We start from the raw sequence: 115,343 nt of genomic DNA, 5'->3' as shown, positions 1-115,343 counted from the left end.
GTCTGGCCTTGTGCTCGTGGTTGTATTTCTGCTTATTTTTCTGCCAGGTCGGGTCGGAATTATGGCGAGTTTATCGCTGCCGATTGCTGTATTAGCGACTTTTGGTTTCATGCCTGTCTTTGGAATGAATCTCAATGCGATCACGATCCTCGCCCTTGTCATCGCCTTGGGTATGCTCGTCGACAACAGCGTTGTCATCAGTGAGAACTACGCTCGTTTACGGAAGGACGGTATGGGCTCTCGGAAGGCAGCCTTAACCTCTATTAGTAAGCTCTGGCTCCCCATTTCGGCGACGGCGTTCACAACGATTGCAGCATTCCTACCGATGCTGGTCACCCGGGGTATTATGGGTCAGTTCATCAAATGGATCCCTGTGGTCGTCACAATTGCCTTGGTTGCTAGCTTGATTGAGAGCTTTTTCTTTCTACCCATGCGCTTGGTTGAAAATTCGGATCAGAATATTGTTGACGAAGACCAGAAGCAGGAAAAAAGCGATTGGTTCCAACGAGGTGTGATTGAACCTTTCGAAAGGATGATGGCTTGGGTGATACATCATCGTTATATCACCGCTACTATATTCAGTGGCCTGATGATCGGCTCATTTTACATGATGTTTGGCATGAATAAATTTGTACTCTTTCCGTCGGAACAGACTGAAGTATACATCGGCAGGTTCGAGCTACCCAAGGGAACACCGCTCCTGGAAACCGAGCGTAAGATGGCTACTCTTACCAAAAACATCAATGATGAAATGGGCGATCATATCACGTCGATTGTCGCTCAAGCTGGGGTCTCTCAAACAGCGCCAGGTGACCCCCAGGCAAAGAGCGGTGATAATGTCGGGTTCTTCAGAATCTCTGTGGATGAGTTTGCTAAGAACAACATCGATAGTAACAGCTTCCGTTTAGACTTGGAAAAAGTTTCGGTACCGACTGATGCTGCCATTAGCTACGAGGCACTGGCCAATGGCCCACCCGTTGGTAAGGCTGTTAACGGTACGATTCGATCATCAAACCCTGAAACATTGGAAACGGTCACCAATAGTATTATTGAAACTCTAAACTCTGAGCCTGGTATTAAGAACGTCGAAGTCAACGACATCTATGGCGATAACCGGGTCTATTTGGACATCAATGAAGAGGTGGCCAGCCGCCTAGGGCTCACCGTGCAAAGTATCGGGAATATCGTTCGAAGTTCGGTTTCCGGCAGCCGGGTGTCCAACGTCGACTTAAAAAACAGAGAGGTCGATATCCTTGTAGAACTCGCACCTGAATACCGGGCTGATATCAAAGACCTTAACAAGATTAAAATCATGGACCCTCGGGGCTATCTCATTCCTCTGAGTCAGGTGGCAAAATTTCGCGAGGAGGCTGGCAAACCGCAGATCAATCGCTTTGATTTTCAACGCGCTAAAACCATCACTGCGGATGTGGATGAGGCTGTCATCACTGCGCTGAAGGCCAATCAGATCTTCACTCAGGCATTCAATAAACTACAAGAAACCTATCCCGACACTTCCATTGTATTTGGCGGAGAAGAAGAGAGTACTAACGAGTCTCTTGCTAGCCTATTTGATGCCTTGATCCTGTCTTTGATTGGGATCTTTGCTCTGTTGGTATTCTTGTTCCGATCCTACTTGAGGCCTCTGATCATCATGACCACCATACCTTTGGGTTTGGTTGGCTTCTCGATCGCCTTCTACCTCCATGATCGCCCTATCAGCTTTCTGGCACTCATTGGCATCATTGGCTTAGGAGGAATTATCGTCAACTCAGGAATCGTGCTCATTTCGTTTATTGAAGACCTCAAACAAGAAGATAATGGTCTCACGATGGACGAGGTTCTGGTAAAGTCCTCTGGACTACGCCTGAGAGCCGTGGTTGTGAGTTCCTTGACCACCATATCTGGACTCTTACCAACTGCTTATGGCATCGGCGGAAGTGATGCGATACTGATTCCCATGACTTTGGCGATGGCCTGGGGTCTCACCAGCGGCACTGTTTTGACCCTCGTATGGGTGCCTTGCGCTTATGGGATACTAGAAGACGCCTCTGGAGCTGTGAAGAGGATGACTTCGCGCCTAAAACGGGCTAAGATGGGCAAATCTAGTATGAAAAACCAAAATGAATCCAATGACACTAACGGGCTTGGTATTCTAACGGCAGAAACCAGCAAGGCTCAAGACTAACGAGATGCCGTAGCTGCTTGAAGCCATCGAAAACTGGAAGAAAAGGAAGCTTATGACAAAACCCGCAGATACCAAAGAGAAGATCATTGATACAGCCTGTCAGCTATTTGCTACAAGCGGCTTTCACGGGGTGTCCATCCGTGAGATAGCCAAAGAGGCTGGTGTGAACCTTGCTGCGGTGAACTACCATTTTAAGAATAAAGAGGGGCTTTTTGCGGCCATTTTAATCCGTGCGAAGCTTCTCTTTAACAAAGAAGTCGAGGCTCTCAATGATGGCAAAATCAATGCCTTCGAATTCGCCATATCCATTCGCGATGTTTACGCCAAGCATTCAGATGAATTTCGCAATGGCTTCGCCCTGTTTTTACAGGGCGAGTACTCAGAGATCGTGGAAACGGTTTACGATAGCTTCGAAGAGATGGGACCTCCCGGACAGCAGGTACTAAAGGATGTCTTCCAACGGGAAATTCCTGATATTGGCCCATCGGCAGCTGAATGGGGAGCCCAAACCTTACTCAAACTCTTGGCTCATGATGCGATGTTTGTCCACACAACTCTTTATGGCAAGGCTTGTTCGATGATGCCCGAGTATTACAACGAGCAAACACAGCACATATTCACCGAAGAAATGGTGCGATCAGTGATCAACCATCTGACAAACCATCATCAGGATATCGAGGCTCGCTTCAAATCGGAGTGAATTGAGCGATCAGCAGGATAGTTATTCATGGAAGTATAATTTTAGTTTAATTGGCTCATCTCGTTATGCTAGCGCCAAGCTTTTCTTTTAGCTGCCATTGGTAGCTTCGCCCAAGCAATTCTAGCCAAGGCCCTTGCTCGATGTTCATGAGACCCGCTTCGCCAGTTCCTAAACTTTCATATTCACCAGTGTAGACTCCAATGGCTTCACTCCAGCCAGGATTATGGCCAATTAATAGAACTGTATTGATGTCATCCTCTATGGCAGCCATCTCTTCAAAAATACGATCGACACCAGCAAGATAAAAGCGGCTGGACACCACCTCCTGTCGGGGATTCAGCTCCATTACATCCTTGACATTTTTATAGGTTTCAACAGTTCGTTTGGCATCGCTGACAATCACGCCGTCAGGAATCAGCCCGCGGCTTTGGAGTGCTTGGCCAATAAACTGAGCTTGGCTGTGACCTCTTGCCGTTAGAGGACGTTCATGATCTTCAAATTTTCCGGGGGATTCGGCTTCTCCATGCCTTAGGAGAATGATGGTTTTCATCAGCTTGCTTGTTCCTTCTTCTGCTCTTCCTTCTCAGCCCTGTACTCATCGTACTTGTCCTTAGCTTGCTTGAAGTTAGGGTGCTTTGTCAAACAGCGGTCTAAGACCTTGATGGCCTCATCGAGATTACCCTTAACCTTCATTAAGATGGCCTTATTATAGAGAGCTGCCTTGTTTTCAGGATCGAGCTTGATGATTTGATTGTACGTCTTCAGGGCTGCCTCTGGCTCTTCTGACTCCTTGTAGGAAATACCAAGTTGATTCAGGTATACCACATTTTCAGGCTCAACACTTAGAGCTGAACGGATATGGCGGATTGCTTTCTTGTATTCTTTAAGGACGTAGTACCCTTGGCTCAAGTAGTGATGCAGTGCGGGAAATGATAGCTCATTTTGAATGGCGATATTAAGTATATCAATCGCTTCCTGGTGCTTATCTAGTTTAAATAAAAGCTGAGCAGCGCGCTCGTATCGGATTGGGTTGAGTGGCGATAGTTGGATTGCTCGCTTAAATTCTCCAATAGCTTCTTCCACACGATTCTGCTTGGAAAACAACTCACCCCGCTCCACATATAGATGGACGTAGTGATCGTTACGCTCCTCAGCAGATTTTAATAGGGCTTCGGCCCTGGTGAAATCGTCCTTGCGTACCGCTACTTGGGCTAAACCAACCAAGGGTCGGGCTGCTTTTGAGGTGACATCCATAAGGCTTTTGTAGACGTGCTCAGCCTTTTCCAAGTTGCCTTGCCTCAACTCGCCTTTGGCATTTTCATAAAGTAGTTCGGGATTGCCAGGATTATGGAACACCTTAAATGCCTGACGAAGTTTGGGTAGAATATCCTTCAGGGTAAACGGTTTCACAAGCACACCATCCACCCCATTTTCGGTGGCCAACATGATTTTCGCTCGACTGGGATTATCGATGGTAATAGCGAAAGGACCGCGGACCAAGTCGGGATCGGCTTTGAGTTCAGCTAGGAAGTCAAAACCGTTCATAATCGGCATTTCATGATCGCATATCGTAACTGAAATCTTAGCTGTATTGCTGTTTTTCAACCAATCCAGCGCTTCATGACCATTGGTGAACTGTTTGATGTTTTTAAAGCCGATTTTGTTCAGATGGTGGGCTACAATGAGGCGCATATCCGTCTGATCTTCGACCAGACAGACGATATCCTCCTGATCCACTTGGGTAGGAATACTTAGACCAAATTTTTTAGCTAAGTCCCTGACTTCAGCCATATGTCATCCTCCGAACTACATGGATTTTATTCGGAGGAAGATTCTGTATCCTTTAGGAATCAAGAAACTATATGCTCAGAGGCTCTCTAAGGTCCTTAGAATACAGCGATTAGTCGATCATTTTCTTCCTGGGTGCCGATGCTGACTCGCAAGCAGCCTGCTAAGCCAGGGCCCTTGCTCATATTTCTAACCAGAATACCCTTCTCTATTAGGTGCCGATAAGCCTTATCACAGGCGTCCGCTTGCAGCCATTGCAACAACAAAAAGTTCGCTTTGGAGTTAAAAACACGGAAGCCACCATCAGCAGCTTTCTTTGAAAGAGCTTGATAGATCCGATCTCTTTCGCTAACGGCGTTCTCAATATTCTTCTTCACAAAGGCCTGCATCTCATCGTCACTCAAGATGATTTTCGCCGCCTCCATTGAAAAATGATTGAGCAAATATGGTAGGCGAAGCTTCTTAACTTGCTCGATAATTGCCGCAGGTGCCATGAGGTAGCCTAAGCGCACGCCAGCAGCCCCCATAGTTTTGGACATTGTTCTTAGGATCATGAGATTGCTATATTTCGCCATCAGGTGGGTATAAGGCTGATCGTTGAACTCATAGTAAGCTTCATCAGCTAAGAACATGGTTTTCGGGTTCTGAGCAAGCATGGTTTCAAGCATTTCAGGGGAGATACTTGTTCCCGTTGGATTGTTTGGGCTCGCAAAGACAACAAACGAACCATCGGGAAGCTCAGGCAGACGATCGAGCTGATACTCAAAGTTCTCGTCAAGATCCCATGTTTCGTAGGGAATCCCGGCGTAGTTGCAGTGCATTTCAAACAAGGCAAATGAAGGTCTCGCTACCACCACTTTGCCAGACAGGCTTTTGGCCATCGCATCAAACACCAGGGGGATCATCATATTCGAACCAGGGCTGGTGAGCAGGCAGTTTGCTGGAACACCAACATAATCAGAAAGTCGTTGGTGCAGTTCCTCTCCTATGGGTTCTGGATAGCGATTCCAAGGTTTCTCCGCAACGCGATCTAATATTTTCTTCTTCAAGTGCTGTGGCCAATCCCAAGGGCTCTCATTTTGGTCGAGCTTCACATCAACCACTGGAGTATCGATCTTATAGGCTTTTGCTTCTAGTAGGGTTGGATAAAAGTAGCTTTCGAGCCACGTTTGATCTGGTGTCTTAGGGGTAATTTTTTCTTGACTCATAGGATTCTCCTAGTGAAGAAGACCACGCTTGCGCAATTGGTCGTATACAATTATCGAGACTGCGTTGGATAGATTCAAGCTTCTCACCTCCGGATGAAACATGGGAATCCGGTAAAGCTGGTGAGCATAAGTCTCATGAAAGGATTCTGGAAGACCCGATGTTTCTTGCCCGAAAACCAGTAGCTCCGTATCTTCCGGAACCTGAGTGTAATCTGCATCAGCAAACTTTGTAAAAAAGGCTACCTTACCATGACACTGCCTATAAACCGACTCAAACTGATCGTGAATTTCCAAGTCCAGACATGGCCAGTAGTCAAGCCCGGGTCGCCGCAAGTTTTTATCGCTCATGGAAAACCCAAAAGGTTTCACTAGATGTAAACGGCATGCGGTAGCAGCTGCCAACCGCCCTATATTGCCGGTATTCTGTGGAATTTCCGGCTGAAATAGGCAGATTTGCGGATGTCCTTGTCTCACTTAACACCTCGTGGAGCATCGGGGCTTAGGCCCTCTTTTTTCTCAGCCCGTTTTTTAGCTTTTTGAAAGGAGATTCGGAATCGCCAAAATGAGATCAGATTCACAAGAATATGGCCGATTAAAGAGGGTAGAATCAAGCCAGTTGCCTCGTAAGTCCAACCGAATACTAGGCCACTTAAAAAGGCAATCAGCGCCCAAACCCCAAACTGTTGGGCGGGACCTAGGTGTAAAACTGCAAATAATGCTGCTGTGAGAACTACTCCTGCTGAGGGCTGGATCGCGGTCCGAAATAAAATCTCCTCGGACACAGCGGATAGCAAAGCTAGATAAATCGCCCCAGGCCAAGTCATCCTGCCCATTAGGCCAACCATAACACGCTTCAAGGCACGGTAGCTTGGGAAAAAGTCTTCAAATAGATACGCCATTACAGCAAGAACGCCAGCTGTTAACAACCCAAGAGAGATTACTTCCCAATTGGCATAGTCAGGGCTCGACAGGGCCCAAGATCTTGCCATATTGTCGTGATGAAAATAAGAAACCATCAAACCGACAGCGCCAATACAGAGGTAGAACATACTTGAATTCTTCAGTAATTGAGCCTGGTTAAAGCTCTCTTCAGGTGATTCTTTGTGTTCCATAATCCCTCATACTCTCGATTTTACACAGACCCGATTGTCTTAATAGTTTTTTACTCAAAAATCACTTAGTTTTAAGGCCCAAGGAGGAAAGATATGCAACGAATCGTAGTCACCTGTTACGTCATTATCGCCAATATATGCCTAGGACAAGCTCCAAAAAACCTGATCCAAGAGGTGCGGCAGCAACTATCCCAGTCCTCGGTGAAAGACTTGTCGCCGTGGCAGGAGAACCTAAAGAAGCTTGAAGCCATTCAAGGAAAAGAAAAGTTTGATCAATCAAAGCTGGTCACGAGCATCAACCTTGCTCTAGCAGCGGGCGGTATTGCAGGCCCGAGTCTTGTCCCTCAAGGCAACCTGATTACGGAACAGCATAGCCAGATGCAAAGCCCGTATTATTCCGGCGTGATTACCGAGCGCAAAGGGCGTTACTTCTATGTCAAATACGTAGTTCCTAAGTCCCCGGCGGCCAAGCTTGGCTTGCGTCGTGGGGATCGACTGGATCAAGATATTCCTTTCGCCAGTGCAAAGCTACAATCCCTGACCCTCATGGTGAAAAAGTCACCGTTGGACCAAGCACTCAAAGTCTCCCTAAGCTTTGCCCCGAGCCCTGATCAATTGCTTACACAGTGGACCTTGGCTAGCGAAACTGTTATCCCCCTCAACAAGAAACATAGCGCAAGCTATCTTCATCTCATTGACTGCTCGTCATCCAGCAGTCCGATTCTAAAAAATCACCTTGACCGCAGCCGAAGTCGCTCCCAAAGCGTTATCATCGATCTTCGGGACAGTTCGTGTGACGACGAAGATCAAGCCCTGAGCAACTTGCTCGCTAGCCCACTGAAGGATACCCCTATTTACCTGTTGAGCAATCATCGGACACGACAGGGAGCCGAACGCTTGCTCGCACGAATTAAGGAAAAGCGTCCGCAGACGTTTACAATTGGTGAACTTACAGCAGGTCAGTGGGCGAATCGGAGCGCGCAGGTGCTATCTTCTGGATTGATTTTATTGATTCCGGAGCGCAAGGTCGTGCAAGCGGGTTTCCAGCCTGATCATATCCTGAAAGATGGCCTACTATTTAGCGAGGGCAACGACCAACTTCTGCAAGGAGCACTCTCTTGGATCAAAGATCAAAATTCATAAAAGACGTTTAAATAGAAACTTGAGTAGGTGGAGAAATCAGGATTTTCTTGACGAAAAGCATCATTAAGGCTGAAGTTGCGGGGCCGATAGACGGTGGTGTGAAAGCCAAGCTTGGCATTTAGGCTAAGCCACTCAAAAGGCTGTGCAATGGCGCCAAACGCGCTATTGGTTTGCTCCGCATCAGCCTCATAGTAATTTGGTGTTTCACTACCTTCTAAGGTGATGTCATCCACATAGCCAGTGATAGCCTGGAAGCCACCACTACCAAAAAGAGAAACCCCCTCAAAAACTGGATAGGATAAGACCGCTTCAACGCGATCAACCCCTGTTCCATAGGTATCGATGAAATCTGTTTGCCGCGGCCGGGTAACGATTCCATTCGGCTTGTTTCGATTCAATATCCGGGCTCGAATTTGGGTTTCTAAGTCACCAAAGTTTAAACCGAGGCGCATGCCAAATGATTGCAACTCCCCATAGCCATTCATCGCTTCCAAGCCAAGATCACTTAAGAGCCAGCGATATGGATTGCTCGACACATAAATATCACCCACCCGGTTTGTTATCATAGCGTCAGCTGCGATGTTAAATGGCTCTCCTTCCCAAGCCAAGCCAGCTCCGAAGCTGGTTTCCACAGTTTGCGTACCCAAGCCCTCGTCGGTGCGCTCACCTCCTAATAGGTTGAACGTAAATTCAAGGGCATTCTTATTTAGCTGGAATGATAGGTCAGCAAATCGATTCGACCAAACCACCCCATCATCGCTCTGAGGCCCGTGTTCTTCAATGTAGGCTGATATTTGAACATGCGTCATAGGGGTGAGACTCCAGCTTAAATAAGGCTCTAGCCAGCCACTTAGATAAGCCTCGGATAGGCTCGTTTTTTCCGTCCTGATAAACGAGCCTGTGGTCTGTTCCAAAGTAATAAAAGACGAAGCCGTCGAATCAAATGAAACCTCACCATATCCTAATTTAGCCCGCAAGCCGAAGGTGCTTTGCTGATCTCGACCAAAACTAGACATAAGTCCCAGCTCTAAAGATTCACGATGGGCGATCACATCCAAGGTTTCATTTACAAAACCATGGTTTTCCATGGTCCGACTCAATTGATTGAGACGCAGATCTGCCTTTACGGAAAGCGATCGCGACTCCGGTTCAGTCAATTCAGCTGCCTTATCTTGGAAGACAAATTTTTGAGGCGGAGGTGTGGGTTGAATCACCATGGCTTTCGGCCCACTACCAGGGCTTGCGACTCCGGTACCTGATGAACTGATGATGCTTCGCAGCTCTTCGTTTCGGCGCTTTTTAATGGCTACCAGCATCCGAGCCTTATTGCGCTTCATAATCGGCAGGAGTTTATCATCATCTGCCCTCAGGAGAAACTTCTTGGCAGGATACCAGCGTTTCATTCGAAAATAACTAACTCCAAGGAAGTAGGCTGCCAATGGTCGGTAAGGGCTTTTTCGTGGTACTTTCTTAAAGCCATAGACCGCCTTTTTCCACTGCTTCGCAGCATAATAGCTAGCGCCCCAAGCGTAGCCCGCATCGCGACTCAACTCACGATAGTTCATCCGATCAAAAACATCTCGCGCCTGGCTAAACTTACCACGCTGAAAGTAGACGAGGGCCAACAACTCTAAAGCTGAACTTCGGTTTGGAAACTCCCGGATCAGTGGCACCAGCACCTTGCCAGCCTTGCGATATTGCTGATTGTCATAATATGATTGAGCCTGACGAAATCGTTGATCAAACGTTTGGCCAAGGACGGGCATGCTTAGCAGGCTGATTAAGAATAAAAGCCTTGCCATCGACTCCTCCGAAGCTAATGTAGAAAGCGAAGACTCGGGCTCCGCTCCCTCATCTTGACTTCCGCTTGCTCAAGCTTTCCTTCGTTCTGGATGATCAGTTGGAAAAACTTAATCTCTTCTCGATAGTCAAACTTCGTAGTAAAGCCTCGCTGTGGCACATTCTGAATGCTACTTTTAAAGTCTTCTAACTTCTGCCCTTGGAGGGACGAGTTATTCGCAAGCATAAGCCGTGCTTCTCGCAGCCTTTGCCTTTCCCCTATTAGACGTTTCCAATCTCGGCCAAAGCTCATGCTTTCGCTGCACTGTGCTACCGCTTCAGAATCTGCGGAACTTTCGATGCAGCTCAGCACCCAAAGGCTGCCGGACATTTGATATTCTTCTTCTTCACCGAGCATGCTAAGTTCGTCGATATGGTTGAGATTCCATTTTAGCCTTGATAACACCACTTTCGTTTCAAGGTCGGATTCAGCATCAGTGGAGGTTTCTAAAGACTTAACAGCCATCTTTAAACAAGCCTCATAATAGTTGCGTGGCTCGATCCAATAGGGATGACGAACTCTCTGACCAATCCAGCGTGGGTCCCAAAGCAAGACTTTTGCCCAATCCTGCTGAGGCAGTGACTTCCCTTCTAAAAAATCTGTCCACTGATTTCTGCTTTTTTGCCAGCGGTCTTTCCAAGCATCTAAGGAGCAGTCGAGAGGCGAAAAGTGAGCATCCTTGCCCCTCAGCTTCTTTGCTGAAAGCCCTTCCCAGCTACCATTTTTTGCAAAAGATACGGCACGAACATAGGGTATCCACAATAGGTAGGAGCGCCTTTTCTTCAAGGCGCGATTGATATCAACCCGATGTCGATCCATAAATGCTTCAAACGTTGGATTGTAGCTTTCGCCATAATAAAAAAGAGCCTGTGCGAACGTAGGGTCTTGAAAGAGCATTTTCAATTGGTGAACTTTTTTCTCGCGCACCACATAGACCCCTAAGAAAATCAACGCTGCGACGACCAAAAATAAAATCGATTTGATCAAAAGCGACAGACTTCGACGATGAATCGAATCAAGACTTTCTGCACCTGGTATGGTGCGAGGCTCTGGCTCCGTACTTCCCCAGCCGGACAGCATTTCTTTCTTGATCAGGTTTGCTAGCTCTGGATAAATGCGATTGACTCGCTCTAGGTCGTCAAAAGCGACCCAAGGTTTGTTGCTAGAGGCGATTTCATCCTGTAGGCCAAACTCCATGCGTCGATAGGAATCGCGAACCTCTTTTAAGGTCACCGGGCCGATGAAGCGTTCCATATCCACGCGAATGAGATAGAGCTTGTCTGACATCAGTCTCTTAGCACTCCTGAAATAGCCACTGTAATATTGTCCTGCCCACCGTTTCTATTTGCTGTGTCCACAAGGAGCTTTGGTAAATGATGTAATTGATGGGAATTTGCCTGTACGATTTTTCGAATTTCGCTGTCACTCACCATCGACGTAAGGCCGTCAGAGCAAGTGATCAAGATCTCACCAGGTTTGAGATTGATCTCGTAAATATCAACATCACACTCTTCGGCCAAGCCCAGAGCACGAACCAAAGCTCCTGGCTTTGAATTATTCATCAGAGTTTCATCAGGAAGCCATCCCCGTTCTACATAGTTTTCAATGTTGTGGTCGAATGTCAGCTGCCACATGTTCGCCTTATAGTAAAGGTAGGTTCGACTATCACCGAGATGGCAAATGTAGGCTTTCTCACCAACAAACAAAAGACAGTTAAGGGTCGTTGCCAAACCTTCTACTTCGCTATGTTTTTTGCCGTGTTTGATGATGGACTGGTTGACTTTATCGATGCTCTTGATCAAGAAGGGTGAGACTTCCTCGTGACGCAAACTGTCACAGGAAAGGTAGGCCTGCTTCATGCCATCGACGGCCATCTTAGAAGCAACCTCTCCTCCCTTACGACCACCGATTCCATCAGCAACGACCACCAAGCCATGTTCAGAACTGACATAAAGGCTATCTTGGTTGTTTTTTCGGGTGCGACCAATATCTGTCTTACCGTAGATGACGATTCGCAAAGGGAGACTCCTTGGATTCTTCTAAAACTATCATCGGAACCAACGGCAAGAGCCTTAGCTGACTCTAAGAAATGAATCATTCCTACGCGCGGTAAGGCACCAAGAAGAGATTTTAATTTGGCTATTCTTGTGATTCCGACAAGTCCGGTAGGTAGACCCACCCTTGGTCTTCTTCGAACTCGTTGCTCGCCTGGGTCACACGGTTCTCAAAAAATAGACAAGAAATAACGCCACAAACAAAGGCATGAAAGTTCTCGGCACTGGCTATGACCTCTTCGGCATGATTCAGCTGAACCCACTTCCGCTGATGCAATGCTTCGAAAATAAGCGACCGATTTTTTCTGCCAATGCCGAACGATCCGTAGCCCATAGCCCACTCCTGTGGCAGAGCTAGCTGACTTGCTAATTGTCGCAGTGACAGCGGCACCGAGGTTTCCCGCAGCTTCATGTTGGGTCGCCACGAGTGGATACGTCGCTGGAGAGTTTTGGCCCGCACTACCAGTGGAGCCATATTTGCGCTATAACTAGGCTCCTGCAAATGCGCTGGATCTGCGGCCCAGCGCCTGACGTCCCAAACTCTTTGGGTCTGTGGATTAATTGGGCGTTTACGACGACGACCGCGGCCATTGTTACTGACGATTGACTGCATGAAGGCAACGCCAAGATCATCACAGGCATCAACACCGGGACATGCTGGCCTCGTGCAGCGAACGCATGGTGGCTCGGTTACAGGGCAGTCGACAAATACATATTCGGGCTTCGTTGCCTTCAATATGTCTAGCAATCGTTCGTCCGAGAACAGCCCGCCGATAGCGCCAATCTTGTCGAATACATGCGTAATCTTTAGGTTGCCATCCCTCAGACCCCCTGTCATTATCACAACTGAAGTTTTATGGGCATTTGGCCCAGACAGATGAATACCTGCGTATGTTTGGAGACTACTTTCGCTCAATGATACCGATCCCAGATATTAGGCAATGGAAGAGTCGTGCGCCGGTCGTATTGTGTTTCCTTGTCGTAATGTGCCTCTGCTCCGTGGCGATAAGTCCCAGCCTATTGTTTGGACAAAGTCTCATTGAACAGGGTAATAAAGAATTTATCAATAAAAACTACAGTCTCGCTTTAGACTATTATCGCAAACATCTGCGCTCAAATCCAAAGGATTTTGAGGTGTGGTCGCTGCTAGGAGCGTCCTACTATCATGTGGGTCAGGTCCGTCGCTCGCTCAAGGCTCTACGAAAAGCCAACCCCCATACTAAAAATCAAAGCCAAAACATGTACTATCAGGGGATTGGCTACGATGCTCTTGGGCAACCCAATCGCGCCCGGCGATATCTCGTTTTCGCTGCAAACTTCAAAGACCCTTTTGGTGCCCTCGCCATGATCGAACTGGCTGGTATGGAGTACGACGAGCGAAATTTCAAAAGAACCCGCTACTGGGCGAAACGTTACTTGAAGCAGTTTCCGGACGGTAGTTATCAAAGCGCTATGAAAGACTTACTAGCGAAAGTCAAGCAAGGGCAATACATCCCACTTTCCTATACCCAACGAAGGCAGTATCAAGTCTCTCAGTTCACAAATCACCGTCTTTCCCTGTACGATAAACCGCACTTTTGGATCTTTCAGGCTGGAGCAGACTATGCGACGGGCACGCGCTCAAACCCGGCAATTCAAGACCAGATGCCAGTGGTGGAAACCGGTGCTGGCTTTGAAGAAACCGCTATCAATCTACTCGCTGGATTTGGTTTAGGGCCTATTCAAAGAGAAGATACTGCCATCACTTTGGGCTATATCTACGTTCAAGATTGGTTCACGAATTCAGAGCGAATCGCAGTCTATTTCGAAGATTTAAGTGACTTCAACTACTTTCCATACCGACCAGACCTTCAGGAAAGGCATCATAAACTGTTTGGTGAAGTGGTCACTGCCATCGCTCCAAAGTGGGACCTAGGTCTCTACGGCCATATTCAAGTCACCCGCTCGGGCTCAAGTCTCTACCCCGCTCCAGAAAGGCCAGAGATCAGACAAGCGATCGATGTCTCTCAAGAATCAAGTGTGATTCCGTGGATGGCCTGGCGCATATCCAATAAGCACCAACTAAAATTCTATCTGACTCTCAATAAGACCATCGATCTAGAGCAAGACGCCAATTCCAAGCAAACTTACAGCTTTTTTTCTTCAAAAGATCCATTTGTAAGTTTTGGCCTGGGATATAATGGCCTTTATCTTTCAAAAACGTTAACTTTCTACAGCGAGCTATACCAGTATAGACTCCTGACGAACAACTACTGGGACGAGTACGAACGCTTTGGCTTATATGTGAGTGCAAAGTACCGCCTTACCCCTGAGTGGCATTTCTTATTGAAAGGCTCCTACTATCAAGACGACTATATCTACGATCAAATTAAAAGTGGCTCATGTGAATTCGGAGAAGGTGCAAGTATCTCAGTGGAAGGTGTCACATGTCCTCGCACCGACCAGGGCCTTTGGCTACAGGCAGGTATCACCCTCAGGCCTTCGCCTCACGACGCTTGGTCCGCCTACGCAGGGCTGAAAAACCATACCAATGAGCAATTAAAAGTTTATGACGAGCAGCGATATGAGGTATATTTCCAATATACCCTTGCATTTCCCTCTGTCGAGCGTGGCTCGCAGTACCTCAATTATTACGAAGGATCGTTGAATCGAAGAGAGGCCTTTTAGGATGATTACAAACCAGACGACTCTCGATACCCTAAAGGAAACAGCGCAAAGTAAGACCCCCATTTTTTTGTCAACTGATGATGTTGATGTGGTCTTTCAAACGACGATCTTGTCTGTGGAAGGGCAACACCTCATTCTGGACAATAAGGTTCCTCCTGAGCATATCTCACGGGTCGTAGCTTCTAAAAAGTTCTACCTTCAGGTTCAGATGCTTCGTATGGAAACATCGAATATTCATAGCGATGGTGCTCATATTATTTTTCCCTTAGCAAACCTTAATGAAATTGAAGATAATCGTGGAGCAAAGCGTTTCTTCTTCGAAGGGGATGACGTATTTCTTGAGGTCATCAACCCTTTCGACCAGGAAACCGTTTTAAAAAAATCTGTTATGGACATTTCCACAACGGGGATATCGATCAAGTCACCTATGAAATCCAGGCTATACGAGCCAGGCACCCGTTTCACTGATATGAAAATCTTGGTCAACGGTGAAATTTACAATCGTGCGGATGGAGAGGTTATCTACAATCGCCGCTTCCTGGATCTTCGAGGCAAGTACTACTACCAGGTTGGCCTTCGGTTCGATTCTCCAGTGCAAAACTAGGATCAAGTATGCAAAAACTCGATAAAACTCAGAAGATCTTTGTCAATCGATCTCTGAACATGGGATCTGTGACTTCAATCGGCTTCGATATGGATCACACCCTAGCTCGCTACCACCGAGAGAACTTTGAAAATCTCGCTTTTCATAAGACCCTTGAGAAATTTATTGAAGCCGGTTATCCGGAGGAACTCAAAGACTTAAAATTCAATCCCAAGTTTGTGATTCGGGGCCTTCTGGTAGATCGTAGCAAGGGTAATCTCCTCAAAGTCGATAGCCATAAGTATGTGAAAATCGCCTATCATGGCCATACCAAGCTGGAGAAGTCAGAGCGCCACCAGCTCTACAACGCTCAAGGCTACAAGGCCGATTCATTTCTTTCTGTAGACACCTTCTTTGCACTCAGTGAAGTACAGCTATTCACAGAGATTGTGGACTATATGCGTCGCCACCCAGGACTCATTAAGAAGTCGTTTCGCGAAGTCTACGCGGACCTTCGTGAGTTTATCGACTTGAGCCATCGCGATGGCAGCATAAAAGAAGAAGTCCTGCAAAACTTGGATCGCTACATTGTCAAAGACCCTGACTTACCAGGAACGTTGATCAAGCTGATCGAAGGCGGCAAGAAGCTATTCTTGCTGACCAACTCCGACTGGACCTACACCCATGCTGTGATGTCTTATCTACTAGACGGAGCCTCAGAAGATTATCCTAAGTGGCAGGATTACTTTGATTACAGCATCGTATCTGGTGGCAAGCCTAATTTTTTCACAGGCTCAAACCCCTTTTTCGAAGTCGTAGATCAAAACGGTCTCTTAAAGCAGCATAACGGTCCCTTAACACGAGGCGGACTGTATCACGGCGGCAATGCCAAGCTATTCGAAAAACTCACCGATCAAAAAGGCGATCAAATCCTATACATCGGCGATCATATCTACGGCGATATCATGCGGTCCAAGGAGCTTTTTAACTGGCGTACGCTCTTGGTGGTTGAGGAGTTGGAGGAAGAGTTCCATGCCCTCGATCAAACTCAAAATAGCATGGATCAGATTTTTTCTGAGATTACTTTAGAAGACCAGCTGGTTTCAGAGGTTCAAAATCTTCGGGGTCAGATTTACACTTGGCAGCGGCGTATGAGCTTTTGCGACAATAAGAAACAGGCTAAATATCAGCGGCGTATCGAAGAGAACCAGAAGATGATTCAAGAAAAGGAACAACAGATTGAGGAGCAGCACCTGAAGATTCGTAGTCTGGTAGCCGCCCGAGAGGATGCCTTTCACCCAATTTGGGGTGAGCTGATGCACACTGGCCTCGAAATGAGCCGGTTTGCTCAGCAAGTTGAGTCCTTTGCCTGCCTTTACTGTACAAAGATCACCAATCTGAGCTTCTATTCGCCAAACCAAAAGTTCCGATCGTTACGGGATCAGCTTCCTCACGAGCTGTAAGAATTAGGGGATTTTGGACTCTCCCAAAACCCCCTATTTTCCACAACAATCCCCCAGGCCTACTGATTCGGGCTCCGCAAAGGTTCTTCCCTAATATCATTCAAGTTTTTCCCATTCTTGCCGATACGTGGGGAGGAGATAAACCCTAAATTTTTGATTTAATTACGGGCATTTACTTTGCGAATGCAGCTTATAGGAAATCGCTACCGGATCAAGAGCCTCATTGGTGAAGGCGGGATGGCCTCAGTTTACGCCGCTATCGATGAAAAGCTAGATCGCCGGGTAGCAGTCAAGGTTCTCCATGCTCATCTCGCTCGCAACGAAGATATTCGCCAACGATTTCATCAAGAAGCAAAGTCTATTTCTGGCATCGACCATCCCAATATCATCAAAGTCTACGACTTTTCTGGCAATGATTCCGAACAGTTATGGATCGTTGCTGAAATTCTTTATGGAGTCGACCTATCTGAATACGTCCAGCGGTTTCAGGGCAATCGCTTGCACCCGATTATTGCGGCCCTCATGGCTCGCGAGATTTGCAGCGCCCTTGAGGAAGTTCATCAGAACGGGATTGTCCACCGGGATATCAAGCCTGAGAACATCATGGTGCTCGACTCCGGAGTGATTAAGTTGATGGATTTTGGTATCGCTAAGGTTGCAGCCAGCCAGAAGGCGACCCAAACGGGAACATTTATGGGCTCTCCTAGCTACATGTCTCCCGAACAAATCAAGGGGATCAAGGTTGATGTTCGTACTGATATTTATAGCTTAAATGTTCTTTTTTATGAGATTCTCACTGGCACATTACCATATGTGGGAAGTAATACTGCGGATGTGATCAATAAAATCATGATTGGCAAGTACACTCCTCCTCACCAACTTATCCAAGACCTGCCCTATGAAATTGATCAGCTGATCGTTCAAAGTCTGCAGGGTGATCGCAATAAACGTCATCCAAACATTGTCAGCTACGGTAAGGTTCTCGATAAGTTTTTGTCTGAACAGGGAATTAAAAGCAGCCCTCATGCCTTGCGAGAGTTTTTTAAAGATCCAAAGCACTTTTTTGAGCGCGTGGCTGCCAGTCGTAGCCGCCGGAACCAATCCCGCACGACTAGCAACCGTCAGCCTCGACAAGCATCTTCAAACCAGGGACAACCAACACGATCCCAAACCAGAACCAATCATCAGCAGGCAGCCCCTGCAAGTCGCTCTGCCCAGCGCCAAAAAATGCAGACTCAAGCCCCTTCCGCGATTGTTCCTCCCCAACAGGGTGAGCCATTTGCAGGGCACAATGCCAACGACGCTCAAAGACATCGGCAGACGCAGCGACAGTCAGCTCCCCCAGACTTGACCCGTCATCACCCTCAGGCGAGGCCTGCAGGTAACCGCGCTCAAACCGTTCGATCACGCTCTAGCACCAAGCGTCGCAGTCCTCCCGTTGTTCAGGTTGTTGTTCCAAAGCAAAAGAGTGGTGGTGGCTTTTGGGGGATGCTGTTAACCGCGTGTTTGATAACTGGGGTTATTTTTGGTGGCTTGGTCTTGAAGAACCGACGAGCAAACCAAAAGGTGAAGCGACAGGACATCACTGAGGTCGCGAAGAATAATACTAAGAAACCTAGGCTGAGCCGCCTATCAGACAACAGCGATGACCCTGCCTTCGAAGAGGATGACGACCGAAACCCCAACCCTAGACTCAATAACCGGCGACCTAAAACAGAGAACAAAAAAACATCTCGTGCCGCAATAAGAACAAAACCTAGCTCTCGGCCTAAAAATGTAACCGTTCAAAAGTCTACCCCTCAGGGTGCCGATGCTGAAGTGCCCCCTGAAACGGAAGCTGTTAATAACAAGTCGCCAACCATTGAAGAAAGCCCAAACCAAGCAGATCCGGCAAAACTGAGCGATCCAGCGACAGCTTCCATCGAACCGAATATCCAGCCTGTGGCTACAGGCCCTGGACGGGTTCGCATTACCAGCCTTCCAGCTGCTGAGATCTATATCAACAATCAAATGTTTGGCACGACAAACGATAAAAGCGTCGTCCGCAAGGGCATCGTTCTAGAGCCTGGAACCTACACCCTAACGCTCAAGCGCAGGGGTTATGACAATATGACTGAAAGAGTGACAGTATCCCCAGAACAAACCGTCAACCTTAATTTTATTCTTCAAAAAGGTAGCAAGCAGGTGACGCTCAACGTTCAGACCAACAAGCTACCAACCAAAGTTGAACTTGAAGCTCTCTCAGGTGATGGTTCGAAACGAACCATCAATATGGCAAAGAAAAACTCCACCATTGAGCTTACCCCTGGTAGCTATCGCATCACCGCGACTCATGGCTCCGAGCGTATCGAGCGAATGATTGACCTCAATGAGAACACCGATGCGATCACTTTTAATGCAAGGTTTAAGTAAGGGTGAATGGATTCAAGTATCATATCCTCATAATGATCATTGCCCTGGCTCAAGTCGTAAGCCAACCAGCTGACGGTCGCACCTTGGCTATTGGTGTTAGCAAGTATAAAAAAGGCGACTTTCGTGGTGCAGAGATCGCGCTGGTGAAGGCACTAAAAAACGAGCGCAAACGTTCAACTCAAGTACGCATTCTGAAGTTTTTAGCTATATCTCGTTATATGCAAGGCAAGAAGGACTTAGCCCGGAAGAACCTTAAGAAAGCACTCCAGATCTACCCCAATCTTCGCGTTCGAAAAAAGGAGCTTCTAGATGAAAGCATGTACGACATGTATAAAGAACTTAAGGCCGAGGTACTCGCAGCTCAACGACCTGCTAAGGTTCTTGTCAAAGCCAATACCAATCGAGGTTTCGTATACCGTCGCGGCAAACGGGTCGGTGTACTAGGAAAGCCTTTTCGTAGCAAGGCTGGAGTTTTGGACATTGAAATCCGCGCCAAAGGGTTTGAGCGCAAATCTCTCCGTTTAAACGTTTACCCCAAAGAAGAAAATGTCTATGTCGTTCGGCTCAGCAAAATCGATAAAAACTCTAAACCCAAGCAACCAGTGCTCATCATACCCGAGGAGAAAGACCTTGCGGTCGAAGAGTCAACGCGAAACTTTTCTAGCTCGCCAAGACCTGGAATAGCACCTGCTTCTAGTCAATCAGTGCTCGCTCCGGCACCTCAGGCTCAGGGTTACTCCTCTCAGGTTGCGGTTCCTGTTCCAGCGCCACAAGATCAGATTGAGCGAGCTCAGCCTAGCGGCCGGCGCCAGGTATCAAGCAGCTCCCGGCACAGCAAGAAAATCAACATTTTGACATTCTTTCCCTTCGGTGTCGGTCAGTTTCAAAACGGTGACAATCTACTTGGAGCAGCACTAGGAGGTGGACAAATCGCCACACTTGTTGCCTATGCGCTTTCGGTTCAGGAAGCAGACGATCTCTATGCTGAAGCCAGTGAGACCATCAATCGGGCCAACCAAGAAGGAAGCCTAGACCCTGACTTGGTGCGAGAGTATCGCGACAACGCCCAGACCTTGATTAAGGCTGAAGAAGACAAACAGGTTGTTCTCCTTACCGGTTTTGGTGTTCTCTGGGTAGGTGGCATTACCCAAGCGATTTTAGCAGCCAGTTACAGTAGCTCTTCATCATCAGTCTCGAACCACTCCCCCTCGTCGCCATTTGCATTGACAAACCAGATCGCGAGGGAAACACCACTTCAATGGACCATCTTGCCGGGAAAAAAGGGCTTCGATTTAGCTCTTCATTATCGCATACGCTTCTAATCTAGCTGCTTAGCGCTTCGCCTGCGACCAAAAATAGGCTAGTCTAGCCTCGTCGCTCACCACTGGGAAATCTCATGGATTATCAAGACTTATGCAAGCAGTACGGCATCGCACTAACCGGTGGAATCGCCTGTGGTAAATCAACTGTGGCTGGGGTCATTCGTGACCAGGGCTACCTCGTAGTCGATGCTGACCAACTCGCTCGACAGGTCGTTGCACCAGGGAGCCCTGGCCTGAAACAAATTGCAGCAAGCTTTGGCCACGAACTGATTGACGCAGACGGACAGCTCAGGAGAGCCGAGATGAGACGTGTCATCGCCTCTGACCCTAACGCGCGAAGCCGCCTTGAAGCCATTACTCACCCTCTCATTCACCAAGCCGGCTTAGTCGCTCTTACAGAGGCCGGTATCACATCATCTCCCAAGATCTGGTTTTATGAAGCCGCTTTGATTTTCGAAATCGGACGTGAGCATCAATTTCATGATGTATGGGTCGCCCACTGCCCCCATGATATTCAAATGAAACGGTTGATGACACGTGATAGTTGTTCTCAGTCAGATGCCGAAAAAATGATTGCTGCTCAATTGCCTGTTGCTGACAAAGTCGCAAAGGCAGGCCTTGCAATAGATACGGACCTTCCAATGGAAGAACTAACAGAAAATGTAAAGACATATCTCCAAGGACTTAAAAGGCAAAATCATGAGTCGTAGCAAACGTCCGTCATCATCGAAGTCAAGTTCCCGGCGCCGGAGGGGCAAAGGCAAAGGCAAATCTAGCCAACATCGCCAGGAATCCATTTTACGACAACAGTCTAAGAAATCGGTACGCCCTGCGGCAGCTGGGGTTCGAGAGCTGAGCCATGCAGACTACGAGCAAACGAAGAAAGCTCGGCAAAAGACTGAGGATCGCCTCCAACACTGGCAAGTTCGGACTGAACACATACGCCACACCCCAAAGCCTGAAAACCCACCCATGGACCCCTGGCAGCAAGAGGCTCTTGAGTCCTTGCTAAATGGTGAGCATGTTGTCGTCGATGCTCCCACGACTGCAGGCAAGACTCGGGTGGTGGAAGAGTTTTTTAAACTCAATATCCAGCGAAGTTCATTTCGAGCGTCATATACCACGCCGGTAAAAAGCCTTTCCAATGATAAGGTTCGCGAGTTCAGCGATATGTTCGGGGTCGACCAGGTAGGTATCGCCACTGGCGATATCAAGGAGAACCTCGATGCTCCCATAGTTGTCGCAACCTTGGAGTCCTATCGTAATTCACTCTTAGGCGTTGAGCCTGACCTGGGCCGCTCATTGGTTATCTTTGATGAGTATCACTTCATGCAGGACTCTAGCCGCGGCAGTGCCTGGGAGGAGGCGATCATCCTTACCCCACCTCACTGCCAGCTACTCCTCCTGTCAGCCTCAGTTGACAATGCCGAAGAATTTTGCTCATGGATTCAATCGTTAACTCATAGAACCTGCCGCCTGATTCGGACTGAAGTACGTCCAGTGCCACTAGAAGCCTTGGTTTACTTTCGCGAACAATGGCTCCTAGCTGACGAAGTCAAAAAGCTTGCACCGGCGAGTCAGAGTAAAATCTCAAGGTTTCCGTTGGAGCAAAAGGAAGTAGCTCGGCGCCTACGGTCGGTCGAGGCAATGCAGCTGACACCTTGTATCGTCTATTCCGGGCAAAGGCTAGCCTGCGAGACCATGGCCATGGAACTCTGCAAAGTCCTGGAGCCACTCCCAAAGTCTGAGTCCTTACGCATCAAGACTCTCCTAGAAACCGAATGCGAGGTGGACGAGCCAACGCGCTTTATGAAGGCCAACCTAAGAAAAATGCTTATCATGTATGGCATTGGCTACCATCATTCAGGGATCGCACCCCAGGGGCGCCGAGCTGTGGAAATATTGGTCAAGCAAGGGGCTCTCCGCTTCTGCACGGCCACCATGGGCCTTTCCATCGGCATCAATTTTTCAGTTCGCGCAACGGTGATTTCAGATTATCGGCGACCTGGGGAAGGAGGCTTCACTCAGTATAGTGTGTCAGAGGTTTTACAAATGTTGGGCCGAGCCGGTCGCCGAGGGCGCGATGCCGTCGGCTACAGCCTTTGGCCATCGGTTCAATCCTTTTACAAGCTAGGCTCTACCAAAAGGGAAGAGTGTCAGTCTCGATTGAAAAATGATCCCACAACCTTCTTAGGACTTATTGGCCGCGGCTATCGCTTGCGGGATATGGAGTCATTTTATGAGAAAAGCTTCATGGGATTTGCTCATCGTGGGCTCAACTTTAAGCTCATCAGGATCAACCCACTCAGGAAACATTTGAAGAGCGACGACTTACCCTGTAAATCGCCAGCGTTTGCGTGGGCAAAGTATCAAAAGGAGGAGCTTTCAGATTGTACGACATGCACGTTTCAAAACCCATGTCATCACTTTCTTGTGACCAAGCACCAGTCCTCACTGGCAGCACTTCATGTGCACCTGCACCAACTAAACTGCCTCAACGACGAGGAAACACTTACGAACTTGGGTCGCATCGCTCGCTTTTTTCCTCAAGGAGGCGGCCTTCTCGTAGCAACGATGATTTCAGAAGGCAACCTTTCAGAAGAGCGTTTGCTCGCTGCAGCAGAGCTCATGGCTGCCTTAAGTCTTGCGCGATTTAAGGAGCCTACTTGCCCAGAAGACTATCGATTTCCTTTTGACAAAAAAATGATTGAGAGGCGCCTTGAAGCATTCTACCCTATTGAGCTTTTCGAAGAACTCTACGATCCACCCAATAGTCGCAGAGACTACCCTGTTCTTCGAGACTTCAATCCGGCTGCAGGTTACATCGTGAGTGAATGGCTCAAAGGCTGCTCGTGGCAAGCACTTCGGCAGAAAGTCTGCCACGAAAAGTTTGCCGAAGGAGACCTTGTCGCCATAATGTATCGCACCGCAACGTACTTACAGTCGCTTTCTCAAGCAAAGATTCCCAATCTTAGTTCGTCTGCTTTACTGGTACGAAATGAAATATTGAAAGAACCACTAACACCATCGCTGCGGCGAGAAGAACTTGAAAAAAACGAAAAAAAAACTCAGCCACCACCAAGCCCACACTGAGCGTGTAGGCCCACCTTAAGTATCTTGACTCTCTGACGTTTTCCAGAAAATCCAATATAACTGGCCGTTTGGCAAAGACATAACATTGTTTATAAAGGAAAGAAAAAGGTATTTGTAATATTGACAACAGCTTGGTTTAGATATATTTAACTCTTCTGTCATCCTGAATCACTCGATTCGATCCAGTTTTCTCCCGCTTTTAGGGTTTTGTAATACTGTAAATGGGATGATCGAAAATGAAGAAAATGCTCTGCCACCGCAACTTTTCTTGTCCTTTCTCGTTTTGGCAATCTGTTTGCCGCATGTACTGTCTAATCCAATGATTTCATCACAGAATTACACTTCACCTTAGGTGGTTAGAGCTGGGGGACCCTCACAGGCCCCCCCTGTATTCTCCTCTAAAATCCTGATAATACTAAGATTCTCTATCATTCCTGAATTATTTTTTAATATCTTGCGCTCTTTACCGATCCTGCCTTTAGCAGTTGCCAAAGAAGGTTTTCATGGTGAACAAAAGAGAGTGCACATGGCTATTATTTGGAGTTCTTAGCCTCCTAGAAGCCCAACAAGTTTGGGCCTCGGAGATTGAGGGCTCGCGTATTTACCGCAGCGCTTATTACTTGGGTCGCGGTGATACAGGGATTGCGGCAGCAGACGATCACGAAGCGATATTCTATAATCCCGCGGGGCTCGCACGGGGCAAAGGCCTTTACAAAGAAACCGTATTTGCCTCTCCCACACTTGTTATTTCTAACGACACCAAAGATTTGGCCAGAAAGTATCTGGTCGAAGAAGATAATTCCGCATCAACTTTGCGAGAGCACGTTGGCAAAAACCAGCACGTGGAACTTAATAACTTTAGCGGAATTGTTTTCCGACGAGCAGCTCTGGGAGCCATGGTGAGCAGCGCGAACAATGTCCTTCTCTATAAATCTCCAGAAAACCGTGCCGTTGAGGTTCTCGATGCCGACTCCACCACGAATGTTGCAGGTACTTTCAGCATGGCTGAAGGCTTTTTCAATCAATTCTTGCTCGTCGGAACAACAATCAAATATGTGGCACAAACCTATTCTGAAGTGTCGGTTAACGTCATCGACTCGTCGAACATCTCCGATCAGCTAGGTGACTCAGCTAATCAGAGCACTTACTCGGGTTTAGGGGCAGACCTGGGCATGATGCTCCAGTGGGACGGCCGTTCACCGTTCAGCCTAGGCCTAACCATCGAGAACGTCGGTGGCCTCAAGCTTATCAGTGACACTGAAGGTGTCAATGATCGAAGCCTGCCACAAACCATCAATGCAGGTGCTGCGATCGATACAGGGACGAAATTGAGCCGACTCAAGTTCTTTCTTGATGTCCGAGACTTAAGCAACCAAGTAAGCGACAATTTTCTACTGAAAACTCATATCGGTGGCGAACTTAGTTTCGCAAACTTTTTTGGAATGACATTTGGAATCAACCAAGGATACCCCGGAGTGGGAGCGTTCGTCGACGCAGTGGTGTTCCGCACCGATATCGGGGTCTACACCCAGGAAATGGGGTCCTTCGCTGGAAGTCGCGGAGATACCCGTCTCTATCTAAGATTGGTGACAGGAATATGAGAATTCGATTAAGTTCTATGGTTGTTTTACATTTTGTTTTTGCTGTTAGCTGCGGCACAAACACGTTTGAGCAGATTGAAAGCTCGAAAGATACTGCGGAGGAAGCATCACGCGCTCTGGATGACCAGAACTACAGCAAGGCCATTAGTATTTTAGAGACAGCTCTACAAGACGAACCCAACAACTATCAGTATACGTCTCTACTAGCATCAGCCAAAGCTCAACAAGCTGGAGTAGATACCATGGATTTTGCCCTATCCATGGCGAGTTCGGGAGGCATCGCGAGCATCGTTGGTTTATTTGATGTGGTTCCTGATGCGAGCAACGAAAACATCGTGCTCATGCAAGAAGCTGTCGCCTTGATGGATAGCATTCCCCTAGCAGAGCAAATTGCTGCAGACCAGTTCAAGGCATCGATGTTTTACACATCCTTGATGACAATGCAAACCAAAGCACTGGATACCGATGGCGACGGAGTCTTATCTTCAGACGAACTAGCTGCTAACCTCAGTGAGTCCAACGCCTCAGACATTATCAACAGCATTGTGGGTGCGGAAAATGCGTTAGCAAGCTACACCGCCGAGGATGGAACGGCTACCGCAGCTAGCAATGTAAGCCAAATCAAAAGTGATATAGATAACCAAGAAGGTAGTTCGGATGCTGAGCGCCTTCGCAACTACTTAGAGGCAGCATAGAAGCCCGATTCAGCACGAATGTCGCACCTAACACAGAAAACGAGACGCGCAGAAGCAGGTCTCGTTCCTCCAGTATGCAGATTATAAAGGCGATTTTAGAAGCGCTTTACGCCAACCTTGCAGCCTGTCTCTACTGAGGCCATGATATCCTCACGAGGGATCAGCTCGATAGGCAAAGAAGCCCTTCGAATATTCGCCCGGTAGAGGATAGCCCCTCTTAGCTTGGAATAATCGAGGTCAGCGTCTTCTAGATTAGAGCCCGTGAAGTCTGCACCTTCTAAGTTTGCACTCCAGAGAGACGTTCCTCTCATATCAGCATCTCTGAAGTTAGCATCCTTCAAATTTGCATACGAAAAGTTAGCATCTCTCAGATCGCAACCGGAGAAATCTATCTTGATCAGATTAGCTTTCCTCATATCCTTGCCGCTAAGATCTTTGGTCTCAGCAAGTAGTTCAAGAACCTCTTTCCGGGTGAGAGTCACTAAATTGTCGGAACCTTTGCTCATGGGAACCCCTTGGGAAAATAACCACCATTATGGGTGCCGTGGAAAGCCATGAGTCGCTTTCTATGGCAGGCGCCATGGTTTACCATAATGGCTTGGATCAATCAATACACATAACCCATAGAGTAGCAGTTTCCTGCCTGCTTTGGGAACCCAATTCAGAAGCCTGCTCCCGAAGGGAACGGCTTCTGAACTATTCATGCTGTACTGTTTTCTAGCCTACTTTGCCATCAAGCGCGCAACGTCAAGCATCCGGTTGCTGAAGCCTGACTCATTATCGTACCAAGATAGAACCTTCACCATCTTCCCGTCGGATACGATCGTGCTAAGCCCATCAACAGTGCTTGATACGGTGGTGCCGTTGTAGTCGATGGAGACAAGAGGCTCATCGCTGAATGCAAGAACACCCTTTAGTGGGCCCTCAGCAGCCTCTTTCAAAGCCTTGTTCACATCTTCAACAGAAGTTTCTTTCTCCAGATGAACCGTCAAATCAACTAGGGAGACGTTCGCAGTAGGAACTCGAACTGCCATTCCGCTTAACTTTCCAGAAAGCTCCGGAAGAACCAAACTGATCGCTTTTGCGGCACCAGTTGAGGTTGGGATCATACTCAAACCAGCAGCGCGGGCACGACGAAGGTCTTTATGAGGGAGGTCTAATACCTTCTGATCGTTGGTGTAAGCGTGAACAGTTGTCATCTGGCCGTACTGGATACCCCAGTTGTCGTTCAGAACTTTAGCAACAGGAGCAAGACAGTTGGTGGTGCAGCTACCGTTGGAAACGATAGTGTGTTCCGAGGTAAGTTTGTCGTGGTTCACACCGTAGACAACAGTCACATCTTCACCTTTCGCCGGAGCCGAGATAAGTACCTTCTTGGCTCCTGCAGCGATATGACGCTCAGCGTCCTCTCTTTTGGTGAATAAACCTGTGCACTCAAGCACAAGATCGATATTTTTTTCTGACCAAGGGAGCTCTTTTGGGTCGCGTACGGCAGACACAGTGATTTCCTTGCCATTGACAATGATAGCACCATCTTTTGCTGTTACATCTGCATCAAGAACACCGTGCACAGAATCGTATTTCAGAAGGTGAGCGAGGGTTTTTGTGTCTGTTAGGTCGTTGATATGAGCCACTTCAACATCACCCTGACGAAGGGCCGCTCTCATAACGACTCGCCCAATGCGACCAAAACCATTTATTCCGACCCGTACTGTCATGTCCTACTCCTTCAAACGAGATATATACATAGTCAATCGCTGTTTATACTTGAGGACCAAGAAAAATGCTACTGAGTGATATCCCACCTGGTAGCAAGAATGATGAACTTTTCTCCCATTTACCGACAAAATGGCGTTATAATAGCACCTAGACGAAGGAGTTTGGAGGGCCCCCAGATGCGTGCAATTCGATTCACCCTAGCTTGCCTTTGCTGTAGCTTGTCTCAAATATCCTCTGGTATCGACAGCCAAGAGCTAAGCGAAGACGAACTATATTGGCAGGAACCGATCAGCCCGCCACTGGCTGTCACTTTTGAAGCAGACATTGGGATTCATATGACTCCTGTGGGTTTCGGAACGCAACTGGCTTTCTACCAACATCTAAGCTCCTTTTTCCAAGTGGGGCAATCATTCCAGTACTTTCGTCAAGACTCTCTAAGCGATGGAGCCCAGGATCTACACTACGGGGTTGATGCTAACATGAGAGTTGCTCCCTTTCAGGAATACATGTTTTCTCCTTTTATGCGTGTGGCTTTGGGCTACAATCAGTGGCAGAGCTTGGTACAGCAAAACGAGTCAGCACGGGCTAGCTATGACTTCGGCTTGAACATTCAGCTTACCAGTTTTTTCTCTCTTGTCCTTGTGAGGCGGGAACTTAGCTTTCTTAGTCGCGCGCCAGAGACCTACTGGGGGCAGTCGGTTAGCGGTAAAAATTTTGCTAGCAACGAAGCCATGCTCACCTTCAGCCTGGACAACCGAATGTTTTAGAATTAGCCGACCCATGCCTTTTATGCTATCCATGAAGCCTCGTGAAACCTGCAATATGAGGCTTTTGTGACAGAAAAACAGACTATCATCGCCACCATTAGTTCGAAAGCTGAGCTAGGCCCGTACACTCTATTAGAACTGAAGACACCGTCTTCGTATCTCCAAAACCCTGGCCAGTACTGCATGGCTCACTATAAGGTCGGTGAGACCGTTATCACACGACCCTATTCCATCGCCTCAGAACCTCGCGACGATCAAACATTAGAGCTGTGTGTATCTCATGCCGGAGACCCCGATACCGCCCAGGCCATCAAGAACCTAAAGGCCGGAGACACCCTTGATATTTCGCCAGCAGCAGGACGATTTGCGATCCCCGATCACGACGTTGCAGCCGTGTTTATCGCTGGGGGATCTGGAATCACACCTCTTCGCTCTATGATCCGCTGGCGCTTGCCACGAACTCAACAGGCCACTACCTTGCTTTATGGTTGCCAGAGCCCAGAGGAGGTGCCTTACCTCGAAGACTTCTTAACATTAAGTTCTCAACATCCTCATTTTACACTCAAGGTCTATGCGGACCAAAAAGGTCCTTCTGTAGGGCAGGGTCACGCTCTATCTGATCTCGATCAATACGTGGCACTAGATCAACACTACTTCCTTTGTGGCCCACCAGACATGGTTCAAGCTGCCAAGACAAGTCTCTCGGATAGTGGCATCAACGATCGCCAGATTCACACAGATCGATACTAGGCCTTTACGGCACCTTAATCACATGATATGCAGGCCGGTGGTCTGAGCCAATGTCCGATGGCTCGGCAATCCTCCGGCTGACCCAAGATACCTCGGGTGTTGCGACTAAGAGATCAATAGGGATCCATAATAAAGGCATAAAATCTGGCCAGGTAGGTGTTTGCAGAGCTTCGGTAAAATCGAAACTAAAGCCTTGGAATATGTTTTGAAAGACCGGCGACCATGGGGTGATATTCAGATCCCCCACCAAAATTGCGGGAACTTCTGCCTGCCTCAACTCTTCAGCCAGACTTTCAAGATGCTGGTTGCGCGCTAGCCAATGACTGTGACTCATCGCAGGCATGGTGTGGGCTCCCAGAATAAGAAGCTCGCGGCCTTGCCACTCCAATTTAAATTTAGCACTAGGCAGCTTGAGATGGCTGTGGTGCAAAACTTCCTTGTTACTAATCTTATGCTTACTAAGCACTTTAAAGCCAAAGTTATCACTGCGCAGATGAGTGAAGCGATAGGGGTAGATGCTAGCCAATGACGTCGTTTCTCTGTCCCAACGATGGTTGATCTCGACCATCATCACGAGATCAGCATCCTGCTTCTGAATCAAGTCACGAACACTTTCCGAGTCGTGATTTCTTCCAAGGACGTTAATGGCTAAAACTGAAAGCTTCGATCCCTCGGTATCAGCTGTTCTTACAAACCGTCTCTCTCCTACCCACCAAAAGACCAAGATCAGGCATGCGGTCGATGCTGGCAAGACAGCTTGCCCGCGACGCCCTTTGGCCAGCAATAAGCCTATTGCTAGTATGGATAGGATGAAATACTGCGTTGCGAAATGACTGAATAGATCTAGGAACCAATGGTAGCGTCCTCCCTGACCGAGGAGGGTCATGACCAAAAGGGCAAGACTCCCAGCAAACACTGGTAGCTTGCGGTGAAGCAAGCCAGCAAGCTGTACAAACCAAAGCAAGAGTCTCTTACCTCTCAAGTCTCATCGGAGGAGCTTAGAACCAATGTTTCACCATTGGCCTTAAGACCATTATACTCCGTTAAGGCAGCCCGTACATCCTTGGCCGCTTTTTTTGCTGAGCGCCGGATGCTGCGAAAATCACGTTGCAAGGCAAAAAGCGAGACTTTCCCCCGTGACTTTTCTAAGTAAGCCTTGACCCTGTCTTCAACCCGCTCCCAATTATCCCGACGATGTTGATCATAGAGCGGCGTTAAGTCCTCTGGATCAGCTAAGGTTGCTCGATAGAAACGCTTCACAAAGAACATTTCCACGACCACAACCCATGCAATCAAGCTTACCAAGGCTGCCCCTGATCCTAAAAACGGGATGGCTTCCCGAGATAGACTCGCGCTCAAATCAGACGAGGAAAGCAACCAAAAAACCAACCCTCCAAACAACCCCGAAACCAATAAGCCAAGGAGAGTTAGTTGAAGCATGAGCAACCTCTTCTTGCGCCCGTACTGAATGATTGCTTCTAAAAAGTGGCTCAGCTTTTCACTGTGATCTTCAATATAGGTTGCAAGATGATCAAGGCGGTGTTTGGGAGCTTTCAAAATATTCTGTTTCAGCTCGGCTCTTTGGTTTTGCAACAACCCTAGAAACTCTGGTGGATTCGCGTTCTCACTGGAGTAGGTGAAGTGAATGTGGGGAATATCCTTTCGCCCCGTCATCTGAGATAGATTCCAGCATAAAGTCCCATAAACGCGAAGCAGATCGTTGAGGTTTTCACACTCATCCACCCGGTTTAGAACAAATAAAACCCGATCTTCATAGGTAGACTTAGGAATTGTCTTCCTAAGACTCTCGTAAGTTTCTCTGATAGTTCCCGCCTTATGAGGATCGAAAAGAATCAAAATCAAGTCGGCAATGTTTGCAAATTCGCCGATGACTTCCTGATAGTCATAGCCGCGATCCCGTTCTGAAACACTGTCGAGCATCCCAGGAGTATCAATCAAAGCTAGGCTTTCTAAAAATGGAGACTTGACCTTTTTTAGCTTGAAGTGCGAAGCAAAGCGTTTGCCTTGTTTTTTAAGTGATGAAAATGGAAACTCGGGATCGTTGAGCAGCACCATACCGTCACGATCCTCGCGCTCATCGTCCTCATTATATGTGATGACCGTGAAGGAATCATCAGTAGGTGCCTGGCCCGTTTTTTGAACGGGCTGCCCCAGGAGTTCGTTGATCAGCGTCGACTTCCCTGATGAATAGTTTCCAAGGAGCAGGACAACGGGTCGCCATTTAATCTTCTCTTCCAGCCCTGTTTGGCTATAGCCATACTTGAGCGCCACAGGGCTCATCTTTTGCTCGACCACAGCCACCAGCTCGCGCCGGAGAGATTCGTAGTAATTTTCTTTGTAGTTCATGGGTTCCGCTCAATCAGTACTCATTGAGTCCCAACTTAGCCTTTGCCTCCGTCAATGTCATCTTTTCTTTTTTTCCGGCTGCCCCCTTACCTCCGCCGCCGGAGCCGACAAACTTATCTTTACCGTCTTTAAAAAGCACATTAAAGGTGGTCAGAGCACCATAGGCCTTGGTGATATAACCATGAAAGGAGGCTTTTTCTTCCGCTGTCAGGCTACCGCTACCATTTAGCTTCTGCTCCAAAACTCGAAGAGCATCTCGTACCGCAAGAACCTTGCGCAAAAATACGTCCATGGGAATTTCTTTCCCCTGAGTCTCGTTACCTGGCTGCAAAAGAATCGAGCCACCCTGCCATTTTTGAGCAAGCTCGACGGGCTCAGGGCTAAACTCTTCAATTATAAGTTCGCGGATGAAGTCTTTTAGGTCTTGCTGATCCATTGCAATTGCTCCTCTTGGCATTGTCTGCCTCCATTCTAAGGGGAAACCTCTGGAAAGACCAGCTAGGAACGGCTGTCGTTGACAAGCCCCAAGCCAAAGGTTAGCCTGGGCTCCATAGGAGGCAAAGTTGGCGATCTACTACAGACAAGTCGATGATATAATTATAGTTTCTGGTAAGACTTACCCATACAAAGACATTATAAAATCCTGCGGTGGACGCTTCCAAGGTGGCGACAAGGTTTGGGCGATCCCTATCAACGACGCCGCTTTGACTGAAATCAAGGCCCTTTGCAAGCGTGTCGGGGGAGGCCCACTTAAAATCCAAAGCCCTCACCAGAACAAACAGCCACAGCCAAAAGCTCCTGTTTCGGCTGACGAACCGGGCTCTGTTAAGGTAGACGGTTTATCTATTTCCGAGCTGATGACCCGGGTCCATCTTCACATACAACAGGGCTTTCCTAGAGCTGAATGGGTGATAGGCGAGATCCAAAGCCTGAGCAGGCGGCACACCGGTACCTATTTGCAGCTCGCTGACTTTAAAGAAGGCGCTTCTAAATCTGCAACTATGACCGTGAATGCTACTCTATGGCGTTCCACTCAAGAGGCCCTCAACCGCAAGCTCAAAGAGTCCCTCGATGATATACTTCAGGAGGGCATGAAGATTAGGGCTTTGGTCCAGGTGGGTTTTTACAAGGATCGCGGTTCCATTAGCCTCAACATTCTGGACATCGATCCTAACTTCACCAAAGGCGCTCTAGCGCTCGCCAGGGAGAAGCTTCTTAAGGAGCTCCGAAGCCAAGGCCTTGATCGCAAGAACAAACAGCTAGAAGGCTCCATATTTCCATTTAAGATAGGCCTCCTCAGTGCAGAAGGTTCCCGAGCCAAAAGCGATTTTCTCGACCAATTGCGAGCCTACGGATTCCCTGGCCAGGTTGCCTTTATCCCATCTCAAATGCAGGGCGAGAAAACTGTTGAGGCGGTTATCCAAGGGATAAAACGCCTGGAGCAGATGAGCTGTGACTACATTGTCATCACCCGCGGAGGCGGCAGTAACGCTGATCTAAGGTGGTTCGATGATCGTGGTATCGCTATGGCCGTTGCCCATAGCGACACCCCTATTGTTGCAGCTATTGGTCACCACGATGATATTTGTATCGCTGAGGAAATTGCATTTAGGCGGGAAAAGACTCCGACAGCGGCCGCAGACTTTATCCTATCGTGCTTTGCTACAGCCAATGAACGACTGCAACAAGGCTCCCAACGGCTTCTCGGTCTTGCCACAGAGATCCTGAATCAAAAAGCCCAGCAGCAGATCCAGCTTTCAGAATCGCTGCGCTCCTTTAGCCAAGGCTATCTGAGCCAGATGTCGGAACATATCACCTATATGTCAAGCCAAATCCAGGCTCAGTACCACCGCTCGACCCAAAGCGTGGAGGCCAAGCTCAACCAGCAGGCTCGCTCACTGGCCATGTTGAGCCAAAAGCATGTAGCGCGTCATCAGCAGTTTGCTCAGCAAGTGCGATTTTCGCTGCGAGAGCGCATTAACAGCTATATAAACACCCTAGAGAGGGGTATCGATCAAAGTCAGGGCAAGCTCAAGATCAAGGCTTTCGACTCGATCAATCGCCAAGAGCAAATGCTCCAGCAACATTATACGTTTATGGTAGCCAAGGACCCCACGCCTTGGCTCAAACAAGGCTGGACTCAGCTCGTTCAAAACCAAAAGCAAATTAAACGCATCTCTGACCTCGACCAGAGCCAGCCGCTCCAAACCAGGCTGCTCGATGGCAGGCTGCATCTGACTATTCAATCCATTGAAAAGGACATATAGAATTATGAAAGAATCTTTGAAGTATCAAACCATGCTTGAAGAGGTAGAAGGCATCGTCAAAGAGATGTCCTCACCAGACCTAGACCTAGACCAAATGGTCAACAAGGTCGAGCGAGGCTACGAACTTATCCAGCTCATGCGTGACCGTCTACAGCAAACCAAAGCCAAAGTCGAAGACCTACACGCTAAGTATGATGGCTCAGAATAGAGACGGATCAGTGAGGGGACGCGTATCCACATCCAAAGGCAGAACTTCAGCTGCCTCTTTCTTCCCCTCTTCAATTCCCAAGCTCTTAAATTTGCGAGTCGTTACTAGCAGCCGCGTTTCCAAGGTACCCACAGCTTTATTGTAAGAACCGACACTGTTCTTCAGATGTTTACCCATGTCGGCCATATGATAAGAAAAGTCGCAGACCCTTTGATGTAGATCTTTACCCAAGCGAGCAATATGCTTGGAATTGGCCGCAAGAGTCTCCTGACGCCAGGCCAAGGCTACCGTCCTCAGGAGGGCAATCAAAGTCGTCGGCGTAGCGACCACTACCCTTTGCTCAGCGCCAAGTTCAATCAAACTGGAATCTGCTTCCAGCGCTGCTGCAAAGAACGATTCTCCAGGCAGAAACAGAATGACAAATTCTGGAGAGCCTTCAAAAGCAGACCAATAGGACTTCTTAGAGAGATCCATGATCTGACGCTTCACCTGCTGAGCATGCTTGCTCAAGTAAGCTTTGCGGCGATCGTAGTCCTGTTCCTCCATCGCTTCCAGATAGGCTTGCAAAGGCACTTTCGCATCGACGGCGATAAGCCTTTCTCCCGGTAGCTGAACCAGCATATCAGGCCGGAGGCGTTTTTGGTCCGCATCCAAGGATGCCTGCTCCATAAAATCGCAGTGAGCCAGCATCCCTGCTAGCTCTACAACTCTTCTAAGCTGCACCTCACCCCACCGGCCTCGGGCTGTCGGAGACTTTAACGCACCAGCGAGGCGACTGGTTTCTGTCATCAATGACTGATGGGCATCTTTTAGAGAATCGATCTGCTCCTTGACACTTTGGTAGGCAACCATTCGTTGCTTTTCGATAGCATGGACATGATCGTTAAAATGATCGAGGGACTTATGGATCGGTTCAATGAGCTTCCCGATGGCATCTTCTTTATTATCAAAGCGCTGCACCGCTTTTTCTTCATATTTAGAAAGCACAGACTCAGCCAGCTGCATAAAGCCGCGGTTGCTGTTGCTTAAAACATCGCTCGATATGGATTTAAACGATTGATTCAGGCGCTCTTCCAAAGAGGCAAACATAGCCTTGCGCTCTTCGTGGAGTTTTTTTTCCACAACAAGCTCCGCATCGAGGCTGTCCCGCTCCTGCTGGAGCATTGCAATGGCTTGATCCTTTCGCCTCAAATATATCAAAAAGACGCACAAACTAAGCAAGATGCCTAAACAAAGGCCAAGTAAAAGCTCCATGAACTCCTCATCGTCAGTGAACTTTCCTTATATCAAAAAAAAACCGGGCTCTCGACCCATCTCTGGGTCCCCGGTTTTTCAAGTTCAAGAAAGCGATGCCCTAGTGTGTCATGCCAACAAAGCAAACCCTTACCGACGCATCTTATGAAACTTTTCGAGAATTGATAGCGCCCATTGAGGAGCTGTAGCTCTCTTCCAGACACCAGCGACCCCTTTGTTGGCTTCGATAAACGTAGGATAAGCGTGAATGGTGCCTAGGATCTTATTGAGTCCGATATTATACTTCATGGCTGTCACAAACTCGCCAATCAATTCACCAGCGAGGTGAGAGACAATCGTCGCCCCGATGATTTTATCGGTTCCCGGTTTGGTAAGAACTTTGATCATTCCGTAGTCTTCTGACTCTGTGATCGCACGGTCCAATTCGGTCATGTCATAGGTGTAAACTTCGTAGGGGACGCCCGCCTCTTTCGCGGCCTTTTCGTTCATCCCTACTTGGGCAATCTCAGGGTCGGTAAAGGTCACCCAAGAAATCACCCGGTAATCCACTTTAAACTTTTTAAACGGAGAAAATAGGGCGTTGACCGAGCAATACCAGGCTTGATGAGAAGCCACATGGGTAAACTGATAAGGTCCGGCGATATCACCACAGGCGTAAATGTTCTTTTTGGTAGACCGAAGGTATTCATCGACTTTGATGGTACCGTTGGGGTTTAAATCAATCCCAAGCCTTTGCCAATCAACTCCTTGGGTATTCGCTTTTCGACCCACTGCGATGAGTATTTTATCAAAGGGAATCTTCTTCTGACCGCCCGGTGCATCACAGAGAAGTAGATTCTCGCCATTCTCTTGAGTGACTTCTTTTGCTGCGGTTTTGTGTAGAATCTGAACCCCTTCCTCTCTCATGCGATCAATCACGAATTTCGCAATATCATCGTCTTCTCGGGGCAGAATGCGATCAGCCATCTCAACTTGGGTCACCTCGGAACCGAGCCGATTGAAGGCTTGTGCCATTTCACAGCCAATCGGCCCACCACCCAAGATCACAAGACGCTTGGGCAATTCACGAATGTCCCACAGATTTTCTGAAGTTAGGTACTCAACGGAATCAATATTTTTGATCGGCGGCACGAACGGCGAGGCACCCATTGCAAGAACAATATTCTTCGTCTTGAGAACCTTGTCGCCCACTTTCACCGTATGAGCATCAATGATCTCAGCTTCACCCTGGAAGCACTCAACTCCCAAACTGGTATAGCGCTCCACACTATCGTGAGGCTCAATCCGTTTGATCTTGTCTTGGACTCGCTCCATCACTTCAGAAAAATCAAGTTCGAAGCTTGCTTCTTTTATCCCGTAGTCTTTGTGTCGTTTGATTTCTTGAACAAATCGCGCAGATTTAATGATGGCCTTCGAGGGTACACAGCCATAATTAAGACAGTCACCACCCATCTTATTTTTTTCAATGAGAGCAACTTTAGCCTTTACAGCTGCCCCAATTAAGGAGCTGATCAAGCCCCCTGAACCGGCGCCAATAACAACAAGATTATACGTATCACTCATCCCAAGACCTCACATGATCAACAGTTTCATCTACTATAACATAGGGGCTTGAGTGCTGCGGCAAGGGGCAACAGGTGCCCATTCCACGTCAATACGACAAGTTTGGCTTGCCTGGGAGCAGCTACATCTTTGAGCTAGCGTCCTCGTTCTTCAGATCACGCCCCTTGACTTTATTCCACATTAAAGTCTGTTTGGTTACATAGTGCATCAAAAACTGGCTGGAGGTCATCCTCGTTAGCTCGGTGCTGAGCTTTTCAAGAAGCATGGGATCATTGCTAGGGACAAAACCCCTGTAAAAACTGGCGTCATCAATGAGAACGAAGGCTGGAAATGGCCCATCTTTTTTTACGTCAGGAACCAGAAAGGCTGTTTCCTCATCCATTAAGGCATGGTCCCAATCTGATGGAAAGCCTTCATAACCGCCCTTCGACTGCACCACAAATCGTACCGATAGGGGTGTATTTGGGTCGGTCACATCACCTTTTAGGTTTTGATCGTAGTAATCTCTAATTTGCTGCATTTGTGTCACAAGCTCGGGACACGTCGCCTGACAACCATCTTCAGTGAGCAAAACGACGGTGCTATGTCGCTCTGTATCGAAATGAGTCATCCCTTTAGGGTTGTTTTCGAACATCATCTGGAAGTTTGGAACGACGCCAAACTTAGTGACATCGAGGACAACATTTTCCTGGTATTGCTTTGCAAGATAGAGGATGGGCAATGAGCCAAGAACCAACACAAGAAGAGATACCTTAAGAGCTTTGCTGTGACGAGACTTCATAGCGTCCTTTCTGGAACAAGGGCCATCAAGGCCCCTTTTGGTCTACGATAGAAGTTTAGAATCGGGGCGCCCCATACATTCGTAGTGGTAGCCGCGATCGTGTAATTCCTGTGATTGGTACTGATTGCGCAGATCGAAAACAACTTTGCCAGCCATCATATCAGCTGCCTTATCCCAGTTGGGACGCCGATACTCGCTCCACTCGGTAACAAGCACCATCGCATCCGCACCTCGGAGAGCTTCGTAAGATGAGTCCGCATAAACAAGTCGCTCATGATCACCAAACTCCCGCGCAAAATTACCTTGCCCCTGGGGGTCATGGGCAACCACATAGGCACCTTGATCCAAAAGTTTTTGAATGATGGTTTTTGCAGGCGCTTCTCGAACATCGTCGGTGCCGGGCTTAAATGCAAGCCCCCACACGGCGATTCGCTTGCCGTTCAAGTCTTTGAAGTGGGCAATAATCTTATCTGCAGCTCGATTCTTCTGGGCAACGTTCGCTCGGGTTACTGCGTTAAGGACTTCGAGTTCGACCGCGTTCTTTTCTCCCGTCTTAAGAAGTGCTGCTACATCTTTCGGGAAGCATGAGCCGCCATACCCAGGGCCAGCATAAAGGAACTTTTTGCCAATGCGAGGGTCAGTGCCAATTCCCTGGCGAACCTTATCGATATCCGCACCCAGTCTTTCACATAGAAGGGATAGCTCGTTCATAAAAGAGATACGTGTCGCGAGCATCGAGTTCGCGCCGTATTTTGTTAGCTCACTCGATCGGCGATCCATAAACAGGAGCTTGCCTTGATCATCAAGTACAAACGGTCCGTAGAGGTCTCTAAAAACAGCCTGGCCTTCTGGATCGTTTAGGCCAACGATAATGCGATCAGGCTTCATAAAGTCGCCAATGGCATCACCTTCTTTCAAAAACTCTGGATTAGAAGCGACAGTAACTTTCACATTTGACTGACGCTGGGCCAGCTGCTTCTGAATCGTTTCCTCAACCAGATCGCAAGTTCCCACGGGAACCGTCGATTTCACAACAACCATGAGATTACGCTCAACCAGCTTGCCGATGGATTCAGCTACGGCTTCCACATAGCGAACGTCTGCCGAGCCGTCTTCCCCCTCAGGGGTACCAACCGCAATAAATGCTACATCAGCGTTACCTAAAACTTCGCTGATCCTGGTGGTAAATGTAAGCCGGTCGTGCTCCATGTTGCGCCGGATGAGGTTTTCCAACCCTGGTTCGTAGATTGGCGAGGTGCCGTCCTTGAGGAGCTTGATTTTTTCCTCATTCAGGTCCACACATGCGACATTATGACCAACTTCCGACAAACAAGTTCCGGAAACCAAGCCAACATAGCCAGTACCAACCATTACAACGCGCATGAAACTTCCTTTCTGAGCGATTCGCTCTTCTCAATAGACTCTCTATACCTCTCTGAGGTAGCCCTTGCAATTAAATCTCTAAAAAGACGGTTGTCTTTTAGGTATGTAGCAAATAACTAGGACTTACAAGGGAATTGGATAAAAAGGCTTTCCGGCACGCAAGCGATTGCAGTGACCAGGGCAAAATGGTATCCTCTGAAAAGATAACAATCAAAGACAACTAACGAACGGGTGAAAGAGCAAGATGGCTGATGATAAGACCGTTATCGCAGACCCCGGTGCTAGTATATTCAATCCACCGAAAAAGTCTCCCGCGTGTTTCGTTCAGTATAGCGGAACTAATTTAGGTAAGCGCTACGTGCTGGACCAAAAAGAAATGGTCGTCGGCCGTTCACCCAATGTTCAGATCGTGATCAATGAGCAGAGTGTGTCGCGAAATCACGCCCAATGCACGGCTGTCGGAGACTCTATATCAATAGCCGATCTGGGTAGTTCCAATGGCACCTATGTCAATGATGAGAAGATCTCCACAGCATACTCCCTCCGAGATGGCGATATTATCCGCCTAGGCAACATTGTGTTCAAGTTCTTCGCTCAAGGTAATGTTGAAAATGTTTTCCATGATAAGATCTATCGCATGGCAACCATTGATGGCGGTACCCAGACATTCAATAAGAAATATCTGATTGAAGCCTTGGAATCTGAATTTAAATTCAGTCGCACCTACAGCCGCCCCCTGTCACTAATCTACTTCGACTTAGATTTCTTTAAGAAAGTCAATGATACCTACGGGCATAATGTGGGTGATTTCATCTTGAAAGAAGCTGCAAATCTCGTGAAATCAATTATCCGCAAGGACGATATATTTTGCCGCTTTGGAGGCGAGGAGTTTGTCATCCTCTTGCCTGCGACAGATGCGAAAACCGCGTACGAACTTGCAGAACGGATTCGTACCACCTGCGAGTCTCATTCGTTTGAGACCGAAGGTCATGCGATCAAGCAAACGATTTCTCTAGGTGTTTCCCAGCTCAACCCCAGTATGTCGTCACCGAAGGATTTGCTCGAAGATGCTGATAAGAAACTCTATCAATCAAAAACCAATGGCCGCAACCAGGTTACGATCTAGGCTATCATTTGCCATTCTTTTAGGGCTCAGCCTCAGCTCATGCCTGACAAGCCTGGACGAAGAGGTTGAGATCAACCCGTCCATCGCTGAAGACATCCGCTATGATGACGTTTATCACGAGGCTACCAATCAGTACGAGGTGATTGAGAACTTCGAAACCAAATACGTCATACATGCAACACACCTGTCTGCTGACTTTCGCCAGGCGATCGCAGATCGGCATAAGACCTTATTTGAAGATCCTACACCTATTCTTTCTGAAGCCTCGGCAAAAACTGGGTTTTTTATTTCGCTTTACGTCGCCAACGATGAGCGCGAGGACCTCAGGGATCAAAACCTTTGGAATATCATTCTAAAAGAAGGGGATCAAAGTTACTCCCCAGTTCTTGTCAAAAAGCTTTCCCGCAAAGAGCGATGGAAGGCCTACTTCCCCGCTGTCAACCTCTGGACCCAAGAATATCTTGTCATCTTCGATAGCCCTGCTGGCGGCTCCTCGACGCAACAATTGGTCAACCAATCTGCCAAAGTACTGCTTATTACCAATCCTGATGCCAAAGTTCGCATGTCATGGAATGATGCCCAAGAATAATATCGCGGGACACTTTCATCTTCATTTCTTGGTTCTTGCAAGGACCAAGAAGGACTGATGTTTTTTAGCATCCTATATCAAATCCCCCAAAGTCCTTTACTGGCAAGGATTTGACAGCGATTACGGGACCCCTGGTACAATACCATTAGATCGTTAAGCCAATTTTACGCATCATGCAGCTAGAGGGGGCAGCATGGCTAGATTTGACAATTTTGATATTGCTCAGGAGCTCGTGGAACTTTGCCGGGATATTCAGTCTGATATTTTCCAACAGCTCAACTATTACCGAGCCAGTGTTTACAAGTCCGAAACCGCAGCAATCATCGATCACAAGCTGAGTCAACTCAAGCTTGTGGTGGAGTTGCTCGGCTGTGAGGAGACTCTGGATCACTTTCTTGATTTCGAAGCCAGCCGTGGCAATGGCAACATTGCTCTGGCTCCCGGTGAGTGTTTACTCACATGGAGAATTACGGATTTGTTCAAGAGCCTGGAACATGCTTATATAAGCTTGTCAGACTCGAAAGCCAGCTTTCGAAACCCTGACTTTGCGTTTAACATTCAAAAAAACAGGAGAAAGCTTGCCGCGCTTTGCCCCCAAGGCAGCCGGAAGCGATCTTTTTTTGAGACTCTATGAATTCCATCACCTTGCGCCTAATGCTCCAGCATCTGTGTTATCTGGGCTTAGGCTTGTTTCCTTTCCTAATCTCTATCAATCGCAATCTTGAATACGAATATGCGATGAGCCTCTGCCTCTTGTTAGGCGTCATAGCGTGGCTCGGGGGGCTTTGGCCCAAGTCCCGGCAATGGCTTCTTGCAGCTCCTCCATGGACGGTGCTCACTGGCCTTTTCGTGATGCTCCTACCAGCTTTCACGTGGCGCTTGGTGCAGGCCTGCCTCTGTGAACCAAGGGAAATCGCGCTTTGGTTGCTGCTTGTAACTGTGCCTGCATGGTTTGTACATTGGGGCTTCCTCTCGATTTTCGAACAATGCCAGGGGATGAAAAGCCGTCAGAAAATCATTCTCTACCTGGCCTTAGGTCTTTGCACGATCGTTTGGCCCCTTTGGGAAATTTGGTATCTTCCCCAAAAACGAAGCACCAGCCTGCTATATGGAGTTTTCCATGGCCCTATTTACGACACGTGGCTTCCCATCGATGCGGGGATCATCGTCAAACGGAGCCTCCATGGTGCCATGGGACTTATCGCCTGGAGCCTGTGTGCTACCAAGATCGATAAAAAAATAACTCTCTCTCTTCTAGCTCTTATAGCGAGCATCAATATTAGCTTCGAGCAGTTTCCCAGCCAAGGTCACGGCCTAGGTGCCCTCAAGCGAGACCTTCCTCAAATCATGGAAGGCCCCCACCATAGCCTTCACTTCCCTGCAGAACTAAATAGTAGGCAAAGGGAGATGGTTCAATCGATCCACCAACAAAGCCTTTTCCACACCCAAGATTTGAGGCAGTATTTTCCATCAGCTCCCCACGTTTACGTGTTCGTCTATCGTTCTCAGCAAGATAAAAAACTCATTTTCGGCGGCGGCGGAACAGATATCACCGATGTGATCACTCCGTCGATCCACATCAACCTCAGCAGCTGGCCTCACCCCACTTTACGCCACGAGCTGGTGCATGCGATGGCATCAGACCAAGCCTTCTATGGCTTGGGTTTTCATCCGAACATGGCATTCACAGAAGGCTTTGCTGTGGCTCTTGCCCCTCAGGAGCGCAGCATAAGCCTCGATGGAAGTGTTTTTACGTTACTGAAGCAAAATAAGTTACCTGACGTCGAGAGGCTGTTTAGCCCACTGTTCTGGACAGAGTCCGGAGCACGAGCCTACCGAACCGCGGGATCCCTCATTCGATATCTCTTAAAGCGCTATGGCTATGAAAGCGTCGCTAAAATTTATGCCGGCAAGCCTTGGACCGATGTCATTGACAAGGCTCCTCGGGCAGTCATTGAAGACTGGTTAAGCCACATCAAATCTCAAGACCAACATCAGCGATACTCAGGTCAATACTCAGAGGCCCTGTTTCGATATCCTGGCGTATTACAGGACACCTGCCCTCATAGCAAGGCCCTTCTAAGACAATTCAAGAACAAAGAGATTTTTCCAAGCTGGCGTTGGCCAGCCTCTTGGAGCCACGACACTTACTGGGATTGGCGCTTGGCCCTTGAACCTAAGAATCAAAGGGTTACTTATTCGATCAAACTTCGGCGGGTAAAAGAAATGATTCGCTCGAACGATCAGAAGTCTGTTCGCCAGTTTATCTCAGAGCAGGAGCTTGACGTCGCCAAGATTCGCTTTCTAGAAGACTATTGGCTTGCCCAATTGGTTGCTGATCTTCATGCTTGGCTTGGAGATGCCAAGTCTGATGATGAACTGCTAAAACATCTGGAAAACTTTCAAGAGTCATCTTTTGTCGGCTTCTCAGCAGCTCGGCAACTTGAGCTTCGCCTGCTTATTGCTTCCGATACAAACCTTCCACAGAAGGACATCCGCGACTATCTCGCTGGGTTTAGCTCCTTTAAAAAGCTGAAACCATTTGATCACTGGCTGTACCACTATCTAAGAATCAGAAGACCGATCCGCATCAGTGAGGACGAGCTTCGTAATCTGGTGAGCATGACTATTCCTCATGATTTATCGGAAAATATCAAGTTTGAATGGCATAAGACCTTAGGTGGTCGCCTCATGGAGGCCAAGCTTTACGAGCTCGCTGCCAGCACCTTTGAGGGCGCTCTCAACTTCGCCCATCCGGGGGCCAAGGACGTGAGCAAGCTCTTTCAGGAAGAAGCGACTTGGCACGCCCAGCGAATTTAGTGACTGGCTGGTCAAGGGTTCGCGTAACTGCTGAGTAAGCGCTTAATATTATTTAGTAAATAAATAATATTTTAATTTATCTAAGGGCCCGTCGATAGTCTCCTTGAACGAGCTAGAGGGAACCTTATGAATAAGATTCAAGCGTTTAACGAATGCGTTTTTATCTGCGATCAATCAAGCTGGGTTTGGAACACCACATCGCATTTCCTGGACATCCATAAAATCCCTTACATTCATCTATCATCTGATGTTTCTGTCCGAAAGAGCTGGTCCCGTATCGGGGAAAGCCCAAAGATCCTGATCCATTGGGAATCTCGCTTTCGTCACGGCGGCGCGATCGTAGAAGAGCTTCTTGCTGTGTCTCCCAAGTTTGAACTAGAGGACCGGCTGATTGTGATCTGCTCCGACCCTTCTCCAGAAGACCGAGTCTATCTGGAAGAGCTTAAAATCCACAATGTCGTTACTCTTCGAAATAATCAATTCGATATTCGCAACTCATACCAGGATTTGAAGGCATACTTCTTTAGAGACCCTAGTAGCTCGTGTAAGCACCAGAAAGTCTGGCGCAAGCTATTTTTAAGCTTGAAAGCCCTGAACCAAAAGACCTCTGACGATCACATTAGAAAGGTCGAGGGCTATCTCCATCGAGTTGGATCACTCGATCAGCACAGCTCCGAGCGTTACTTTCACGCATTAGGACTCTACCACTATCGCCTGGGGCGGAGCCTTGATGCCAGCCGCCATTGGCAAAAAGCCCTCGATATCAACCCCAACTATTCCCCTTCACGGGAAGCTATGGTCGAATTGTACTGTGATGAAGGCAAGTATCAGAAAGCCCTTGGAATGTTGAAGCAAATGCAGGCTCGTAATAAAAATAACGTCGCTCGCCTGGTGCGGATGGGCGAGATTCACTTATCCATGAATGACAACGTTAAAGCTGAGCACTATTTTTGTTCGGCACTTAACAAAGACCGCTACTGCGGAGGAGCTCTCAATGGCCTTGCGACCATTCGCTTTGAGCAAGGCAAGCTTGACGAGAGTCGACAACTGCTAGCGCAGTCATCCATTGCCTACCAAATTGCATCCAAGCTGAATGAAAAAGGCATAAAAATGGTGCGAGAAGCACAATATGAGAAGGCTCTCGAACATTATACAAAGGCACATTACGTCTTGCCCCAGCAAGACAAAGGCCCCATGCTGTTCTACAACATCGGCCTCTGTTACTCGCGATGGGGCCGAGCAAAGCCTGCCCAGCAATTTCTGCAACTCGCATTGATCAAGGAACCAAATTACAAGAAGGCACAAAAGCTCCTTAACCAGCTAAGAGATCCTGCCGAGGCTGCTTAGCCAGTGCTATACCTTGTCTTTAGGCAAGGCGCGAATAGCAGACGCATCCCAATTGTAGGTTCTCGGCAGATCTTTGGCCTTCCGAATCAGGTGAGACTGCTGATTTCGCAAGTACTGAACGATTTTTGAATTGCTCGGATCAACTTTGAGCCGGTCAATATTTTTTTGAATCCCATTGATCTTCTCAACGTCATCTTCATTTTGATAGATGCTATCGAGGATTTGATTGAAGGTATTCTTTTCTTTTTCACTTAAACCCGTTGTGTTTGTGTAGCGATGATACTTGTGTAACGTCATCGGCTCGGTATCGATAACGACCGTTCCATCTTCCTTTTTTTCTACCACTACACCTGGGTTGGTATAGATGCCCGCCTTTGGAACTAAATCTCCGATGCTAGCCATATTACCCCCTTCTAAAGAATCGTCTTTTCATCCAGCACGAACGTTGTGGGATGAACATTCTCGGAATTCATGATGAACGACATCTCGCCTTCAAGATACCGCCGAAGAACCCAGTTTTTAGGATCGAGACCAATTTCATCAACTTTGGCCTTAATCTTGCTGACCCTTTTTTCTGGAGCTTCTTCTTGCCTTGCCTCTCTTACGACCTTTTCATACTCTGTTCGAACCTTCGGCGTGAGCCCGTTAGCAAAGCCAAAGTGCCGAGTTTTTTCAAAGGCCTCTCCTTTACGCTCAAGCTTGACATGACCAGTATCTTTACGACCCACTACAACCGCTGGTCGACCATCTCTTGTAAAGACCATGTCTCCAGGTTGAAATCGCAACGTGACCTCCTCTTGCCATAACTCTACGTTTATCCTAACACTGCTGGAAACGGACACAAGCCGCTGAAATAACCATTATTTTCCTAGTGCAGATAGGCAGAATCCACAGCCTAGCTCCAGACTCATTCCTTAAGAAAAGGAGAAAATCAGCCGATAGCGATCTTGAATTTAGGGAGATGAAGTCCCAACTAATGGTCAGGTGAATTATGTCACGGATTGTGGATCTAACTGAATATAAACAACAGCGGAAAAAATTGTTCCTGGAAAAGAACAAGACTTTTCTAGACGATTATATTCGTGGCTTTATCTATTCTCACTGCCAGCTTAGTTACGATGTTTTCCAACAGCACTATCTCAACGCGCGGCAACAGGATAATGAGATGGCTTGGGACTATCTAGATTTCCGCGACACTCTTGCTGAGGTCGTCACCGATGTGATCGGTGCCAGCTTATGGACCGATATCCAACGCCAGCCTTGGTTTCGAAAAGGCCTGCTCAACCGCGATGAAGTGATGGACCGGATGATCAGCTTGTTCATCATTGGTGCAGCCGTAGCTGAAGGCTAAGTTTTAAGAAAAGCCAAAAGGCCGTCTAACATTTCTGTTACACAGCCTTCCCTTCAAAATCCGAAAAACCCTGGCTTCAGATGATCGAATTTTGGGTTACGTATTGTTGTGCCGCTAGCTTTCAGACGACAGAACTGCCTCAAGAGGATTTGCCTGCATTTCAGGCGCAACTTTTTGGGTCTCAGAGTCCGCAGATGCCAAAACGAGCCCTTCGGCAATCTCACGCAATGCCGTGACAGCTTCCTTATTTTTTGTCTTAACCAGAGGAGCCTTTCCTTCCATCAATTGGCGAGTTCTGTGCGATGCCACAGAGACCAATGCGAAGCGGTTTTCGATGTGCTCTAAACAATCTTCAATTGAAACGCGGGCCATACTTTAGACTCCTGATATGAAAATAGGAAAGATCCTTCTAATAAAGCTATAATCTCTAGTCAATCCTAGATTTATACTTTCAGAATGAATCATCAAGAATGCCAGTAGTTGGGTGCAGATGTCATGATAAACTAGATTTTAGTGTAGCACAGGGGTTTTGGAGGATCAATTCCAGAACCATCTAAAATAACTTAGATTTTCCCATCAGACCCCATCCTTATTGGCATAGCTTCGCACCTACCATAGCAAAATGGTATAATAAAAGTCACAAGCCAACTCTACCGACTAGGTTTATCGACGATGACGCTAATGAGAACTGCCCTGACCCTCGCAGCATGCCTATTCTGCGCTCCTGTGCTGGCCGTGGATCAGGCCCAACTGCCTGCCTCATTCGATTTGGCACAGAAAAAAACTCGCAAGCGTCCCGGCGGAGTGCTACGACTCTACAAGAAAGCGACAAGCCTCTACGATCAGCGAAAGTATGATGATGCGATTTCAGTTTACTCAAGAATTCTAAAGATTTACCCAAGCCACGAGCCATCGAGGATCTACATTGCCAAGAGCCTTTACCGGCTCGGGCGACACCGCCAAGCCTATAGACTATTTAAACAGCTGGATCTGAGTACCCTCGATCCAGAAACCTCATTCGAATATGGCCAGACCTTCTATCGAAGACGTCGCTACGAGGGAGCCTTGGAAGCCTTTCAGCGGGTGCCAAGTGGCCACCCTCTTCTCGATCTTGCTAGCTATTACGGCGGAGTTTCAGCTCTCCGCCTAAAAAAGTACCCGGAGGCGGTTGGCTTTTTTGATCAGGCTGTCGTTCTCCCGTCCAAACTGATGCGTAGCAAGAAAGCCCTCCAGAAGCAGGCTGAAGACATGATGCTCGCCGAACAACGAAAGAACTTGAACGAAGCTAACCCAGGCCCTAACCCTAGGCCCCCCACCCCTGAGCCTTCGGGCCCAATCTCCCCCAAGACACCCAAGCCCCCCTCTTATGTCAGCCCCGGCTTTTTGATTGCTAATAACCAGGTGAGTGGCTTCGTTGATGTCGACTCTCAGGAGCAAGACTTCTCTGGGGTTCGATCCGTATCCACGAGCCAGACATGGCTAGGTGTCGATGGTCAAGTAGGTTACGACATCCCTTTGGGTAGTAGCGAGACCCCAAACCCAAGTCACTTTCACACTTCACTTGGCCTTAGGGCGCAGTCTGGGAGTACCAGTGAATCCTCGCTTGCCATCACTGAAGACTACGACCATGAGATCGAAACGCTTCTGATTAACAGAACCCAAGCTTCTACCATCGCAAGAGCCCATCTCGACCTCGCTCCGGAATGGAACATCGGGAACAACTCCTGGCTAGGGTTTGGTGCCAGCTATATCCACCTTGTCAGCGATGGGGACAGCTCGTTATCAGCATCGCTTCCTTCCGTATACCTCCAGCTTGGTCAGCAAAATCAAAACTACTCCCTGCTTTTAAGGGCAAGGTACACGAACGTCAATGTTGACCAGGCACAATACATGGAGCGCACCGACGAGCTTCTCGCTATTGAAGCCAAGGTTAGCGAGAAAGTGAGCGTCAAGGGTGTAGGAATGCTATCCCAATTCAGCTATAGCCAATCAACCACTGATGGCCCTGATTGGCTTGGCCGCTTATACGGTCAAGTTATGTACTCCTTTACTCCCAAGTTGGCTATGGGCGCTCGGGGACACTACGAACAACTTGGCGGTAACCGCCTTCACAACCTGAACTCGATTCCAGTGGTTGGCTTTGAGCAGGACAACATCGGTGGAGGGCTCGTATTAAAAGGAGTCTTTACCGACTGGCTTTCTGCTGAGGCAAGCGTCGTGACCCACGACCGCAAAGTGCAAAGCATCGAACCCGACTCGAACGAAACAAGAGTGGCAATCACCGAAAACTTTGCCACCTATACGACAGCGATCGTCGCCAAACTTCGTGCTCAGTATCGCTTCTAGGAAGGATAAGGAGTTTTTGATGGATCTTTTTTGGATTAAAACGCTGGCTCATTCAAGTTTTCAAAACGGTCGATGGCAACTAGACAATCCCCATGAAATCAAAGCCCACAATAAAATGGCTGTAATTGGCACGATCAACGAGATTTACCAAGATCTGGTCTTATCGGTGAATACCTACAATGAATACGTTGATCAGGCCAAAAGGCTCAAGCTGTTGCCGATCTATTGCGATCAGGAGCACCATATGAAGGGCTTCGTGGTAATGATCAAGAATCTACAGATCCGTCTAGAAAGGTCTGGCGCAAAGATGGAAGCGATATTAGAATCCACCTTAGGTTTCAGGCAGCACCGAGAACGGGTGCACGTCTTCGAAGCCAGGATGGATGCTCTAGGAGGACTATCCTGGATTATGGATTCCTCGTCCGTCATGACCCATGAGATGATTGTCAAACAACTTCTCCATGACCTATGCAGCACCGCTTTCGAAATCAAGCCTCGTTGAAGGGAGCTAAAACGTGAAAATTACCTTTCCTGAATCGGAAACGAAAACAGTCGTCGATAACCTAAAGGATGCTATGGGTGAGCGAGCCCTCAGCAAGATTGTGAGCTTTGAGATCAACGGCGATGACCTTACCGTCACTCTATCTAAGCTTGGCAAGTCAACCCTACACTTTAGCCGCCAGTCCGCATCTGAAGGCAGCACCTTCACCTTAACCAAGGAGAAGATCGCTCTCGCTCATAAGGCTCTTAAAGGTGAAGTCACACAAAAAATCATCAAAGTCATCGAGAAGGCTGGAGGCAGCGTCGATAAATAACAGGGACAGCATCGAACTGCCTCACGTCGGCAAGCCTATCTGGTCGGTCGCCTCCGCTAAAAACGTTGACCGGGCGAGCATATCTGAATTTAAAATTCCCTCTCTTTCACTTATGGAGTGTGCTGGTCGTAAGGTCGCTGTAGTCGCCGCGGCTCGATGCCGGCCAGGACAACTGATCGTAGTTCTTGCTGGCCCCGGCAACAATGGTGGTGACGCTCTGGTTGCCAGCCGTTACCTTCACCTGTGGGGGTACTCGGTACTGGTAATCGATATTTTGAACGATTTCAAAGATCAAACTCCAGATCGATCGACCCAAGGTCAAAGCCTCGACGAGCTTAATATCCGACGAGTCTCTCCCCATGACTTTCAAAGTGGCCTGCCCCTACCATCAAAGCCTTTGATCTTGGACGGGGTTTTAGGAATTGGCATTCGTGGCTCTCTACGAGAGGGCCTTTATAAATCTTGCCTTCAAAAAGCATCCCAGCTCAACGGAACTGTCATTTCTATCGACCTGCCCTCAGGTATGGACGGCGATTGCTGGTCAGGGGAAGCACCCCCATTACCGGCTGATATTACCGTAACATTCGGCGCCTCCAAGGCTGCGCACAGGATTTATCCTGCAGCTCGTTACTGTGGTGAGACTCTAGTGTTCGACATCGGCTTTTCTAAAGAAGCTGTGGACCAAAGCCTAGCCAAAACCAAGCACCAACTATGGGAGCTTGCCCCTGAAGCACTAGCTAGGATCAACCCTTGGCGGGGGCTAGCAATTGATGCTCATAAGTTCGAGCGCGGCCATGTTCTCGTGATCGGAGGCAGCTCACTTGGGTTCGGGGCTCCGATGATGGCAGCTGTAAGTGCAGCTAGGGCTGGTGCTGGCTGGGTTTCTTTGGCCACTCCCCACCCTGTGGAAACAGTCATGGCCCGAAGCCCACTAGCTCTAACTCACCAGAATTTTTTCAAGGGTGACCATCTCGACATCGCAGCTATTTCAAAATTTGTAGAGCAACGTCGGGTGAAAGCCCTGCTGATTGGACCAGGCATGGTGACGAGCCCGTTTCAAAGTGGCGACCTTGAAACTCTCGCAAGGTTGCAAAGGCAAGGTCTGTCCTTAGTTCTCGACGCTGGAGCGCTTCATCAACTTGGGGAACGACTCAAACCAACTCGGCTGCTTCCCGAAAAAACTCTGCTCACACCCCACCCTGGGGAGTTGATCAAAATGGGTCTTACACCAGATGCCCCTAAAACATTGGCTGATTTTGAACAACTCCAAGAAACCTGCAACAACCTGGGCGTTTCGATTTTCTATAAATCCGCCAGCCCAGTAATAGTGAGTCCGGAGCTGCCTCATCACTTTCCTTGTTATAGCCAGGCCAATAATTCCCTTGGCAAGGCGGGATCTGGTGACGTGCTAGCAGGGATCTGCACAGCCTTGGCTTTGACAAGCCTGCCCTCATGGGTTATTGCTCCATTAGCCCAATGTCACATGCACTACACATGTCAAAAGCTGCAGGATACCGGGAAAGAGATTATTCCAGAAGACATCTGCAGCAACTTGGGCACTTGGGATATTTCGTTCAGGAGCTAGCCATGTATCTGATGCCAGGATCTAATCTTCTACCTTATAAGGGTAAAACACCGAAGCTTGCCGAAGGGGTGTTTGCAGCCTCTGGTGCGCAACTCATTGGCGACCTGGAAGTCGGTCGAGATAGTAGTTTTTGGTTTAATACCGTAGCACGGGGTGATTGTTACTATATCCGAATCGGTGAGCGAAGTAACGTCCAGGATGGTACCGTGATCCACGTAACTAACAGCAAGCACGCATCGATTATTGGTGATGATGTAACTATTGGTCATGGTGCTGTGATCCATGGCTGTGAAATCGGAAATGGCTGCCTGGTCGGGATGGGCGCTATCATCATGGATGGCGCAAAGATTGGCGAACGGTGTTTGATCGGCGCCGGAACTCTGGTTCCACCTGGCAAGAGTTATCCACCTGAATCCCTAATAAAGGGCACTCCAGGGAAGGCTGTCAGAGCCTTGACCGACGATGAGCTAAAATTCTTGAAGACATCAGTGGACTACTACCTGGATTATAAGAGCCATTATGTTCCCCATTCGTAAAGAGACATTGGTTTCTACAGTTTCCATACCTCACTTTGAGCACATCATCGAGCAGGCCTTTGCAGTTCCATGCTCATTGAAGCCCTTCGCTGATGACATGACACTTTTTGATATTACCGAAGCCTATCAGATTTCATGGCCTGAGTTTGAAAATCGACTTAGCTCGATTTTCTCCTTAGTACAAAATTCAAGCTGTTCACTTGATGAATGGCAAAGGGATCAAATAAATCTTAAGGTTGATATCCGAACGGAAAACCGACGTCAGGAGTTCCCACATACTGAAAAAAACTTAGTGCCAATGACAGTTGACCTTTTGAAGTCTTTAGTCTCTGATAGTAAGAAAGGGCCAGTTCTGGTACTGGGTAGCGAGGATCGCGACGGGTTTACAGGGAGTCTGTACCTTAGAGAGATGGGTGTGACGCAAGCGCGGTATCTGAAGGGAGGCATGGCTAACTTCATAAGAGCTTAGCCATGCAATATTCTCAAAGTGTCTTAGCGTGCGCTCAAAGTATCTTCATCTTGAACAGGATAGTAAAAGTCCATCGTCGCTTGAATATTCTCACGCTCGATCTGACCAAGATGAAAGCGGCCCGCATTATTTAACTCGTGCAAGTATGCTTCACGCTCAGCCATCAAAGTTCCGTCAAGCCCTAGAAGGTCTAAAGCTCGAATCAAAGTGAAGCTTTGCCGGCAGTGTACTTCAAGTTCGTGAGCAAGAGTTGACCCAAGAAGCCCCCAGCTTTCGAATGCCGCAGGACCAACAGTTACTTCAAGCTTGCTGCCCCATCCACGAAGGGTGGTAAGGCCACGATCTTGGAGATTAGGGTCGAAAGTCGGGTGTTTGGTACCCGCTGGTATTTGAATATTGAACAAAGCCAAAGCAATATCAACGCTCTCTTGGCTAAGCTCAGGTGCTGATTCAGGAGGAACTACAAGAATATCTGCAGATCGACCCTCGAACACCTGGCGTGCATCGTAATCGTGTTTCGCCGCAAGCAAAACAATCACTGCAAGGCAAGTAGTGAAAACATAAAGTAAGGTGGGCAAGCCATAAGCGAGAGCCCTTAGGTTCTGGAAAAACTTCTTCTGCATAACAACCTCAACAACATCCACAACAACAGCATTCCGTCCTATGTTAAGCAAGGACTAGGCCAAGCCAAACCTACAAAATCATTTAGCTATTCCCAAAAAAAGCGCCAAAGACCGGAGCAGATGTCTAGAATTCTTACACGATGGACAGTATGGAGGGACTCTAGATTGGGAAGAAATAACAATGAAAAAGGGAGCTTACGCTCCCCAAGACTAGCTACAGCGTTGCCACTTAAGCTTGATACGATACTCGCCTTCTTCTAGGTATAGGTCGCCAAAGCGATTGTTACCATAATTTTTCTCTTGCAAAGCTGATTGCCACTCTGCTGATCCACGGGGATAGTTTTTATAGTTGGTCTCAAAGTAGGTTGAAAGACCAAGATTCTCACGTCCTTGGCAAGACGACCAACGGTTTTTCTTGGGTGTGAGCTTTAGATCGTGACGAGTTCGCTCAGGACCATAAACTTCCTTGCGATATTCTAGCTCAGAGCCACGGCTTTGCACGCGGTAATCAAGAGCAAAGAAACCATTGGCCTTGCGCTCAAGATCAGTGAGGAGATCCATATAGATTCTTGATACTGAAAAGCTGTAACCTTGACGATAGCGAAGGCCAAGGTTAACAAGACATGAACGAGACTTACCAAGGCCAACTTGCTTGTTTTTCATCTCAGTTCGCTGGACTCGAACACGGATTTCACGACCGTTGACATCAACACGAACATGGCAACGGCCATCGTTCATCGTATTACCATTACTTAGACGCTTTAAATTAGCGAAGGACTCTACAGAAACGAGTCGAAGAGTTGATTTGCTTGGTCCGTATTTACCATCATGATCGTCATCATCATCTTCACCAGGGATAGGGGGAAATGGGTTTTGGTTACCAGGATCGGTAGGGTCGAATGGATCGCCATCTCGATTGTTGAACCAGTCGTCTGAGCAGATGTTATCGGAGTTATAGCCACACTGGTTAGGGTTTACGGGTGGGTTTGAGTCTTTGCTATCCTTGGTGCCACAGCTTGCTAATAGTAAACTGCTAGCCCATGCGATTAGGATGAAACGCATACGTAGGTCTCCATTGTTCTATTTGTGCTAGTAATAACTTCTTAGTTATATTTACTAAGTCAATTTGTTTCGTGGCGGTCATTATGCCACCACTGCACAACATTGCAAGCACTTTTGAACATATGGTAAAATTTGACGGATAGACCTCGTATTTTCAATTAGTTATATGGCCGATAACCCTCGAAAACTAACCCGCCTCCTTCTGCTGCAGCCCCCGGGCCCAGCTCCACAAGCCAGTCGGCAGCGGATTTTACAGCCGCACTATGTTCGATCACGATCAAGGTAACACCCTTCTCTGTTAGTTTTTGACACTGAACGAGAAGCCGTTCAACGTCCTTGAAATGCAACCCGGTGGTAGGTTCATCCATGATCAAAATTGAGCCCTGAGACATATTTCTAAACAGAATTGGTACAAGCTTGAGACGTTGGGATTCACCTCCTGACAAACTACTGCTTGGTTGGCCCAACTTCAGATAGCCAAGCCCAAGCTCCTGAGCAGGTTTAAGCCTCTTGGTAATGCGAGAAAAAGTTTGAAAGTGATCGATGGCTTCGTCAATCGTTAAGTCGAGCACCTGTGACAAGTTGAGGCCACGATATTCTACCTGCAAGACTTCAGGCTTGTAGCGTTGCCCCTGACAAATGGGGCAAGTCACACGTGCATCAGCTAAAAACTTCATGCTTAGCGAAAGAACGCCGCGCCCTTTGCACTCTGGGCACCGTCCACCATCAACGGACAAGGAGAAGTCCCGCATTTGCAAGCCATAGATCTGTGCGTCTGGTAACTTTCCATAAAACTTGCGAAGATCGGTAAATACATCAAGGTAAGTCGCTGGCATGCTGACACTTGATTTTGCAATTGGTCGCCGATCAACTAAAATCACTTCTTCAATCTGGTCGAGACCCTGGATCTCCTCGCAAGCTAGCAATGGCTGATCGGAAAGATAGCGATAGATATTATGATAGAGGGCCTCAATCACCAAGCTGCTCTTGCCAGCACCACTGACTCCACTCACAACCGTGAATGACTCTAAAGGGAAATTGACCTTATCTAGATGAAGATTGTTAACCCTAGGCTTGATCACACGGAGCCAGCCATCGGTCTTTCTAGGCTTCTCTAATGTTGTGGTTTGAGATTGAGTTTGCACTAGGTAGCGTGCTGTCAGAGAATCATTTTGAAAGTCGCTAGCGCTGCTGGGTTTAAACTTAGCCATGATCTGACCACCACGAGCACCTCCTTCAGGGCCCAAGTCAATAATCCAATCAGCGCGACGGATAATTGTTTCGTCGTGATCGACGATAATCACTGTATTGCCTTGGCTCTTCAGCTTTTCGATAGCAGCCCATAGCTGATTGAGTTCGCTATCGCTCAAACCTTGGCTTGGCTCGTCCAACACATAGAGAACACCTCTCAAATTCTCAGCCAGAACTCCTGCTAGCCTCACCCTCTGGGCTTCTCCACCAGAAAGGCTCCGAATCCGCCGAGCAAGATGCAGATAACCAAGGCCAACCCTATCCAAACGATTGAGGTGATCACGAATCTCCTCTGCAATTCGCATAAATGCTGGATTTTCAATGCCTGATTCCTGCAAGCACTGGTCAAAAAATTGATATAGTTGATGAATGGTTTCCCGTTGCAACGCGAGCGGGGATTTTCCCTTGAATCGAATGGATTCTAGGTCACGACGTAGTCCCGTGCCACGGCAAACTGCACAAGATACGGTTTCAAATTCATCCTCAGTTTCTTGATACCCGAGACCATCACATTCCTGACAACGTCCTAAAGAGTTGGCAGAAAAATACCTAGAATCCAATTTAGGCCATGCGAATCCACACTTAGGGCAGCCGTTTTTCGTGGAGAACTTCGAAAAATCAGACTTGACCGCACCGGTCTGATCAGAAAGAAATAACTCTCCGACGCCGTCACCCATTTGAATAACCGTTTCAAGAGATTTGTGCAGTCGTTTGAGTTTGCTGCTAGCGACTTTAATATAGTCGACGATAACCTTGATGTCATGCTTGCTTTCTCGATCTAATTCAGGAGTGGAGCTTAGCGATACAAGTTCGCCATCAATATAAGCCCGTGTATATCCTTTCGCCGAAAATTGCTGCAACTGCTTCTTAAAACTACCCTTCTTTTGTTCAACAAACGGTGAGGAAAGTCCGATCGTCTTGCCCTCATGTTGTGCCAAGATCTGCGAGGCAATCTGTTCCAGGCTTGTCCCGCTTGTTGGTTGATCGTGTTTGGGACAGTGCGCTTCGCCAAACCGAGCAAAAAGCACCCCTAACAATTCAGAAATGTCAGTTAGTGACCCTACCGACGCTCTTACCGAAGGTTGAGTCTCGTTTTGAGCCAAGGCAATCGCCGGAGACAAGCCACTAATACTGCCAATAGCAGGGCGAGACCCTAAATCTAGAAACTGCCTTGTATAATGAGATAGGGTATAAAAAAAACGCCGATTGGACTCCGCTAGAATAGTGTCGAAAGCCAGACTACTTTTTCCCGAACCACTGACTCCAGTGATCACCGTAATCTGCCCACGAGCAATGCTTAAGTTAAGTTTCTTAAGATTATGCTCACTGGCTCGCGTGATCTTAATCTCTTCTATGTGTACTGGGCTCATAACCAAGATACCTAAGGCAATGGGTCAAGGCTGCGCTAAAACTTTCCCAATTCGCAGTTCCCTGGCCAAATTTGTCAGCTGCAGGACCATGATCTGGAGAAACTCTCAGAAAATCAAGGCCTCCTGTGATATTCACAGCATCAAAGAAATGCACTGTTTTCAAAGGCCCAAGGCCTTGATCATGATACATCGCAAGAATTCCATCAAAACGCCCCTGATAGCCATGAAAGAAAGCCGTATCCGCGGGTATTGGCCCCGTAGGCTCGTACTCGGAATGACTTTCCAGACGCGACACGGCAGGTGCGATGACGCGGTAGTCTTCATCACCAAACATACCTTGATCGCCACAATGTGGATTCAACCCCACAACGGCAATCCGAGGAGACTTGATTTTAAAAATTCTCGATAAGGTCTTTGAAAAAAGCTCAAACTTCTTGACAATCAAAGACTCATTGATATGAGGAGCTACGTCACGAAGCGCAAGGTGATTGGTGACTAAAGCTACTCTTAGACTGGGTCCTGCGAGGATCATGACACCCCTTTCACCAGCAAGATCTTCGAAAAATTCAGTTTGCCCTGGGAACCGGAAGCCAGCTTGTTGGCAGGCATACTTATCGATGGGGCAGGTCAGTACAGCAGTATTTTGCATCTTAGGAAAGGATCGCAAGCTTTCTAGGGCAGCAACAGCTACGCCTCCACGCTGCTGGTCCGTTAATTCTCTAGGGTTGACTCGGGGCAGTTCTGGTCCCACATTGAGGAAATGGATGCCCTTATCGGTCAGATCACTCCAAGATTGGATCATTTTTACCGCAAGTGATATTTGAAACTGCTGGCACTGATATTCCCATTGGGAAAAGCTGCCCACAAGAACCACAGGCACCTTATCTGGTATCCGCGGCAAAAGCTCGCCAAGGGCTTCTATATTGATGCTGTAGGGATCTCCCAATGTAACGAGCAACATCTTAAGACTCTTTCAGATGATTAACGAAGTAGCTTGGTTTTAAAGAATCGTCTAGGCTGTCTAGCATCTCCCGACCAGTTAAGCCTGTAGCTACCAGAACCGATTGAAAGCCATAGTCATTCGCCCCCTTAATATCTGTATAGATCTGATCACCAACCATCACTAGCCGCTTGCTACCAGCACGGCGTTCTGCTTCTCGAAACATAGGGGGAAATGGTTTACCAAGCTTTATAATACGATTTGGAGGCAGTGAGCCATAGCGAAGCTTTAGGCACTCTTCCAAAATCAAGGAGACGCTGCCTGCTGTGATTCCAAATCGATTTTCTCCCTTAGGGTAGAAAAGGTCAGGATTGGTTAAAACAACCGTAAAGTTCAAACCACGATCGATGCGATCAATGGCTAAACTGAGAGCGGCATCCAAAGCCGGAACAAAGTCGTAGTCGGTCTGATTCGCTATCACCAAAATATCAAAATCCTTTGACTCCGTAATAGCTACCGGACATCGGCCTGCATCACGCACTAGCTGATGAGAGCCTTCGGTACCCAGAACACCGATAGCCTGCCCAGGCTCTGTCAGCTGATCCAAGCAATCAGAGAGCAAAGCTCCCGAGGTGATAACATTATCCACAGAGAAGGGTAAGCCCATGTTCCTGTATCTTTTGACTGTGTCAGCGACCGTTTTGGAGCTACCATTGGTGAGCATCCAAAACGGTTTGCCGATGCTCTCAAGGTGGGAAAGCAGCTCTGTGGCCCCTTCTAGCAGCCCTTGCTCATCAACCAAAACGCCATAGGCATCAAAAAGAAACCCATCAAAATTCTTGGTGATTTCATAAATACTCTTGAGTTCTTGCATTCCTCATCCTTCATGTTTCAAACAGGTGCCAGAGTCTTTCTCATTGATTCCAGCCGAAGGGAAGTGTATTCCAATCTGGGACGGAGAACAACGAATGATCAGGAGATGCTTTGTGCTGTACCGCTATTTGATAGCCTTCGGCTCCAACATCGAGCCTCGGCTAACTCATATTGAGAGCGGACTACAGAACTTGCAAGAACATGGGCAACTCATTTCCCTGTCTTCGATCTATCACACCAAACCGGTTGGCCCAGCCAATCAAGCTTTTCTGAATGGCGCTCTAATTCTCGACAGCACCCTTGAGCCTGCGCTCATGATGGAAGTTCTGCTAGCCATCGAGGCCAAGGCTGGACGTGTTCGCCTTAAGAGGTGGGATAATAGAACCTTAGATCTTGATATTATCTTGATCTTGGATGAAAAGAACCAAGCAGTAGTGTCCGCAACAGAACACCTGAATGTACCCCATCCCTACATGGCTGAGCGAGACTTCGTGCTGGTTCCCTGTGCGGAAATTGCTGGTGACTGGACTTACCAAAATACAAATCTTAAGAGCTTGGCTGATTCATGTCCCAAGGATAACTTACTCAAAAAGGAGAGTTCTGCGAAAAACGCGAAGACGCGTCTGTCGCAGCGTGGGAAGGCTTAGACTTTTTCTTTCAAGCCCTTCAGAGGCCGAACTTTCACAACATTACGAGCAGGCTTAGCCTTAAACATCATTTCCTGTCCAGTGAAAGGGTTGATACCTTTGCGAGCCTTTGTCGCTGGCTTCCTAACAACAACTACCTTCATGAGACCAGGTACGGTAAATGAGCCTGGACCTTTGTTAAGATCGAAACCGATCAAATCTCCCAAGGTCTCGAAAACACCCCCTACGTCCTTTTTTGAAAGCCCTGTCTTGTCAGAAATGGCTGTCAAAATCTGACTCTTGGTTCTAGCCTTAGAAACCTTATCAAAGGCTTTGCCAACCGCGGTGGTAGCAGCTGCGCGAGCTGTTGTTTTACGGGTTGTTGCTTTCTTCGCAACTTTTTTCTTCGTACTTGTCTTCTTAGCCACTTTTTTCTTTGTTGCTTTCTTTTTGGCGACTTTTTTCTTCGCTACTTTTTTCTTTGCCGTCTTCTTACTAACTTTTTTTTTCGTTGCTTTCTTCTTGGCCATGATTTTAGACCTCCTTCATAGATGAAAACTTCAAGCTTTATATCCTATAAATTACGTTATGCTAAGTCTAAAAATCAAGATAGGAGGACAAAAAAATGAGGTCCATGAACTGAACCTCAAGTTTCGAAAAAGAATCAATATACCGATGAAATCCTGCCTCACCAGGAGGGGAGATTTTGATCTCAAAGACTATTGGCGATTTGCTTGTATTCTAAGAGGGACGAAGGATTCGCAATAGCACCTTGATTGGGAACATCTTCGCCATGTATGACCCGCGTGACTGCTATTTCTAGCTTTTTTCCACTTCTCGTATAGGGAATCTCTCGAACCGCAAATACGTGTCGTGGTACATGTCTTGGGGTAAGTTTCGATCTTACCAGCTGCCGGATATTCTGAATCTCTTCCTCACCCAGTTGGTCGAGTTTAGCCTTCACAAATAAGATGATTTCCACGTCGCCGTCACACTGACGACCAACTGCAATGGAATCCTCTACAAACGGAAGGTTTTCAACAACCCGATAGATTTCAGCAGTTCCTATTCGAACGCCTCCAGGATTAAGCGTGGCATCTGATCGCCCGAACACCGTAATCCCCCCATGATCACTCACAGCAATGTAATCACCATGACGCCATACTTCCTGATCAGGGTAGAACTCAAAGTAAGCATCACGATACTTCACTTGGTCAGGATCGTTCCAAAAGCCTACCGGCATCGATGGAAAGGGTTTCGTGCAAACAAGCTCCCCTTTCTGACCAGTAGTAGACTTACCATCAACCCAACATTCAACAGCCATTCCAAGCCCAGGAACTTGGATTTCACCGCGATAAACGGGGAGTAGGGGACAGCCTAACATAAAACAGGAAATAATATCGGTGCCACCGCTGATAGAAGCTATATGAACATCTCCAACGGCGCTTAAAATCCAATCGAATTGCTCAGGAAGCAATGGGGCACCTGTGGAGAGCAGACAGGTCAGGCTGGATAGGTCTAACTTATCGTGCGGAACAAAACTCGATTTTTCAGTGGCTGCAAGAAACTTAGGACTCGTTCCAAAGGTGTCCACGCGGTACTTTGCAAGAACTTCCCACAATCGAGACACCTCTGGATATGCAGGGCTACCATCGAATAGGACAAGGTTGCTACCCACGGAAAGAGCCGATGCCATCCAGTTCCACATCATCCAGCCACAGGTCGTAAAGTAAAGAAGGGTTGATCCCTCTCTGAGATTGGAATGAAGACTCAATTCCTTCTTGTGCTGGATTAGGGTTCCCCCAATACTGTGGACAATACACTTCGGAACACCAGTGGTCCCTGATGAAAACATAATATAAAGAGGAGCATCAAATGGCATGGGTTCAAATATTAGCTCGTCCTTATAATCCTGAGCCATCAAATCGTCGAAGGATAACCATGCCTTACTTGCTTTCTGTAAGACAGATCCTTCAGGTCCCGGATCAATCAGAACTGACTTCACTGTTGGAAGCTGTTCAAGAGACGCTTCGACGTTTGCCACACAATTTACCAGCTTCCCACCGTATTTATATGAGGCGGTAACAAAAAGAACCTTTGGCTCAATCTGCGCAAAGCGGTCGACAATTCCTTGAACCCCAAAGTCGGGAGAGCAGGAGGACCATATCGCTCCAATAGATGCTGTCGCTAGCATTCCAACGATCGCAATGTCACTATTCGGAAGAACACCAGCCACTCGATCGCCGATACCGACACCTTGCTCACGAAGGTGGGCTGCACAGATTCTCACCTTTTCTATAAGATCCGCCTTCGAGCAGATCCGATCTTCAGTACCCTCAGCGACGGAAATTAACTTGGTATTAGAGGTCATACCTGACAAGAGATTTTCAGCAAAGTTTAACATCCCTCCATCAAACCACTTAACCCCTAACATATTGCCATCAGGTGCTGGAGTCAGGGCCCGCTTGTAAGGGCTTTGCCACGTGACTCTGGAAAAATTACTCAGATGCTGCCAGAAGGCTTCAGACTCATCAATAGACCATCGATGCAAGTCCCAGTAGGTCTTAAGGTTTATACCTTCTGCCTCATTCACATAATCTTTAAAGCTTGCCATCTGCGAGCTTGCTTGTCGCGATTCGCTTGGCATCCAAACGATGCCGTTGTCGTTTGCCACGGTGCCCCCGGTCATACCAGTTTGACATTCAATATGCGTATTGCCGGGTCATTTCTAGCTATTTTGAGAGGAATTTGCAAAAGGAATGTCGAGTTCTAGTCGTCCGATTTAACAGTTGAGTCCAGCCGATGTGCAAGCTTTCGAAACATTTTCAAACTTTCCTCAATAGGACTCGCGTCGCCCTCTCCTTGACTAATTGCTTTCGGTGACTTTCCTTCTTTTTTGCCACCCCTTTTATATCCATGCACGGCCATTGTTCGGCTAACTCGCTCCGCAGAATTCCCCTCTGAGGAGCGACTTTGGGGTGATTTCTGAGAAGCGTTCACAGGATCCGGAGCAGCTATTTCAAGGGAGTTCATTGACTTACTGCTCTGCTGATCACGAATGGACCGTTCAGCATTTCTAAAGTCACGAGGCGCGGTTTCGCTAACAAGTCCGGAAGACTCCAGTCGCCTTTCGATCAACGCCCCATTCATATTAAAAAATTGGGCCATGGCATCGATGGTCTTGAGTTTTTGGAGAGCCTTCTTAAGCATGGCTTTTGGCAACAGCATTGCCGATGCAAAGTGATCCGCTTCGATTTCCATCGATCTCATAGGCTCTAATATGCCATCGTAGTTGGATTGTTGAAACCTCAGTGCAGGATTATAGATTTCCTTGAAGCCAGTGTTCTGCCATTCACCGCGAACTAAATAAGGTTGCACATGAAGAAAGAAATGCCCCAGAAGGTGGGCGATCAGAAAGTTTTGCTCCAGAGGATTAGCCAAACTCTTGATGACGATCTTTGCGGAAAACCTCCCCTTCTCGTCCTTCACAGCGAGAGCGCCAAAATCACTAAAACTGGAAGTATCGACTGGAATGCCAATCGCTCGGCATAGACCAGTAACATCCAAAGTCGGGCTAAACGCTTGTTTCAATCCAAAGTACTTGCGCACCAAATAGCTCGCTGTCTCGATTTGCTTGTCGCCAGCTGCTGATGCGATCTCGGGAAATATCGCGATCATGGTGCCTCCCTCCTAGCTTCTACCATCATTGGTGACTCGATTGCGAAACAGAATTCTTACTTAAATTCTACCCCAACTATTACCAAGCAGACTAATCACACTTTGAAATTTGTCCCGCCAAGCCCTGACATATATTTCCAAGGACACGCTAGAGTGTTGAAAACAATGAGTAAATCAGTATTACTCAACGTTTTGAAAGGAATTCCGATTGCCTCAACCAAGAATCACACTCAGATTTTGGTTTTGGAGGCCAATGATGGGGAGTCCCCTTGTTCTTGAAAAAAGGCGAAAGCAGAGACGAGCACTCACAGGTTTGCTCCCAGGGTCTTTATTGAACCAACAGGGAGATAAGGTCAACGCCCGACCCGTAGACATCTCACCGGAGGGCCTAGGGATTGTTACCGATCTAATTTTGGATTTGGGTCACATTCTATTTCTCAAGACTCACAACCAACACATCGAGCTAGAAGTTTCTTGGGGAAAACGAGACTTCGGTAAGAACAACCTTTACCGATATGGGTTACGAGTCCGCGATGGAAGTAATTTAGAAACAATTTTTGAGTCCGCGGGTTGCTTAAAGTAACCCTCAATTCCTACCTTTCGATTGAACAAGTTGCTCATTTTAAAAAAAAATTTCATGGAAAAGATTGAATAAAAAAATTTTTTTGGGTAACACTAGTATTACGCTGCTGCGCAACTAGTAAGAGATCGAAAACGTTAGGAGACAACCTTGAAAGCAACTAAGAAGAAAACAGCTAAGAGAGCTGCCGCAAAAAAGAAGACGACAAAGAAAAAAGTCGCGAAGAAAACCACTGCTAAGAAAAAAGCCACTCGTAAGAAGGCGGCGAAAAAAACCACCGCCAAGAAAAAAGCCACTCGCAAGTCGACTGCGAAAAAGAAGGTAGCCAAGAAAAAAGCAACTAAGAAGAAAGTTGCAAGAAAGAAAGCTACTAAGAAAAAAGTCGCGAAAAAGAAGGTAGCTAAGAAAAAAACAACTAAGAAAAAAGTTGCAAAGAAGAAGGCTACTAAGAAAAAAGTCGCAAAGAAGAAAACGACTCGCAAAAAAGTAGCAAAGAAAAAAGCTGCTAAGCGTGCTACGACTAAAAGAAAGACCACGCGACGTAAGGCTAGCGCCTCTGCCTAGGGGAACATTCCCGGAATGGTGGGTCAGATACCCACCTTGTCCCCCACTTTTGGGCCATTCGGCCATCTTTACCAGAGCCTCCAGCAGCAGGGCTCCATTCCCCTATTTTATCTATCCAAGAATTCAGCTAGGATGAGCAAGCGCCATCTTTGAGTTGCTCACTCGGCAAGACGCGATTTGTTCAGAGCAGAAAGCTGACCTGGTTAAGGAGTTCTTATGAACTTGCATCGAAGTGTGACACTATCTGTCATCTTTATCCGATCCCTTATGAATAAGATTCGCTACGATCTGATTCGTGAGATCGTCATTGGTGTCTGTTCTCTGGTTCTCATATTGCTATTCCTCTATATATTTCAAGACTTTATCAATGTAAAGCTTGCAGCCACCGCTCCCGCTAGCCAGGCTGGGTTTGCCGCGGCCTTCTCATACTTCCTTTTTTGCATTGCCTCGTTATATATGATGAAAACATTCAGATCTTGGGCTCATCACGAAGAGAGTTTGGAAAAGACGACCCGTCGATTAGGTGAGAACCCTCAAACCATCCGGGCTTACATTATCATCAAGACCCTGTTTGTCCAAGCTTCACTCTTATCATTGGTTACGGTAATCGTGCTTCGCTACATTTATAGGCCATCGCCTATAGAATTAGCGATCTGCTTGGTCTCGACAAGCTTTATCAGCCTCCTTGGGTTTGCACTGCCGTCACCGAGAGCCCACGAGAAAACGTACCGCTCCATCCGATTTTCTGCAGATTCAAGAATGAGAAGCCTCATCTCTTGGCGACTCCACCAAATTTTTTTTCGCAACCGTGTGACACGCATTGCTCTTGGGGCAAGCGCGCTGTTTCTCGCTTTAACTGCCTACGTGTCCTGGAAAAGTGCACCGTTTTCACTAGCAGTTCTTAGCACCCTTATGTCTGGCTACCTCGCTTGCGGAGCGATGATTTTTCAGCTTCAGGACGATATGGAACACCCTTGGCTAGAGCGACATTGTGGAATATCTCACGAGGACTATACCAGAGCCTACTTTATAATCGGAGCATTATTTGGAATCACAGTCGGACTCTTAAATACCGTTGCTTGGTCTCTTTGGACAGCAAACGGCATTCTAGTCCTTGAAACATGGAAACTACTCGCTGTAGGCTGCATTCCCCCGCTCCTCTTCACCTCGCTTATGTTCCAGGTAGACCCGAAACGCCCTGGAATTCAATTTATTACCAGCTTCATCGTAAGCCTATTTCTAGGCACTGCGGTATTCGCTCATTGGCTTAGCTTATTGCTGGTACCCATCGCTATTTACTACAGCAACCAGTATCAAAGAAATGGATTTTACCAATCGTAAGAGGGCTCTCGATGACAAGTCTACTCCAACTGGATCATGTTAAACTCACTTACCCTAGTAGCAAATTTACCCTTGGTCCCATCCAATTCCATCTCAATAAAGGCCAGTGTATAGGTATTATGGGCGAGAATGGTGCTGGGAAGACCACACTTTTCCAGCTCATCACAGGCAACATAAAGTCCGACGAAGGGGACATACAACTTAATAATCAGAAGATGGCTCCAGATAAATTTGAGCTAAAACGCCACGTTGGTTACCTACCGCAAAATCTCGAACTACCAAAGTGGGTTTCTGGAAAAGAAATTCTATCTTACAGCATCAGCCTGTATGGCCTAGAAAACCCGGAAGCCCTCTGCCATCAAACACTGGAATACTGGGACTGCCTTTCATTCTCTCACAAGCCTCTAGCCGCCTGTTCTCATGGAATGAAGAAGAGAGTCGCCCTTGGGCTGGCAACGCTCCATGAGCCAGACCTCTTGATACTCGACGAACCATTTTCAGGCTTAGATCTGTATCACATTCGAGCCCTTCAGAACTTGATTCAGCAACGTAAAGAGCAAGGCAAAGCAACCTTTCTTTGCACCCATATTGCACCATATACTGCAAGACTTTGTGACGATCTAGTAGTCCTAAGACAAGGCCAACTCACGCCTCTGGATGGATGGAAGCAGCAAGACTACTTGCAGAAAATTCAAATGATCGAAGACCTGTTTTTCGAGCAAGGAGCACCATCTTGCTAACCCTATCCAGTTTTGCGCGAAGATTTGCATTGAATCTGTGGCCGTGGTATTTAGTAGGCACAATTTTTTTAGCCGCAACAAATCTGATTACACTTGAGATTCCCCAACTTGCTAAACGCATCGTTAACGGACTCAATGATGTCAGTAGTTCGCAAGATCAATTGATTCAGTTTGCTGTTGCTATTGTACTTCTGGGGGGACTTCAGATTCTCGCTCGAAGCCTGTCTCGAATATTAATTTTCTGGCCAGGACGAAAGCTTGAAGCGACATCTAAGTCGGCCTTATTTGGCAAGGCCATGACCTTACCACAACTCTTCCTTGAGCGTTTTGGGATGGGCGATCTCATCTCGCGTCTTTCCAATGACCTTAGTCAGGTTCGAGTTTTTTTCGCATTTGCAGTGTTGCAAATCCTGAATCTAGCATTCCTCTCGGTATTCACCATTTTCAAGATGCTAGGTGCCCATATCCAGCTCACCTTGATGTGTTTGATTCCTATCGCGCTCATGCTGGTCATCACTCAATTTATCATGCCCCGGTTGGCTCGTTATTCACGGGAAAACCAAGAGGCTATCGGCTCCCTTACCAATCGCGTGACCGAAGCTTTCACCAACGTACATGTGATTCAAAGCAATGGTGCTGAGCAAACGTTCCAAGATCGAGTCGATGAAGAAAATGAAAAAGTTTACGCCACAAACATGAACGTGGTGACATTTCGAACACTATTCTTCCCCCTGCTCACCAGTCTGACAGGGGTATCTCAGATGATGGTCATCGCCTATGGTGGCTTGCAGGTTTTTCAAGGTGAAATCACAGTTGGCGACCTTTTGGCCTTCAACATTTATCTTGCCTACTTGGCATTTCCTTTGACCTCTCTTGGCATCGTTCTATCTATTTATCAAAGATCGAAAACAGCCATCGAAAGATTATCTCCTATTGATGAAGAACCTTCAGAATCAGCTGGCGAAGCTCAATCAACCCACGATGAAAGCATTTTGTTGAGAATTCAGGATTTAAGCTACCGCTACCCAAGACAAGAGGGCAATGAGCGAGCTGTTCTAGAAGATATCAACCTAGAGGTTCGAGATGGCGAGAAAATTGGGATTTGCGGCTCCGTGGGATCAGGGAAGTCCACACTCTTCAATTTGATCACGAGAATCTACGACCCACCCCCTGGAACGATTTTTTGGAAGGGGCGCGACGTCGTTGGCATATCACCCCGAGACCTGCGCCAGGATATCGCCTATGCCCTGCAAAGTGCCCAACTATTTTCAGCATCCATCTCAGAGAACTTGAAGTTTGGCATTGCAAAGGCTCCTGATCAGAACGAACTCCAAAGGGCCGCTCAAGCTGCCCAAATTTATGAAGACATCACTGAATTTGACCGGGCTTGGGAGACACAGATTGGAGAGAAAGGCGTGCGGCTTTCAGGTGGTCAAAAACAGCGATTAGCATTGGCAAGGCTTTTCCTTAGAAACCCTCCATTGCTGCTACTGGACGATGTCCTCTCCGCAGTTGACAACCATACAGAGGCACAACTCATCAGCTATCTGGATCGCCAAAAACAATCGATGATTATATCCTCTCATCGCACCAGTGTCCTGCGTTCCTGTGATCGGGTTTTACTTCTTGATCGTGGCCGTATCATAGATCAAGGAGACTTTGATTTCTTGGCCGCAAAGCATCCCCACATAAAAGAGGATACCCATGAATCCTAAAACTAATAGCTTTCAAAAGCTTATCAATGATATCAAAGGTCTTAAACGACTCTGGCCATTTTTAAGGGAAAACAAACGCTATCTTATCATTGCCGCCTGCCTGATTCCTTTGATCTCGGCTGCTCAATCGACGATGCCCTTGCTGATAAAATGGACGATCGACAATGGCATCGTCGCAAAAAACGAAAGTAATATCTGGTTAGGGGCTGGCCTTGGACTCGGGCTGATCGTCTTCGAGTACTTTACCCGAGCCGGCCAAACCATGTATACCGCTCTCGCGGTTCACCGTATGATCCGTAACATGCGATCTTACCTTGTTCGTCACATCATGAGGCTTTCGGCCAGCTTTCACGATCGAAACCTATCTGGTGCTCTTGTCACAAGGGCGACCAGTGACTTTGATAACCTGAGTGAATCTCTGAACCAGGGCGTCTTAAACTCCATCGTAGATGCTGCGGTTCTACTCGGCGCATTGATCGGCTTATTCATCCTTAACTGGCAGCTAGCTCTATGTGCCCTGTTGATTATGCCGGTAGTCATTGTGGTAGTCACCCAAGCATCGCGACTCCTTAAGCGAACAATGTTATCCGCGAGAAGCAAAATCGCAGCACTCAACGGCTTTACCCAAGAATGCCTCTATGGAAGTACCACAATCAAACTACTTGCGGCTGAAAAACATGCTCAGAAAAAGTTCGATGGTTTGGTCATTGCTTATCGCAACGCTCAAATGAAGTCAGTTGTGATCGACGCATCCTTGTTCGCAGTTCTTGATGGCATTTCATCTATCACTATCGGCATCATACTTTGGTTTGCAGTCTCTCAGATCTATGGTCAGGATTCCGGGCTTTCCGTCGGGGTTATGGTTGCCTTTGTCCAATATATTCAAACGCTGTTCGAACCACTAAAGCAACTGGGTAACAAGATAGCGATGCTGCAAGGAGCTTTCACTTCTTTGGATAGGATCTTTAAGATTATCGACACGAATGACTTTGTCGAAGGCGACGAGCTACCCAAAGAAATTGAAGGGTCGATCCAAGCTAAAAACGTTTCCTTTCGCTATGATTTGGAAAGCTCCAAGCCCATACTTGATGCTGTTTCATTCGAACTGAAAGCTGGAGAATCTTTGGCGTTGGTTGGACGAACCGGCTCTGGAAAGTCAACAATTATCAAATTACTCAGCAAGCTATATGGTGACTTCGATGGCAGCATACACCTAGACGGGCAGGACTTAAGAGACTTAGATGGCCATGAACTTCGCAAAAAAATTGCTATGGTGCCCCAGGACATTGTCCTTTTCGATGGTAGCATCTTGTTTAACATCACCCTAGGCCACCCCAACATCAGCCGAGAGGATGCCATAAACGCTTCTAAATTGGTCGGGCTTCACCCCATTATCGAGCAACTGGAGAATGACTACGACTACAAGATTAGCGAAGAAGGGGTAAACCTATCACAAGGTCAACGTCAATTGATTGTCTTTGCCCGAGCCCTAGCCAAAGACCCCAAGCTGATTATTTTAGACGAGGCGACTTCGTCAGTGGACCCTGCATCTGAGAGGTTGATTCAGTCAGCAATTGATCGCATCCTTCACGATCGCACCGTAATAGTAATCGCCCACCGATTGTCGACAATTAGAAGCTGCGATCAAATCATCCTATTACGGCAAGGTAAGATTCAGGAGAAGGGTAACCATGAAAGCCTGATGGAATCTGGGGGCCAGTACTTTCAACTGTATCAAGCCCTGGAGGGGTAGACGGGAGAGGTGTTGCCAAGCTTGCGTATTCCAAGCTAAGCTGAATGTAGGAAAGCTTGGCTTAACACGGTCCCCAAAAATACTTCTTACTTCTTCTCTTCTTTCTTAGAGTTTTCAGACACAGCTTTCGATGCCTTGGCAGGCTTCGCCTTTTCCACAAGAACCGGAATTGAAGGACTTCCCACTGGCTTTTTGCCTTTGAGAAGACTGATATAGTCTGAAGCTATCTTTAAAGTTTCTTGCATGTAGATATCATCTTGCAAAGAGTACTCTTCATCAGTATTTTCCTCTTCCGCTAATTTTTCGTCCTCTTTCTCCTCATCATCCTTCTTCTCTTTTAAGCTTACACGGGAGCGTTCTTCTTTATTCTTGGTGAATTTTTCAATCTCATCTCGCACTTCCTTAAACTTTGGATCTTTTTCAACCCTCATCTCACTACGCTTCTTGATCTCTGGTAGGTAGCGATCCACAAGCTTAAACTCTTTATACTTTGCAGTTTTAATTTTCTCGTAGGGCAAGGCGTAGTCGTAGAACTTTTCACCAATTTCAAGCTCATCGACAAGACTGGGCAAGTTGATATCAGCCACAACGCCTTCAAGCTGAGTACTGGCACCAGATGCTCGATAAAACTGATTAACGGTCACCTTGATAGCACCGAGCTTAGGAGCTAAGTCGTTCAAGTTCTGAACGGTACCTTTTCCAAATGTGTGGTGATCGCCGACGATCAAGCCACGATCATAATCTTGAATCGCTCCCGCGAAAATCTCTGAAGCGCTTGCGGAGTGGCGATTGATCATGACTAGAAGTGGGCCGTCGTAATAGGTCCGACCATCACGATCGTAGTAGGTTTCAACTTCGCCGTCACCTGTCTTGATTTGCACAACAGGGCCTTCATCGAAGAAAATCCCAGCCATGTTGATCGATTCTTCCAATGATCCTCCCCCATTATTTCGAAGGTCGACCACAAGTGCATCGATCTTTTGCTCTTGGAGTTTTCGGATTTCTCGCTTCGCATCGTTCGCTGACGAACGGTAGTTACTCAACCTTTTTTGGCGCCCTTCAAAATCGATGTAAAATGATGGGAGGGTCAACACGCCGATCTTCAGCTTCTTGCCAGCTCGACCGTTCGCATTAGATGAAACAACTTCGATCACCTCTGAAGAGGCCTGTTGCTCCACCAATTGAATCCGCTCTCGGACAATGGGAATCACTAGCTTTTGTGACTTCTTCGACGTTTCCCGAATCACCGTCAGCTTCACAATAGTGCCTCGGGCGCCGCGAATTTTTTTAACCACTTCTTGAAGATCCATATCGATCACGTCGACCGGCTCACCGTCCCCTTGGGCAACCGCGATAATTTTATCGTTCACCCGCAGCAGGCCACCTTTCTTGGCAGCACCACCTTTGACTAGGCTCACAACTATGGTAAAGCCATCTTCAGATCGAAGACTCGCACCGATACCCTCAAGAGAAAGACGGGTCCGAATTCTAAAATCCTCAAGTTCTTCGGCAGGCATATAACTGGAGTGAGGGTCGAGAGAAGCAGAAAAAGAATTGAGAAAGATTCCAAGCACTCGATCTTTTGTTAGCTCATTATGGCGTTTAAGAGCCAACTCATAGCGTTTCTCTAACTTTTCCTTGGCCTTCTCAACGTCGCCGACGCTGGTTTTTAAGTTTAGGAGCTGGAACTTCACGCGCTTGCGCCAGCGTTCGTTGACTTCTTCAGTCGAGCTGCCAAAATCTAGCTTATCGCGATCGACCATCATGTACTCATCAACTGTAAAGTCGTACTTTTTCTTAAGAAGGGCGCTCACGTGCTTGTGGCGTTCTTTGAGTCGCTTTGAGTAGCGATTCATAATGAAATCTACAGCGCTGCAGTCGAGATCGCCATAGATCATATCATCCAGCTTCTTAGAATACTTACTGCGAATTTCCTCGACGTCGCTTTTGTAGAAATACAGTTTCCAAGGATCCCAAGCTTTTACGAAATTCTCAAGAGTCCTTGAGCTAATCTCGTCGTCGAAGTTACTGTATGAGAAGTGCATCTTGAAGTAAAGAAGGGTCAGCTGCCTGACTTCAGAGCAGGATAAGGATAAGGCCTTCCCAGGCTGAAACAGGGAAAAACTGAAGAGCCCTGCAAGCAGAAGGGTACGCCAATGGACAGCCTTAAGTTTAGTCATATGTTCCTCCGATGTCTAAGGCACTTACTCTATTATCAGTCATTTTATGAAGATCTCACAGTGTTACTTCTTTGACGCTGTGTAGCGAGGGCTCTTATCTTTGTCGACACTTGGAAGATAAAGTTTAGAACCAGTCTGCAAAGTCCAACCACTATGTTATGTCTCGACAAAAAGCCTTCATTTAGCTGACTAAACTCCGGATTTTTATCTTCGTCAAGCCTTGATCCTAGACTTTTGACACAGGCTAATAGGCTCGCGTCTATTTCCCCATATTAGAATTACTAAGGCTTGCCTTAGACTATCATGAGAAAGACAATAAAAAAACGAACGAATAGATATCCTAGAGGCTTACAGACGAGGAGGATAGAGGATTTGAAGAGGCGTGACACCCTGGCTGCGAACCAGGGTAGAAATTCGATGAATTACCAGGAAGTGAGAGCTAAGCCTGAGGTTTCAGAGGGTTCATCATCGTCAGTATCATCCTGATATTCTGCATACTCTCCTTCATCAGAAAGATAGTCCTCGTCGTCACGATAGGCCAAACGCCCTCTTATACTACGAATAACAGAGATCAAGATTAGAAGGAACAAACCGGATGACACTGCAACACCTGGGATTAAGAACTCCTCAAAGCGTTGTGGTGCTTCTCCTTCGATATGAGCGGTTGTAAGAGTCGCCCAAACCTTCGCAAATGTTTCCTGGTCAGCGTGAAAGCGATCACTTAAATCGGTATAGGTCATCAAGAGAGATTTATCTGCCCCCGATACAAAAACGTGGGCCTGTGTGAGCTGAACTTTATTGATCTTAAGAAAGCTGTAGATCAGAATTCCATCACCTTGCCCTTTGAAATCGAAGGCTTCATGATTTTCAGCTAAAGTAAAATCTTTGCCGTAACGACCGAAGCTTTCTAAGATCTTAGTGCGAAGCTCCTCGACCGTCGTATCATCGATAGGTGTTCCTTGATGAGACACCGCCACAGTTATGTTTCTTTGATAGGTAAATTTATCATAGACAGGTTTTTCAGGTTTAGGCTCTTGAATCACAAGGGCCTTACCAAACTTATTTTCTAATACCTCCCAGCCCACGGGCGCGGTAACCCAGATATCAGTTTCGGCAATATTTATCGCCTGACCATCAGCGCGGGGAGCTTCGGTAGCTAAACTCAAACTTGCCTGGGTTAGGGATAAAAAAAGAAGGGTTTTGTTTAGATTCTGCGACAACATAAGGATCTCCAGCAAATCAGTTTTCCTTATGCCTATTTGACATATTTTTACAACTATGTCAAATAATCTTTTTAAGCCTCGTAATTACCCCTGCTTAGCCCCCTGTTGCAATGGCAGCCATTCCGAACAGTGACTTCAAATCCTGGTCATTGAAGGTCAAGCCAGCACCAAAGAAGTAGTTTAGCTCCTTGTTGACGCTCCCTGTTTCAGGATCTATGCGAGTGGGATCGTCGATACCCATCATGGCATAAATATGGTCGAAAAATAGGATGTTAGCGTAGGCTTTGACATGGGCAAGCTCCCTAACTTCACTATCTTTATCTGCGAAATCATATACTTCCAAGGAAACCCGCAGGCGATCGCGGAAGAAGTACAGATCCCCTGCCACACCTCCAGTTGAATCAAAAAGACCAAGGCGAGCTCCTAAATTGCCCCACCGCTTGGCGATTTGTAGATTAAAACGAAGCTCACTGTCTTCGACAATAGTCTCCTTGCTACGAACAACCCCGTCCGTTGAGTCGCCATCGAGAGTTTCTACGGTAGTGTCCCGTGTTCTTTCAGAAAAGTCTGTAAAACCAATAAGGTAGTATGCATCAGGCCGGGTTCTAAACTTCAAGTTGAAGTATGTCTGCGCCGTGTTATCACGACGAATATAGGTATTGGTATCAACGGCAACTTCGAGCTTCGTTACAGGTGCAAGAACCTTGCGGATATCCTTGATCGCCCCCTCAACCTCGGTCAAAGTATCGTCATCGTTGATCAATCGCCCCAGGGTGCCTTCACCCTTCTCCACCTTTTGAGCGATGAGGTTGATGTTCTTGGTAGCACCCCGCACCTCAACCATCGAGTCATCAAAGTTAGCCAGAATACGCTCGATCCGATCTCTGTTTTTTTGATCCAGAACATCGTTTGCAGACTCCGAAAACTCCCGAATGTTGGCCACTAAGTCTCGGACATCATCTCGATTATCTTCTAATATTCCGCGGGCATCTTCGGTAAATCGCTCAATGTTTTCAACAATTCGAGCAATGCTTTCTTCCCCTTCTCGATCTCCTAGGACTGCTGCCAGATTTGAGGTGACCTTCTTAATATCCTTGGCAATGGAGCCAATCAAGGCGATCACCTCACCCAGGTCCGATGCATCGGTAGCCTGAGGGATAAAGCTTTGGTCAGGAACAGGGTTGGTGACATTGCTCGGTCTCTTAATTTCGATGAATTTGTCACCCAAAAAACCAACCGTCCGAACTATGACTTTCGAGCCTTCAGGAATAAAGACGTCTTCATTGATTTCCATTCCCACCCGGGTCGCGTTCTCATCCAAGCGAATATAAGCAACTTTACCGATGGTCACTCCGTTTGTTTTTACATGGGTTTTTTCCAGAATGCCGGTAGCATCCTTAAGTATGGTATAGTACGTGTTCATGTCTTGCCGGCTGAACATATCTGGCCGCAAGACAAATACCGCAAGTACCGTCGCAGCAATACCGAGCAGTGAGAAAAATCCAACTTTATATTCTAACGAACGATCACCCATTACAGTGGCGGCTCCTTTGTCCCTTCCGTGACTCTTTCATCGACCCAACGCTCAAAAAGCTTAACGTTGATAATGGTTTGGAAGGAAGTTTGGGTTTTAGATTTTGATAAATAATGGCCTATTGTCACATAAACTCCATGGGACCATCGACCTTGCCCGAAAAGAACTGACGGATCACAGGATCACTTGTATTGCGAAATTCTTCGGGGCTAGCAGCCAACTGAACCTTACCTTTATAAAGCATGACAACATTTTCTGAAATATCCAAGGCAGCTTTCAAGTCGTGAGAAATCACCACCGATGTCAGTTCTGGGTTATTTTGATTCACAGCGACAATCAGCTCGTCAATCATCTCTGAAACCAAGGGGTCCATTCCCGTCGTCGGCTCGTCATAAAGAATGATTTTAGGCTTGTGAATTAATGCCCTGGCGAGGCCAACCCTCTTTTTTTCTCCGGTAGACAGTTCACCAGGAAATTTTTTTTCGATTCCAGGGAGGCCGACCATGTCCAAGACCTCTCCGACCCGATCTTTGAGTTCATCAAATGGAACGTTTTCATGCTCTAAAACTGGAAATGCCACGTTTTCAAAGACAGAAAGACTATCGAACAACGCTGCGTGCTGAAATAACATTCCAATCTTGCGACGAATCCTCTTCAGGTCCTCGATCTCAAAGTCAGTAATATCCTCGCCATCCACAAAAACCCGGCCTTTGGTGGGCTTTAGAAGACCCATGATGTGCTTGATCGTCACCGACTTTCCTTCACCGGACTTGCCAATGATGACAGTGATCTTGCCTTTAGGAATCTCGACATCAAGATCATCAAGAACTTTAAAGGAACCAAATTGCTTTGTTACGTGTTCAAACCTAATCATACTCTAAAGCACTATCTGTATATAGGTTGTGATGAAGTCTACAAGCAGAAGGACAAGTAAGATTGTAACAACTGAATTCGTTGTTGCCTGCCCCACACCTTTAGCTCCACCCTTAGCCGTTAAACCAAAGCGGCAAGCGAACAATGCGATAATGCCACCGAAAATAATAGCCTTTTGAAGCCCACTCCAAATATCACTAGGGCTGACGATATTCACCATCTTTTCGAAAAAGGCCCCTTGATCGATATTGAAAACAAAAATCCCAATCACCACTGATGCCATCTGCCCTACGAGGTTGAAGATGGAAACCAGCAGGGGCAACATGATGACACTCGCTATCAGCCGAGGTGCCACAAGATAATTGATTGGGTCCACAGCCATCGACTCCATGGCGTCGATCTGCTCATTGACCTTCATTGATGCGATTTCTGCTGTCATGGACGCCCCCGCACGACCCGCTAGCAAGAAGCCAGTGATCAAGGGGCTTAACTCCCGCGACAGAGCTTTGCCGTTGGCTGCACCTAACATGCCTTCTGCACCAAAAATGACAAAGATCGTTCCCACCTGAAGACTCACCGCAGCGCCGATGAAAAACCCGCATATCAGAACAATTGTGAGAGATTGATTACCTATGAACTCCATCTGTTGGAGCACAAGGCGAAATCGAAACGGCGGGCGAACCACTTGCACCACAGATTCTTTAATAAAAATAGTAACTTCGCCAATAGATGCAAGGCCTGAGAGAATTTTTTGGCCAAATGATGAGATACCCTGTTCGACAATATTTTGCTCTGCTTGTGTCTGACTCAAGAAAGCTCCTTTCACGCCAGGCCAAATTCATTCGCCATCATACACCGCATCACGGGGACTGCCTAGGTCTTTAGGAACGCTCAGGCTTTTCAGACAAGCGCTTCCCGTGGATTCTAGATCTTTGCAGCACCCGCGACAGCATGAGAAAAACTTAAGAGAGATTCAAGAGAGTGAATAAACTGTTTATGCTCTTCAACTTTAATCATGGGGGTCCGATCACCGAAGGTTCGTTCCATATGGCTCTTTAGCTTCGCAAGCAGATCCTTGCCGTGATCCCTTTTCTTTAGCAGTAAGTTTACCCCAGGGGTATTTCCAGCCTTTGGATCGTGTTCAAAGTGAGCCAGGCTTTGTTCCAGATCACTTGCTAAGCAGCGATTGACGAATAAGCCACCCAACGGAAATTGGTTGCGACCTAGCTCATCGAGCAGACATTCTGCAGAGCGCACAGCAGCGTTGTTTGGTGCAGCAACTAAGATAAAACTTGTATCGCTGCTTTTCAATAGCTCGGAAACTTGATTGCCTGCAACGGCAAAGCCTTTGATGACATCTTCCATAAGAACTAGAAATTCCGATAGCAACTGCAGCATCTTCACCCCAGTGACATTCGAAATTCCAGACATCAAGCGACCACTCGCTTTCAAGAGCTTGCCCGCCCCCAATTTTTGTGCCATGTAGAAAGGCTTGATGAGCCAAGTCATGACACCCCCATCGGTAAAGCCTGAAAGGGCATCCGGCCGCTGTAAAAAATCCAACGCATGGGTGTCCGGTGGAGTATCCAGCACAATCAAATCAAAGCTCTTATCCTCAGACATACTTTGTAACTTGGCAAGAGCCATATACTCCAAGGGTCCGCCCAAGTTTGCAGATACTTCTTTATAGATACTGTTTGCGTAGATCTTATCTTTAACTTTTTGTGATGGTGCCCACTTTTCAACCATCTCATCGAAGACAGCCTTTTGATCCAGCATAGCGCCATAGACGCTGCCCGTGACCCCGCTATCAGCAGCAAACTCCACCTTGCTTAAGCTACTGCCAAGTTTAATTCCCATAGCATCGGCAAGGCGTTTAGCAGGATCGATACTCAAAAGCCCGACCTTCTTACCAAGCATCGCTCCTAAAACGGCCAGGGCAACCGAGGTTGTCGTCTTGCCGACGCCTCCAGACCCCAAGGTGACAATGACTCGATTATTTTTTACCAGATCCAGCACTGGCCCTGAAATGTCACTTATATTCAAAACGAAACCCCTTCAGCTTGATCGAACCAAGACCTTGCAAATTGCCCAGAGAGTGGCTCATCAACAGCGCCCAAATCAGGAAGCAAAAGAAGCTGTGGCTCTTTTTGCAGCCCCTGGTAGATATTATGCAACCCCTGCTTCAGACGTTGCAGGCTCGAAGATTCAGATTCTAAGCGGGCTTTCATATACCGAACAGCAAGCTCCATAGAGCTAGCAGATTTTAGCGCTTGCTCTTCCGACTCATCAAGCAGCAAGCAACGATTGACGATCACATGGCTGTGGGGCACAGGAATCTCAGTCTTAAAGCGCTCTGAAAAGTCTATCGCTTCGCTAACGATCAAATTTTCGGGCATCGTCACTAATACAACTGAAACGTAACGTTCATCGAAAATGAAGTCTTTGACCATTTTCGTTTCTTTGATCACCGGCCCTACCATTCCTGAATCTAAAACTGCATCTGGAGTCTTGAGTAAACTCATGAAGTGCCCCGATGCAAAGCCATCAAGGACAACCATGTCAAAGTTATGTTTGTCATCCAGTTGACTAAAGTAGTAGAGTCGCCCCAGAAGCGTCAGCTCCGAGATGCCAGGCAGCATGTTAATGAAGCTCTTCACAAGGGGCTTGGTAAAAACTTTTTCAAAAAGCTTAGCAAAGCCAAGGTGCAGAACTACAAAGTCACGGAAATTGTCTTGTGGATTCAGATTTATGGCAAACAAGTTCGGACTAAGCTCTTGCAGTTTATGCCCGACTCGCTCTTGACCAAATAAAGGCGCAAGCTGCTCTTGGGCATTGGACTCGACCAGACAAACTTTTTTGCCTTGAGACGCGGCGTACTGAGCGATAGACGCAGCCGTGAGCGATTTGCCTATTCCTCCCTTACCGGTAACAAGAACTAACTTCTTTTCAAGCAGACTATTCAGCAGGGTCAACTCAACCTCCGCAATCAGAGTCGCGGCTAAACCGCTCCCAAAACAAAACTACACCCAATGCTACTCACGAGCTGGCCTACTTTGTCAAGCTCTCTAGGATGTTAACCCAGGCATTTCTCGCAATAATTTAAGGCGATAGAGGACGAATGTCACTACAACCACGACTCATTGGCTGGAAAGGGGCGTCACGGAGCTTGATTCAGCTGAACAGGCTTCCGGGACGACGAGCCGAGACGACGACGTTAGGGAGTGAAATTAGCTTTTAGCCTCGTCGTCTTTGTCTTCTTTATTGTCCTCAGATAGCTTCGGAGTATCTTCTTTGATTCCCTTTTTGAAGTTCTTAATACTTTCGCCTACAGCACCACCAAGTTTGGGCAACTTGGAAGCTCCGAACAGAAGTACAATCACACCTGCAATAATCAGCATTTCTGTCGCGCCAGGTAAACCCATTTAAATACTCCTTAATCAAGAAACAAAACTATGTTCAATGCTTCAGAGGCTGTCTGAAAAGTCCAACCCCTGCGATATGTCTCGATAAAAAGCCTAAGTTTGATAAATGATCTTAGGTTTTTTCATCTTCATTAAGCCTTGATAGTAGGCTTTTCAGACAGCCTCTTAGTACATTTTAGTTTCATTCGGCCAGCGGGTATAGACCCCTACTCAGCCTTGTCTAATTGCTCTAAATTTGTTTGTCCACTGTGCCTTGTGGCAGCAACAAAGTATCGCGGAACGTGCCCTGCGACAAGTACCTGTTTTAAATATAGTAAAAAGGTTTGTCTCTTTTTTTCTAAAGAACTGCCAAAAAAGTTTACCTTTTCCAAAGCCTGCATCTGGATTTCGTCAAGCTTGCTCGAATCATGAGTCAAAATGTAGATGGCTCCCATTTCAAGGGTAGTTTCGACCCTCCAAAATCGAAGACTCCTACCATTCATCATATTGAGGACCACGCGGTCCTGAGGCACGACTTCATTGACACGCCCTAACACTAGAGGCCTCGACGGCCCAAAATGACCGCTAATAATGTCGTGGGTGTCGCGGTTCATAATACTGAAGGCAATGGAAATGGCTTCCAGCCGCCGCACCCGATCGGTTGAATAGAGTACTTTGGCTATCTCTTCATGGAGGTCTTCCCACGAAACGACCTTTTTGTCTTTAGCAACAAATAAGCTCCGCATCGCCAGCAAGTGATACCAAACCCTCTGGCTGATATCTTCTCGGATCTCTTCGATGCCATTCAAACGGCAGTAGACGAGGAGATACTCCTTTGTCGACAAGGCTAAACCCAAGTACCAGGTCGACTCCCGGCTGCCCCTTAAGCTGCCCTCTGGCCACATGTCGAGCCATGGACAATTTTCTATGTAGCTATGGCCAGATCGGTAATAGTAGTTAGGGTTAAACTCTGATTTTCCCATGATGGTATCGTAGCGTAGCCAAAGCCCAAGGTAGGCCCCAAAATAGTCAAGATCTTGACGGCTCTGGGTCGAGTCCCCTCGATCCAATTCCGTTTTTTCGAGCAAGACGATACCCAAGTTTTGATTGGCATATTTAACAGGTACCAGAGTGTTCAAGCTAGGAGACTTGCCATCGCGACTCTTAGCCTTGTCTTCTTGGTTGCTGCCGCCCGCAATATCAACGGTACCTTCCAAGACCATCGTATCTTCCATATCTTCCGACGGAGCTTCTACATTGCCAAGGCTGATCGACGATCCCCCATCCCGTCCCTGAAACACGGTACTTGCAGACAACTCATGATCATCTCGATTCCAAGGAGCATCGCCTTCAGGAATAAAAAGCGTCGACCTTACCGCCATGTAGGAGCCCGCATAATCAGTAATCAGCCGATTGACGCGAGTGCTACGCTTATCGCTTGAGAACGGTGAGGGATTCTCCTGCTGCAAGTGAGGTTCTAAGATCAAATGAACAAACTTAAATGAATAATTCCTGCGTAAGGCTCGTAGAGACTTATTAAGGGCATCCACCGACGGCAAATCTTTGGATAGAGCACCATGGGTCAACGCGATGGCTTCCTTGCCAAGCCGCGACAGCTGATTTTGAACACGGTCATCTTCACTATTGGAAACTCTTTCAGACCCTGGCACAGGGAATTTATACTCTTCTAGAACCGATGCTGCCATATTCTCAAGCATGGATAGACCTAAGTTTCGAGCATTCATATGCATCTTATAGATATACTCTTTTCGGCTCATCTGCTGGTCTTTAAGCAAGTGCCGCCCGAACCAGTACTGAGTGATGAGCTCAACGAGCACATCCTGAGATACCCGCGATGCTTTAAGGGCGCGATCGTATTTTACTTTTGTTGCCTTGCCCACGAGCAGCTCTTCTAGCCGCGCTTGCACCAAGCAGGGTGCTGGTCGGCTTTGGAACTCCCGCTGCGATGCCCGTCGATCAATGTAGCGAAATTCGTCCTTCAGCTCCCTCATATCCCAATCAAAGTTTTGATACTCATGGGTGAAAATGCTCGGAAAAAACAATAAGAAAATCATGGTAAAGTCTTCTTCATAAGGAAACATAAACCCATGAGTGAAACTGGTATAGGTCTTGAGCGACTTCAGATATGAGGTGTAAGCTTTTTCGATCTCACCCATTGAGAAGAAAATGATCGTTTCCGCCATAAATAGGAATAAGCCCTGACGGCGCGCACCGACCTCTTCCCGGCGTTTTAGGTAACCTTTATGCAAGACAATCTGTTCCCGGGCATCCTTCAAAAGCAAACTGAATAAATAGATACACACCCCTCGGGGGCTCAACCAGTGCCTCGTCCTAAGGTGGAGGGGCAGCTGCTTCACCAGATGGGCAACCTCTTCATGGCGGCCCTTGGTCATGTGCTGGTACATTCTAAAAAGAATGCCTTGTACTATCAGTTGCTGACTGTTCTCGTAGCTGACATGGCGCATAGCTTCGGTGATATTAGCTTCGTAGTCTTCAAACTTGCCTTGAAAATGGTCGAGTGTCAAAGTTCTCATAGAGAGGAGATAACCATACGTTCTCTCCAGACCTTCCTTCTTTGAAAGGGCGATCGCTTCATCCACCACATAGTAGGCAGCTTTCTTGAAGCCAAAGTAGCCTAGAATAATACCTAAATCGCCGAATGTCCGCAGGACTGCGTCCGGACTCGCCTTGCCGCGAAGACATAGTCGAAGGGCCCGCCAGTGATAGGCCAAGGCCAACTTTCGATTTTGGGTTAGGGCGATCGCCTGACCAAGATGATAAAGCTTTACAGGATGAAACCCTTCTTTGGCGAGGTCGCGGCGCTTGTTTAGCGACTTCGCTAAGATATTCAACTTTCGAAGAATCGAGCTTTTTTCTCCGAAAACTGCAACTATAAGTGCTTGCAAATAGAGGCGTATGATCTGGCTCCAGTGAGGCCTTGCGAGGGGCATTTTGAGTCGCTTTAAAACGAAGTCGAGTTGCGTTAGAGACTCTGAAACGACCCCATTCAGCATCCCGAAATAGATCATCTTATAGGTTACAGCGGAGAATTCGCTCCGTGTTGGATTGAAGTGGAGTAGTTCGCCATAGAATTTTATCGCTTGGGAGTACTGCTTCTCAGTCCCAAGGACGTCACCCAACTTATTGAGTACATGTTTTTTCATATTGGCTGTCTTATTGCTGTCCAGAAGATGGAACAACTTGTAGGCATTTCGGAAATAACGCTCAGCTGAAACTAAGGCGCGGATCTCATAAGCCTTCTCGCCGGCCATCACATTGTACTTGAAAGCCAGCATGACAATATCTTGCTGAGCTTCCGCTTTCGCTCCCGGATTTTCACCTAGAGCCTGATTAAAGTGGTGAGCAAGGGTAAACACCGTTTGCGTTAAGGGTTCAGGTAGCAAGCTTTGCAGTTTCAGGGCGATCTGCTTATGTAGCTCCTGCCGACGCTCTAGTGGAATCGCGTCTTTAATGGACTCGCGGATGCGATGGTGGGAGAAAGCAAATGATTTGCCAAGGTGTTTCAGATCGTCAATATCATTGCTTCGAACAATAAGGTAGTCGGACATCGCTCTCTGCAAAGCTCTCATCACCGTAATGGCTTGCAGGGAGGCATCCGTCATAAGCATTTCAAAGTGGAATGATGTTCCCACGACCGACGCGACTTCTAGAACCGACTGATCAACGGAGTCGTACTCTAGGACACGATTCAAAGTCAGATCGATAGAATCGAGAAGAACCTTGGTATTTTTGATAGCCTTGGTGTCATAGCTCCATACCCCTGAGGTTTCGTCAAGACTAATAAAATCTTTCGCTACCAATGAGCGAACCAGCTCAACGAGATAGAGTGGATTACCTTTGGTTTTTCCCGTCAGATACCCGACAAGGTCGGACTCCAATTGCTGCTCAGTGTTGAGCATGATTCGTGTCAGCTCCCCTACGGCTTCAGGCTCCAAAGCTCCCACATGCACCTCGCTGTAGCGACGGCGTAGCTTTTCAAACTTTTGAACAAAGCGGTGAAAATGCTCCTGGTCGTGGGAAGCGCCTTCACTATAGCTGACAATTAAATAAAATCGTTGTGAGTTATTGTGACTAAAGAAACGATCCACAAGCTCAATGCTTTTTTGATCTGCCCAATGCATATCATCGAATATAAATACGATGGGTTGATTGTCAGAAGTGAGACAGCGAGTGAAATCTGAAAACGCTTTGGCAAAAGCAGGGAAGTCGAAGTCTCGATCTAGCTCATCGTGGGCGCCCAACTCCACGTCCTCAATGTGGTCGTAGATATAGGGCTTCAATCCAGGTACAACCTTAGCAACCAAATCCGCGGTATTGCCCAACAACGCCTTAACCTTGCTTCTGATCTCTTCGGCTTCCAGCTGCTGACTCTTCAAAACCTTAATCAAATATTCGTTCAAACCATTGGCAAGGGCATTGAATGGTAGGTTATTTTCATGGCGAGAGAACGATGTAGACACATAGCGAATCTTATGTTTTGCGAGGTAAGAGCGCATCTCATTGAGCAGGCGACTCTTACCACTACCGGCTTCGCCATGGACAACCGACAAGCGGCTGCGCCCACGGCCTTTAGAAATCGCGGTATAGTTATCCACTAGCAGTTGGAACTCTTTCTCTCGACCAATCAAATCAAGGCTACCAGTCATGATTCTTAGACCATCATATCGCGCTAGGGCGGTGGAAACATCGAAGAATGCAAGGCCTTGGTGGAAACAGCGCCGGGCTTTCTGTAAGTCAACGTGGAGACCGAAGGCCGTTTGGTAGCGGTCGTTGGGATGTTTGGCAAGAAGCTTGAGGACGATATCGTTGATGTAGTCAGGAACCTCAGGACGGAGCGTCGAGATTGGCTCTGGCTTCGTATATGCATGTTCGCGGGCCAGTTTATCCTTCGAACCCGCAGCAAACGGCGGTCGACCAGCAAGGATCTCATACACGACACAGCCCAAGGCGTACAGATCAGAACGGTGGTCCACAGGGGCATCCAGATATTCTGAAGTCTCAGGAGCCATGTACATTGGGGTGCCTGCAATATCGCGGGCCCCTTCAAACTGGTTGATTTCAGCGAGCTTTGCAACACCAAAATCCAGTACTTTGACCATCAGATCACTGTTTTGATCGTCTTCCTTTAACGAGCCTCCGACGATGATATTCTGGGGCTTTATATCCCGGTGAATGATGTTTTTGCTATGGGTGTACTCCAGTGCAGAGCTAACCTGCAAACCCACTTGGAAAAAGAACTCTAGGTCCTGCCTTCCTTGTTGCAAAGTTTTCTTTAGGTCCTGCCCTTGAGCGATTTCCATAACGATGTAGTAGCCCCCAGATAGGGCTTTGGACGCGCCGGGTTCGATAAGACCCAACTCATGGAAGGAAATAATATTGGGATGGTGGAGCCGGCTCATCAAAGCGGCTTCCTTTTGAAATCGGAGTAAGTCTTCGTAGTTTAGCTTGCGATCCCGAACGATAACTTTGATTGCCACATTTTGCGAAGGATCATCAAAGGGAATAGCAGAGTACACCCGCCCCATACCACCGGCACCAATTTCATTGGTGATACAGTAGCGGTCGGCTATGATAGCTCCAATAAGCTTGCTATTCCTTGCCACTAAGACCCCTGAAATACGCGACTAATCTGCATATTTTACCATGCGACCAAAATTCGATTGTGTGTAATTTTATCGTCCTGATGTATTGATCGGTGGGATTGGTAGCAACTTGAGCTTCACCGAGCTAATATCTCTTTACTTAAATGGTGTTGCTGATAAAACAGATGCGGAGCGTCTGCTCTGGAATGAGAATTGTATGCAAGGATATCATATGTCAAATACTACCAGTACTTCCGAAGGCACCTACGAACCCAACCTCGTTCGCCATACCAAGATCATTGGCACCCTAGGTCCCTCATCATCTGACTATGAAACTCAAAAGAAGCTGGTAGAAGCTGGGCTCAATATTGCCCGGCTAAATTTTTCCCACGGTGATCACGCTACACATTTGAAGAATATCCATTCTATCCGCCAGATCGCCCAAGAAACAGGCAAGCCAGTTGCGATTCTCCAAGACCTTCAAGGCCCCAAGATCCGTGTTGGCAAGCTCATGGGCGATCAGATGCAGATTGTCAAAGGAGAGACTTACTCCCTGCGCTATGGTGTCGAACAAAAAGAAGCGAAGGTGATACCCATTGACTACCGGGGCTTGACTCATGACGTCTCTAAAGGTCAACGGGTCATGATGGATGATGGTCTTCTGATCTTAGAAGTGACTGATGTTAAACATGATACAGTGCATGTCACAGTCCAAGAAGGCGGTACGCTCAAGAACCGAAAAGGGGTTAACTTTCCTGATTCCAAACTCTCGCTTCCGGCTATGACAGATAAGGACAGCAAAGACCTCTTGTTTGGCATTGCAAATAATGTTGACTATGTAGCTCTCTCCTTCGTTCAAGACCCGGCTGACATCCGCCAGATCAAGTCCATGATCCGAGCCCTCGGTTCGGATGTTCCCGTAGTTGCGAAAATCGAAAAGCTGCCAGCGATCGATACCATCGATGAAATAGCCCAGGAAGCTGATGGGCTGATGGTGGCTCGCGGCGATCTTGGTGTAGAAGCCAATGTCGAGCGTGTTCCGAACCTGCAAAGGACCATCATTCGAGCTGCTACAAAGCACGGCAAGCCGGTAATCATAGCCACTCAAATGTTAGAGTCCATGATCAAAAACCCCCGCGCCAGCCTTGCAGAAGTTGCTGATGTGGCCAACGGTGTTCTCGACGGTGCTGACTGCCTTATGTTATCTGGAGAAGTCGCCAGTGGCCGTTACCCTGTTCAGGCAGTAAAGCGGATGTCTGACATCATTAAAGAGGTCGAGGCTTGGACTTTCAAGAGGCCATCACGATTTAGCCTTCAAGAAAGACCATCACGCAAGGATTGGGAAGTTAATGAATCCATCGCTCTTTCAGCTTGCGAAGCTGCTGATGCTCTAAATGCCAAAGCCATCGTATGTCTGACACTTACAGGCTCTATCGCACGCTCTATTTCCAAGTGGCGACCGAAAACACCGATCATTGCAATCAGCCCTCGAAAGGACGTTTCACAGCGTTTAGAGATGGTTTGGGGGATTCAAGGGATTCCCAATCCGTCGTTCTACAACACCGACTCTCTTCTGCAAGAGCTGCCTCGGGTATTAAAAGAACTTAATGTTGCTGAGTCTGGCGACGTGGTTGTGATCACGGCTGGTATCCCCATTAACAAGATGAAGCCGACCAATATGATCAAAATCAACCGCATTCCGTAGCATCATACCCCGAACCTGGTTGCGCCCTTGCTCCTTGCTTCGATAGAGCATCATATCCGCAGCCTTGATCGGGGTCTCAGTGTCCCCCTTGTAGCCTGAAGGGATCCAGGCGAAACCGATACTCGCCGTCATGTTAACGACACAGCCATCATAGACAAAGGGCGCCTCTTCTACTTTCTCCCGGATGTTTTCTGCCAGTTCCATGGTCGCTTGGGGATTGTCGGAAGGCATCACAATAATGTATTCATCGCCACCATATCGAGCGGGAATCACTCCTGGATAATGACTGCAACTCTCTGCAATCATTTTCCCAACTTCTCCGATTACGTAGCTTCCCACAAGGTGGTTATTGGTATCGTTTACCATCTTGAACTTATCTAAATCGAGCATCATGATGCTAAAACCTGAGCCTTGCGACAAAGCTCGCTCGAAAATCTTGTCGTATTCTTTACCGAAAGACCTCATATTGTGAAGGCCTGTTAGTTCGTCGGTCAGAGATTGGATAAGAAGTCTATGATTGGCAGAGCGCAGCTCATCATTAGCAATCTTAAACCGAAATACTGCATGAACTCTAGCGCATACCTCTCGCGGGCTTGCCTTCCGATCGATGTATTCATCAGCTCCAGACTCTAAACACCGAACCGCCAAATTTGGATCAACTGTGCTTGCACCTTGTAGCAGCACAATACCTGTGTGCCTCGTTCCATCAAGCTCTCGAATTTCTGTGCAAAAGGATATTAATTCATCTAGTTTTGAACCGAGCTTGACGAGGATTATATCTGGATAGAAACCGTTATAAATGTTCAGAGCTTCTTCCAAATTTGCAGCAGACCTAAACTCGTAAGTTATACCCAGGGTGGAATCTGGTGTATGATGGGATGGAGAGGTAAAGTAGTTCTTTAGGCTAAAGACCTCTTCCGCCTTCTCGACGATGAGCATTCGCATCGATTTTTTATCTAGCTTTAGCAAGTCCGTACCCCGAGGCAGACATCCCTTTCTGAAGCATACACTTCAAAGGGGCCATCGGTAGACAAAGTTAAAACTTAATTGCAAAACTACAGGCTTTTTTTACAGACTGGAATGATTGATAAATTCAAAGAAACTACTGAATTCACGTGGAAATGTCGAATTTATCACAGAGAGTTCGAAATACTAACTTTCAAATTGTGACTCATGAGTAAGAAACTACAGGATCTATCGGATACCAAGATTGAGCGCATGGTTCGCAACCATAGTTGGCGCCCGGGATGGTTTGCGTTCAAAATTAGCGTTCTCCTAACCTTTGGCTTTTTGAGTGTAGCGTGTGCAGGCATTGGAATCTGGCTCTCGAATCTAGGTGTATTCGATCTTAGCGAAAAAGACCTTACCGCGATCACTGAATATAAGCCCATGGACAACTCTGTTGTCTTCGATAAAGATGATCGAAAGATAGGTGAATTTTTTAGTGCCTACTATGTTTATACCAAGCTAGAGGATATTCCAGAACCGCTCATAGAAGCCGTCTTAGCTATCGAGGATCGAAATTTTTATAAGCACCAGGGAATCGATGTCAAAGCTATGTTTCGGGCTATGGTCAGCATCATTCGCACCAAATCGATCAGCCAAGGGGCATCAACAATCACGCAACAACTGGTTCGCAACTTCTTGCTAACCCGAGAAAAGACGTTTGCCCGAAAGATCAAGGAAATTGCCCTTTCTATGCTCCTGGAGCAAAAGCTTAGCAAGGACAGAATTCTAGAAATCTATCTCAACGCACTCTTCCTAGGTCATGGTTCATATGGTGTGGGTGCCGCTGCCAAGCGATACTTTGGTCGGCCTTTGCAAGAACTTGAAGCTCATGAGCTAGCATTGATCGCAGGTCTTTTCCAATCACCCAGCGCCTACAACCCACATCGAAGCCCTAAGAAAGCCAAGGCGAGACAGCGAAAAGTCATCATAGCCATGGCTCGCTCGGGCTACCTCACCGTTCCTCAAGCGAAGGAGCTTTTAAAACGCAAGCTCAGCTACACTTCATACAACCCTATCAATACTCAGGTAGCCCCCTACTTCATCGACTATGTTCGTGAGGAAACGGCGAGGCTATTGGGTCAGAACGTAAAAAACAAAGGCCTTCGAATTCACACCACACTGGATCGAGACCTCCAAAAAAAGGCTCGGGATACAATCACGGGCAGTAAGCGATTCTTAGAAGAGTCCCGCGCGTATTTGCTTGGTGATCTTGATCAAAAACCACCTTCCATCGAAGCAGCATTACTAGTTACCGATCCCAAGACTGGCCATATATTGGCTATGGTTGGGGGTCGCGATTATAGAAAGACACAATTTAATCGAACCGTCCACGCGAAGCGCTCACCAGGATCAAGTATTAAGCCGGTAGTCTATTCTTTGGCTCTCGAAGAGGGGTTTAAGTGGTCGGACATGCTCTATGTATCGCCGATTGCTGTCAAAGACTATCGCCCCAAAAACTACTCAACCCAAAGCTTTTTAACCGAAACGACCCTACTTCGCGCCTTCTATAAATCAATCAACACCCCTACAGTAGAGATTGCTCAAAAGATCGGTCTCGATAAGATATTAGATCATGGCAAACGGATGGGTATTAAGACCCCTCTTAAGAAAGAGATCGGCACTATTCTCGGTGGCTCCGAAGTCACCATGTTAGACATGTCTCAAGTCTACGGCACCATTGCCAATCAAGGGCAAAGGGTCGAGACCATTGCCATCACTAAAATTACAGATCGCAATGGTAAGGTTCTCTATGAGTCCCCACCACCGGCAACGCGCCTTGACCGTGCCTTGAGTGTACCCGTTTCTTACCTCATGGTAGAAGGCCTCCGATCTGTCTTTAAATACGGAACGGCCTATAACTTTAGGCGTCATGCTGCCTATGCAGTTGGGAAGACAGGCACATCAGACCAATCCAAGGACAATTGGTTCTGTGGCTTTACTCCAGAGCTGGTGGCAATCGTTTGGGCTGGTGTCGAAAAACACCAAGGCTTCGAACATACGATTTCTGCAACGACTTTAGCGTTGCCAATCTGGAGTTCATTCATACAAAAGGTGATGGTGGATCGAGATGAGGAACAGTTGCCATCGTTTATCGTGCCCGAAGGAGTTATCGAGGCCAAGGTTCACCCGAAGTTCGGTTACCGCGATGAGTCGGGGATCACGATGCACTTTCTTGAGGGGCAGGAACCTGAAGCTCAAAACTCGAACCTTAAAGTTATCAGCCGCTCGGGCTCGTATCGAAGCTTATTTGATAGGTAGAATTCCATGAAGCTCTTTGGCCACTTTTCCTTTCTTCAACTAATTTTCAGGCTCTGCTTAGATGCTCGGCTGTGGAAAGTCTACATATTAGCTACATCTTTAGGCTGGCAAGCTAGCTCCCTTGGCAGCAACAGCAGCTTTGTGGATGACCCTGTGGTCGATCTAGCCATGCCCGGCACCAAAGGCCAGATTAGTCAGAACAAACTACGTCGATGCCAGCATCAATTTAGTGAATCTATCAGCTACTATCAAAAACTCTACAAATTTTTGCCAAAGGGTTGGCAACCAAAGGCAAAAACAGCTTTTCTAAAACTCAAAGATCGTCAGGCTTCAGACTGCCGCAAACGCTCGGTACAACGAGCCGTCCACGGCACCCTGAGTCATCATACTGGGAAAATAGGAGTCCTTGCCCCACTTCAAGGCAAAGACCGCGACCTTGGGGTTCATTTTGCGGAGGCCATCAAAACCTATTATAAGGACGTTAAATTATTTGAGAGGTATGGTGTGCTGGGCGACTCTCGAAGCCATGCCAAGGCTTTTCACCAGCAGCTGGCCAAACTCGTTTTTGTTGATCGGGTATCCATTCTCATTGGAGGAGTCACAAAGTACGAGGCAAAGATGCTCAATCTTTGGAGTGAAAAGCTCCAGATACCAACTTTGATTTTGCATAGCCCCGCTTTTCGACAGAAACTGAGCCCCTTTGCCTTCTATATTTCGCCTGACCAACAGCAGATGGCCATATCCTTAGCCACATATATCCATAATCGAGCCTTTCAGAAGGTGGCTATCTTTCACCCGGAGCATCGTCAGAAGGAATTTGTGTTTCACCTTCAGGATCGCCTCAATCGTGATAAGAAAAATATCGTCAAGATAGCTCATTACAACCCTAAGGACTATAGTTCCCTTGCCCTAGGAATTCGTGAACTCTTCAAAATAGATGATCCGGAGAGACATGAAGAACTTGCAGAACTTATAGAGAAGAAAAAGTTAGAAGCCGAGGAGGCAGGGATTCCTTTCAACCCCGAAGGCATCATGTTGCCCCCAGAGCAGACTGTGGACACGATTATCATAGTCGACAACTTTAAAACGGTTCGTCATTTTATCAACATCCTAAAGTACCTCAAAGTACCCAAGATACCCTTGCTGGGAACTCAACAGTGGCGAGCGCCTGAGTTATTCAATCCGCCCGAGCCCTTTCTTGCAGGTTCAATTTTTGTGGACTACATTGGTAGCTATCTTCGCCTTCCCTACCGCTTGAAAGTCACCACCCAGGAATCACCCTATTTCACCACCCCAGAGCAAACCATGGCACTCGATCTCTGGCTTATCGGTCGGCACAGTATTGACATCGCCGAACGAGTGAGAACGGCACTACCAGAAGATCGCCGCGACATAAGAAAAATCCTAGGGGAGCTTCGCACTAGGAAAAAAGATCCGTTCTTTCAATCCCAAAGAGTATTTGATCAAAAGCAAGTAAGCAATTGGCCTACATTCCTATTTTCTTTATCAGAAAGTGGTCTGTACCCCATGTTTCAGAGAGCCGCTGAGCACGCTTTACTCAGCCCAACCCCATATCGCTGAAGCCCATGTTTCGTAGATATGATGTTAATCCAGATGAGAGATAGCGATCGTCGCTAGTGAGGAATATATGAGAGCCTGAAGCGGCTGCCAGCTCGTTAGGCATCAGTGACTTAACTCTTTGTGCAATAGCCTCACCTGAATCAATCCAACGAATTTCATCAGACACAGCCTGCTCGAAATCAATTCGAAGCACTGGGAAATGGGTGCAGCCCAGAACCACCACATCAACCCGAGGCTCTCCATGATCATTCAAAAAGTCCCGGCAGATCTCTCGCAGCTTTTCGTGATCTACCGCTTGCCCTTGAATCTTAGATTCAGCCATATGCACCAATTCCTGAGAGCCGACCGCAATCACCTGACAGTCTGAGGCAAAGTCAGCAATCAGACGATCCGTGTAAGAACGACTCACAGTGCCAGTCGTCGCCAGTAAGCCAATCTGCTTTTTCTGTGAGTGCTGGCTAGCAGGCTTGATCGCGGGTACAACCCCTACAATAGGCCGCGAAAATCGTTGCCTTAAATGAGGTAAGACCGTCGTTGAAGCGGTGTTGCAGGCAATAACAAGGACATCAGGATTAAATCGTGTGATCCCCTTCCGTAGCAGATCAACAAGCCGATTCACAAGCCAAGCCTCATCTTTATCGCCGTAAGGAAAGTACCCATGGTCAGCAAAATAAGCGATGCTTGCATTGGGTATTAGAGCCATAATTTCTTTGGCTACGGTCAGTCCACCAACTCCAGAGTCAATCACCAATACCTGCCGTTTTTGATCAGACACACTTCCTCCCTTATGCCTGCTCTTACTTTCCACTTTTTTTAGGATATATCAACAGTGAGCTGCTGTGTTAGAACGAGGTTTCTAAGGAGTGGAAGAAAAAAAATGAGCCAATTAGACACCATAAGGCGCCGTATTCATGCCCTCAAGGGTTCACAAGTCACCCGCTTTGCACCGAGCCCGACAGGCTACTTGCACCTAGGCCACGTCCTGTCTGCTGCCTACGTGTGGGGGGTAGCGAGCGCAATACGTGCCAAGGTCCTCGTCCGTATCGAAGACCACGACCAAGGCCGTGCCCGTCCCGATTATATCAAGGCCATAGCAGATGACCTCTCTTGGCTTGGATTTCTCGATTTGCCTGTAACATCACCCCAAGAGATCAAGCTTCAGAGCCGCGATAGCTTTTCTTTATTTGCTGAAACAGCGGAACGCCTAAGACCATCGATTTATCGCTGTGTTTGCAGCCGACGTCAGATTCAAGATGCCCAAGGTGAGGATCGAGATGAACTGCGTTACCCTAATACTTGCCGCGATGCAGCCATCGCCTGGTCTGAGCCAGGTAGCCTGCGGCTGAAGATTCCCAACTACGGAATTAGCTTTGATGACCTATGCTTGGGCCCACAAACCCAGTGCCCCCAGGAACAGTGCGGCGATGTCATGATCCGAGATCGTCATGACTACTGGTCCTATCAATTTGCGGTTGTCGTTGACGATTGCCATGATGGAGTCAACTTGATCATCCGTGGCCAAGACCTCACCCACACCACCGCACGACAAATCATGATTGCTGACATGATCGGTAGCAACAGGCGGGTGCACTATCTCCACCACCCTTTGGTTTATGACGATAACGGTAAAAAGCTTTCCAAGCGGGATCAAGCATCTAGCATAGGCGAGTTGCGGGATCAGGGCTGGTCTCCAGAAGACGTCATTGGCCAGGCTTGCTTCGCAGCTGGTATGATTCCTAAAGTGCAGCCTGTGAGCGCTTGTGATCTAGGAGACTTTTTCTCATGACCGAATTGAAACTAATAGAATCTATCAGAAGCCAAGTGAAGCCCCATCCTAACGTGATGCTTGGAATTGGAGATGACTGCGCTGTACTGCAAAGCCACCCCCAAGCCCAGTTGGTAACCACCGATACTCTGATGGATGGTCGCCACTTTATTTGTGGGGATACTCCTCCGGCATTAATCGGACGGAAGTCCTTGGCAGTGAGCATCAGTGACATTGCTGCAATGGGCGGCGTACCTGAAGCCGCCTTTGTATCTCTGGTCATCCCTCAAAGGAAGGAAAGCCAACCGTTGGTTGAAGGCCTCATGTCCGGTATCGTGACTCTGGCTGATAAGTTTCATATTGCCATAGCTGGTGGGGACAGCAATAGCTGGTCAGGCCCACTGGTGGTTTCGATCACGCTCACGGGCCGTCCCCATCACCGCGGTCCTGTGCGGCGTTCAGGGGCAAAGCCTGGTGATTCCATTTTTGTTACCGGTCCTCTTGGTGGCAGCATTGACGACCACCACCTCAATTTTGAACCACGAACCTTTTTAGCCAAAGAATTGCTAGACCTCACCCCTATCACAAGCATGATCGATCTGTCCGATGGCTTAGCTACCGACCTTCGCCATATTTGTAGCGAAAGTGCTGTCTCAGCCCAACTAAACCCAGAGGCCATTCCCTTTCGCAGCAACATAACTCACTTGGATACTCGGCTTGAGAAAGCTTTGACCGATGGTGAAGACTTTGAGCTTTGCTTTTCCCTAAACCCCAAAGGGGTCGAGACGCTTAAGAGAGCTAAGCTAAGTCAGCCGATCTATCATGTGGGTACCATCGTCAAACAAGGGCCAAATGCCTTGCAGTGGAACGACGGCACAGCCATAATCAGCACGGGTTTTGAACATGGATTCTAAAGATATAAACTCAGGAAAAGAGCAAGCTTTCCACGATCCATTGTTTGCTAAGTTGCGACGTTTTCAGATGCGAAACTGGACTGAACAACTCTATCGGGAATATGAGAATATTTGTTTTCAGTACCGAGCTGATCTCAAAAAGCCAAGCATTGCCATCGTTGAGGGCTGTCGCTATTGGGGGCGATGGGAGCCGATAATACGCCGTTTGAGTCTGAATCGAGATCTGATTGTAAATTACCCTTGGGATACGGTGGTAGAGGTCTTAAAGCATGAGATGGCTCATCAATGGGTCCACGAGGCTCTCGACTCCCCACATTCAGGACATGGGCCAGAATTCCATCAAGCCTGTGACCGTTTTGCTGTTGCTTCCTGGGCACGGAGCGCCACAGGGGATATCCAGCAAGCGATCTCCCGAAACCCAGAAAAGCTCAGCCCTGAAGATGCAGCAGTATTAAAGCGAGTCGAAAAGCTTTTAGCTCTCGGTCGCTCGGACAACGAGCATGAGGCCTGCCTCGCGATGAAAGAGGTCCAACGCCTGAATCAGCGATACCAGTGGGAGCGATTGAAAAACAGAGCCGAAACATCCTATGACTACATCACAATCTGCCATAAGTTGAAGGTCGTTCCCCAGCATCAGACCCTCATCGCTTCGATCTTGAGTAGCTTTTTCTCGGTTGATATTGTATTCAACAGCCTCTACGACGCTAAGGATCAGATCAGCTATAAATCTCTAGAGCTTATGGGCAGCACGAAACATCTTCAAATCGCCGACTACGTATACCACTATCTTTGGCATCAGCTGCCTCTTCTGTGGCAAGCTCACAAAGCCAATGCGGGGCGAAAAAGCAATCGTAAGAGCTTCTATATCGGCTTGCTTACAGGCTTTCACGAGCAACTCGAAGAACAATCTAAGGCTGCCACTTCAAAAGATCTGAGTGAAGCTCAAGCTCTGATCACACGCAACCGTCAAGAGCTAGATCAGTTCGTTGCTGACAGACATCCTAGAGTTCATCGTCGATCCTACCAATGCCAATTGAGAGACAATGATGCGTTTCAAGACGGCAAAAAACAAGGTAGACTCATGAAATTACGACCCGGTATCCGGCAACACGAAGGTGCTTTGAAACGACTCAAACCCGGTCATACTTAAAACCCAATGGAGGTCCTTAATTGAAGGATTTTGATAAATACGAATACTACCAAAAAGCAGTGCAATCTCCAGACGCAGATTCAGAGTTCATGGCCCGTGTTTACCGCGAGCTGAGGGAGGGACGGGAGGCAAAGACCCTCGTTGAAGATTTTTGTGCTGCTTTTGCGCTCTGCTGCGAATGGGTGAAGCTCGATGATGACAAAGACGCCATTGGTATCGACCTCGATCCTGAGCCTGTAGCTTATGGCCGCGACCATTACCTTACAGAGCTGTCTGAAGAACAAAAAAATCGTATCAAGATTCTAGAAGCCAACGTGATGGAAAAGGACCTTCCAAAAGGGGACATCATAGCGGCTCTCAATTTTTCCTACTTTGGCTTTAAGGAGCGGCCACTGCTTCTAGACTACTTCAAATCTTGCTATCATCGCCTTCACGATGATGGCCTGCTCATTCTCGATTGTTTTGGTGGCCCTGCTTGTATGGAGCCGAACGAACATGAAACGGAATATGATGATTTCTCTTATTTCTGGGATCAGGATACCTACCACCCTCTAAGCAATCATGCTCAGTTTTATATCCATTTTAAACGTAAGGGTGAAAAGAAGCGTAAGAAGGTTTTTTCTTATGACTGGCGGCTGTGGAGTATAGCCGAACTAAAAGATTTGCTACAGGAAGCTGGCTTCAGCAAATCAGTGATCTACTGGGAAGGTACCGATGAAGATGGTGATGGCGACGGCAACTACACGCTCACCGAAGACGGTGAGCAGTGCGAGTCATACGTGGCTTATGTCATCGGTATAAAATCCTAGTATCAAACTCAAACCGTTAGACGCCCGGCTGCATCTGCTCCTTCTAGCCGGAGCATCCAAATTTTCATAGCCGGTCCCCCTTCGGCGGAGAAAGCTCCCAGTTTTCCAGAACTTGGGAGCACACGATGGCAGGGGATCAGCAGAGGAATCGGGTTGTTAGCCATGCAAGAACCGACAGCCCTTGCAACCCCTGACCGCCCGACTCTCTCACCAAGCTCTCCGTAGCTTACGGTTTCACCTCGCTTGAGCTGCCTCAGGGCGTGGTAAATGGACTGTTGAAACTCAGTCTTACCAGGAGTCTTGACAGGAATGCCCACAAACTCGACCTCTTCACCATCAAAATAGCGGTGCAAGAGGTCCTCTAGCTGCTTCAGGGTTTCGGGTAGAGCTTCGCGTTCTTGGTAGTTAGGCCAATGATCGAGAACCCACTGCTTCAAGCTTGATGTTTCTGCAAATGGCAGCACAAGCCCCACAACAGCTTCTTCGTCGAACGCTACTGCCATATCACCCCGGCTTGTCGCGATTATTTTGTAATTCATTTTTTATGCCTTTCCAAATGTAGCATGATGGGAAAATGATCGGATACTCCCAGACCGTCCTCATAGCGGTATCGAAACGGCGAACCAGACTTCTGGACATGGCTCGGATGCTGAATCACCTCCACTGAGCCAGGCCGAATTTGCCATTGCGACTTTTTATGCAAGAGTATCGCATCGAAGAACGACCAAGTATCTTTTGGTTTGTAGTACTTCGTTCCCAGACACGTCATACAACCAAAGAGATGTGATACTGTAAAGCTCGGGTGAGCAAGCTGGCGATAAAACCTAGAATCTTCCCCAGCATTGACATTGAAATCCCCAGCGGCGATGGCTGTTTCCACATCCGCAATGACTTGGTTGCTGATGCGTTCAAGAATCTGAAATGCCTCCTGACGGGCTAAAAAGGGGTTAAAGGGCGATGGAAAGTGAACCCCAAACGCCGCAAGTGTGGTCCCATCAGGAAGCTGAAATCGTGCCTCAAGGATGGGCCTGGTTGGTCGATTTAGATTGGCTTTCACAAACTTTACGGGGTGAGCTTTTGCCTCTCCTTTGAGCGGCAAGCGGCTGAGCATCGCAACATCGATTCCACGTAAATCTGGACCTTCAAGCAAGACAACTGACTGATAACCAGCAGCCTTGAGGTAGTCTTGATTCCAGCGCTTCAGGACAGCAAGGTTTTCTACCTCCTGCAAAATCAAGAGGTCGGGTCCCTTGCCAGATTCCACGCTGAGAACCACTTGAGCTAGTTGCCTCATTTTCTTGCGAAGTCCAGACTCATCCCAGCTTACGTTGAGGCAAAAGTTTTTAGACCAACCACGCTTTGATTCGCATCGCTTGCGATGCTCCGCAGTAGTCTTCAGAACCCTAGGAAGGTAGTCCCAGTCGTTTTTGCCTTCATCATGTTTGGTGTCAAACAGGTTCTCCACATTGAACGACATAATGGACACCGATGACGGTTGCTTTAGCGCTGGCTTAGCCTGGGTATAAGCTGTGGATAAAAAAAATAGGAGCCCATAATAAATCAGAACTTTCAAAGTTTTATATCCCTTCAACTCGTAAAAGTATGCAAACCAATGATTCCAACAAACTCACCTTCCCCCCTTAGAAGGATTAGAAATATTATCTCGTATCTTCCCCTAACCTAACCACTTACTAAATATTCCCCCGAAATGATGGAGACTTATTCTCAAGATTCAGAAAATTTCTAAAATTGATTGTAGAGCATCCGAAACCACGAGGGATGAGTTTTATTTAGGAGATTATGGATGTCTCGGTGGAAATTTATCGTGGTCCCGTTGATGCTCTGCATGGGGTGTGCTGGCACTCCAGAAACCGAAAATACCTGGCAGGATATCACTCATGCGCCAAAAGGAAGCACATTTTCAGGTGGCAATGGGCAATATGTCTACGCCCCCGGTGATGTGGTGGAGGTTTATGTCCACAGGGAACCGCGCTTCTCTGGGACATTCCTGATCCATAAAAGTGGCTATATCCAGCTACCGCGGGTTGGCCCTGTCTATGCTAAGGATCGCACCCCTTCTCTCCTTAAGGCCGCCATCCAAACCAAACTACGCCCCTACGTTCGTTATCCCAAAGTTACGGTTTCGGCCAGTCACTTATCGAGCTACCGAGTCATTTTCTCTGGACAGGTTCGAAAACCAGGAACCTATTCGTACAACAAACGAACTTCCCTGCTGGAGGGCCTTGCTAAAGCGGGGGGAGTTACAAGCAAAGGCGCTCTGGTGATCCTAATTCGCAAGACGTCTCATGGCAGCAAATCTCGCTACGTGGTGAATTACCAGGCTCTTGTGAGCGGCGAACGCGGATTGGATAACCTATTTCTGGAACGAGGCGACCTAATTTTTGTCAACTGAGCCAGACCTTGGCCCCCAAGGCCTTCAAAAAATGTAAAACATAGAAATCAGAAAAAATGAAATATAGTCTTGCCAAGGACGAGCATTTTGTTTATTCATATTGATAACGATATTCAATATCGTTATCACCTTTCTTAACTCCGCGGAAGGGATGAGCTGTTTGGCGAGCAGCAAGCTAGATAATGTCCTCCCCGACAGGGCAAGTCCCAGTGCCCTTATCTAGCAGCATCCCTTCCCAAAAAAGAAATGGGTCTAAATGTGTAGTCTTCTTCAGTAGGAAGCTCAGCCTCTAGGCTGGGCTTTTTTTTTGATTGGGCTCAACCAAAGGCAGTAAGTCTAGAAAAGAGGGTCAAGGTGGTGTCCAAGCAGCTTCATCTTGGTTTCAAGATAGTCTTTATTGTGCTCATTAACTGCGGACAAAGAAGGAACTCGCTCGGTAATCTCTATCCCGAAATTTTTTAGCGACTCCAGCTTTTCTGGATTATTGGTATTAAGAACAATCTTATCAATGGAGCGATCTTTTAGAATTAGAGCAGCGCGATCGAAGGTTCTTAGGTCGGTTCCAAAACCCAACATGTGGTTGGCTTCGATGGTATCAGCACCTTTATTTTGCAAATCATAGGCCTTAATTTTATTACCCAGTCCAATACCACGCCCTTCTTGGCGAAGATAGATAACTGCTCCAGAGCCCCGCTTTTGAATTTCCTTCAGAGACAACGCTAATTGATCACGACAATCACACTTGAGCGAGCCCAGCACTTCACCTGTAAAGCACTCCGAGTGAACACGAATGAACGGAGCAACCGCATCACTAAGATTGTGACTGATCAGGACCGTTTCATCTTCTGACTGATTATCCTTGTACACAGAAACGAGGAACTCGCCATATACAGTCGGGACAAGCGCTTCAGAGAACAGACTGACTTCTAAAGGTGATGGACTTTGCATAGAGCCTCTTTTTAGTTTAAACCTCGTTTGGAACCCCGAAGGTATTATCGTCACATTTTGGGTAAAATTACAGCCAAAAGGCGCCAATTCGGCATAAAATACCACGCTGAGCGGTGATCATAAAGTAAATTTGAGAACAAGGGTAGCAAAATGGAGATCAGAGCAGCAAATCAGAGCGAGTTAGCAAGCGTATTCGCCACAGTCCACGAAGCCTGGCCCCACCATGAGGACCTCAACACTCATGTTTCCCGACGCCTAGCCTCCCCACAGCACCAATATGCTACATGGTATGTAGTTAAAATCAAAGATCGAATCGCGGCCAGCCTAGGGGCTTACCCCATGTCGTTTCAAGCTGGGGGACGGGTCATCAATGGCATCGCAATTGGTGCTGTGTTCACCGTAAAAAGCCAAAGAAAGCAAGGCCTTGCATTCAAGCTGATCGAGCAGGTGCATCTGCGGGCCCAGGAACAAGGCGCCACAGTAAGCCTGCTTTTTAGCGATATTTCACCAGCTTACTATGAAAAACTTGGCTATCATCAAGTGCCTATGTTTCATGGCCAAGAAGCGGCCACCTCCCATGATAGGCTTTTAATCCAATCCCGACCCATCGATGAGTTTCCTAGGGAGACCAAGGGGGTTGAGCAGGCCCATATTCTTCACACCAACAGCCACTGGCAATGGCTCCAGAAGCGCCATCAGGGGCTAGAGCATTATGTGGTAACCGATGGTTCATCGATACTCGCAAGCTTCATGACTGGCTTCTATGAGGGCCGAACATGGGTCCTGCGCTGGCACCAGCTTAGTCTCAACCCCCAAGCTTTAAAACTAGCTCTGGAGCACCTTGCAGCACACCTTGATCAACCCCAGGTAGACTATTGGTGGAGCGGGCCGTTGCCAGAGCCTTCATCGCTCAACCTTGCATCCCCACAGGCTGAAATCCCAATGATCTGTAGCTTGGATGGCGAGCAATATCACCACCATAAGTGGCAGCTCGAAGCGATCGATCATGTCTGAGTCTGCTAGCGACTAGGCTCGACAAACCAGGAGGGCTTGGCGACGCCAAAGTGCTCGCCAAGTTGCACCGCAGATACCAGTCCAGACTCCAGTAATGGAATCGCAGGAGTTCCATAGGAACCACAAAACCAGATATGACGTTTATCTAGGCTATCTTTTTGTAGATTCGCTAGACGGTTGACAGCTTTGAGGGAATCTAGGCTCACTACTGGCCGCTCAAATGTGGTGCGCCCTAAAACCTTATCCTCATCGGGGGGAATCAGCGGATTCCAGGTTTGAAATAGTGGCTCCCCCTCTTCGAAACCAGGTTCAACTTTATTGATCCAAATGGTGGCCATCGGCCAATCATACTGGCTGCTGATTCCGTAGTAAACAGGCGACCATTTGCGAGCAGGACCGGGCATCAAGCGCTCATCCCGATGCACAATCATATCACTGGTTTGATAGATAATCCGTTCCAGTAGGCTTCGCTCTTCTTCATAAGACACATCTAAAACCTCGCGCGCTTGGTTGGCCTGAGTCGCAAGGATCACATGATCGTACTCCTCTTGAACCCCATCGCGATAGTGAACCACCGCTCCTTTAGGAGATGGCTCAATACGCACCACATGGCTATCGTAGCGTACATTTTGAATGCTTTTTGCTAAGTTTGCCTGAAGCGCCCGTGTGCCGCCAATGAACCTTTGAGTGGGCGTTGTTTCCATCAAGGTTTGCATTCCGTGAATGAGAATACCCGCCGGGTATTCCATCAACGCACTATAGGAGCAGGTGCACACGGAAGAAAGAATCGGAAAAAAGAACTCATATTGAAACGCTCGGGAGTACTTAAAGTCCTCAAAAAACTTGGCCAGACGAACCTCGTCACAGTCGTCTCGCTCCAGAAACTCCTTCATATCGCGACGGAGTCTTAGGATTTCCCAGCCAACCTTAAGAAGCCAAGGCAACTGCTTCATCTTTGGCAAGACATAGCTATAGTTCTTGCCACCTATGGCTATATTCTCGTAGCGGAAGTATAGGTCGCCATTTAAGTAACCAAATGCTCCTCCATGATCCACCATGCGAAGATCAATATTCAAGTTTTGGCATAGTAAAAATAAGTTTGGATAGTAACTTTTATTGAATACCCGGAGAGGAACATCAACGACCTTGTCCCCTTGCGCTGTGCCTGCATCAACTCCATGCTGCGCCATGCCTAAGGAGGGACCTTTTTCCAAAAGAGTCACGTGATGTTTTTTTGACATTAGCCAGCCTGCTGTTAGGCCTGCAATTCCACTTCCCACTACCGCAATGCGTGTCTGCGCCATAGACCCTTGGACTCCCTGCTTCGATTGTCGAAAGTCAAATGTAACAGTAACGGTAGGAAAGTTGTAGGGCTAAGCCAGCGCTGGGCTGGCTAACTAGGATGCGTTGACAGTTTCAGCGAAGTCGTTGCTGATACTAACGTAGTTGAGGGCATCGCCCAGGGGAATCGGTCGGCTAAATAGATAACCTTGGGCAAATCGACACTCCATACCCACTAAAACCCGATGCTCTTTTTCGATTTCGATACCCTCTGCAATCACGGGGATCCCTAAGCCATTGGCCATAGCGATGATAGCATTGGTGATCACGAAAGTTTTTTCGTCTTGGAGCATACTTCGGATAAACGACTGATCCACCTTTAGGCTATCTACCTGGAATTGAGCTAAGTAGCTTAAGCTAGAATAGCCAGTACCAAAGTCATCAAGTGCAACATGAAATCCCATATCGCGACAGCGATTGATCGCCTGCAATGCGCTGGGTCCTTCCATAAAAATTCTCTCGGTCACTTCAAGTTTGATTTGCGAGGTTTTGACCCCAGCCTGAGCGATGGCTCCCTCTAAATGAGAGAAGAACTCGTCATCATGAAACTGGCGACCAGAGATGTTGATGCTCATAAATAGATCCTCATCCTCCGGATGAGATTGCCGGTAACGATGATTCAGCACTTTAAGAGCTTCCGCTGACTTTTCAATCACCCACTTGCCAATGGGTACGATAAGAGACGTTTCTTCTGCGATACCCATAAAAATATCTGGGCGCACGAGGCCACGGGTGGGACTATTCCACCGGATCAGCGCTTCAAAGCCGGAAATGCGGCCTTTTTGAAGATCCATGATCGGTTGGAAGTGAAGCATAAATTCATTAGAAACAAGGGCTTGCTTTAGCTCTGACTCAATGCGCATTTTTTCTAGGACTTTTTGGGTCTGACCTTCTCCACCCTCGTCAGTGAGAATGCCAGCTGGCTCGGGCTGAACAATCTTCGGACCGCCAGTCGCACTTTGGTTGGCTTGCCTCATCCGCGTTAAAAGCATAGATATAAGGAGCCGCACGATGGGGTCAGCAGAATCGATACGCTCTGATATCGCTTCGGAAGACACAAGAACCAGTTCGCAGGGTTCTATGGCTCTTGCAGATGCGGATCGCGGTGATCCATCGATCACAGACATTTCCCCGAAGATCTCCCCTTCCCCTAAATGAGTCAAGGTTACAGGGTTATCGTCGTCTCCAATAAAGATTTCTATCCGGCCACTTTCGATGATGTAAGCACAGTCACCAGACTGTCCTTCCCGAAAGACCAATTCACCGGCTTTAAAGCGCTTTCGTTGGCTAATCACGTTTAAGTCTCCATGGGGCGGTTTCTACATCTTTTTTCGGAGTTTTACTGGAGAATCTGTAGTTTTTTTCATTTTTCTATAAGAGGCGGGTTTAATTACAAAATAGTAAGCATCTAAAAAAGTAATTAATTTGGGTTCTAAATTTTCTTAGATCTGAGGGGTTCATATCTCCATATCTATAGAGAGGAGGATATTCAGCGTTGGGAGTGGAAAATTATGCTTTGAAGGAAGAGTGGCGGGAGCGACGGGACTTGAACCCGCGGCCTCCGGCGTGACAGGCCGGCGTTATAACCAACTTAACTACGCCCCCGCTTGAGCGAGCTTGAATATAGATAGCCTCAACTCAGATGTCTACAGAAAATGACAGAATATCAAAAATATTTCTTAGTTTACGCTATGATAAGTCATTTAGAATATGTGTGGGAGAAAGCTTGAACAGGAAAAGTGGCGGGAGCGACGGGACTTGAACCCGCGGCCTCCGGCGTGACAGGCCGGCGTTATAACCAACTTAACTACGCCCCCGCAAAGAGTGTAGAGCCAGGAATATAATGAGGCTCATGGCTAATGTCCAGCATTTTTTTGGGTAAAAATGCACTTTTAGAATCGAGCCAAGACAGCTAGAATTCACGCAGTCCGCCAATAGTTCCGAGGTCACAAAAATGAAGCCAATGATTTTATTTACTAGTCTTACCCTCTCCTCCCTTGCCAGTGGTGGCAGCGTTCACACCCACGGCGAGGGCAAGCTAAGTATCGCTGTTGATGGCAAAACTATATATTTGGAGTTAGAAGCACCTGGCCAAGATATTTTCGGTTTTGAATCCCAAGACAAAGCTAAAAAAAGCAAAGACCTCATCATGCAAAAGATGAACTTGATGCGTAAGCCAGAGAGCTTGTTTGTCTTTCCCAAAACTTCAAACTGCAAGATCAAAGCAACTTCGCTTAAGGCCTTTAACAAGGACTATGCAGCCGTCGACGGTAAAGCCAAAGATCATCACGATCACGATCACGAAGAAAAAAAGCATCAGCACAAACACGGTGACCATGCAGAGTTTTTAGGCTCATTCAAAGCTGAGTGCCAAGGCCCAGTGAGCAATATCAATCTTACAGTCAAGCTCGGTAAGAACTTCCCGGCCTTAAAGAAAATCAAAGTCCAAGTGCTCAGCGAAAAAGCGCAGTCTAGCACTACAGGCAAGGGTACAGAGTTTTCCGTCAAGCTCTGATAGTGTTTTAGCTTTCCTGGCTTTTTACGGTGATAGGCGTGGGAAAAGTTTTCCTTGTGCTTGTTTGAGCAATAAGTCGAAAACGATTCCTGAATCCTAGTGCCAGGAGAGTCATGATTCAATTGCTCCTCATCTTTCTACTAAGTCTTAGTACCCTTGGGTACGGGAGAAGCTTTGACCCTAGCGTCATGGAGCGATTCGAGTTTCTTGGAAAATATAGCTACCTGCTCAATCACGAGGGCCCGGGGCTCAAAGCCCAAGATGTTTGGACACGCTATCAAGCAAGCCCGGATCGTTTTACTAAACACAGTCACGAGAGACCCAATTACGGTTTCAGCCCCCATGAGCATTGGGGCATCATTCCGATCGAAAACTCTTCCACGGCCATGTCTATTGTCCTTGAGAATAACTTTGGTGTGATTGACGAATTTGATCTATACCTTGTCCACGATGGCGAAATTCAGACTATCTATCAGGGTGGTGATCAACGCCCCTTCGATCGGCGATACGAACTTGTTCGAAGCAACAATACCAAGATCTTAGTGCCTCACGGCACCAGCCATCTTGTGTATCGCTCTCAGGGTGTTACTATCAACATCGTCTCTCTCAGAGCATGGCATGAGCAGGACTTTCGCGCCAACATGAGGTGGGAGTATCTTGCGATTGGAACCCTTTCAGGCATCCACATCATCATGATTTTCTATAACCTATTTCTTGCAGTCAGTTCGAAGTCGAGCCTCTATTTTAAGTATGTTGTGTTTGTAGTTGCCAGCCTGGTATTTTACCTGTCGACGTTCAACATTGGTCAGGAGATTGGCTATCACCTATTCGGTATCAAAACTTATAGCAACCATATCATGCCGTTTTCGGTGTCAACGGTTTGCTTTTTCGCATGCTCCTACTCCTGGCAATTCCTTAGTATGGAGAGCTCCCGTTATCGGCTTTTCAAGCCCATATTTCTCCTTATTCTGATTCTCTGCCCCCTCAATATGATCAATGCCGTGTTTATTTCCGAATGGTATGCCGCAATCGGTGCTCTGATCATCCCTACCATTGCCATCTCAACCTTCCTGACACTTGCTGCCCTAAGGCTTCATGAGGGCTACCGTCCGGCGAAACTCTATATCGTTGCCTGGGTTTCCTATCTGTTTGGGTCAGGAGATCTGGTTGCTGCCTATCTCGGGCTTATTAACTATACTGAGTTTAACGTCTGGGGCCAGTTTATAGGAGGCTGCATCGAAATTGTCGTCTTCTCAGTGGCTTTGGGCGCTCGATACAACTATTTCCGAGCTGTTGCAGCTGACGAGATTTCTAAGCTTAATTATCGCCTTCAAGACCTCAACAAGGGCCTTGAAATCAAGGTGGAGGAACGCAGCCGCGATGTGCGCGATATACTTACCCACATCCATCAAGGAATTTTCACAATTTCAGAGCGAACCCGAATCGACCCTTCCTACTCAAAACACCTAGAGGAACTATTCGAACAGCAAGACCTTGGCAATCACGACATCATCGCGATCCTACAACGCTCCACCAAGCTGTCTGAAAATGATATCGACCAAACAAAAGCAGCACTTTTGAGCATGGTACAGGAAGACGAGATTGCTTTTTTATTGAATGAACATCTTCTGCCAAGGCATGTCCTATGGCAAAGTGCTGCTCATCAAGAACCTTTGGAATACGACCTAGACTGGGCTCACTTAAGCGATGGTCATGCGCAATCCAAGGTCCTTGTTACTGTGCGAGATATGACTGACAAGCTCAAGATGGAAGCAGAGTTTGCAAGAAAGTCGCGTGAGATTCAACTCATCGCCCAACTCATCGATGTTAACGCCGAACGATTTGCTAGCTTCCAAAAACTCAGCAACGAAATGCTTGCGGAAGTGGATGCCAAGCTTCTTGGAAAGTCATGGAATGAAGATGATCTAAGGTTCCTATTCGTGAGCTATCACACATTAAAAGGTATGTCTCGGGGTCTAGGCCTCCACTCGCTCAGCGACCAGATACACAAGGCCGAAAGCCATTTAGTAGCTGCAAGGCAAGCCGACTATTTGATCGATAGAGAAGAGTTAACTGCCGATCAAGATGGTGTTAAAGAGTGTCTTCGTGAATATATTGAGCTAAACAATCAGAAGCTCGGTCGAATTGTAGACCCCTCGTTGATGATGATATCCAAAGAACTCATACTCAGATTTCTCGACTCGTTTACAGATGTTCAAATCAATCAGAAGCTATCAAAGGATCTAGGTGCTCTGAAAAGACACTGTTTTCAAACTTTGGAAGATATTTGCTACAACCAGCTCGATGCTATTAAATCCATGAGCGATCAATTAGAGAAACCCATTCCCAAGCTACTCTTCGATAATGTTATCTATGGCTTAGAACCCAAAATAGCTGATGTGTTTGAAAGGACGATCACCCATTTAGTTCGGAACTCCCTGGCTCACGGCCTTGAAACAGGCCAGGAGCGCATCACAGCAGGTAAGAAAGAGCGAGGAGAAATCCACATAGCTCAAGAGGCAGTGGGAAGCGAGGTGGTCACCTACTTTCAGGACGACGGCCAGGGTGTTGCTCTAGATGCCATCAGGAGCAAGGCAAAAGCCTTAAACTATGAATTAACTGATGAGAACCCTGAAAGCCTCCTTAGCTTGCTGCTGGAAACGGGCTTTTCAACCCGCCAGCAAGTTGACAATATCGCAGGCCGAGGTGTGGGGTTGGATGTGGTGAAGATGTATATTGAGCATGTTGGTGGACAGTTCACAATTCAAGCGTGCTCAGAAGAAAACCATGGCCGGATCTTAGTCCGTTTCATGATCGCTCTTCCTGATCGCTATTTTTCTCACATTGAGTTTCAGTCTAGCCAGGTTGCTTAGGACGCTTCCCGATTTCAGTCATGCCAGTGGAGCTTCAAAGGACAAGGGTGGCTCAAATACAAAAACCACCGAAGGAATGAACCTTTCGGTGGTTTTAGTGGCGGGAGCGACGGGACTTGAACCCGCGGCCTCCGGCGTGACAGGCCGGCGTTATAACCAACTTAACTACGCCCCCGCTGGTGAGGATGGAATATAAAGAGACCCCAAGAACTTGTCAACAAAAAACCATAAAGTTTTTTATGCTTCCGCGAGCTGGGCTGAGTAGCCTGCTTCCTCTTTTTGCTTCTCTCGATGAGCCCATACGAAAAATACGACTGTCATCGCAATCAGCATGATAAACCCACCAGGTATCCACATGATAAGTCCACCCACTCTCTGATCTTGAAGGTGGCCCCAACGCTCCCACCAAGTAGGGAGGGGAATGCCTTCATAGGCGTATAGCACCTCGTCAGCAAAGGTGAGAATCGCGCTCAAAATGATATTAGCTGCCATGATAAAGCCCAAATAGAGCAGCCGAGCTGGAAGCGGAATGGGAGACTTCATGGGGTGTGGATCGATTAAATTACGCCATAACAGCATTGATGTAATTGCAAAGCAGGCGTGTTCTAAAAGGTGGAAGTAATCGTTCAGCAAGGCTAGGTTGTAAAATCTAGGAACATGCCAGAACCAGTAATTCACTTCGAATAGAATAAGAGACGGCAGAGGCCTTGCTATCGTGCGCTCAAACAGCCAGGTGATCCGACTGCGTAGGAGAGGAAAGTAGACATACCTCCGAAACCAAAGTGGCACTCCTCGCATCACGATGAAGAACGGCACACCGAAGAGCATAAATGGCACACCAACATGAGTGATCATCAGATGCTGAACCATATGCACCCAAAATAACTGGTCTGCTAGGGGGTCAATGGGTGGCATCAAAGCCAAGATATTAATGATAACCCCTGTAAAAAATAGCCCCACTTGCCATTTAGCAACTACCTGCCGCTTAAACTTCGGCAAAGCTCGGATATAAAATATCATGAGGAGAAGGAAGAAAATCAGGGCTGGGTCCCAGTCCCACTTAACTTCAAAGATCTCATTTGGTAGACGATCGTAGACTTCGTGAGCATAAAGCTTGGGCATAGTCACTCCTTTTCAAACCCGATAATCGGAAGGGCAAGGAGGCTCACTCTGAGCCCTCTTGCCCTGCGGGTATGCAGCTACTCAATGCGGAGCTGAACATATGCCAATTTGCTTACAAATTCAAGGAAGCTTTTATAGCATCAAAGCCAGAAGGCCAGCTGCAATTCCTATGATCAAAAGCAAAGACAGTACGAAGGTGTTTTTAATCATCTTAGGGTCGTCCTTAAGATGCATGTACCAACCAACTACCATCACGAACTTAATCAGAGAGAAGGCCGAAAGCGATGTGACAAGCACAACTTTCGAAACTCCCCAGGCCTCTCTTTGCTCGAATATCAGCCATTCAAGAAAGGTGATGACACAGAGGATAACACAAAAAATCCAGTACAGTTTGGTGCCGCCATGGGCTTCATGAGATTCTGACATTAATCAACCCTCTTATACGTACACAAATAGGTAGACGACTGTAAAAATGATGATCCAGACGACATCGACAAAGTGCCAGTAAAGGCCTGCCACCTCGATGGTATCGCTATCAAACCACGACTCGCCACGCTTCAGAGAGGTGATCAAGATAGAGGTTATCCACAGGACTCCCACAGCCACGTGCAATCCATGACAGCCAGTCAACATGTAAAAGGCCGAACCAAAAACACTCGTATCAAGCTTCAGGCCAGCATTGACAAAATGATCAAACTCGTAGTACTGGAAGCCCAAGAAAATTGCGCCACCCAAAGCAACGATAAATAACCAAAACTGCATCCACTTTAAGTTCCTAGCCCGGCAGTGATGAAGAGCTAGAACCATAGCCACCGAACTCATCAAAAGATCGAAGGTACTCAAAGTTGTTAGGTTGATATCAAAGATCTCTGGGCCCGTGGGGCCGGCAAGCCCTCGCTCACGGTTGATAAAGTAATTAACAATCAATGTTCCGAATAGGAAGCATTCGGAAGCAATCAATGTCCACATCGCAAACTTACGATTGTCGACACCTGTATTGGTTTCTATATGCGCGCTCACGAATCCCTCCTTTTACGCTTCTTCGTAGATCCAGCCGTAAGTACTTACGACAATGACTGCGAGACCAAATAAACTAATCGCCAGACCGATTCCACTTACAAAGAAGCCTGCAGCTCCTGTGGTGATACCTGCTGCCAAAACAATGGGCCAAAATGAGGGATTCGGTAGGTGAATCGCCTTCGGATCGTAGCTTGGCTCTGCTGGAAGAGTTTTCTTCTTGCCATCATCTGAGTACTTGCGGAACCAGTAGTCATCCAGACGTTGAACCGTCGGCTCGATACCGAAGTTATACTCGTGTGGTGGTGAAGGAATCGTCCACTCCAGCGTTCGACCATCCCAGCAATCCCCAGGAGCTTTCGCGCCCTTACGAAGAGACCAAATGATATTAATCACGAACAAGATAGCACCCACTGCGGTGAGATAAGCACCCATGGACACGATGAAGTTCCAAAGATCCCAGCCTTGGTCAGCAGCATAGGTATAGTTTCGACGAGGCATCCCTTGAACACCAAGAAAGTGCATCGGGAAGAACGTCATATTGAAGCCGATCATGTAAAGCCAGAACTGAATCTTACCGATACCTTCGTTCATGTATCGACCCGTGACTTTGGGGAACCAGTAGTAAATACCACCGAAGAGAGCCATCACGGCACCGCCGTAAAGAACATAGTGAAAGTGAGCGACCACGAAGTAAGTGTCTTGATGCTGAGAGTCAATAGGCGCAGAAGAGTGCATGATTCCAGACAGACCACCCAGGGTGAACATAGCTACAAAGCTGAGGCCGAAGAGGTTGGCTGTTGTGAAGCTGATGCGACCACCCCAAACCGTTGAGATCCAGTTAAAAATCTTAACCCCGGTAGGCACCGCGATAAGCATGGTTGCCGCGGTGAAGAATGTCGTCGCCCAAGGCCCCATACCTGTGGTGAACATGTGATGAGCCCAAACAGCAAAGCCTAGGAAACCAATAGCACAGCTGGAATAAACCATAACGGAGTAGCCGAATAGGGGCTTCTTCGAAAACGTTGCCAGGATCTCTGATACGATACCCATGGCTGGCAGGATTAGGATGTAAACTTCAGGGTGACCGAAAACCCAGAAGAGATGCTGCCACAAGATAACCTGACCACCATCTGCTGGATTGAAGAAACCAGTACCAAACTGTCGATCGAAAGTCACCATGAGAAGGGCGACGGTAATCACTGGCAGTGAAAGCATCAAAAGTACCTGAGTCACCAAAGTCGTCCAAATGAACATCGGCATTTTGAGAAGGGTCATGCCCTTACAGCGCATGTTAAGGATGGTTACAAAGAAGTTAACGGACGCGATCAGGGACGCTAAACCAACCACCTGCAAGCCCATGGCCCAAAAGTCGGCAGACTTGTCTGGGGTGTACTGAAGAGAGGTAAGGTTTGCGTAGCCAAACCATCCGCCGCGAGGCGCTTGGTCCACAAGGAAGCCAAAGTTCAGAAGGAATCCACCAAAGAGGAAGATCCAAAAACTTAGGGCGTTCAAGCGAGGGAAAGCAACGTCGCGAGCACCGATCATGATCGGTGTGAGATAGTTAAAAAAGGCGGCACTTAGAGGCATGACGAACAAGAAGATCATGGTCGTACCATGCATCGTCACCATACTGTTAAAGGTACGTGCTGTGATAAAATCGTTATTCGGTACGAGAAGCTGCGTTCTCATGAGCAGTGCTTCCACACCACCGAAAATTAGAAAGAAGAAGGCAGCCAAGGCATACATGATGCCGATTCGTTTATGGTCGACTGTGGTTATCCAGCTCCACAGTCCTGTTTTGGGAGAGCTTGAACTACTCATATCGCTAAAAATTCCTCCTGAGAGCAATACGTCATCGAACGTTTATTAATAAGTCTTTGCGGTTGAGTTCTGCAGATACGCTGTCAGAGCTTCAATATCTTCATCTGTGAGCTCGAAGCCCTCACCAAAAATCATCAAACTACCTGGCTTGACGTTTTGATATGGAGGCTTGCTATCAACAGAATCACGCAACCACTCGTACATGCCTTCCTTGTCATTGGGCAAAGTTCCCGCAGCTAGCATGCGACGGCTACCGAAGTTGGTAAGGTCAGGACCGACTCTACCCTGTGCTGTTGTGCCTTCGATCGCATGACAAGTGAAGCAAGTTTTTGACATGAACAGTTCCTGGCCTTTTTTCTCAAGCGCCGTTGTGACTGTCGGTGGGGTCTGAGCAACTTTAGTCCAGGCATCGAACCTTTCTTGAGGCAGGACCACAGCTTGGTAGCGCATGCGAGCATGAGACAGACCGCAAAGCTCAACGCAATGGCCTTGATAGTAATCGCCATTCTCAGCATCTTCTACAGCAGGAGTTGTGTACGTGATGTAGTTGGTTTCACCGGGTAGGTTATCAACTTTTCCACCCCAGCGAGGAATCCAGAAACTGTGGATGACGTCAGCTGATGTTAGCTCGATTGTGACGTGTTTTCCTTCTGGAACATACATCTCGTTCGCGGTTGTAATCCCAAGATCGGGATACTTGAATTCCCACCACCACTGGTGAGCAATGGCTTGAATCTTCAAGGTATCCTTAGGTGGCTCTTCAAAGCGCGAAAGGATCAATTGCACGGTCGGAATAAAGATAAAGATTAGGAGTACGATCGGAATCAATGTCCACAAGACTTCTAGCTTATGATTACCATGAATCTGCTCCGGAATCCTCGTGTCTCCTTCTTTTTCCCTAAATTTCCAAATTGCGTAGCAGAAGGGAATTGCCACCGCGAAAAAGACAAAAGTCACGATGACTGTCGTGAGGAGGTAAAGTTCGTTAATCTGTGCGCCCCACTCCGTCACACTATGCACGGTAGTCATGGGAAGCTTTTCAAAGCACGAGGTTAAACTGAAGAGAAAGCTGAAGGTTAACAGAATCTTTAACCATCTCATGGGATGTTTCATGGGCCAGACCTACTCCGTTAAATATGGGGAAACCAACGACGAAACACGGCAAATATGGAGATCTGCCGCTATCTTAACCGAGATTTGTTATAATAAGTAAAAGATTAGTGCAAGGAGTAAGAGGTCTTACCGGTACTTTGCTCTGTCTCTACGTCAACAAACCTCGGCCCAAGCCCATCAGCACAAAGAGAATAAGACTTCGATCCTGACCCCCCTTACAGGAAACCCACTACGAAACCACTAGTTTTTCTATGTCCCATAGGCTTGTTGTGCCTATTATATACATTCCCACCGATTAATCTGCAAAAAATATGCGCCGCAATCTTGCCAATTACTTGCTTCGATACTACAAGCACAATGAAGACTTTGACTGACTTGAGGCCTTATGAAAGCAAAGCAAATGTTCAACCCGTACCTAGCTGCGACGCTAGCGATCCTGACTTATATTTATTGGCCAGATACGGCTGGATTTTGGCAGAGTCCAGAGCGCCAGCAACTCAGTCAACAAGATCTTGTGCGCCAGGCTCGATCACTCCGCATTGCTCCACCCGAGATCAATGATCGGCAGCGTCAACTAGCGCAACTTGGACAACGACTCTTTTTCGATCACCGCTTTTCAGCCGATGGCTCGGTGTCTTGCAGTTCTTGCCATAAGCCGGAGCTAGACTTTACCGATGGTCTAAAGACCGCTGCAGGCATGGGTACAACCGACCGCAATACGCCAACACTTATCAATGCCTATCTTTTAGAATGGTTTTTTTGGGATGGCAGAGCGCACTCATTGGAAACCCAAGCCAAGGGCCCTATCGAAGCAAGGCTTGAGCATGGCAGCAACCGTGGCCAAGTTGCCCAGACTATCGCTCTTCATTATAAAGAATCTTATGAAGCTCTCTTCGATCCTATTTCAGTGGAGCTGGAACACCTACTTAAGTCGCCACGATTCCATGCTTCACCAAACCCTAAGGCTAAGACAAACATGAGCCAGCGCCTGGCAAGCTATGGAGTGGCCACACTTTCCGATTTTTCGTTACAAACTGAGTTCATTCAAGCGGCGGCTGATCAAAAGATGTCACCCTACGCTTGGTTTTCCCAAACTATGCTCCACTCAGAAAGTCCGCCTTCAGATTGGATTGCTGCTTATCAGGGCCTTAGCCCAAACCTTCAGAAAGAGCTGGACCAGATATTCTTAAATTTCGCTCGCGCCGTTGCAGCCTATCAAAGAACAATTTATGCGGTGAATAGCCCCTTCGATCAATTTTTGGCAAAGCTTGGGGACCAAAAGCAAGCACCCCAAGGTTTTCACTCATCATTTGGAGAAGAGCAGTGGCAAGGGTTCAAAGTTTTCGCCGAGAGTGGCTGTATCAATTGCCACAACGGCCCCCTCTTGAGCGACCAACAGTTTCACAATATAGGCTTACCAAGCCACGCTAAACTTGACATTGGTCGGGCTAGAGGCCTGCTTCTTGCCCAAACATCCCCTGTTCCCTGCGAGGCCATCGAGCCACAAGACCGGGAGGCATGTATGGAACTTAGGTATGCCGATCTAGAAAACTTTGAAGTCATGGGGGCCTTCAAGACACCAACCCTTCGCAATTTAGCAAAAACCAAGCCCTATATGCATGATGGTCGGTTTGACAGTATTGATCAAGTTCTTGATCACTATGAAGATCACGATCAAGAGCCAGCGATTGGCCATCGCTCGGAATCGATCCCTCGTTTCCAGTGGAGTGATGAAGAGAGACAACAGCTCAAGCTGTTCCTCGAATCCCTACAGTCTGAATGGAACATCCTTCAGGTGAGTCGCCAAGAAACCAACAAAAAAAGCGCGGGCTAAACCCACGCTTTTTTCATGTGCTATTTGATTCGGAACTTAGCTTAGGACTGTTCCAGAAGCCTTTGCAAAGCGTACCTTTTTGCCGTCCTGCAACTTGTAACCAACGCGAGTCGGCTTCTTCGTTTTAGGATCTACAAGGGCTACGTTGCTAATATCAAGAGGCATGGCCTTGTCTAGGATTCCACCTTCTTCGCTGGTTGTACCAGGACGAGTGTGTCTCTTAGCTAGGTTTACGCCGCCAACGTAGACTTTACCTGACTTGCGGCTAACGCGATCGATCTTACCAGTTTCGCCTTTAGACTTACCTGTAAGAACAACGACTTCGTCGCCTTTTACCAGTTTACACTTTACTTGATACTTGGTTTGTTCTGCCATCTTGCGCTTCCATTACGTTTTTTAATATGTTTGCGTATTAAATGATCCCTAAGCTTCTCGAACCAATACACGCAAGGGAAATCATCTACTACGCAATCAAAGCCGAGAAGTCAAGCCAGGATTCCTGAAATTGGCCTCCAACCATCACCTTTTGACCAATCCAAGCCGACTCACTAGTTCATTTGCATAATAAGGGCTCGATGTAGACGAAAAATGTCACTTTTCATGGTCTGCTACGAATCATTAATCAGAACGATCCTGAGCCCAAAGGCACAAATTAATGCAGGGGTTTAGAAGACTCTTAAACTTTCCGATATATGCTGGCGAAGCTGCCCGTTAACCTTGAGGAAGAGAATCTCCATGCTGCGAAAATCAATGCTTTTATTGACAACAGCCCTGTTTCTAATGGTCCCGTCTTCGTCCGCTTTTTCCCAATTCACTGGAGATCTTGGGGATCAAACAGTGGATCTCGACCTAAAGCCAACGGATGTCATCCTCTGGTCAGGGGTCGACGCACGGATCAACCAGGCTGGCGTCATTGAGCTAGGCCTTAGGCTCGAAACTCGCCAAAATTTCACGATTTATGCCGATAAACTCAAGGTAGAAGGTCCTGAAGGGACTAAAATCATAAACAAAAGCTTGCCTGACACCCGACGTCAGGTAGACCCTGTGAACGGCGGCATGGTGGATGTCTTTTTTGGTGGGGATTTTATCTTTCAATTTTCGAGCCTTGAGCCCTATCAGGCAGCTACATTTCCGGTTCAAGTGACCTTCCTTGGCTGTACTGAGCGCATCTGCCTGTTTCCTTATACGCTGAACTTAGAGTTACCTGTCTTTAAGGATGAAACCGAAGTCATCGCCGCTGTGAAGACCAACGATCAGATCACAGAGGGTTCTTGGACTGCCACAGAGGGTAGCGTAGAAGAAGAGTTTGCTCAAAAACTGGAGCAAGGAGCGCTGCCTTTATGGCTACTCCTGATTGTCGTGTTTTTGGGTGGGCTCGCCACCAACTTAACCCCATGTGTGTTTCCGATGATACCAATAACTATTCGGCTTCTAGGCCGCCAAGGAGAGACAGCTAAGTCTAGTTCAATCCTATACGCTCTTGGCATCGTCGTAACTTATACTGCGATAGGAAGCATCGTGGCGGCCACGGGTGGCCTGTTCGGTTCTCTACTTGCGAATCCAGTGGTCAATGCCGCCTTCGGTATCTTGTTCATCGGCCTCGGGCTAAGCATGCTTGGTTTCGTAAATTTTGCCAAATTGCAAACAATAGGTAACCAGCTAGGAAGTGGAAAATCTTCACGGCTGAACACCTTCCTGATGGGAACAGGTGCCGGGCTAGTGGCAGCACCTTGTACGGGCCCAATTCTAGGCGCTCTTCTGATCTACTCCGCCAAGCTCAACGACCCTCGGCTATCTCTGGGACTGTTTACACTGTATAGTATCGGCTTTGCTTTGCCATATGTATTCCTGGGTATGGCAGCTTCCAAGGTTACTAAACTCCAGGTTTCTCCGAAAATTCAAGTCGGTGTAAAGGTCGCTTTTGCAGGTATCATGTTTGCCTTGGCCCTATACTACCTGAAAACCCCTGCTTACCAGCTCTTGCAACCGGTTCAAGGATACTGGCAGCACGTTGCGATCGGCTCATTTATCGCATTTGGTGTTCTATCCTTCTTAGTGGCGGGCGTGTTGCGCCAGGAAAACAATAAAGGACTGATCACTCTGCCCACGGCCTTTTTAGGTATCGCCCTATTTGGAGTGGCGCAAATTCTCACCGGCGGCAACGTTACAGCAAAGCTAGACTGGTTAAAAACTGAGACTGCAGGCTACGAAATGGCGGCGGAAAAGAATTTGCCAGTACTCGTTGATGGTTGGGCCGATTGGTGTGTAGCCT

The 115,343-nt window shown here is 47.5% G+C and carries 99 protein-coding genes and 3 tRNA genes (2 of these 102 cut by a window edge); 48 read left to right on the top strand and 54 right to left on the bottom strand.

The features are described from left to right. A protein-coding gene (locus tag B9N89_RS11310; protein WP_132318357.1) for an efflux RND transporter permease subunit crosses the window boundary here: on the top strand, window positions 1-2,188 show its 3' portion. The gene continues 1,010 nt to the left of window position 1, outside the view; the window shows 2,188 of its 3,198 coding nt (coding positions 1,011-3,198); the start codon falls outside the window, past its left edge; the stop codon is at window positions 2,186-2,188. A 52-nt stretch (window positions 2,189-2,240) separates the two neighbouring features. Beyond that, complete coding sequence (locus B9N89_RS11305) at window positions 2,241-2,888, top strand: TetR/AcrR family transcriptional regulator (RefSeq protein WP_132318359.1); 648 nt, start codon at window positions 2,241-2,243, stop codon at window positions 2,886-2,888. 55 nt (window positions 2,889-2,943) lie between these two features. On the opposite strand, the gene B9N89_RS11300 is transcribed toward B9N89_RS11305, so the two are convergent. From B9N89_RS11300 to B9N89_RS11280, 5 genes are all read right to left on the bottom strand, one after another. Continuing rightward, window positions 2,944-3,438 carry a SixA phosphatase family protein gene (locus B9N89_RS11300; protein ID WP_132318361.1) on the bottom strand — a complete coding sequence of 165 codons (495 nt, stop codon included), beginning with the start codon at window positions 3,436-3,438 and terminating at the stop codon, window positions 2,944-2,946. Further along, window positions 3,438-4,679: a tetratricopeptide repeat protein gene (locus B9N89_RS11295; protein WP_132318363.1), complete on the bottom strand. Its 1,242-nt coding sequence runs from the start codon at window positions 4,677-4,679 to the stop codon at window positions 3,438-3,440. The genes B9N89_RS11300 and B9N89_RS11295 overlap by 1 nt, the downstream gene beginning before the upstream one ends. Window positions 4,680-4,774: 95 nt before the next feature. Then, on the bottom strand, window positions 4,775-5,884 hold the full coding sequence (locus B9N89_RS11290; RefSeq protein WP_132318365.1) for a pyridoxal phosphate-dependent aminotransferase: 1,110 nt from the start codon (window positions 5,882-5,884) through the stop codon (window positions 4,775-4,777). Between the two features lie 9 nt (window positions 5,885-5,893). Then, window positions 5,894-6,358, bottom strand: coding sequence for a tRNA (cytidine(34)-2'-O)-methyltransferase (locus B9N89_RS11285; protein ID WP_200820698.1), 465 nt, complete (start codon window positions 6,356-6,358; stop codon window positions 5,894-5,896). Continuing rightward, the gene (locus tag B9N89_RS11280) at window positions 6,355-6,996 is read right to left on the bottom strand and encodes a CPBP family intramembrane glutamic endopeptidase (RefSeq protein WP_132318367.1); all 642 of its coding nucleotides are present in this window, start codon (window positions 6,994-6,996) and stop codon (window positions 6,355-6,357) included. The genes B9N89_RS11285 and B9N89_RS11280 overlap by 4 nt, the downstream gene beginning before the upstream one ends. Window positions 6,997-7,089: 93 nt before the next feature. On the opposite strand from B9N89_RS11280, the gene B9N89_RS11275 reads away from it, so the two are divergent. Further along, complete coding sequence (locus B9N89_RS11275; RefSeq protein WP_132318369.1) at window positions 7,090-8,139, top strand: S41 family peptidase; 1,050 nt, start codon at window positions 7,090-7,092, stop codon at window positions 8,137-8,139. Here the strand turns inward: B9N89_RS11275 and B9N89_RS11270 are convergent. The 4 genes from B9N89_RS11270 to B9N89_RS11255 form a co-directional block, all read right to left on the bottom strand. After that, window positions 8,127-9,941 (bottom strand): tetratricopeptide repeat protein, encoded by a 1,815-nt coding sequence (locus B9N89_RS11270; RefSeq protein WP_132318371.1) that lies wholly within the window; start codon window positions 9,939-9,941, stop codon window positions 8,127-8,129. The genes B9N89_RS11275 and B9N89_RS11270 overlap by 13 nt on opposite strands. A 14-nt stretch (window positions 9,942-9,955) precedes the next feature. Beyond that, window positions 9,956-11,266, bottom strand: a complete 1,311-nt coding sequence (locus B9N89_RS11265) for a hypothetical protein (protein ID WP_132318373.1) — start codon at window positions 11,264-11,266, stop codon at window positions 9,956-9,958. Beyond that, window positions 11,266-11,997: a PP2C family protein-serine/threonine phosphatase gene (locus B9N89_RS11260; protein WP_132318375.1), complete on the bottom strand. Its 732-nt coding sequence runs from the start codon at window positions 11,995-11,997 to the stop codon at window positions 11,266-11,268. Before B9N89_RS11260 ends, B9N89_RS11265 begins: the two co-directional genes overlap by 1 nt. A 121-nt stretch (window positions 11,998-12,118) precedes the next feature. After that, entirely contained in the window at window positions 12,119-12,877 is a 759-nt protein-coding gene (locus B9N89_RS11255) for a hypothetical protein (protein WP_132318377.1), read from the bottom strand. A gap of 20 nt (window positions 12,878-12,897) precedes the next feature. Here B9N89_RS11255 and B9N89_RS11250 point away from each other — a divergent pair, with 20 nt between their 5' ends. The 9 genes from B9N89_RS11250 to B9N89_RS11210 all read left to right on the top strand — a co-directional run bounded on the left by B9N89_RS11250 (window position 12,898) and on the right by B9N89_RS11210 (window position 25,869). Then, a complete protein-coding gene (locus B9N89_RS11250) occupies window positions 12,898-14,700 on the top strand; it encodes a tetratricopeptide repeat protein (protein WP_234996094.1) in 1,803 nt (600 codons plus the stop codon). 1 nt (window position 14,701) lies between these two features. Then, the gene (locus B9N89_RS11245) at window positions 14,702-15,304 is read left to right on the top strand and encodes a hypothetical protein (protein WP_132318381.1); all 603 of its coding nucleotides are present in this window, start codon (window positions 14,702-14,704) and stop codon (window positions 15,302-15,304) included. An 8-nt stretch (window positions 15,305-15,312) separates the two neighbouring features. Further along, window positions 15,313-16,746: an HAD-IG family 5'-nucleotidase gene (locus tag B9N89_RS11240; protein ID WP_132318383.1), complete on the top strand. Its 1,434-nt coding sequence runs from the start codon at window positions 15,313-15,315 to the stop codon at window positions 16,744-16,746. Window positions 16,747-16,929: 183 nt separating this feature from the next. After that, window positions 16,930-19,158, top strand: a complete 2,229-nt coding sequence (locus B9N89_RS11235) for a serine/threonine-protein kinase (protein ID WP_132318385.1) — start codon at window positions 16,930-16,932, stop codon at window positions 19,156-19,158. A 32-nt stretch (window positions 19,159-19,190) separates the two neighbouring features. Further along, window positions 19,191-20,480, top strand: a complete 1,290-nt coding sequence (locus B9N89_RS11230) for a tetratricopeptide repeat protein (protein ID WP_132318387.1) — start codon at window positions 19,191-19,193, stop codon at window positions 20,478-20,480. 74 nt (window positions 20,481-20,554) lie between these two features. Then, the gene (gene coaE / locus B9N89_RS11225; protein WP_132318389.1) at window positions 20,555-21,190 is read left to right on the top strand and encodes a dephospho-CoA kinase; all 636 of its coding nucleotides are present in this window, start codon (window positions 20,555-20,557) and stop codon (window positions 21,188-21,190) included. Next, window positions 21,180-23,573 carry a DEAD/DEAH box helicase gene (locus tag B9N89_RS11220; protein ID WP_132318391.1) on the top strand — a complete coding sequence of 798 codons (2,394 nt, stop codon included), beginning with the start codon at window positions 21,180-21,182 and terminating at the stop codon, window positions 23,571-23,573. The genes coaE and B9N89_RS11220 overlap by 11 nt, the downstream gene beginning before the upstream one ends. A 503-nt stretch (window positions 23,574-24,076) precedes the next feature. Beyond that, window positions 24,077-25,174, top strand: coding sequence for a conjugal transfer protein TraF (gene traF, locus B9N89_RS11215; protein ID WP_132318394.1), 1,098 nt, complete (start codon window positions 24,077-24,079; stop codon window positions 25,172-25,174). Beyond that, window positions 25,171-25,869: a hypothetical protein gene (locus B9N89_RS11210; protein ID WP_132318396.1), complete on the top strand. Its 699-nt coding sequence runs from the start codon at window positions 25,171-25,173 to the stop codon at window positions 25,867-25,869. Before traF ends, B9N89_RS11210 begins: the two co-directional genes overlap by 4 nt. Window positions 25,870-25,964: 95 nt before the next feature. Here the strand turns inward: B9N89_RS11210 and B9N89_RS11205 are convergent, their stop codons facing one another. Then, window positions 25,965-26,375, bottom strand: a complete 411-nt coding sequence (locus B9N89_RS11205) for a pentapeptide repeat-containing protein (protein WP_132318398.1) — start codon at window positions 26,373-26,375, stop codon at window positions 25,965-25,967. A gap of 216 nt (window positions 26,376-26,591) precedes the next feature. After that, entirely contained in the window at window positions 26,592-27,587 is a 996-nt protein-coding gene (gap, locus tag B9N89_RS11200; protein ID WP_132318400.1) for a type I glyceraldehyde-3-phosphate dehydrogenase, read from the bottom strand. 177 nt (window positions 27,588-27,764) lie between these two features. On the opposite strand from gap, the gene B9N89_RS11195 reads away from it, so the two are divergent. Together B9N89_RS11195 and B9N89_RS11190 are read left to right on the top strand one after the other, a co-directional pair. Beyond that, a complete protein-coding gene (locus B9N89_RS11195; RefSeq protein WP_132318402.1) occupies window positions 27,765-28,355 on the top strand; it encodes a hypothetical protein in 591 nt (196 codons plus the stop codon). A gap of 66 nt (window positions 28,356-28,421) precedes the next feature. Beyond that, complete coding sequence (locus B9N89_RS11190; RefSeq protein ID WP_132318404.1) at window positions 28,422-29,105, top strand: ferredoxin--NADP reductase; 684 nt, start codon at window positions 28,422-28,424, stop codon at window positions 29,103-29,105. A 4-nt stretch (window positions 29,106-29,109) separates the two neighbouring features. On the opposite strand, the gene B9N89_RS11185 is transcribed toward B9N89_RS11190, so the two are convergent. From B9N89_RS11185 to B9N89_RS11175, 3 genes are read right to left on the bottom strand one after another with little or no spacing between them, the layout of a single operon-like run. Further along, window positions 29,110-30,069 (bottom strand): endonuclease/exonuclease/phosphatase family protein, encoded by a 960-nt coding sequence (locus tag B9N89_RS11185; RefSeq protein ID WP_132318406.1) that lies wholly within the window; start codon window positions 30,067-30,069, stop codon window positions 29,110-29,112. Between the two features lie 14 nt (window positions 30,070-30,083). Further along, window positions 30,084-31,472 carry a dynamin family protein gene (locus tag B9N89_RS11180; RefSeq protein WP_132318408.1) on the bottom strand — a complete coding sequence of 463 codons (1,389 nt, stop codon included), beginning with the start codon at window positions 31,470-31,472 and terminating at the stop codon, window positions 30,084-30,086. 13 nt (window positions 31,473-31,485) lie between these two features. Continuing rightward, on the bottom strand, window positions 31,486-31,908 hold the full coding sequence (locus tag B9N89_RS11175) for a hypothetical protein (protein WP_132318410.1): 423 nt from the start codon (window positions 31,906-31,908) through the stop codon (window positions 31,486-31,488). A 127-nt stretch (window positions 31,909-32,035) separates the two neighbouring features. Here B9N89_RS11175 and xseA point away from each other — a divergent pair, with 127 nt between their 5' ends. After that, the gene (gene xseA, locus B9N89_RS11170; RefSeq protein WP_132318412.1) at window positions 32,036-33,739 is read left to right on the top strand and encodes an exodeoxyribonuclease VII large subunit; all 1,704 of its coding nucleotides are present in this window, start codon (window positions 32,036-32,038) and stop codon (window positions 33,737-33,739) included. A gap of 4 nt (window positions 33,740-33,743) precedes the next feature. Continuing rightward, window positions 33,744-33,947 (top strand): exodeoxyribonuclease VII small subunit, encoded by a 204-nt coding sequence (gene xseB, locus B9N89_RS11165; protein ID WP_132318414.1) that lies wholly within the window; start codon window positions 33,744-33,746, stop codon window positions 33,945-33,947. Here the strand turns inward: xseB and B9N89_RS11160 are convergent. The 4 genes from B9N89_RS11160 to B9N89_RS11145 form a co-directional block, all read right to left on the bottom strand. Beyond that, window positions 33,939-35,201 (bottom strand): DNA recombination protein RmuC, encoded by a 1,263-nt coding sequence (locus B9N89_RS11160; protein WP_132318416.1) that lies wholly within the window; start codon window positions 35,199-35,201, stop codon window positions 33,939-33,941. The two genes, xseB and B9N89_RS11160, sit on opposite strands and share 9 nt — an antisense overlap. A 129-nt stretch (window positions 35,202-35,330) precedes the next feature. Further along, on the bottom strand, window positions 35,331-36,764 hold the full coding sequence (locus B9N89_RS11155; RefSeq protein WP_132318418.1) for a dihydrolipoyl dehydrogenase family protein: 1,434 nt from the start codon (window positions 36,762-36,764) through the stop codon (window positions 35,331-35,333). A 121-nt stretch (window positions 36,765-36,885) separates the two neighbouring features. Continuing rightward, on the bottom strand, window positions 36,886-37,545 hold the full coding sequence (locus B9N89_RS11150; RefSeq protein ID WP_132318420.1) for a hypothetical protein: 660 nt from the start codon (window positions 37,543-37,545) through the stop codon (window positions 36,886-36,888). Between the two features lie 42 nt (window positions 37,546-37,587). Next, window positions 37,588-38,928 carry a UDP-glucose dehydrogenase family protein gene (locus tag B9N89_RS11145; protein WP_132318422.1) on the bottom strand — a complete coding sequence of 447 codons (1,341 nt, stop codon included), beginning with the start codon at window positions 38,926-38,928 and terminating at the stop codon, window positions 37,588-37,590. Window positions 38,929-39,172: 244 nt separating this feature from the next. Between B9N89_RS11145 and B9N89_RS11140 the strand changes: the two genes are divergently transcribed. From B9N89_RS11140 to B9N89_RS11120, 5 genes are all read left to right on the top strand, one after another. After that, on the top strand, window positions 39,173-40,054 hold the full coding sequence (locus tag B9N89_RS11140) for a GGDEF domain-containing protein (protein WP_132318424.1): 882 nt from the start codon (window positions 39,173-39,175) through the stop codon (window positions 40,052-40,054). Then, window positions 40,029-40,643: a hypothetical protein gene (locus tag B9N89_RS11135; RefSeq protein ID WP_132318426.1), complete on the top strand. Its 615-nt coding sequence runs from the start codon at window positions 40,029-40,031 to the stop codon at window positions 40,641-40,643. The genes B9N89_RS11140 and B9N89_RS11135 overlap by 26 nt, the downstream gene beginning before the upstream one ends. 193 nt (window positions 40,644-40,836) lie before the next feature. Next, window positions 40,837-41,277 (top strand): hypothetical protein, encoded by a 441-nt coding sequence (locus tag B9N89_RS11130; protein ID WP_132318429.1) that lies wholly within the window; start codon window positions 40,837-40,839, stop codon window positions 41,275-41,277. Beyond that, window positions 41,274-43,463 (top strand): hypothetical protein, encoded by a 2,190-nt coding sequence (locus tag B9N89_RS11125; RefSeq protein WP_132318431.1) that lies wholly within the window; start codon window positions 41,274-41,276, stop codon window positions 43,461-43,463. Before B9N89_RS11130 ends, B9N89_RS11125 begins: the two co-directional genes overlap by 4 nt. A 126-nt stretch (window positions 43,464-43,589) precedes the next feature. Next, window positions 43,590-44,810 (top strand): tetratricopeptide repeat protein, encoded by a 1,221-nt coding sequence (locus B9N89_RS11120; protein ID WP_132318433.1) that lies wholly within the window; start codon window positions 43,590-43,592, stop codon window positions 44,808-44,810. 6 nt (window positions 44,811-44,816) lie between these two features. Here the strand turns inward: B9N89_RS11120 and B9N89_RS11115 are convergent, their stop codons facing one another. Beyond that, the gene (locus B9N89_RS11115; protein WP_132318435.1) at window positions 44,817-45,212 is read right to left on the bottom strand and encodes a hypothetical protein; all 396 of its coding nucleotides are present in this window, start codon (window positions 45,210-45,212) and stop codon (window positions 44,817-44,819) included. An 11-nt stretch (window positions 45,213-45,223) separates the two neighbouring features. After that, a complete protein-coding gene (locus tag B9N89_RS11110) occupies window positions 45,224-45,595 on the bottom strand; it encodes a hypothetical protein (protein WP_132318437.1) in 372 nt (123 codons plus the stop codon). A 206-nt stretch (window positions 45,596-45,801) separates the two neighbouring features. Between B9N89_RS11110 and B9N89_RS11105 the strand changes: the two genes are divergently transcribed. After that, window positions 45,802-46,161 (top strand): hypothetical protein, encoded by a 360-nt coding sequence (locus B9N89_RS11105; protein ID WP_132318439.1) that lies wholly within the window; start codon window positions 45,802-45,804, stop codon window positions 46,159-46,161. Window positions 46,162-46,275: 114 nt separating this feature from the next. Here B9N89_RS11105 and rpoZ read toward each other — a convergent pair whose 3' ends face one another. Further along, complete coding sequence (gene rpoZ, locus B9N89_RS11100) at window positions 46,276-46,533, bottom strand: DNA-directed RNA polymerase subunit omega (RefSeq protein WP_132318441.1); 258 nt, start codon at window positions 46,531-46,533, stop codon at window positions 46,276-46,278. A 309-nt stretch (window positions 46,534-46,842) separates the two neighbouring features. Between rpoZ and B9N89_RS11095 the strand changes: the two genes are divergently transcribed. The 6 genes from B9N89_RS11095 to B9N89_RS11070 are packed head-to-tail and all read left to right on the top strand — an operon-like array spanning window position 46,843 to window position 51,912. Further along, the gene (locus B9N89_RS11095) at window positions 46,843-48,507 is read left to right on the top strand and encodes a tetratricopeptide repeat protein (protein WP_159455306.1); all 1,665 of its coding nucleotides are present in this window, start codon (window positions 46,843-46,845) and stop codon (window positions 48,505-48,507) included. Between the two features lie 19 nt (window positions 48,508-48,526). Continuing rightward, a complete protein-coding gene (locus B9N89_RS11090; protein ID WP_132318445.1) occupies window positions 48,527-49,009 on the top strand; it encodes a hypothetical protein in 483 nt (160 codons plus the stop codon). A gap of 13 nt (window positions 49,010-49,022) precedes the next feature. Continuing rightward, window positions 49,023-49,322: a hypothetical protein gene (locus B9N89_RS11085; RefSeq protein ID WP_132318447.1), complete on the top strand. Its 300-nt coding sequence runs from the start codon at window positions 49,023-49,025 to the stop codon at window positions 49,320-49,322. Continuing rightward, entirely contained in the window at window positions 49,261-50,907 is a 1,647-nt protein-coding gene (locus tag B9N89_RS11080; protein ID WP_132318449.1) for an NAD(P)H-hydrate epimerase, read from the top strand. Before B9N89_RS11085 ends, B9N89_RS11080 begins: the two co-directional genes overlap by 62 nt. 2 nt (window positions 50,908-50,909) lie before the next feature. Beyond that, window positions 50,910-51,443 (top strand): gamma carbonic anhydrase family protein, encoded by a 534-nt coding sequence (locus B9N89_RS11075; RefSeq protein WP_200820697.1) that lies wholly within the window; start codon window positions 50,910-50,912, stop codon window positions 51,441-51,443. Then, window positions 51,427-51,912 (top strand): rhodanese-like domain-containing protein, encoded by a 486-nt coding sequence (locus B9N89_RS11070; protein WP_132318451.1) that lies wholly within the window; start codon window positions 51,427-51,429, stop codon window positions 51,910-51,912. The genes B9N89_RS11075 and B9N89_RS11070 overlap by 17 nt, the downstream gene beginning before the upstream one ends. Window positions 51,913-51,935: 23 nt before the next feature. On the opposite strand, the gene B9N89_RS11065 is transcribed toward B9N89_RS11070, so the two are convergent. The 5 genes from B9N89_RS11065 to B9N89_RS11045 all read right to left on the bottom strand — a co-directional run bounded on the left by B9N89_RS11065 (window position 51,936) and on the right by B9N89_RS11045 (window position 58,032). After that, complete coding sequence (locus B9N89_RS11065) at window positions 51,936-52,535, bottom strand: hypothetical protein (protein ID WP_132318453.1); 600 nt, start codon at window positions 52,533-52,535, stop codon at window positions 51,936-51,938. Window positions 52,536-52,745: 210 nt separating this feature from the next. Then, entirely contained in the window at window positions 52,746-53,597 is an 852-nt protein-coding gene (locus tag B9N89_RS11060; RefSeq protein ID WP_132318455.1) for a DUF4360 domain-containing protein, read from the bottom strand. A 158-nt stretch (window positions 53,598-53,755) separates the two neighbouring features. Further along, on the bottom strand, window positions 53,756-56,218 hold the full coding sequence (locus B9N89_RS11055; RefSeq protein WP_132318457.1) for an AAA family ATPase: 2,463 nt from the start codon (window positions 56,216-56,218) through the stop codon (window positions 53,756-53,758). Next, complete coding sequence (pdxA, locus tag B9N89_RS11050; RefSeq protein WP_132318459.1) at window positions 56,190-57,179, bottom strand: 4-hydroxythreonine-4-phosphate dehydrogenase PdxA; 990 nt, start codon at window positions 57,177-57,179, stop codon at window positions 56,190-56,192. The genes B9N89_RS11055 and pdxA overlap by 29 nt, the downstream gene beginning before the upstream one ends. A 1-nt stretch (window position 57,180) precedes the next feature. Further along, on the bottom strand, window positions 57,181-58,032 hold the full coding sequence (locus B9N89_RS11045) for an HAD-IIA family hydrolase (RefSeq protein WP_132318461.1): 852 nt from the start codon (window positions 58,030-58,032) through the stop codon (window positions 57,181-57,183). A 112-nt stretch (window positions 58,033-58,144) separates the two neighbouring features. Here B9N89_RS11045 and folK point away from each other — a divergent pair, with 112 nt between their 5' ends. Beyond that, window positions 58,145-58,678 carry a 2-amino-4-hydroxy-6-hydroxymethyldihydropteridine diphosphokinase gene (gene folK, locus B9N89_RS11040; RefSeq protein WP_159455305.1) on the top strand — a complete coding sequence of 178 codons (534 nt, stop codon included), beginning with the start codon at window positions 58,145-58,147 and terminating at the stop codon, window positions 58,676-58,678. Here folK and B9N89_RS11035 read toward each other — a convergent pair. The 3 genes from B9N89_RS11035 to B9N89_RS11025 form a co-directional block, all read right to left on the bottom strand. Continuing rightward, a complete protein-coding gene (locus B9N89_RS11035; protein WP_132318465.1) occupies window positions 58,675-59,187 on the bottom strand; it encodes an HU family DNA-binding protein in 513 nt (170 codons plus the stop codon). The genes folK and B9N89_RS11035 overlap by 4 nt on opposite strands. Before the next feature lie 182 nt (window positions 59,188-59,369). Continuing rightward, complete coding sequence (locus B9N89_RS11030) at window positions 59,370-61,271, bottom strand: acetoacetate--CoA ligase (protein WP_234996093.1); 1,902 nt, start codon at window positions 61,269-61,271, stop codon at window positions 59,370-59,372. A gap of 155 nt (window positions 61,272-61,426) precedes the next feature. Next, window positions 61,427-62,335, bottom strand: a complete 909-nt coding sequence (locus tag B9N89_RS11025) for an ImmA/IrrE family metallo-endopeptidase (protein WP_132318469.1) — start codon at window positions 62,333-62,335, stop codon at window positions 61,427-61,429. 256 nt (window positions 62,336-62,591) lie between these two features. Between B9N89_RS11025 and B9N89_RS11020 the strand changes: the two genes are divergently transcribed. The 6 genes from B9N89_RS11020 (at window position 62,592) to B9N89_RS10995 (ending at window position 69,028) form a co-directional block, all read left to right on the top strand. Continuing rightward, the gene (locus tag B9N89_RS11020; protein WP_159455304.1) at window positions 62,592-62,918 is read left to right on the top strand and encodes a PilZ domain-containing protein; all 327 of its coding nucleotides are present in this window, start codon (window positions 62,592-62,594) and stop codon (window positions 62,916-62,918) included. Window positions 62,919-63,065: 147 nt separating this feature from the next. After that, on the top strand, window positions 63,066-63,479 hold the full coding sequence (locus tag B9N89_RS31320; RefSeq protein ID WP_159455303.1) for a histidine biosynthesis protein HisIE: 414 nt from the start codon (window positions 63,066-63,068) through the stop codon (window positions 63,477-63,479). Between the two features lie 216 nt (window positions 63,480-63,695). Further along, a complete protein-coding gene (locus B9N89_RS11010; protein WP_132318475.1) occupies window positions 63,696-64,820 on the top strand; it encodes a hypothetical protein in 1,125 nt (374 codons plus the stop codon). Window positions 64,821-64,831: 11 nt separating this feature from the next. Beyond that, entirely contained in the window at window positions 64,832-65,560 is a 729-nt protein-coding gene (locus B9N89_RS11005; protein ID WP_132318477.1) for an ABC transporter ATP-binding protein, read from the top strand. Continuing rightward, window positions 65,554-67,275: an ABC transporter ATP-binding protein gene (locus B9N89_RS11000; protein WP_159455302.1), complete on the top strand. Its 1,722-nt coding sequence runs from the start codon at window positions 65,554-65,556 to the stop codon at window positions 67,273-67,275. Before B9N89_RS11005 ends, B9N89_RS11000 begins: the two co-directional genes overlap by 7 nt. Further along, window positions 67,265-69,028, top strand: coding sequence for an ABC transporter ATP-binding protein (locus tag B9N89_RS10995; protein ID WP_132318481.1), 1,764 nt, complete (start codon window positions 67,265-67,267; stop codon window positions 69,026-69,028). The genes B9N89_RS11000 and B9N89_RS10995 overlap by 11 nt, the downstream gene beginning before the upstream one ends. 86 nt (window positions 69,029-69,114) lie before the next feature. Here B9N89_RS10995 and B9N89_RS10990 read toward each other — a convergent pair whose 3' ends face one another. The 9 genes from B9N89_RS10990 to B9N89_RS10950 all read right to left on the bottom strand — a co-directional run bounded on the left by B9N89_RS10990 (window position 69,115) and on the right by B9N89_RS10950 (window position 83,887). Further along, window positions 69,115-71,208, bottom strand: a complete 2,094-nt coding sequence (locus B9N89_RS10990) for a carboxy terminal-processing peptidase (protein ID WP_132318483.1) — start codon at window positions 71,206-71,208, stop codon at window positions 69,115-69,117. Window positions 71,209-71,630: 422 nt separating this feature from the next. Continuing rightward, a complete protein-coding gene (locus B9N89_RS10985; RefSeq protein ID WP_132318485.1) occupies window positions 71,631-72,431 on the bottom strand; it encodes a hypothetical protein in 801 nt (266 codons plus the stop codon). Between the two features lie 94 nt (window positions 72,432-72,525). Then, complete coding sequence (locus B9N89_RS10980; protein WP_132318487.1) at window positions 72,526-73,965, bottom strand: MlaD family protein; 1,440 nt, start codon at window positions 73,963-73,965, stop codon at window positions 72,526-72,528. Window positions 73,966-74,089: 124 nt separating this feature from the next. Next, on the bottom strand, window positions 74,090-74,839 hold the full coding sequence (locus B9N89_RS10975; protein WP_132318490.1) for an ABC transporter ATP-binding protein: 750 nt from the start codon (window positions 74,837-74,839) through the stop codon (window positions 74,090-74,092). Window positions 74,840-74,842: 3 nt separating this feature from the next. Next, on the bottom strand, window positions 74,843-75,649 hold the full coding sequence (locus B9N89_RS10970) for an MlaE family ABC transporter permease (RefSeq protein WP_159455301.1): 807 nt from the start codon (window positions 75,647-75,649) through the stop codon (window positions 74,843-74,845). A gap of 113 nt (window positions 75,650-75,762) precedes the next feature. After that, entirely contained in the window at window positions 75,763-76,884 is a 1,122-nt protein-coding gene (locus B9N89_RS10965) for an ArsA family ATPase (protein ID WP_132318494.1), read from the bottom strand. After that, a complete protein-coding gene (locus B9N89_RS10960) occupies window positions 76,881-77,813 on the bottom strand; it encodes an ArsA family ATPase (protein WP_159455300.1) in 933 nt (310 codons plus the stop codon). Before B9N89_RS10960 ends, B9N89_RS10965 begins: the two co-directional genes overlap by 4 nt. 255 nt (window positions 77,814-78,068) lie before the next feature. Next, on the bottom strand, window positions 78,069-78,263 hold the full coding sequence (locus tag B9N89_RS10955) for a twin-arginine translocase TatA/TatE family subunit (protein WP_132318498.1): 195 nt from the start codon (window positions 78,261-78,263) through the stop codon (window positions 78,069-78,071). Window positions 78,264-78,469: 206 nt separating this feature from the next. Then, complete coding sequence (locus B9N89_RS10950; RefSeq protein WP_132318500.1) at window positions 78,470-83,887, bottom strand: serine/threonine-protein kinase; 5,418 nt, start codon at window positions 83,885-83,887, stop codon at window positions 78,470-78,472. Window positions 83,888-84,098: 211 nt separating this feature from the next. On the opposite strand from B9N89_RS10950, the gene pyk reads away from it, so the two are divergent. Next, complete coding sequence (gene pyk, locus B9N89_RS10945; protein WP_159455299.1) at window positions 84,099-85,571, top strand: pyruvate kinase; 1,473 nt, start codon at window positions 84,099-84,101, stop codon at window positions 85,569-85,571. On the opposite strand, the gene B9N89_RS10940 is transcribed toward pyk, so the two are convergent. Then, window positions 85,461-86,516, bottom strand: coding sequence for a GGDEF domain-containing response regulator (locus tag B9N89_RS10940; protein WP_132318504.1), 1,056 nt, complete (start codon window positions 86,514-86,516; stop codon window positions 85,461-85,463). The genes pyk and B9N89_RS10940 overlap by 111 nt on opposite strands. A gap of 228 nt (window positions 86,517-86,744) precedes the next feature. On the opposite strand from B9N89_RS10940, the gene B9N89_RS10935 reads away from it, so the two are divergent. Both B9N89_RS10935 and B9N89_RS10930 read left to right on the top strand, forming a co-directional pair. Beyond that, a complete protein-coding gene (locus B9N89_RS10935; RefSeq protein WP_132318506.1) occupies window positions 86,745-88,838 on the top strand; it encodes a transglycosylase domain-containing protein in 2,094 nt (697 codons plus the stop codon). Between the two features lie 6 nt (window positions 88,839-88,844). After that, window positions 88,845-90,419: a type 1 periplasmic-binding domain-containing protein gene (locus B9N89_RS10930; RefSeq protein ID WP_132318508.1), complete on the top strand. Its 1,575-nt coding sequence runs from the start codon at window positions 88,845-88,847 to the stop codon at window positions 90,417-90,419. On the opposite strand, the gene murI is transcribed toward B9N89_RS10930, so the two are convergent. Then, on the bottom strand, window positions 90,397-91,194 hold the full coding sequence (murI, locus tag B9N89_RS10925) for a glutamate racemase (RefSeq protein ID WP_159455298.1): 798 nt from the start codon (window positions 91,192-91,194) through the stop codon (window positions 90,397-90,399). The genes B9N89_RS10930 and murI overlap by 23 nt on opposite strands. A 102-nt stretch (window positions 91,195-91,296) precedes the next feature. On the opposite strand from murI, the gene B9N89_RS10920 reads away from it, so the two are divergent. Genes B9N89_RS10920 through B9N89_RS10905 form a run of 4 tightly spaced genes read left to right on the top strand, consistent with a single transcriptional unit; the run spans window position 91,297 to window position 95,057 of the window. Then, window positions 91,297-92,205 (top strand): glutamate--tRNA ligase family protein, encoded by a 909-nt coding sequence (locus B9N89_RS10920; RefSeq protein ID WP_132318513.1) that lies wholly within the window; start codon window positions 91,297-91,299, stop codon window positions 92,203-92,205. Then, window positions 92,202-93,098: a thiamine-phosphate kinase gene (locus tag B9N89_RS10915; protein ID WP_132318515.1), complete on the top strand. Its 897-nt coding sequence runs from the start codon at window positions 92,202-92,204 to the stop codon at window positions 93,096-93,098. Before B9N89_RS10920 ends, B9N89_RS10915 begins: the two co-directional genes overlap by 4 nt. After that, window positions 93,088-94,248 carry a DUF2786 domain-containing protein gene (locus B9N89_RS10910; RefSeq protein ID WP_132318517.1) on the top strand — a complete coding sequence of 387 codons (1,161 nt, stop codon included), beginning with the start codon at window positions 93,088-93,090 and terminating at the stop codon, window positions 94,246-94,248. Before B9N89_RS10915 ends, B9N89_RS10910 begins: the two co-directional genes overlap by 11 nt. Before the next feature lie 20 nt (window positions 94,249-94,268). Continuing rightward, complete coding sequence (locus B9N89_RS10905) at window positions 94,269-95,057, top strand: class I SAM-dependent methyltransferase (RefSeq protein ID WP_132318519.1); 789 nt, start codon at window positions 94,269-94,271, stop codon at window positions 95,055-95,057. Window positions 95,058-95,065: 8 nt separating this feature from the next. On the opposite strand, the gene B9N89_RS10900 is transcribed toward B9N89_RS10905, so the two are convergent. Together B9N89_RS10900 and B9N89_RS10895 are read right to left on the bottom strand one after the other, a co-directional pair. Then, window positions 95,066-95,596 carry a methylated-DNA--[protein]-cysteine S-methyltransferase gene (locus B9N89_RS10900; RefSeq protein ID WP_132318521.1) on the bottom strand — a complete coding sequence of 177 codons (531 nt, stop codon included), beginning with the start codon at window positions 95,594-95,596 and terminating at the stop codon, window positions 95,066-95,068. Next, window positions 95,593-96,630, bottom strand: coding sequence for an endonuclease/exonuclease/phosphatase family protein (locus tag B9N89_RS10895; RefSeq protein ID WP_132318523.1), 1,038 nt, complete (start codon window positions 96,628-96,630; stop codon window positions 95,593-95,595). The genes B9N89_RS10900 and B9N89_RS10895 overlap by 4 nt, the downstream gene beginning before the upstream one ends. Before the next feature lie 231 nt (window positions 96,631-96,861). Here B9N89_RS10895 and B9N89_RS10890 point away from each other — a divergent pair, with 231 nt between their 5' ends. After that, window positions 96,862-97,470 carry a polysaccharide biosynthesis/export family protein gene (locus B9N89_RS10890; RefSeq protein ID WP_132318525.1) on the top strand — a complete coding sequence of 203 codons (609 nt, stop codon included), beginning with the start codon at window positions 96,862-96,864 and terminating at the stop codon, window positions 97,468-97,470. A gap of 336 nt (window positions 97,471-97,806) precedes the next feature. Here the strand turns inward: B9N89_RS10890 and ribA are convergent, their stop codons facing one another. Further along, a complete protein-coding gene (gene ribA, locus B9N89_RS10885) occupies window positions 97,807-98,418 on the bottom strand; it encodes a GTP cyclohydrolase II (protein WP_132318527.1) in 612 nt (203 codons plus the stop codon). Between the two features lie 150 nt (window positions 98,419-98,568). On the opposite strand from ribA, the gene B9N89_RS10880 reads away from it, so the two are divergent. Then, the gene (locus B9N89_RS10880) at window positions 98,569-99,432 is read left to right on the top strand and encodes a GNAT family N-acetyltransferase (RefSeq protein ID WP_132318529.1); all 864 of its coding nucleotides are present in this window, start codon (window positions 98,569-98,571) and stop codon (window positions 99,430-99,432) included. Between the two features lie 5 nt (window positions 99,433-99,437). Here B9N89_RS10880 and B9N89_RS10875 read toward each other — a convergent pair whose 3' ends face one another. The 4 genes from B9N89_RS10875 to B9N89_RS10860 all read right to left on the bottom strand — a co-directional run bounded on the left by B9N89_RS10875 (window position 99,438) and on the right by B9N89_RS10860 (window position 102,590). Further along, window positions 99,438-100,736 carry an FAD-dependent oxidoreductase gene (locus B9N89_RS10875; protein WP_132318531.1) on the bottom strand — a complete coding sequence of 433 codons (1,299 nt, stop codon included), beginning with the start codon at window positions 100,734-100,736 and terminating at the stop codon, window positions 99,438-99,440. Between the two features lie 93 nt (window positions 100,737-100,829). After that, window positions 100,830-102,068, bottom strand: coding sequence for an EAL domain-containing protein (locus B9N89_RS10870; RefSeq protein WP_132318533.1), 1,239 nt, complete (start codon window positions 102,066-102,068; stop codon window positions 100,830-100,832). Between the two features lie 233 nt (window positions 102,069-102,301). Continuing rightward, window positions 102,302-102,378: transfer RNA gene (locus tag B9N89_RS10865), tRNA-Asp, on the bottom strand. A 135-nt stretch (window positions 102,379-102,513) separates the two neighbouring features. Continuing rightward, window positions 102,514-102,590: transfer RNA gene (locus B9N89_RS10860), tRNA-Asp, on the bottom strand. A 146-nt stretch (window positions 102,591-102,736) separates the two neighbouring features. Between B9N89_RS10860 and B9N89_RS10855 the strand changes: the two genes are divergently transcribed. Both B9N89_RS10855 and B9N89_RS10850 read left to right on the top strand, forming a co-directional pair. Next, on the top strand, window positions 102,737-103,288 hold the full coding sequence (locus tag B9N89_RS10855; RefSeq protein WP_234996092.1) for a ZrgA family zinc uptake protein: 552 nt from the start codon (window positions 102,737-102,739) through the stop codon (window positions 103,286-103,288). 113 nt (window positions 103,289-103,401) lie between these two features. Then, window positions 103,402-106,161: a 7TM diverse intracellular signaling domain-containing protein gene (locus tag B9N89_RS10850; protein ID WP_132318537.1), complete on the top strand. Its 2,760-nt coding sequence runs from the start codon at window positions 103,402-103,404 to the stop codon at window positions 106,159-106,161. A 98-nt stretch (window positions 106,162-106,259) separates the two neighbouring features. Here B9N89_RS10850 and B9N89_RS10845 read toward each other — a convergent pair. The 6 genes from B9N89_RS10845 to coxB form a co-directional block, all read right to left on the bottom strand. After that, window positions 106,260-106,336, bottom strand: a tRNA-Asp gene (locus B9N89_RS10845). Window positions 106,337-106,398: 62 nt separating this feature from the next. Continuing rightward, window positions 106,399-107,283, bottom strand: a complete 885-nt coding sequence (locus B9N89_RS10840; RefSeq protein ID WP_132318539.1) for a cytochrome c oxidase assembly protein — start codon at window positions 107,281-107,283, stop codon at window positions 106,399-106,401. 132 nt (window positions 107,284-107,415) lie between these two features. Then, complete coding sequence (locus tag B9N89_RS10835) at window positions 107,416-107,709, bottom strand: cytochrome C oxidase subunit IV family protein (RefSeq protein WP_132318541.1); 294 nt, start codon at window positions 107,707-107,709, stop codon at window positions 107,416-107,418. A gap of 12 nt (window positions 107,710-107,721) precedes the next feature. After that, entirely contained in the window at window positions 107,722-108,303 is a 582-nt protein-coding gene (locus B9N89_RS10830) for a cytochrome c oxidase subunit 3 (RefSeq protein WP_200820695.1), read from the bottom strand. 12 nt (window positions 108,304-108,315) lie between these two features. Further along, a complete protein-coding gene (gene ctaD / locus B9N89_RS10825; protein ID WP_132318543.1) occupies window positions 108,316-110,124 on the bottom strand; it encodes a cytochrome c oxidase subunit I in 1,809 nt (602 codons plus the stop codon). Window positions 110,125-110,169: 45 nt separating this feature from the next. Then, window positions 110,170-111,225 (bottom strand): cytochrome c oxidase subunit II, encoded by a 1,056-nt coding sequence (gene coxB / locus B9N89_RS10820; RefSeq protein WP_159455297.1) that lies wholly within the window; start codon window positions 111,223-111,225, stop codon window positions 110,170-110,172. A 397-nt stretch (window positions 111,226-111,622) separates the two neighbouring features. On the opposite strand from coxB, the gene B9N89_RS10815 reads away from it, so the two are divergent. Further along, window positions 111,623-113,071, top strand: coding sequence for a cytochrome-c peroxidase (locus B9N89_RS10815; RefSeq protein ID WP_132318547.1), 1,449 nt, complete (start codon window positions 111,623-111,625; stop codon window positions 113,069-113,071). A gap of 36 nt (window positions 113,072-113,107) precedes the next feature. Here the strand turns inward: B9N89_RS10815 and rplX are convergent, their stop codons facing one another. Then, a complete protein-coding gene (gene rplX, locus B9N89_RS10810; protein WP_132318549.1) occupies window positions 113,108-113,446 on the bottom strand; it encodes a 50S ribosomal protein L24 in 339 nt (112 codons plus the stop codon). Window positions 113,447-113,806: 360 nt separating this feature from the next. On the opposite strand from rplX, the gene B9N89_RS10805 reads away from it, so the two are divergent. After that, window positions 113,807-115,343, top strand: partial view of a protein-disulfide reductase DsbD family protein gene (locus B9N89_RS10805; protein ID WP_132318551.1) — the 5' portion only. The gene runs 257 nt beyond the window's last position; the window shows 1,537 of its 1,794 coding nt (coding positions 1-1,537); it begins with the start codon at window positions 113,807-113,809; the stop codon falls past the right edge of the window.

The organism is Pseudobacteriovorax antillogorgiicola (assembly GCF_900177345.1).
GTDB classification, from domain to species: Bacteria; Bdellovibrionota_B; Oligoflexia; order Oligoflexales; family Oligoflexaceae; genus Pseudobacteriovorax; species Pseudobacteriovorax antillogorgiicola.
Note: the sequence above shows the minus strand (reverse complement) of the source record. Positions and strands in the feature narration are given on the sequence as shown.

Coding starts and splice junctions, on each gene's coding strand:
- B9N89_RS10955 (WP_132318498.1), bottom strand. CDS start 78,263: ATGGGTTTACCTGGCGCGACAGAAATGCTGATTATTGCAGGTGTGATT.
- B9N89_RS11045 (WP_132318461.1), bottom strand. CDS start 58,032: ATGCAAGAACTCAAGAGTATTTATGAAATCACCAAGAATTTTGATGGG.
- B9N89_RS11155 (WP_132318418.1), bottom strand. CDS start 36,764: ATGAGTGATACGTATAATCTTGTTGTTATTGGCGCCGGTTCAGGGGGC.
- B9N89_RS11030 (WP_234996093.1), bottom strand. CDS start 61,271: ATGGCAAGCTTTAAAGATTATGTGAATGAGGCAGAAGGTATAAACCTT.
- B9N89_RS10875 (WP_132318531.1), bottom strand. CDS start 100,736: ATGGCGCAGACACGCATTGCGGTAGTGGGAAGTGGAATTGCAGGCCTA.
- B9N89_RS11060 (WP_132318455.1), bottom strand. CDS start 53,597: ATGCGTTTCATCCTAATCGCATGGGCTAGCAGTTTACTATTAGCAAGC.
- B9N89_RS11010 (WP_132318475.1), top strand. CDS start 63,696: ATGAACTTGCATCGAAGTGTGACACTATCTGTCATCTTTATCCGATCC.
- B9N89_RS11210 (WP_132318396.1), top strand. CDS start 25,171: ATGAGAATTCGATTAAGTTCTATGGTTGTTTTACATTTTGTTTTTGCT.
- B9N89_RS11135 (WP_132318426.1), top strand. CDS start 40,029: ATGGCCGCAACCAGGTTACGATCTAGGCTATCATTTGCCATTCTTTTA.
- B9N89_RS11245 (WP_132318381.1), top strand. CDS start 14,702: ATGATTACAAACCAGACGACTCTCGATACCCTAAAGGAAACAGCGCAA.
- xseB (WP_132318414.1), top strand. CDS start 33,744: ATGAAAGAATCTTTGAAGTATCAAACCATGCTTGAAGAGGTAGAAGGC.
- pyk (WP_159455299.1), top strand. CDS start 84,099: ATGTCAAATACTACCAGTACTTCCGAAGGCACCTACGAACCCAACCTC.
- B9N89_RS11160 (WP_132318416.1), bottom strand. CDS start 35,201: ATGGAGCTTTTACTTGGCCTTTGTTTAGGCATCTTGCTTAGTTTGTGC.
- B9N89_RS10990 (WP_132318483.1), bottom strand. CDS start 71,208: ATGACTAAACTTAAGGCTGTCCATTGGCGTACCCTTCTGCTTGCAGGG.
- B9N89_RS10910 (WP_132318517.1), top strand. CDS start 93,088: ATGGATTCTAAAGATATAAACTCAGGAAAAGAGCAAGCTTTCCACGAT.
- B9N89_RS11025 (WP_132318469.1), bottom strand. CDS start 62,335: ATGATCGCGATATTTCCCGAGATCGCATCAGCAGCTGGCGACAAGCAA.
- coaE (WP_132318389.1), top strand. CDS start 20,555: ATGGATTATCAAGACTTATGCAAGCAGTACGGCATCGCACTAACCGGT.
- B9N89_RS10995 (WP_132318481.1), top strand. CDS start 67,265: ATGAATCCTAAAACTAATAGCTTTCAAAAGCTTATCAATGATATCAAA.
- B9N89_RS11175 (WP_132318410.1), bottom strand. CDS start 31,908: ATGGATCAGCAAGACCTAAAAGACTTCATCCGCGAACTTATAATTGAA.
- B9N89_RS10920 (WP_132318513.1), top strand. CDS start 91,297: ATGAGCCAATTAGACACCATAAGGCGCCGTATTCATGCCCTCAAGGGT.
- rplX (WP_132318549.1), bottom strand. CDS start 113,446: ATGGCAGAACAAACCAAGTATCAAGTAAAGTGTAAACTGGTAAAAGGC.
- B9N89_RS10840 (WP_132318539.1), bottom strand. CDS start 107,283: ATGCCCAAGCTTTATGCTCACGAAGTCTACGATCGTCTACCAAATGAG.
- B9N89_RS11195 (WP_132318402.1), top strand. CDS start 27,765: ATGCGTGCAATTCGATTCACCCTAGCTTGCCTTTGCTGTAGCTTGTCT.
- rpoZ (WP_132318441.1), bottom strand. CDS start 46,533: ATGGCCCGCGTTTCAATTGAAGATTGTTTAGAGCACATCGAAAACCGC.
- B9N89_RS11295 (WP_132318363.1), bottom strand. CDS start 4,679: ATGGCTGAAGTCAGGGACTTAGCTAAAAAATTTGGTCTAAGTATTCCT.
- B9N89_RS11095 (WP_159455306.1), top strand. CDS start 46,843: ATGAGAACTGCCCTGACCCTCGCAGCATGCCTATTCTGCGCTCCTGTG.
- B9N89_RS11055 (WP_132318457.1), bottom strand. CDS start 56,218: ATGAGCCCAGTACACATAGAAGAGATTAAGATCACGCGAGCCAGTGAG.
- coxB (WP_159455297.1), bottom strand. CDS start 111,225: ATGAGATGGTTAAAGATTCTGTTAACCTTCAGCTTTCTCTTCAGTTTA.
- ctaD (WP_132318543.1), bottom strand. CDS start 110,124: ATGAGTAGTTCAAGCTCTCCCAAAACAGGACTGTGGAGCTGGATAACC.
- B9N89_RS11035 (WP_132318465.1), bottom strand. CDS start 59,187: ATGGCCAAGAAGAAAGCAACGAAAAAAAAAGTTAGTAAGAAGACGGCA.
- B9N89_RS11270 (WP_132318371.1), bottom strand. CDS start 9,941: ATGGCAAGGCTTTTATTCTTAATCAGCCTGCTAAGCATGCCCGTCCTT.
- B9N89_RS11020 (WP_159455304.1), top strand. CDS start 62,592: ATGGGGAGTCCCCTTGTTCTTGAAAAAAGGCGAAAGCAGAGACGAGCA.
- B9N89_RS10975 (WP_132318490.1), bottom strand. CDS start 74,839: ATGATTAGGTTTGAACACGTAACAAAGCAATTTGGTTCCTTTAAAGTT.
- B9N89_RS11140 (WP_132318424.1), top strand. CDS start 39,173: ATGGCTGATGATAAGACCGTTATCGCAGACCCCGGTGCTAGTATATTC.
- B9N89_RS11115 (WP_132318435.1), bottom strand. CDS start 45,212: ATGGCTAGCATCGGAGATTTAGTTCCAAAGGCGGGCATCTATACCAAC.
- B9N89_RS10835 (WP_132318541.1), bottom strand. CDS start 107,709: ATGTCAGAATCTCATGAAGCCCATGGCGGCACCAAACTGTACTGGATT.
- B9N89_RS11090 (WP_132318445.1), top strand. CDS start 48,527: ATGGATCTTTTTTGGATTAAAACGCTGGCTCATTCAAGTTTTCAAAAC.
- B9N89_RS11275 (WP_132318369.1), top strand. CDS start 7,090: ATGCAACGAATCGTAGTCACCTGTTACGTCATTATCGCCAATATATGC.
- B9N89_RS11065 (WP_132318453.1), bottom strand. CDS start 52,535: ATGCAGAAGAAGTTTTTCCAGAACCTAAGGGCTCTCGCTTATGGCTTG.
- B9N89_RS10915 (WP_132318515.1), top strand. CDS start 92,202: ATGACCGAATTGAAACTAATAGAATCTATCAGAAGCCAAGTGAAGCCC.
- traF (WP_132318394.1), top strand. CDS start 24,077: ATGGTGAACAAAAGAGAGTGCACATGGCTATTATTTGGAGTTCTTAGC.
- B9N89_RS11005 (WP_132318477.1), top strand. CDS start 64,832: ATGACAAGTCTACTCCAACTGGATCATGTTAAACTCACTTACCCTAGT.
- B9N89_RS10940 (WP_132318504.1), bottom strand. CDS start 86,516: ATGCGAATGCTCATCGTCGAGAAGGCGGAAGAGGTCTTTAGCCTAAAG.
- B9N89_RS10985 (WP_132318485.1), bottom strand. CDS start 72,431: ATGTTGTCGCAGAATCTAAACAAAACCCTTCTTTTTTTATCCCTAACC.
- B9N89_RS10900 (WP_132318521.1), bottom strand. CDS start 95,596: ATGAATTACAAAATAATCGCGACAAGCCGGGGTGATATGGCAGTAGCG.
- B9N89_RS10880 (WP_132318529.1), top strand. CDS start 98,569: ATGGAGATCAGAGCAGCAAATCAGAGCGAGTTAGCAAGCGTATTCGCC.
- B9N89_RS10890 (WP_132318525.1), top strand. CDS start 96,862: ATGTCTCGGTGGAAATTTATCGTGGTCCCGTTGATGCTCTGCATGGGG.
- B9N89_RS11145 (WP_132318422.1), bottom strand. CDS start 38,928: ATGCGCGTTGTAATGGTTGGTACTGGCTATGTTGGCTTGGTTTCCGGA.
- B9N89_RS11130 (WP_132318429.1), top strand. CDS start 40,837: ATGGCTAGATTTGACAATTTTGATATTGCTCAGGAGCTCGTGGAACTT.
- B9N89_RS11300 (WP_132318361.1), bottom strand. CDS start 3,438: ATGAAAACCATCATTCTCCTAAGGCATGGAGAAGCCGAATCCCCCGGA.
- B9N89_RS11265 (WP_132318373.1), bottom strand. CDS start 11,266: ATGTCAGACAAGCTCTATCTCATTCGCGTGGATATGGAACGCTTCATC.
- B9N89_RS10980 (WP_132318487.1), bottom strand. CDS start 73,965: ATGGGTGATCGTTCGTTAGAATATAAAGTTGGATTTTTCTCACTGCTC.
- ribA (WP_132318527.1), bottom strand. CDS start 98,418: ATGCAAAGTCCATCACCTTTAGAAGTCAGTCTGTTCTCTGAAGCGCTT.
- B9N89_RS11305 (WP_132318359.1), top strand. CDS start 2,241: ATGACAAAACCCGCAGATACCAAAGAGAAGATCATTGATACAGCCTGT.
- pdxA (WP_132318459.1), bottom strand. CDS start 57,179: ATGTTGCTCGTTACATTGGGAGATCCCTACAGCATCAATATAGAAGCC.
- B9N89_RS10815 (WP_132318547.1), top strand. CDS start 111,623: ATGAAAGCAAAGCAAATGTTCAACCCGTACCTAGCTGCGACGCTAGCG.
- B9N89_RS11240 (WP_132318383.1), top strand. CDS start 15,313: ATGCAAAAACTCGATAAAACTCAGAAGATCTTTGTCAATCGATCTCTG.
- B9N89_RS11205 (WP_132318398.1), bottom strand. CDS start 26,375: ATGAGCAAAGGTTCCGACAATTTAGTGACTCTCACCCGGAAAGAGGTT.
- B9N89_RS11070 (WP_132318451.1), top strand. CDS start 51,427: ATGTTCCCCATTCGTAAAGAGACATTGGTTTCTACAGTTTCCATACCT.
- gap (WP_132318400.1), bottom strand. CDS start 27,587: ATGACAGTACGGGTCGGAATAAATGGTTTTGGTCGCATTGGGCGAGTC.
- B9N89_RS11125 (WP_132318431.1), top strand. CDS start 41,274: ATGAATTCCATCACCTTGCGCCTAATGCTCCAGCATCTGTGTTATCTG.
- B9N89_RS10935 (WP_132318506.1), top strand. CDS start 86,745: ATGAGTAAGAAACTACAGGATCTATCGGATACCAAGATTGAGCGCATG.
- B9N89_RS10850 (WP_132318537.1), top strand. CDS start 103,402: ATGATTCAATTGCTCCTCATCTTTCTACTAAGTCTTAGTACCCTTGGG.
- B9N89_RS11150 (WP_132318420.1), bottom strand. CDS start 37,545: ATGAAGTCTCGTCACAGCAAAGCTCTTAAGGTATCTCTTCTTGTGTTG.
- B9N89_RS11280 (WP_132318367.1), bottom strand. CDS start 6,996: ATGGAACACAAAGAATCACCTGAAGAGAGCTTTAACCAGGCTCAATTA.
- B9N89_RS11235 (WP_132318385.1), top strand. CDS start 16,930: ATGCAGCTTATAGGAAATCGCTACCGGATCAAGAGCCTCATTGGTGAA.
- B9N89_RS11120 (WP_132318433.1), top strand. CDS start 43,590: ATGAATAAGATTCAAGCGTTTAACGAATGCGTTTTTATCTGCGATCAA.
- B9N89_RS11180 (WP_132318408.1), bottom strand. CDS start 31,472: ATGAACTACAAAGAAAATTACTACGAATCTCTCCGGCGCGAGCTGGTG.
- B9N89_RS11105 (WP_132318439.1), top strand. CDS start 45,802: ATGTCACGGATTGTGGATCTAACTGAATATAAACAACAGCGGAAAAAA.
- B9N89_RS11075 (WP_200820697.1), top strand. CDS start 50,910: ATGTATCTGATGCCAGGATCTAATCTTCTACCTTATAAGGGTAAAACA.
- B9N89_RS11290 (WP_132318365.1), bottom strand. CDS start 5,884: ATGAGTCAAGAAAAAATTACCCCTAAGACACCAGATCAAACGTGGCTC.
- B9N89_RS11230 (WP_132318387.1), top strand. CDS start 19,191: ATGATCATTGCCCTGGCTCAAGTCGTAAGCCAACCAGCTGACGGTCGC.
- B9N89_RS10855 (WP_234996092.1), top strand. CDS start 102,737: ATGATTTTATTTACTAGTCTTACCCTCTCCTCCCTTGCCAGTGGTGGC.
- B9N89_RS10930 (WP_132318508.1), top strand. CDS start 88,845: ATGAAGCTCTTTGGCCACTTTTCCTTTCTTCAACTAATTTTCAGGCTC.
- B9N89_RS11220 (WP_132318391.1), top strand. CDS start 21,180: ATGAGTCGTAGCAAACGTCCGTCATCATCGAAGTCAAGTTCCCGGCGC.